104 protein-coding genes and 2 pseudogenes (1 of these 106 only partly in view) are annotated in these 114666 nt (G+C 68.5%); 26 read left to right on the top strand and 80 right to left on the bottom strand.

All coding sequences use genetic code 11. The annotated features are described in order from the left end of the window. The 10 genes from ACK5NO_RS04280 to infC form a co-directional block, all read right to left on the bottom strand. Positions 1 to 1284, bottom strand: the 5' portion of a protein-coding gene (locus ACK5NO_RS04280; RefSeq protein WP_416811431.1) for a ComEC/Rec2 family competence protein. Its footprint begins 987 nt before the window's first position; only the first 1284 of its 2271 coding nucleotides appear in the window; it begins with the start codon at positions 1282 to 1284; its stop codon lies beyond the left edge, outside the window. Continuing rightward, on the bottom strand, positions 1281 to 2012 hold the full coding sequence (locus ACK5NO_RS04275; protein WP_416811430.1) for a helix-hairpin-helix domain-containing protein: 732 nt from the start codon (positions 2010 to 2012) through the stop codon (positions 1281 to 1283). Before ACK5NO_RS04275 ends, ACK5NO_RS04280 begins: the two co-directional genes overlap by 4 nt. A 532-nt stretch (positions 2013 to 2544) precedes the next feature. Continuing rightward, positions 2545 to 3408 carry a DegV family protein gene (locus ACK5NO_RS04270; RefSeq protein WP_416811429.1) on the bottom strand — a complete coding sequence of 288 codons (864 nt, stop codon included), beginning with the start codon at positions 3406 to 3408 and terminating at the stop codon, positions 2545 to 2547. A gap of 45 nt (positions 3409 to 3453) precedes the next feature. After that, on the bottom strand, positions 3454 to 5958 hold the full coding sequence (leuS, locus tag ACK5NO_RS04265; RefSeq protein WP_416811428.1) for a leucine--tRNA ligase: 2505 nt from the start codon (positions 5956 to 5958) through the stop codon (positions 3454 to 3456). Positions 5959 to 6022: 64 nt separating this feature from the next. Further along, entirely contained in the window at positions 6023 to 6475 is a 453-nt protein-coding gene (locus ACK5NO_RS04260; RefSeq protein WP_416811427.1) for a hypothetical protein, read from the bottom strand. A gap of 44 nt (positions 6476 to 6519) precedes the next feature. Continuing rightward, a complete protein-coding gene (locus tag ACK5NO_RS04255; RefSeq protein ID WP_416811426.1) occupies positions 6520 to 8124 on the bottom strand; it encodes a diguanylate cyclase in 1605 nt (534 codons plus the stop codon). A gap of 89 nt (positions 8125 to 8213) precedes the next feature. Then, positions 8214 to 9050: a TrmH family RNA methyltransferase gene (locus tag ACK5NO_RS04250; protein ID WP_416811425.1), complete on the bottom strand. Its 837-nt coding sequence runs from the start codon at positions 9048 to 9050 to the stop codon at positions 8214 to 8216. Between the two features lie 10 nt (positions 9051 to 9060). Continuing rightward, positions 9061 to 9441, bottom strand: a complete 381-nt coding sequence (rplT, locus tag ACK5NO_RS04245; RefSeq protein ID WP_416811424.1) for a 50S ribosomal protein L20 — start codon at positions 9439 to 9441, stop codon at positions 9061 to 9063. Positions 9442 to 9472: 31 nt separating this feature from the next. Then, the gene (gene rpmI / locus ACK5NO_RS04240; RefSeq protein ID WP_416811423.1) at positions 9473 to 9667 is read right to left on the bottom strand and encodes a 50S ribosomal protein L35; all 195 of its coding nucleotides are present in this window, start codon (positions 9665 to 9667) and stop codon (positions 9473 to 9475) included. Positions 9668 to 9716: 49 nt separating this feature from the next. Continuing rightward, entirely contained in the window at positions 9717 to 10370 is a 654-nt protein-coding gene (infC, locus tag ACK5NO_RS04235) for a translation initiation factor IF-3 (protein ID WP_416811476.1), read from the bottom strand. 222 nt (positions 10371 to 10592) lie between these two features. Between infC and ACK5NO_RS04230 the strand changes: the two genes are divergently transcribed. Genes ACK5NO_RS04230 through ACK5NO_RS04220 form a run of 3 tightly spaced genes read left to right on the top strand, consistent with a single transcriptional unit; the run spans position 10593 to position 12664 of the window. Further along, positions 10593 to 10964, top strand: a complete 372-nt coding sequence (locus ACK5NO_RS04230) for a DUF1844 domain-containing protein (protein ID WP_416811422.1) — start codon at positions 10593 to 10595, stop codon at positions 10962 to 10964. Between the two features lie 6 nt (positions 10965 to 10970). Then, the gene (locus ACK5NO_RS04225; protein WP_416811421.1) at positions 10971 to 11936 is read left to right on the top strand and encodes a hypothetical protein; all 966 of its coding nucleotides are present in this window, start codon (positions 10971 to 10973) and stop codon (positions 11934 to 11936) included. A gap of 8 nt (positions 11937 to 11944) precedes the next feature. Then, positions 11945 to 12664: a S1 family peptidase gene (locus tag ACK5NO_RS04220; protein ID WP_416811420.1), complete on the top strand. Its 720-nt coding sequence runs from the start codon at positions 11945 to 11947 to the stop codon at positions 12662 to 12664. 19 nt (positions 12665 to 12683) lie between these two features. On the opposite strand, the gene ACK5NO_RS04215 is transcribed toward ACK5NO_RS04220, so the two are convergent. Next, entirely contained in the window at positions 12684 to 13412 is a 729-nt protein-coding gene (locus ACK5NO_RS04215; protein ID WP_416811419.1) for an SseB family protein, read from the bottom strand. Between the two features lie 147 nt (positions 13413 to 13559). Continuing rightward, entirely contained in the window at positions 13560 to 14297 is a 738-nt protein-coding gene (gene priA, locus ACK5NO_RS04210; protein ID WP_416811418.1) for a bifunctional 1-(5-phosphoribosyl)-5-((5-phosphoribosylamino)methylideneamino)imidazole-4-carboxamide isomerase/phosphoribosylanthranilate isomerase PriA, read from the bottom strand. Between the two features lie 149 nt (positions 14298 to 14446). On the opposite strand from priA, the gene ACK5NO_RS04205 reads away from it, so the two are divergent. Beyond that, on the top strand, positions 14447 to 14857 hold the full coding sequence (locus tag ACK5NO_RS04205; RefSeq protein WP_416811417.1) for an ArsR/SmtB family transcription factor: 411 nt from the start codon (positions 14447 to 14449) through the stop codon (positions 14855 to 14857). Further along, a complete protein-coding gene (locus ACK5NO_RS04200) occupies positions 14857 to 15615 on the top strand; it encodes a cation diffusion facilitator family transporter (RefSeq protein ID WP_416811416.1) in 759 nt (252 codons plus the stop codon). Before ACK5NO_RS04205 ends, ACK5NO_RS04200 begins: the two co-directional genes overlap by 1 nt. A 7-nt stretch (positions 15616 to 15622) precedes the next feature. On the opposite strand, the gene ACK5NO_RS04195 is transcribed toward ACK5NO_RS04200, so the two are convergent. The 6 genes from ACK5NO_RS04195 to ACK5NO_RS04170 all read right to left on the bottom strand — a co-directional run bounded on the left by ACK5NO_RS04195 (position 15623) and on the right by ACK5NO_RS04170 (position 19943). Next, positions 15623 to 16069 (bottom strand): hypothetical protein, encoded by a 447-nt coding sequence (locus tag ACK5NO_RS04195; RefSeq protein WP_416811415.1) that lies wholly within the window; start codon positions 16067 to 16069, stop codon positions 15623 to 15625. A 13-nt stretch (positions 16070 to 16082) separates the two neighbouring features. Then, complete coding sequence (gene hisH, locus ACK5NO_RS04190; RefSeq protein WP_416811414.1) at positions 16083 to 16739, bottom strand: imidazole glycerol phosphate synthase subunit HisH; 657 nt, start codon at positions 16737 to 16739, stop codon at positions 16083 to 16085. Positions 16740 to 16937: 198 nt separating this feature from the next. Then, the gene (locus ACK5NO_RS04185) at positions 16938 to 17603 is read right to left on the bottom strand and encodes a DUF1295 domain-containing protein (RefSeq protein ID WP_416811413.1); all 666 of its coding nucleotides are present in this window, start codon (positions 17601 to 17603) and stop codon (positions 16938 to 16940) included. A gap of 32 nt (positions 17604 to 17635) precedes the next feature. Next, positions 17636 to 18244, bottom strand: a complete 609-nt coding sequence (locus ACK5NO_RS04180; RefSeq protein WP_416811412.1) for a hypothetical protein — start codon at positions 18242 to 18244, stop codon at positions 17636 to 17638. After that, on the bottom strand, positions 18241 to 18852 hold the full coding sequence (hisB, locus tag ACK5NO_RS04175) for an imidazoleglycerol-phosphate dehydratase HisB (protein WP_416811411.1): 612 nt from the start codon (positions 18850 to 18852) through the stop codon (positions 18241 to 18243). The genes ACK5NO_RS04180 and hisB overlap by 4 nt, the downstream gene beginning before the upstream one ends. After that, positions 18849 to 19943, bottom strand: coding sequence for a histidinol-phosphate transaminase (locus ACK5NO_RS04170; RefSeq protein ID WP_416811410.1), 1095 nt, complete (start codon positions 19941 to 19943; stop codon positions 18849 to 18851). Before ACK5NO_RS04170 ends, hisB begins: the two co-directional genes overlap by 4 nt. Before the next feature lie 160 nt (positions 19944 to 20103). Here ACK5NO_RS04170 and ACK5NO_RS04165 point away from each other — a divergent pair, with 160 nt between their 5' ends. Next, positions 20104 to 22320, top strand: coding sequence for a RecQ family ATP-dependent DNA helicase (locus ACK5NO_RS04165; RefSeq protein ID WP_416811409.1), 2217 nt, complete (start codon positions 20104 to 20106; stop codon positions 22318 to 22320). Between the two features lie 43 nt (positions 22321 to 22363). On the opposite strand, the pseudogene ACK5NO_RS04160 reads toward ACK5NO_RS04165, so the two are convergent. Next, a pseudogene (locus tag ACK5NO_RS04160) lies at positions 22364 to 22552 on the bottom strand (ATP-binding cassette domain-containing protein); the annotation flags it as partial. Positions 22553 to 22568: 16 nt separating this feature from the next. On the opposite strand from ACK5NO_RS04160, the gene ACK5NO_RS04155 reads away from it, so the two are divergent. Further along, the gene (locus tag ACK5NO_RS04155; RefSeq protein WP_416811408.1) at positions 22569 to 23945 is read left to right on the top strand and encodes a hypothetical protein; all 1377 of its coding nucleotides are present in this window, start codon (positions 22569 to 22571) and stop codon (positions 23943 to 23945) included. 115 nt (positions 23946 to 24060) lie between these two features. On the opposite strand, the gene hisD is transcribed toward ACK5NO_RS04155, so the two are convergent. The 3 genes from hisD to ACK5NO_RS04140 all read right to left on the bottom strand — a co-directional run bounded on the left by hisD (position 24061) and on the right by ACK5NO_RS04140 (position 27185). Then, entirely contained in the window at positions 24061 to 25365 is a 1305-nt protein-coding gene (hisD, locus tag ACK5NO_RS04150; RefSeq protein ID WP_416811407.1) for a histidinol dehydrogenase, read from the bottom strand. Between the two features lie 138 nt (positions 25366 to 25503). Further along, entirely contained in the window at positions 25504 to 26406 is a 903-nt protein-coding gene (locus ACK5NO_RS04145) for a hypothetical protein (RefSeq protein WP_416811406.1), read from the bottom strand. A gap of 194 nt (positions 26407 to 26600) precedes the next feature. Continuing rightward, the gene (locus ACK5NO_RS04140) at positions 26601 to 27185 is read right to left on the bottom strand and encodes a GNAT family N-acetyltransferase (RefSeq protein WP_416811405.1); all 585 of its coding nucleotides are present in this window, start codon (positions 27183 to 27185) and stop codon (positions 26601 to 26603) included. Positions 27186 to 27232: 47 nt separating this feature from the next. Here ACK5NO_RS04140 and ACK5NO_RS04135 point away from each other — a divergent pair, with 47 nt between their 5' ends. After that, positions 27233 to 28093 (top strand): SDR family oxidoreductase, encoded by an 861-nt coding sequence (locus ACK5NO_RS04135; RefSeq protein ID WP_416811404.1) that lies wholly within the window; start codon positions 27233 to 27235, stop codon positions 28091 to 28093. A 110-nt stretch (positions 28094 to 28203) separates the two neighbouring features. Here the strand turns inward: ACK5NO_RS04135 and dnaE are convergent, their stop codons facing one another. Continuing rightward, positions 28204 to 31746 carry a DNA polymerase III subunit alpha gene (gene dnaE / locus ACK5NO_RS04130; RefSeq protein WP_416811403.1) on the bottom strand — a complete coding sequence of 1181 codons (3543 nt, stop codon included), beginning with the start codon at positions 31744 to 31746 and terminating at the stop codon, positions 28204 to 28206. A 207-nt stretch (positions 31747 to 31953) separates the two neighbouring features. On the opposite strand from dnaE, the gene hrpA reads away from it, so the two are divergent. Then, positions 31954 to 36231 (top strand): ATP-dependent RNA helicase HrpA, encoded by a 4278-nt coding sequence (gene hrpA / locus ACK5NO_RS04125; RefSeq protein WP_416811402.1) that lies wholly within the window; start codon positions 31954 to 31956, stop codon positions 36229 to 36231. A gap of 176 nt (positions 36232 to 36407) precedes the next feature. Here the strand turns inward: hrpA and ACK5NO_RS04120 are convergent, their stop codons facing one another. The 8 genes from ACK5NO_RS04120 to ftsZ form a co-directional block, all read right to left on the bottom strand. Further along, the gene (locus ACK5NO_RS04120; protein ID WP_416811401.1) at positions 36408 to 37325 is read right to left on the bottom strand and encodes an RluA family pseudouridine synthase; all 918 of its coding nucleotides are present in this window, start codon (positions 37323 to 37325) and stop codon (positions 36408 to 36410) included. Then, positions 37318 to 37908: a signal peptidase II gene (lspA, locus tag ACK5NO_RS04115; RefSeq protein WP_416811400.1), complete on the bottom strand. Its 591-nt coding sequence runs from the start codon at positions 37906 to 37908 to the stop codon at positions 37318 to 37320. The genes ACK5NO_RS04120 and lspA overlap by 8 nt, the downstream gene beginning before the upstream one ends. Further along, complete coding sequence (locus tag ACK5NO_RS04110; RefSeq protein WP_416811399.1) at positions 37905 to 38357, bottom strand: TraR/DksA family transcriptional regulator; 453 nt, start codon at positions 38355 to 38357, stop codon at positions 37905 to 37907. Before ACK5NO_RS04110 ends, lspA begins: the two co-directional genes overlap by 4 nt. Positions 38358 to 38495: 138 nt before the next feature. Further along, positions 38496 to 39353 (bottom strand): DivIVA domain-containing protein, encoded by an 858-nt coding sequence (locus tag ACK5NO_RS04105; RefSeq protein ID WP_416811398.1) that lies wholly within the window; start codon positions 39351 to 39353, stop codon positions 38496 to 38498. 109 nt (positions 39354 to 39462) lie between these two features. Continuing rightward, a complete protein-coding gene (locus ACK5NO_RS04100; protein ID WP_416811397.1) occupies positions 39463 to 39771 on the bottom strand; it encodes a YggT family protein in 309 nt (102 codons plus the stop codon). Positions 39772 to 39790: 19 nt separating this feature from the next. Further along, positions 39791 to 40276 (bottom strand): cell division protein SepF, encoded by a 486-nt coding sequence (locus ACK5NO_RS04095; RefSeq protein ID WP_416811396.1) that lies wholly within the window; start codon positions 40274 to 40276, stop codon positions 39791 to 39793. Between the two features lie 111 nt (positions 40277 to 40387). Further along, complete coding sequence (pgeF, locus tag ACK5NO_RS04090) at positions 40388 to 41107, bottom strand: peptidoglycan editing factor PgeF (protein WP_416811395.1); 720 nt, start codon at positions 41105 to 41107, stop codon at positions 40388 to 40390. Beyond that, positions 41108 to 42292, bottom strand: a complete 1185-nt coding sequence (gene ftsZ, locus ACK5NO_RS04085) for a cell division protein FtsZ (protein ID WP_416811394.1) — start codon at positions 42290 to 42292, stop codon at positions 41108 to 41110. 215 nt (positions 42293 to 42507) lie between these two features. Here ftsZ and ACK5NO_RS04080 point away from each other — a divergent pair, with 215 nt between their 5' ends. Continuing rightward, positions 42508 to 43008: a DUF1648 domain-containing protein gene (locus tag ACK5NO_RS04080; protein ID WP_416811393.1), complete on the top strand. Its 501-nt coding sequence runs from the start codon at positions 42508 to 42510 to the stop codon at positions 43006 to 43008. On the opposite strand, the gene ACK5NO_RS04075 is transcribed toward ACK5NO_RS04080, so the two are convergent. The 12 genes from ACK5NO_RS04075 to mraZ form a co-directional block, all read right to left on the bottom strand. Beyond that, positions 43001 to 44269 (bottom strand): cell division protein FtsQ/DivIB, encoded by a 1269-nt coding sequence (locus ACK5NO_RS04075; protein WP_416811392.1) that lies wholly within the window; start codon positions 44267 to 44269, stop codon positions 43001 to 43003. The two genes, ACK5NO_RS04080 and ACK5NO_RS04075, sit on opposite strands and share 8 nt — an antisense overlap. Further along, positions 44262 to 45689, bottom strand: coding sequence for a UDP-N-acetylmuramate--L-alanine ligase (murC, locus tag ACK5NO_RS04070; RefSeq protein ID WP_416811391.1), 1428 nt, complete (start codon positions 45687 to 45689; stop codon positions 44262 to 44264). The genes ACK5NO_RS04075 and murC overlap by 8 nt, the downstream gene beginning before the upstream one ends. Positions 45690 to 45705: 16 nt before the next feature. Then, the gene (gene murG / locus ACK5NO_RS04065; protein WP_416811390.1) at positions 45706 to 46821 is read right to left on the bottom strand and encodes an undecaprenyldiphospho-muramoylpentapeptide beta-N-acetylglucosaminyltransferase; all 1116 of its coding nucleotides are present in this window, start codon (positions 46819 to 46821) and stop codon (positions 45706 to 45708) included. Beyond that, positions 46814 to 48031, bottom strand: a complete 1218-nt coding sequence (locus tag ACK5NO_RS04060; protein WP_416811389.1) for an FtsW/RodA/SpoVE family cell cycle protein — start codon at positions 48029 to 48031, stop codon at positions 46814 to 46816. Before ACK5NO_RS04060 ends, murG begins: the two co-directional genes overlap by 8 nt. A 10-nt stretch (positions 48032 to 48041) precedes the next feature. After that, positions 48042 to 49424: a UDP-N-acetylmuramoyl-L-alanine--D-glutamate ligase gene (gene murD, locus ACK5NO_RS04055; protein WP_416811388.1), complete on the bottom strand. Its 1383-nt coding sequence runs from the start codon at positions 49422 to 49424 to the stop codon at positions 48042 to 48044. A gap of 2 nt (positions 49425 to 49426) precedes the next feature. Continuing rightward, a complete protein-coding gene (mraY, locus tag ACK5NO_RS04050; RefSeq protein ID WP_416811387.1) occupies positions 49427 to 50524 on the bottom strand; it encodes a phospho-N-acetylmuramoyl-pentapeptide-transferase in 1098 nt (365 codons plus the stop codon). Further along, the gene (locus ACK5NO_RS04045) at positions 50521 to 51909 is read right to left on the bottom strand and encodes a UDP-N-acetylmuramoyl-tripeptide--D-alanyl-D-alanine ligase (RefSeq protein WP_416811386.1); all 1389 of its coding nucleotides are present in this window, start codon (positions 51907 to 51909) and stop codon (positions 50521 to 50523) included. The genes mraY and ACK5NO_RS04045 overlap by 4 nt, the downstream gene beginning before the upstream one ends. After that, entirely contained in the window at positions 51906 to 53576 is a 1671-nt protein-coding gene (locus ACK5NO_RS04040; protein WP_416811385.1) for a UDP-N-acetylmuramoyl-L-alanyl-D-glutamate--2,6-diaminopimelate ligase, read from the bottom strand. The genes ACK5NO_RS04045 and ACK5NO_RS04040 overlap by 4 nt, the downstream gene beginning before the upstream one ends. Before the next feature lie 11 nt (positions 53577 to 53587). Further along, positions 53588 to 55351: a peptidoglycan D,D-transpeptidase FtsI family protein gene (locus ACK5NO_RS04035; protein WP_416811384.1), complete on the bottom strand. Its 1764-nt coding sequence runs from the start codon at positions 55349 to 55351 to the stop codon at positions 53588 to 53590. A 203-nt stretch (positions 55352 to 55554) separates the two neighbouring features. Continuing rightward, the gene (locus ACK5NO_RS04030) at positions 55555 to 55953 is read right to left on the bottom strand and encodes a hypothetical protein (RefSeq protein WP_416811383.1); all 399 of its coding nucleotides are present in this window, start codon (positions 55951 to 55953) and stop codon (positions 55555 to 55557) included. After that, the gene (gene rsmH / locus ACK5NO_RS04025; RefSeq protein WP_416811382.1) at positions 55950 to 56933 is read right to left on the bottom strand and encodes a 16S rRNA (cytosine(1402)-N(4))-methyltransferase RsmH; all 984 of its coding nucleotides are present in this window, start codon (positions 56931 to 56933) and stop codon (positions 55950 to 55952) included. Before rsmH ends, ACK5NO_RS04030 begins: the two co-directional genes overlap by 4 nt. 106 nt (positions 56934 to 57039) lie before the next feature. Next, positions 57040 to 57507: a division/cell wall cluster transcriptional repressor MraZ gene (gene mraZ, locus ACK5NO_RS04020; protein WP_416811381.1), complete on the bottom strand. Its 468-nt coding sequence runs from the start codon at positions 57505 to 57507 to the stop codon at positions 57040 to 57042. Positions 57508 to 57742: 235 nt separating this feature from the next. Between mraZ and ACK5NO_RS04015 the strand changes: the two genes are divergently transcribed. Genes ACK5NO_RS04015 through ACK5NO_RS04005 form a run of 3 tightly spaced genes read left to right on the top strand, consistent with a single transcriptional unit; the run spans position 57743 to position 62273 of the window. Continuing rightward, positions 57743 to 58759: an AAA family ATPase gene (locus ACK5NO_RS04015; protein ID WP_416811380.1), complete on the top strand. Its 1017-nt coding sequence runs from the start codon at positions 57743 to 57745 to the stop codon at positions 58757 to 58759. A 14-nt stretch (positions 58760 to 58773) separates the two neighbouring features. Further along, the gene (locus ACK5NO_RS04010) at positions 58774 to 60087 is read left to right on the top strand and encodes a DUF58 domain-containing protein (protein WP_416811379.1); all 1314 of its coding nucleotides are present in this window, start codon (positions 58774 to 58776) and stop codon (positions 60085 to 60087) included. Positions 60088 to 60119: 32 nt separating this feature from the next. Then, a complete protein-coding gene (locus tag ACK5NO_RS04005) occupies positions 60120 to 62273 on the top strand; it encodes a transglutaminaseTgpA domain-containing protein (protein ID WP_416811378.1) in 2154 nt (717 codons plus the stop codon). A gap of 106 nt (positions 62274 to 62379) precedes the next feature. On the opposite strand, the gene ACK5NO_RS04000 is transcribed toward ACK5NO_RS04005, so the two are convergent. Next, entirely contained in the window at positions 62380 to 62766 is a 387-nt protein-coding gene (locus ACK5NO_RS04000) for a DUF3040 domain-containing protein (protein WP_416811377.1), read from the bottom strand. Positions 62767 to 62858: 92 nt separating this feature from the next. Between ACK5NO_RS04000 and ACK5NO_RS03995 the strand changes: the two genes are divergently transcribed. After that, complete coding sequence (locus ACK5NO_RS03995; protein WP_416811376.1) at positions 62859 to 63641, top strand: spermidine synthase; 783 nt, start codon at positions 62859 to 62861, stop codon at positions 63639 to 63641. Between the two features lie 275 nt (positions 63642 to 63916). Here the strand turns inward: ACK5NO_RS03995 and ACK5NO_RS03990 are convergent, their stop codons facing one another. Continuing rightward, complete coding sequence (locus ACK5NO_RS03990; RefSeq protein ID WP_416811375.1) at positions 63917 to 64120, bottom strand: cold-shock protein; 204 nt, start codon at positions 64118 to 64120, stop codon at positions 63917 to 63919. 139 nt (positions 64121 to 64259) lie between these two features. Further along, on the bottom strand, positions 64260 to 65183 hold the full coding sequence (locus ACK5NO_RS03985) for a proteasome assembly chaperone family protein (RefSeq protein ID WP_416811374.1): 924 nt from the start codon (positions 65181 to 65183) through the stop codon (positions 64260 to 64262). Positions 65184 to 65394: 211 nt separating this feature from the next. Between ACK5NO_RS03985 and ACK5NO_RS03980 the strand changes: the two genes are divergently transcribed. Further along, positions 65395 to 67626, top strand: a complete 2232-nt coding sequence (locus ACK5NO_RS03980; RefSeq protein ID WP_416811373.1) for a HelD family protein — start codon at positions 65395 to 65397, stop codon at positions 67624 to 67626. Positions 67627 to 67653: 27 nt separating this feature from the next. Here the strand turns inward: ACK5NO_RS03980 and ACK5NO_RS03975 are convergent, their stop codons facing one another. Further along, positions 67654 to 68454, bottom strand: coding sequence for a peptidase (locus ACK5NO_RS03975; RefSeq protein WP_416811372.1), 801 nt, complete (start codon positions 68452 to 68454; stop codon positions 67654 to 67656). 100 nt (positions 68455 to 68554) lie between these two features. Here ACK5NO_RS03975 and serA point away from each other — a divergent pair, with 100 nt between their 5' ends. Continuing rightward, on the top strand, positions 68555 to 69751 hold the full coding sequence (gene serA / locus ACK5NO_RS03970; RefSeq protein ID WP_416811371.1) for a phosphoglycerate dehydrogenase: 1197 nt from the start codon (positions 68555 to 68557) through the stop codon (positions 69749 to 69751). Further along, complete coding sequence (locus tag ACK5NO_RS03965; RefSeq protein ID WP_416811475.1) at positions 69748 to 71637, top strand: DEAD/DEAH box helicase; 1890 nt, start codon at positions 69748 to 69750, stop codon at positions 71635 to 71637. Before serA ends, ACK5NO_RS03965 begins: the two co-directional genes overlap by 4 nt. Before the next feature lie 28 nt (positions 71638 to 71665). Here the strand turns inward: ACK5NO_RS03965 and nrdR are convergent, their stop codons facing one another. Together nrdR and ACK5NO_RS03955 are read right to left on the bottom strand one after the other, a co-directional pair. After that, complete coding sequence (nrdR, locus tag ACK5NO_RS03960; protein ID WP_416811370.1) at positions 71666 to 72130, bottom strand: transcriptional regulator NrdR; 465 nt, start codon at positions 72128 to 72130, stop codon at positions 71666 to 71668. Between the two features lie 52 nt (positions 72131 to 72182). Next, entirely contained in the window at positions 72183 to 72587 is a 405-nt protein-coding gene (locus ACK5NO_RS03955; protein ID WP_416811369.1) for a LysM peptidoglycan-binding domain-containing protein, read from the bottom strand. A 183-nt stretch (positions 72588 to 72770) separates the two neighbouring features. On the opposite strand from ACK5NO_RS03955, the gene lexA reads away from it, so the two are divergent. Beyond that, a complete protein-coding gene (gene lexA / locus ACK5NO_RS03950; RefSeq protein WP_416811368.1) occupies positions 72771 to 73508 on the top strand; it encodes a transcriptional repressor LexA in 738 nt (245 codons plus the stop codon). Positions 73509 to 73521: 13 nt separating this feature from the next. Here lexA and ACK5NO_RS03945 read toward each other — a convergent pair whose 3' ends face one another. Both ACK5NO_RS03945 and hflX read right to left on the bottom strand, forming a co-directional pair. Then, complete coding sequence (locus ACK5NO_RS03945) at positions 73522 to 75519, bottom strand: ATP-dependent DNA helicase (protein WP_416811367.1); 1998 nt, start codon at positions 75517 to 75519, stop codon at positions 73522 to 73524. A gap of 14 nt (positions 75520 to 75533) precedes the next feature. Then, complete coding sequence (hflX, locus tag ACK5NO_RS03940) at positions 75534 to 77027, bottom strand: GTPase HflX (protein WP_416811366.1); 1494 nt, start codon at positions 77025 to 77027, stop codon at positions 75534 to 75536. 60 nt (positions 77028 to 77087) lie between these two features. Here hflX and ACK5NO_RS03935 point away from each other — a divergent pair, with 60 nt between their 5' ends. Next, entirely contained in the window at positions 77088 to 77717 is a 630-nt protein-coding gene (locus ACK5NO_RS03935) for a class I SAM-dependent methyltransferase (RefSeq protein ID WP_416811365.1), read from the top strand. Between the two features lie 51 nt (positions 77718 to 77768). On the opposite strand, the gene dapF is transcribed toward ACK5NO_RS03935, so the two are convergent. From dapF to pgsA, 10 genes are all read right to left on the bottom strand, one after another. After that, positions 77769 to 78638, bottom strand: a complete 870-nt coding sequence (dapF, locus tag ACK5NO_RS03930) for a diaminopimelate epimerase (protein WP_416811364.1) — start codon at positions 78636 to 78638, stop codon at positions 77769 to 77771. Between the two features lie 26 nt (positions 78639 to 78664). Further along, complete coding sequence (miaA, locus tag ACK5NO_RS03925) at positions 78665 to 79615, bottom strand: tRNA (adenosine(37)-N6)-dimethylallyltransferase MiaA (RefSeq protein WP_416811363.1); 951 nt, start codon at positions 79613 to 79615, stop codon at positions 78665 to 78667. A gap of 8 nt (positions 79616 to 79623) precedes the next feature. Continuing rightward, positions 79624 to 81171: a tRNA (N6-isopentenyl adenosine(37)-C2)-methylthiotransferase MiaB gene (gene miaB, locus ACK5NO_RS03920; protein ID WP_416811362.1), complete on the bottom strand. Its 1548-nt coding sequence runs from the start codon at positions 81169 to 81171 to the stop codon at positions 79624 to 79626. 2 nt (positions 81172 to 81173) lie between these two features. Beyond that, positions 81174 to 82634 (bottom strand): ribonuclease Y, encoded by a 1461-nt coding sequence (rny, locus tag ACK5NO_RS03915; protein ID WP_416811361.1) that lies wholly within the window; start codon positions 82632 to 82634, stop codon positions 81174 to 81176. Between the two features lie 28 nt (positions 82635 to 82662). Beyond that, entirely contained in the window at positions 82663 to 83181 is a 519-nt protein-coding gene (locus ACK5NO_RS03910) for a regulatory protein RecX (RefSeq protein WP_416811360.1), read from the bottom strand. A gap of 15 nt (positions 83182 to 83196) precedes the next feature. After that, the gene (gene recA / locus ACK5NO_RS03905; RefSeq protein WP_416811359.1) at positions 83197 to 84285 is read right to left on the bottom strand and encodes a recombinase RecA; all 1089 of its coding nucleotides are present in this window, start codon (positions 84283 to 84285) and stop codon (positions 83197 to 83199) included. A 187-nt stretch (positions 84286 to 84472) separates the two neighbouring features. Further along, positions 84473 to 84706, bottom strand: a complete 234-nt coding sequence (locus ACK5NO_RS03900) for a DUF3046 domain-containing protein (RefSeq protein ID WP_416811358.1) — start codon at positions 84704 to 84706, stop codon at positions 84473 to 84475. After that, a complete protein-coding gene (locus tag ACK5NO_RS03895; RefSeq protein WP_416811357.1) occupies positions 84706 to 85017 on the bottom strand; it encodes a helix-turn-helix domain-containing protein in 312 nt (103 codons plus the stop codon). Before ACK5NO_RS03895 ends, ACK5NO_RS03900 begins: the two co-directional genes overlap by 1 nt. 97 nt (positions 85018 to 85114) lie before the next feature. Beyond that, positions 85115 to 85630 (bottom strand): CinA family protein, encoded by a 516-nt coding sequence (locus tag ACK5NO_RS03890; protein WP_416811356.1) that lies wholly within the window; start codon positions 85628 to 85630, stop codon positions 85115 to 85117. Beyond that, positions 85627 to 86208: a CDP-diacylglycerol--glycerol-3-phosphate 3-phosphatidyltransferase gene (gene pgsA / locus ACK5NO_RS03885; RefSeq protein ID WP_416811355.1), complete on the bottom strand. Its 582-nt coding sequence runs from the start codon at positions 86206 to 86208 to the stop codon at positions 85627 to 85629. Before pgsA ends, ACK5NO_RS03890 begins: the two co-directional genes overlap by 4 nt. 82 nt (positions 86209 to 86290) lie before the next feature. Between pgsA and ACK5NO_RS03880 the strand changes: the two genes are divergently transcribed. Next, positions 86291 to 87634 carry a CapA family protein gene (locus tag ACK5NO_RS03880; protein WP_416811354.1) on the top strand — a complete coding sequence of 448 codons (1344 nt, stop codon included), beginning with the start codon at positions 86291 to 86293 and terminating at the stop codon, positions 87632 to 87634. An 11-nt stretch (positions 87635 to 87645) separates the two neighbouring features. On the opposite strand, the gene ACK5NO_RS03875 is transcribed toward ACK5NO_RS03880, so the two are convergent. From ACK5NO_RS03875 to ACK5NO_RS03850, 6 genes are all read right to left on the bottom strand, one after another. Next, positions 87646 to 89916 (bottom strand): putative bifunctional diguanylate cyclase/phosphodiesterase, encoded by a 2271-nt coding sequence (locus tag ACK5NO_RS03875; RefSeq protein ID WP_416811353.1) that lies wholly within the window; start codon positions 89914 to 89916, stop codon positions 87646 to 87648. Beyond that, the gene (locus ACK5NO_RS03870) at positions 89901 to 92600 is read right to left on the bottom strand and encodes a DNA translocase FtsK 4TM domain-containing protein (RefSeq protein WP_416811352.1); all 2700 of its coding nucleotides are present in this window, start codon (positions 92598 to 92600) and stop codon (positions 89901 to 89903) included. The genes ACK5NO_RS03875 and ACK5NO_RS03870 overlap by 16 nt, the downstream gene beginning before the upstream one ends. Positions 92601 to 92707: 107 nt before the next feature. Further along, positions 92708 to 94390 carry a ribonuclease J gene (locus ACK5NO_RS03865; protein WP_416811351.1) on the bottom strand — a complete coding sequence of 561 codons (1683 nt, stop codon included), beginning with the start codon at positions 94388 to 94390 and terminating at the stop codon, positions 92708 to 92710. A gap of 7 nt (positions 94391 to 94397) precedes the next feature. Further along, complete coding sequence (gene dapA, locus ACK5NO_RS03860; protein WP_416811350.1) at positions 94398 to 95291, bottom strand: 4-hydroxy-tetrahydrodipicolinate synthase; 894 nt, start codon at positions 95289 to 95291, stop codon at positions 94398 to 94400. Positions 95292 to 95544: 253 nt separating this feature from the next. Next, on the bottom strand, positions 95545 to 95880 hold the full coding sequence (locus ACK5NO_RS03855) for a cupin domain-containing protein (protein WP_416811349.1): 336 nt from the start codon (positions 95878 to 95880) through the stop codon (positions 95545 to 95547). Positions 95881 to 95928: 48 nt separating this feature from the next. Next, on the bottom strand, positions 95929 to 96465 hold the full coding sequence (locus ACK5NO_RS03850; RefSeq protein ID WP_416811348.1) for a hypothetical protein: 537 nt from the start codon (positions 96463 to 96465) through the stop codon (positions 95929 to 95931). A 112-nt stretch (positions 96466 to 96577) separates the two neighbouring features. Between ACK5NO_RS03850 and ACK5NO_RS03845 the strand changes: the two genes are divergently transcribed. From ACK5NO_RS03845 to ACK5NO_RS03825, 5 genes are read left to right on the top strand one after another with little or no spacing between them, the layout of a single operon-like run. Beyond that, complete coding sequence (locus ACK5NO_RS03845) at positions 96578 to 97381, top strand: thymidylate synthase (RefSeq protein ID WP_416811347.1); 804 nt, start codon at positions 96578 to 96580, stop codon at positions 97379 to 97381. A gap of 7 nt (positions 97382 to 97388) precedes the next feature. Further along, a complete protein-coding gene (locus tag ACK5NO_RS03840; protein ID WP_416811346.1) occupies positions 97389 to 97895 on the top strand; it encodes a dihydrofolate reductase in 507 nt (168 codons plus the stop codon). Next, positions 97873 to 98586: a GNAT family N-acetyltransferase gene (locus ACK5NO_RS03835; protein ID WP_416811345.1), complete on the top strand. Its 714-nt coding sequence runs from the start codon at positions 97873 to 97875 to the stop codon at positions 98584 to 98586. The genes ACK5NO_RS03840 and ACK5NO_RS03835 overlap by 23 nt, the downstream gene beginning before the upstream one ends. Positions 98587 to 98611: 25 nt before the next feature. Next, the gene (locus ACK5NO_RS03830; protein WP_416811344.1) at positions 98612 to 99304 is read left to right on the top strand and encodes an AzlC family ABC transporter permease; all 693 of its coding nucleotides are present in this window, start codon (positions 98612 to 98614) and stop codon (positions 99302 to 99304) included. Continuing rightward, positions 99301 to 99624 carry an AzlD domain-containing protein gene (locus tag ACK5NO_RS03825; protein WP_416811343.1) on the top strand — a complete coding sequence of 108 codons (324 nt, stop codon included), beginning with the start codon at positions 99301 to 99303 and terminating at the stop codon, positions 99622 to 99624. The genes ACK5NO_RS03830 and ACK5NO_RS03825 overlap by 4 nt, the downstream gene beginning before the upstream one ends. A gap of 19 nt (positions 99625 to 99643) precedes the next feature. Here the strand turns inward: ACK5NO_RS03825 and ACK5NO_RS03820 are convergent, their stop codons facing one another. Beyond that, positions 99644 to 100396, bottom strand: a complete 753-nt coding sequence (locus ACK5NO_RS03820) for a ZIP family metal transporter (RefSeq protein WP_416811342.1) — start codon at positions 100394 to 100396, stop codon at positions 99644 to 99646. Positions 100397 to 100432: 36 nt separating this feature from the next. Between ACK5NO_RS03820 and ACK5NO_RS03815 the strand changes: the two genes are divergently transcribed. Next, the gene (locus tag ACK5NO_RS03815) at positions 100433 to 100927 is read left to right on the top strand and encodes a GNAT family N-acetyltransferase (protein ID WP_416811341.1); all 495 of its coding nucleotides are present in this window, start codon (positions 100433 to 100435) and stop codon (positions 100925 to 100927) included. A 129-nt stretch (positions 100928 to 101056) separates the two neighbouring features. Here ACK5NO_RS03815 and ACK5NO_RS03810 read toward each other — a convergent pair whose 3' ends face one another. The 12 genes and pseudogenes from ACK5NO_RS03810 to ACK5NO_RS03755 all read right to left on the bottom strand — a co-directional run. After that, the gene (locus ACK5NO_RS03810; protein WP_416811340.1) at positions 101057 to 101527 is read right to left on the bottom strand and encodes a hypothetical protein; all 471 of its coding nucleotides are present in this window, start codon (positions 101525 to 101527) and stop codon (positions 101057 to 101059) included. Continuing rightward, positions 101528 to 102271: a 4-hydroxy-tetrahydrodipicolinate reductase gene (dapB, locus tag ACK5NO_RS03805; RefSeq protein WP_416811339.1), complete on the bottom strand. Its 744-nt coding sequence runs from the start codon at positions 102269 to 102271 to the stop codon at positions 101528 to 101530. Between the two features lie 75 nt (positions 102272 to 102346). Next, positions 102347 to 104224 (bottom strand): efflux RND transporter periplasmic adaptor subunit, encoded by a 1878-nt coding sequence (locus ACK5NO_RS03800; protein WP_416811338.1) that lies wholly within the window; start codon positions 104222 to 104224, stop codon positions 102347 to 102349. Positions 104225 to 104274: 50 nt separating this feature from the next. Further along, entirely contained in the window at positions 104275 to 105207 is a 933-nt protein-coding gene (locus tag ACK5NO_RS03795; RefSeq protein WP_416811337.1) for a hypothetical protein, read from the bottom strand. Positions 105208 to 105233: 26 nt separating this feature from the next. Beyond that, positions 105234 to 106466, bottom strand: coding sequence for an ABC transporter permease (locus tag ACK5NO_RS03790; RefSeq protein ID WP_416811336.1), 1233 nt, complete (start codon positions 106464 to 106466; stop codon positions 105234 to 105236). Continuing rightward, complete coding sequence (locus tag ACK5NO_RS03785; protein WP_416811335.1) at positions 106463 to 107185, bottom strand: ABC transporter ATP-binding protein; 723 nt, start codon at positions 107183 to 107185, stop codon at positions 106463 to 106465. The genes ACK5NO_RS03790 and ACK5NO_RS03785 overlap by 4 nt, the downstream gene beginning before the upstream one ends. Positions 107186 to 107226: 41 nt before the next feature. Then, positions 107227 to 108477: an efflux RND transporter periplasmic adaptor subunit gene (locus ACK5NO_RS03780; RefSeq protein WP_416811334.1), complete on the bottom strand. Its 1251-nt coding sequence runs from the start codon at positions 108475 to 108477 to the stop codon at positions 107227 to 107229. A 108-nt stretch (positions 108478 to 108585) separates the two neighbouring features. Further along, entirely contained in the window at positions 108586 to 109905 is a 1320-nt protein-coding gene (locus ACK5NO_RS03775) for a M16 family metallopeptidase (RefSeq protein WP_416811333.1), read from the bottom strand. Positions 109906 to 110135: 230 nt separating this feature from the next. Beyond that, on the bottom strand, positions 110136 to 112349 hold the full coding sequence (locus ACK5NO_RS03770) for a polyribonucleotide nucleotidyltransferase (protein ID WP_416811332.1): 2214 nt from the start codon (positions 112347 to 112349) through the stop codon (positions 110136 to 110138). Positions 112350 to 112658: 309 nt separating this feature from the next. Then, complete coding sequence (gene rpsO / locus ACK5NO_RS03765; protein ID WP_084076792.1) at positions 112659 to 112928, bottom strand: 30S ribosomal protein S15; 270 nt, start codon at positions 112926 to 112928, stop codon at positions 112659 to 112661. A gap of 127 nt (positions 112929 to 113055) precedes the next feature. Continuing rightward, positions 113056 to 114168 (bottom strand): alcohol dehydrogenase catalytic domain-containing protein, encoded by a 1113-nt coding sequence (locus ACK5NO_RS03760; RefSeq protein ID WP_416811331.1) that lies wholly within the window; start codon positions 114166 to 114168, stop codon positions 113056 to 113058. Positions 114169 to 114295: 127 nt separating this feature from the next. Then, positions 114296 to 114666 (bottom strand): annotated as a pseudogene (locus ACK5NO_RS03755) (ABC transporter substrate-binding protein); the annotation flags it as partial.

Below are 114666 nucleotides of genomic sequence, written 5' to 3'. Positions count from 1 at the left end.
CACCGACGCAAGGCCCGCCACGCGCGCCGCCACCGCCGCGAGCGCGGGGGCCACCGGGGTCAGCAGCACGGCACTCATGCCGACCGCCATGAGAGGCAACACCGCGATGCCCGCGAGCACGTTCGCCACGACCGCGTAGGGCGTCACTGCGGGGTCGATCAGCACCAATACGGGGAGCACGGCGCAGTACGCCGCGACCGGCACCGACGCTACCCGCGCGAGGCGCGGCGGCAGCCATGCACCCATGCGCCACGCCAGCACCGGCGCCCACAGCACGATCGCGGCGACCGCGAGCACGGACATCGCGAACCCGAACGACACCGCGAGGCTCGGCGAAAGCAACACGAGCACGGTGACCCCGGCACACAGGGCCGCGAAACCGCGCGCCGGGCGGCCCCATGCCACGCCCAAGGCCACAGCGACCGCCATCGCGAGCGCTCGCACCACCGAGGGGTCAGGCCCCACCAGCGCGGTGAGCCACAGCCCCACCACCAGGACCACGACCGTCCGCGCCCAACGCGGAGTGCGCGCGGCCCCCATCAACGCCCCCAGGCCCGCGATCACGACCGCGAAGTGCGCACCCGAGACCGCCGTGAGGTGCGCGAGTCCCGCGGTGCGCATCTGGCCCACCTGCGAGGCGGGCATCGCCGCGGTATCTCCGATGAGCATGCCGCGCACCAGTCCCTGTTGGCGCGGCTCCAGCGTGGCCGTGGCCTCGCGAAACGCGAGCCTCCATTGCGTCATGATGCTGTGCGGCTCGACCCGCGTGAGCGCCGCCCGCCACATGATGGGCTCTCCTCGCTCGCTCATGGTCACGGTCCCATTGACCACGAGCCGCTGACCCCTCACCGGCTCGTCGGCGAGATTGACTGTCAGCGGCCCACCCTCCCCCGAGCCGCACGCGCGCAGTCCGCACTGGCCCGTCCAGTGATCGAGCGTGACCGGCACCATCCACCCGCCATCGCCGCCCATGGCGCGCGGCTGCCCGTTCACACGCACCACAGCGGTCACGGGTGAGGCCTCCACCAGGGCCGATGCGACCGCCTGCTGCCGCTCGACGTGTGCGCTGGCGACCAGCACGGCACAGCACGCGGCCAGGCTCGCCAGTGCCGTTACCGGCGCGCACACGCGCCACCGTCGCACCGAGAGAGTCGCGGCTGCGACGATCAGGCAGGCGGTGACCGCCGCGCCGGCCACGTCACGGTGGCCCGCCATCGTCATCCCCGCCGCGATCCAGACCGCCAGCGCGACGGGCAGCAACCGGGCGTCGTGGCGCGTTCTCACACCCCGGCTAGCCCTTCCCACTGGGCCACCAATGAGGGACCGACGCCGCTCACCCGCTGGACATCATCGAGCGACGTAAAAGGACCATTCGCCTCGCGGTCCGTGACGATGCGCTCCGCAAGGACCGGGCCCACGCCAGGCAGATCCTCGAGCTCGGCAGCGGTCGCGGTGTTGAGCGAGACCTGCCCGCCGGTGTCGGACTGCTCCCCCACCGAGGGAACGTGAACGTGCTCGCCGTCGACGGCGTCTCGGGCGAGGTTGACGCTAGCGAGGTCGGCGTCGCCGGTGAGCCCTCCTGCGGCGTCCACCGCGTCTGCGACCCGCGAGCCCGGCGGGATCTCGACCAGGCCGGGCTCCCCCACGGCCCCGCTGATCTGCACCACGAGCGCCGTAACTGGCTCGAAGGAGGGCTCGACACCCCACGGCGCGAGTGGGGATGCACTCGTCGCTGGTGAGGCGGCAGCTCCCGGCATCTGCACCGTGACGTCGCGCGTCGCCCACCACCCGATGCCCGCCACGAGCGCCACGGCGCCGGCGGCCGCTGCGGCGGCTCTGGGCCGCAGCCGCCACCTCATCCCCTGCGACGCATCGGGAATCTCGCGGCCATAGGCAGCCTCGTAGGCCCGGGTGGCAGCCCGAGAGGCGCTTTCACGCCAGTGCGCGAGCGCGTCGTCGTCATCGCGCGGGGCTCGACCCGGCGAGGGGGTGCCGCCATGGGGTGCATCCATGGCGCGAGGCTACGCACACCGCCCATCGCGGCGCGCGAGCGCGGGCGCCCTCCTGGGGACGGCGCGCACCCCACGACGATTGGGGACGCCCTCACGCGGCCCGGGCAGGCCACACGTCAGCGTGCGAAGGGCCAGTCGTGGGCATAGGTATGCGGCACCGCCACCACCTGGACGTCGTCCTCGTAGGTCAACCGGCCCGGCGCCGAGGTGCGCACCTCACACCACGTCACTCCGTAGCGCTCGAGCAGATCAAGATACTCACGGGTGAAGGCGATTTACTCGTGCGCCGAGCTCTTGAACCAGGAGCGCGCCCCTGGATGAGCCACGGGGTCGTAGCACTGCGGCGCCACCGTGGTGGGGTCGGTGTACCACTCGTGGGCCCGCGCGTTCGCAGAGCGATGCCATGCCGCATCCTGACCTGACAGCGTTCCCGCACGGGCCAGGCGGTTGGCGAGTGCAAACACGCCTGGGAAGCGCCCGTGACGATTGGGCGCTGTGCTCTGAAAGCGGACGAAGTGGCCCACCTCGAGCGTCAGCGCAGGCCCTCGGGGAGGTCTGCCACGACGACGGCGAGCGTGCCTGGTCCCGCGTGCCCAGCCAGCACCGCACTCACTTCGGTACGGATCGTCATCACCGCATCAGGAGTGGCAGCCGACAATGACGCCACGGCCTGATCTCCGGCCTCGTCGTCCCCCAGGGCCATGACGGCAACGGCCGGGTGCGCCATCTGCGCTGCAGCCTGCGCGGCGAGATCCACGACGGCGGCTCGCGCGCGTTGCGTCGAGCGCACGCGCTCGGCGACCACCACCTCGCCGTCGTGCACGTCCAGGACGGGCCTCACACCCAGCACCTTGCCCACGGCGGCCACGGCAGGCGAGATCCGGCCGCCTCGCCGGAGGTGCTCGAGGGTCGCGACCGTGAACAGGCATCGTGTCGATCCGGCGACCTCGCGCGCGGCAGCCGCAACCTGCTCGGGCGTACCGCCCTGGCGGGCGGTGAAGGCGGCGGCCAGTGCCGCAAAGCCCGTCGCCATGGCCAGGGTGGACGTGTCGACGATGGTGACGGGCGCATCGGCCCTCTCGGCGGCAGCGAGAGCGCCGCTGACGGTGCCGGAGATCTTCCCCGAGATCAGCACCGCCACCACGTGAGACGCCCCCTCGGCGACGGCCTGCTCGAACGCCGCCTCGAACTGGGCGATGGACGGTTGCGAGGTGGTGACACGCGCGCCGGACTCGAGGGCCTTGAGCACCTCGGCTGGGCCTATCTGCTCACCCTCGAGCCGCGCGGCGTCGTCGAGGATCACCTGCATGGGCACCACTCGGATGCCCCACTGCTCCACGAGGTCTGACGGCAACGAGGCAGCGGAATCTGTCACCACTGCCACGGAACCCGTCATGACCCTCAACCCTACTCAGGTCCCCCGTCGAGGGCGCGCTCCCGCCTAGGCCGTGACGATATTGACCAGGCGCGGGGCGCGCACCACGACAGTGCGGATGTCCGCGCCGTCGATCGCGCGCTGCACGTTGTCCGAGCCGAGAGCCAGCTCGCGCAGGTCGTCCTCGGTGATGCTCGGGGGCACCTCGAGACGGTCGCGTACCTTGCCCTTGACCTGAACCACGCAGGTGACGGTCTCTTCCACGAGCAGCGACTCGTCGACAGCTGGCCACCCGCCACGAGCGACGTTGTCGTGCCCCAACATCGACCACATGTCCTCGGACACGTAGGGTGCGAACAGGCTCAGCAGCACCGCAACGGCCTCGGCTGCCTCGCGCACGGCCGGGTCACCAGCGCCAGCACCGGAGTCGATGGCCTTGCGCGTCGCGTTGACCAGCTCCATGATGCGCGCGACCACCACGTTGAAGCGGAAGCCCTCGACCAGCGTCGAGCATTCGTGCACCGTGCGGTGCGTGACGGCGCGCAGCGCGGCGTCGCCCGTCGTGGGGTCCACGCCAGGCTCGGACGCCACGTCGCGGGCCAGGCGCCACGCGCGAGCGAGGAACTTGGCGCTACCCGCGGGCGAGACGTCGGCCCAGTCGATGTCGTCCTCGGGCGGTCCGGCGAACGCCATCGTCAGGCGCACGGCGTCCACGCCAAACTCGTCGAGTTGCTCCGACAGGCGCACAATGTTGCCGCGCGACTTGGACATCGCGGAGCCCTCCATCTGCACCATGCCCTGATTGAGCAGCGCGGAGAACGGCTCTTCGAAGTCGACCATGCCCATGTCGTGCAGGGCCTTGGTGAAGAACCGCGCATACAGCAGGTGCAGGATTGCGTGCGTCACGCCACCGACGTACTGGTCGACGGGAGCCCAACGCTTGGCCTCCGTGAGGTCGAACGGGCCGTCGGTCTTGGTGGGCGACAGGTAGCGCAGGAAGTACCAGGACGAGTCCACGAAGGTGTCCATGGTGTCGGTGTCGCGCAGCGCGGCCTCGCCGCAGCGCGGGCACGTCGTATTGACCCACTCGGTCGCCGCGCCCAGCGGGGAGGTTCCCTTGGGCTTGAGGTCGAGGCCCTCGGCCGGCGGCAGCTCCACGGGAAGCTGGTCGTCGGGAACGGGCACCTCGCCACACGCCTCGCAGTGCACGATCGGGATGGGCGTGCCCCAGTAGCGTTGGCGCGAGATCAGCCAGTCACGCAAGCGGTAGTTCGTGGTCGCGTTGCCCACACCGTCCGTCTCAAGGCGCTCCACGATCGCCCCGATCGCCTGCTCCTTGGTCAGCCCGTTGAGGTCGCCAGAGTTGATGAGCACACCGTCGCCGGTCGTGGCGATGCCGCTTTCGCGCGGGTCGGCCAGTGGCTGGCCGTCCTCGTCGCGCACGTCGAGCACGGGCACCACGGGAAGGTCCATGGCACGCGCAAAGTCGAGGTCGCGCTGGTCGTGTGCGGGCACCGCCATGATCGCGCCGTGGCCGTAGTCAGCGAGCACGTAGTCGGAGACCCAAATGGGCAGCCGTTCGCCGCTGACGGGGTTGATGGCGTAGCGGCCCAGGAACACGCCGGTCTTGGGCCGTTCGGTGCTCAGTCGGTCGATCTCACTCGCGCCCTTGACCTGCTCGAGGTAGGTCGCGAAGGCCTGCTGCACGTCGGGCTCGGCGCCAGCGGCGAGCTCGGCAGCCAGGTCGGAGTCGGCGGCGACCACAAAGAACGTCGCGCCGTAGAGAGTGTCGGGGCGCGTGGTGTAGATGTCCACGGGCTCGTCGCGACCCTCGATGCGGAACCTCACGTCGGCACCGGCGGAACGGCCAATCCAGTTGCGCTGCATCGCGATCACCTTGGACGGCCAGGTGTCCTTGAGCGTGACGAGGTCGTCGAGCAGCCGGTCGGCGTAGTCGGTGACCTTGAAGTACCACTGGTTGAGCTTCTTCTTGGTGACCGGGGTGTCACAACGCTCGCACAGCCCGCCGACAACCTGCTCGTTCGCGAGCACCGTCTGGTCCTTGGGGCACCAGTTGACGTTCGAGTGCTTGCGGTAGGCCAGGCCCCGCTGGTGCATGCGCGTGAAGAGCCACTGGTTCCAGCGGTAGTACTCGGGACGGTGGGTCGCGAGCACGCGGTCCCAGTCAAACGAGCACGCGTAACGCTCCATCGAGGCACGCTGCTGGGCGATGTTGTCCTCGGTCCACCCGCGAGGGTCGAGTCCGCGGTTGATCGCGGCGTTCTCTGCGGGCAGCCCGAACGAGTCCCAGCCAATGGGGTGCAGCACGTTGAAGCCACGCTGCACCCAGTAGCGGGCAATCACGTCACCGAGTGCGTACGCCTCCGCGTGCCCCATGTGCAGGTCACCCGAGGGGTACGGGAACATGTCGAGCACGTACTTGGTGGGGCGCCCGTCGCCCTCAGCTCCGCTGCGGAAGGGCTGGGTCTGGCGCCACACGGGTAGCCAGCGCTCTTCGATCGCGCGGAAGTCGTAGCGGGTCTCGTCGGTGCCGGAGCTTGCAGAAGTCACCAGAGGATTCTATCGGCGTGCGGCGCACGCCCGGACGGCCGATGCGCTGGCTGGCCTGGCGGCGCTAGTTCGCCCCTGCGATGAGGACAGCCACCAGCAGTCCGCCAGCAACCGTGTTGGCGATGGGCAGGGCGATCCTGACGGCCCGCGGCATCTGCGCATTCTTGACGGCGAAGACGTTCATGAAGAAGAGCATGACGCCCAGGACGGCACCCAGGAACCCGAATGCGATAAGCACGAGTGGGGCAAACATGAGCACCTTTTCGAGAGTGCTCGCGTGCCCGCCCATGCGGTACACCTCGCGGTCATCCATCACCAGGCGCTGGAAGCCAGGGAGCAGTCCCCGCGACTCGAGCTTGCCTTGGGCGCCGCCACGCAGCGGGATCGCCCACGTGCCCTTGCGGCGCTTCACGGGCTCGTCGTCGATCAGCACCTTGTAGAAGACGCCCTCGCCACCCTGCAGCGCTACCGTCCCCTTGGCGCGCGGAATGTCCAGCACCACCGTGTCGTCAGCCATGCGCTCCCTCTCCGTTCTCGCGGCAGGCTAGCACCGGGCATGTGTCAGGCATGTGAACGGCTGCGCCGATGCGCTCGCTCGGCACCGTAGGTACGTCCCTTCTCGACGGCCTTGCCCGCGATCAGCGCCTCGTCCGCGCGTTGGATCAGGCGCTCAAGGTCGTAGCCGGCCTCAGCGGTTGTCGCGAAGCCTGCGGTCGCGCCCACGCCACAGCCCTCGGGACACGATTCGGCAAGGGCGATCGCGACCTTCTCGCGCACGCGCCCCGCCACGGCCCCAGCCAGCCCTCGGCGACGCAGTCTCATGAGGATGACAAACTCGTCGCCCCCAGTACGCGCGGCGAGGTCGCGGTGACGCACTTGCTCGGCGAGGGTCCTGCCCACGACGGCGAGGGCGCTGTCGCCTGCCTCGTGCCCGTAGGTGTCATTGAGCGTCTTGAACTGATCGAGGTCCATGACGATGCACGCCACGGGGCTGCGCGTCTTGCGCGCCGACACCAGCAGTTTGGCGCCTGTGGTCTCAAGCGTGTAGCGGTTGGCCAATCCGGTGAGCGGGTCAAGACTCGCGCGCGTCGCCACGCGCATCGCGGGGCGCCACAAGCCAAGCACCACGGCCACCATGATCAAGGTGAGCACCAGCGTCAGGCCCGTGTACACATAGGCGGTGACGCGCGCATCGCCGTGGGCAGCGGCGATCGAGTCCACCGGTGCGGTGATCTGGAGCACCCAGTCGAGGCCGTCCCCGTAGTTGACCGACCGTCCGATGGTGACGTTGCGCCCATCGGCACTCGTCACGTCTTCGCCCGAGGCCACGGCCTCGGCCAAGTCGGTGAGTCCCAGGTCCTCGGCGCGCGGCACGCGCGCCAACGCCGTCGCCAACGCTTCGTACTCGTCAGACAGGTCAGCGGGGACCGCAATGAGCTCTCCGGTGTCGGCCACCACGAAGGCAGTGGCTTCACTTCCGCCTGCGGTCGACGCGAGCGCGTCCACCACACCGGCGTCGTCGAACACGGCGCCCACCACGGCGACCACGGTAGTCGAGTCCAGGATGGCCTTGACCGGCGCGAACTGGACGCCCGAGATCACGTCGCTATTGAGCGGCTCCGCCCAGATCAGCGCCCCTTCCGCCGCTACCCCGGCCTGATACCAGTCGCTGTCGGTGACATCTTTCTCGAGTGGTGTGTGTGACTCGCTGAGGCGGGTGACGTTGGCGTCGTACTCGACCGTCGTCAGCACGGCAGTGCCATCGTCGAGCACCGAGGTGTGCCGCGCGAGGTAGCCATCGGCGTCCACGCTCACCGCGAACATTTCACCCGTCGGCAAGCCCAGGAAGATGTCGGTGACGGCGGGCGTGCGCTCAATCTGGTCGACCATGCGGGCAACCTCGAGGTCCAGGGTATCGGCGAGCCCCTCGCGCGCGATGCGCTTGCTCGTCGAGTCCACCACCGCCACCGAGGCATCCATATAGTCGTGCAGACGCTGGACCAGCACGGTTCCCACATAGTCGTAGGCGCTCTGCGCAGCGGACGAGGCCGCGCGGGTGGTGTGCCACAACGAAAAGCACGCGACGACGAGCTGGGCGAGAGTCAGCGCCAACACGGCCGACGCGACGACCAGAAGGCCGCGAGGGCGACCATGAAGAGAGGACACCGCGGAATACTCACCTGGGTCGCTCGCTCACAACCGGGACCTTGCACCCAAACGCCCAGTGACGTTGGTCACTCCGCAACGCCGGCGTGTCAGGAACGGTGAGCGGCAGCCGAGGCGTACAGGCACACCGAGGCCGCAGTGGCGAGATTCAGGCTCTCCGCCTTGCCATAGATCGGGATCCGCACCACGGTGTCGACGAACGACAGATCGTCGTCGCTCAGGCCCCAGGCTTCGTTGCCAAAAACCCAGGCCGTCGCCCGGGCGAGAGCGGCGTTGTCGGCGCCGTCCTGACCCAGTTCGACCGTGCCGGAGCCATCGGCCGCGAGGATCGTGAGGCCCGCCCCTGCAAGGGCGAGCGTCGCCTCAGCGAGAGGGGCACGCACCACGGGAAGGTGAAACAGGCTGCCCGCCGTCGAGCGGACCACCTTGGGATTGGTGAGGTCAACGCTGTCCCCCGCCAGCACGACGGCGTCGGCCCCAGCGGCGTCTGCCACCCGGATCACGGTGCCGGCATTGCCGGGGTCACGGACGTTGCTCAGCACGGCCACCAGCCGCGGCTGCGCCGCGATGACGTCATCGAACGAGGCCCCCGCCGTGTCGACCACCGCCAGGATGCCCTGCGCATCGGCGCTCATCGCGGTGACCACCTCGTCCGTGGCGAGGTGAACCCAGACCTCGCTCGCGAGCGCGGAGGTGACGATGTCGCCATACCTGTCTCGCGCATCGGCCGTCAGGTACAGATCGCGCACGCGAGCGGGCGCGTGCAGGACGGCCTCCCGCACTCCCTGCGGGCCCTCCACCAGAAACTGGCCGGCCCGGGAACGCGCAGAACGCCCCGCGAGCGCCGCGACCTTCTTCACCCTCTCCGCTCTCGCATTGGAGAGGGTGAGCGTGAGGTCGTCGGGCCCTGCGGGGCGTCCTGTCATGCCTTGATACTTACGCGGCGGGCGCGTTGACGTCCTCGGGGAGCGCCTTCTTGGCAAGCTCCACGAGGGCGGCGAAGGCAGCCTCGTCGTTCACCGCGAGCTCGGCGAGCATACGGCGGTCCACCTCGATCTCAGCGGCCTTGAGGCCCTGGATGAAGCGGTTGTAGGTGATGCCGTTCGCGCGAGCAGCAGCGTTGATGCGCTGGATCCACAGCTTACGGAAGTCGCCCTTGCGCTTGCGACGGTCGTTGTAGCTGTAGACCATCGAGTGGGTGACCTGCTCCTTCGCCTTGCGGTAAAGGCGCGAGCGCTGGCCACGGTAGCCGTGGGCCTTCTCGAGGGTGCTGCGGCGCTTCTTCTGGGCGTTGACCGCCCGCTTGACGCGTGCCATTTCTTACTCCTTCAGTACGTCTAAAACGGGCTTACTTGCCCAGCAGCTTCTTGACCTTCTTCGAGTCCGCGTCCGACAGGATCGCGTCCACGGCCACGCGACGCTTGCGCGCGGAGGTCTTCTCCTCGAACTTGTGCACGTTCATGGCGTGCGCGTGCTTCACCTTGCCGGTACCGGTGAGCTTGAAGCGCTTCTTGGCGCCCGAGTGAGTCTTGTTCTTCGGCATGACTGCCCTTCCTTGCGTTCTGCGCGTCCCGGCGGGGACGTGCGGGTCTTTACTCGGACGACTCGTCGTCCGAAGCGGGCTCGACGCCCGACGTCTGCTTGGCCGCCTTGGCCGCGGCACGCTCGGCGCGTTCGGCCTTGCCGGCCGCCTTGCGCTCGTCGCGCACCTTGCGCTGCTCCTCCATCGCCTCGGCCTTCTTCTTGAGAGGTCCGAGGACGAGGGACATGTTGCGCCCCTCCTGCGAGGGCATGTTCTCGACGATGCCGAACTCCTGGAGCTCATCAGCCAGCTTCAGCAGCAGGCGACGGCCCATCTCGGGACGGGACTGCTCGCGACCGCGGAACATGATCGTGACCTTGACCTTGTCGCCGCCCTTGAGGAAGCGGATGACGTGGCCCTTCTTGGTCTCGTAGTCGTGCTCGTCGATCTTGAGACGGAACCGCATCTCCTTGATCTCGGTGTTGGCCTGGTTGCGACGCGCCTCGCGCGCCTTCACCGCCGCCTCATACTTGAACTTGCCGTAGTCCATGAGCTTGACGACCGGCGGACGCGAGTTGGGTGCAACCTCGACGAGGTCGAGATCCGCCTCCTGCGCGAGTCGGGTGGCGTCCTCAATGCGGACAATGCCCACCTGCTCGCCGTTGGGTCCGACAAGACGGACCTCCGGGACACGGATGCGCTCATTGATACGGGGCTCGTTGATGGGTGGCTCCTCGAGAGTGGTTTCGCGCCGCCGAGCAAAGAAAAAGGCCCCTGCTCGAACACGAGCAGAGGCCACCGAGTCTTCGACATACGTCCGCGCTTCACGCACGGCCGAAGCCGAGACCTGAACCCTGGCCCATGTGATTGGCCCTAGGGTGGGAGGTGGACTCCACTTGTGCGCCGGAGAGCGATCCCCGGCCGGTCAGTCATCAAGGATACCACCATGACAGAATCTTCGTCGTCGACGCCCGCGCTGGGCACCGAATCGACGTCCACCACCGCCGCGCGTGACCTCGCTGATGTCAGTGCGGTGGAACTTATCACGACCGTAAGCGTTCATCTCCTGAGCGCTGCAGCACTCAGGTGCGGGCTCGCCGAGGATGGCGAGGAACATCAGGACCTCGACGAGGCAAGGGCCATCATCAACGCCCTCGCCGGCCTCATCACTGCGTCCGCACCTGACCTCGGCAACACGCACGCACGCTCGCTTCGCGACGGTTTGCGGAGCGTACAGTTGGCATTCCGGGAGGCTTCGGTCATCCCGGACGCCCCAGGAGAGGGGCCGGGCGAGAAGTACACGGGGGCAGTCACCTAAATGAGCATGGGGACCGGATCGACCAACGACGACGCGATGGCGAACGGCCACGACGCCGATGCGCTCGAGGACACCGTCGTCCTGTCCCCCATCATTGACTCGTCTCGGGCGGTGTCGCCTTCCGCTGCCTCGTTCCCCTCGCCACCGTCGGTGGCTTCCGTCTCGGGGGCAGGTCATGCGCCCGTCGCCCCGTCGGCGGCGTCCGCACCCGACCCCATCGACGACCTCGACGACCTCGACGACGGCACCCCTGAATCTGACGCGGATCCCGAGTCCGACGCCTCGGATCTCGACGAAGTCGACAACCTTGAGGTGGGCGCCGCGGGGACGCTGGTGCCCGTGACCGTCGGTGCGGTGCGCGATGACGGCGACTTGCACCGGCGACGCCGCCACGACCCGCCTCCCGAGGTCTTCGACTACGCCGTCGCGGCCCGCCGCGGGCGAGAGCCTCGCCAGTCGGGTGGACGCCGGGGCTGGATCGCGGCCTCCGTGTTGTTGTTCCTCATGCTCGGCCTGTCGGTCGCGCTCAATTGGCACTTGTGGACCACCGCGGAGGCCTGGGAAGCACGCTCCGATGAACTGACGGACATCAACTACGACCTGGGTGATCAGCTCGCTACCGAGCAGTCTGCTGGCCTCCAACTCGAAAGTGAGATCGACCTGCTGAGCCAGCAGCTCGCGACGTCGAACCAGACGGTGATCGACCTCAGCGCAGAAAAGGCCGATGCTCTCGATGCCACCGAGTACGCGAGCCAGCAGATCGACACGGTCACGGGACACCTCACGACAGCTACCTCGGTGGCCACCTCGCTGCAGCGCTGCGTCGACGGTCAGGAACAACTCATCGAATACTTGGGGGCGCCGGACAACTACGACCCCGTGGAACTCGCAGCGTTCCAGAAGAGCGTCGACGAGCTGTGCACCCGTGCAGAGAACGCCAACCAGCGCATGCGCTCGGAGCTTGCCGAGTGAGGCGGCTCGTGGCCACCGCGTGTGTCGCTGCACTCGCCCTGTCTGGGTGCGCCGCGATCCCGTCGGGGCCTGAGCCCCTTCCGAGCGACTGGGTGCCCGAGGTCACGACGACGCCCGTCGCCCAGAATGTTGGCCTGTCGCCCGACGGGTTCACCGCTGCCCAGCGCATGACGCTGCGGGTGCGCAACGTCGGCTGCGGCTTCGTCAAGACGGGCACGGCCTTTGCACTCGACGCCTTCACGCTCGTGACCAACCGCCACGTGATCGAGAACTCCTCTGACATCCAGGTGTCGTCCTATGACGGCCGCGTCATCGAGGCCACCGCCGCATCGTCGACCACGGTCGCGGATATTGCGATCATCACGACCTCCGAGTCCCTTGGCGGCGCCTTTGCGGTGCGTGCCCAGGAAGACCCCCGAGAAGGTGATGTGATTACCGTGGTGGGCTACCCAGGTGGCGGCAAACTCACGACGGTGTCAGGCGTGGTGCTGGGCGAGACGACGGATCCACTCGGCGGCGCCGTGGACAAGGTCCTTGCGACGACCGCGGTCGTCGAGCCTGGTTCCTCTGGCTCGCCCGTCCTCAATGACGAAGGTCAGGTCGTGGGTGTCGTCTATGCCAAGAACGATGCCGATCAGAGTTTCATCGTGCCGGTGTCGATGCTCAACACGTTGCTGGCGCAGCCGGCGCTGTTGGTGCCCGACCCCATCGAGTGCGGCACTGACTGACGCCACCGTTCGCGTGGCCCTACGCCGACGCAGCGAGCTTCAGTTCAAGGGTGTCGACGCGCTGAGCGACGATGTCGGAGTGCGCCAGTTCGCGTTGCACCCGTTCGATGATCGCGTCGAGTTCGGGCCGGGACAGCCCTGGAGTCAGGCGCAGCACAATCGAGACCTCTGAGGTCGCGCCAGGGCGCGCGTCGACGGCAACCAAGGCGTCGTCGAGCGACACCGCCGTGGCGATCGCATCCGCGACCTCGGGCACCACGACGCCGTCGAGCACCGCGGGATGCCAGACCTCGCCTTGGCCTAGCGCCCACACGGCAGGGCGCGGGATCAGCACCGTCTCCATTCCGGGGTTGACCACGAGGCTCGACCAGCCCTCCGCCACTGCCGCCAGGGCCGCACGCGGCCCCTCCGCGGGGATGGGGCGCGCGCTCTCGCGCCAGGCCTTCATGGCGTCGACGTCGGTGAACACGGGCAACGCGGCGCGGCCGTCTGGCATCTGGACCGCGACCACTCCGGTGGAGGCGACGGCATCCTTCTCGACTCCGTGCTCACCCATCACCCGCTGTTCACCACTCGCGACCACGGGGATGAGTACGCGCGCGTACGCCAGGGCGTCCACCACGTCGGCGAGCGGTGCCTTACCGCGCGAGTGGCGGATGAGCGCCTGAGCCAAGTGGGCATCGGCGCTACCGTCGTCGTCCGCGAAGATCGACTCGGGAATCTCCTTGGCAGGCTCACCCTCACTCATGGCTCAGATGCTACGCGCTGCCCCTGACATGCCCCCACCCACGCCCCCCTCAGAAGGAGAATGGATCCATTTGGCGCAAAACTCACCCCCCGGCTTCCGGTCAAATGGATCCATTTGACGGGGAAGCGGCGGGGGTGGGAGGGGTGGCTACGGGCGGCCCGCGACGTCGAGCGCCTGGGGCAGCGTGAAGTTGCCGTTGTACAGCGCCTTGCCCACGATCGCGCCTTCGACGCCCACGCCCGTGAGCGTGCGGATCGCCGCAATGTCCTCAAGCGAGCTCACGCCACCCGACGCGACCACGGGCCGGTCGGTCGCCTGGCATACCTGGGCCAGCAGTTCCAGGTTGGGCCCGGTCAGCATGCCGTCCTTCTTGACGTCGGTCACCACGTAGCGCGCGCACCCCTCGGCGTCGAGACGTGCCAGCACGTCCCACAGGTCGCCGCCGTCGCGGGTCCAGCCGCGGCCGGACAGCGTGGTGCCGCGTACGTCGAGGCCCACGGCCACCCGGTCGCCGTGACGGGCGATGGCCGCCGCAGTCCACTCGGGGTTCTCGAGCGCCGCGGTGCCGATGTTGACGCGAGCGCAGCCCGTCGCGAGGGCCCGCTCGAGCGACTCGTCGTCGCGGATGCCGCCGCTCATCTCGACCTTGATGTCCACCGACTTCACGACGGCTTCGAGCAGCGCGGCGTTCTCGCCACGGCCAAAGGCGGCATCGAGGTCGACCAGGTGGATCCACTCCGCTCCCCCGTTGACCCAGTCCTGCGCCGCGCTCAGCGGGTCGCCGTACGAGGTCTCAGACCCCGCCTCGCCCTGGGTGAGGCGGACGGCCTGGCCGTCGGCGACGTCGACGGCGGGCAGGAGCTCAAGGCGCGGGGAGTCGGTCATGGTCTCGCTTTCGGGTCGGGCCTGGCATACATACGGCCGATGCGGGGGCTAGGTCCACGCGCACGTGCGGCCTGGTCGGCGGGCACCAGGCTACCGCGCGGCACTGCGCGCGATGACAGTACAGCGTTCGATGTACTAACGTGAGGCCCATGAGCCAGTCGCCCCTCGCTCCCGCCCGCGCTCCCACCATCGCGGCCGAGCCCTGGTCACCCGCCCAAGCCAGTGACCACGTGGCGTGTGCGTCGCCGCAGCACACCAGCGCTCTGGCGCAGGTGGGCCACGCCATCTCGGACCCCACCCGTGCCGCAATTGTGCTCGCATTGCGCAAGGGCAGCCACTTCCCAGCCGACCTCGCCGCCGAGCTCTCAGTGAGCCGGCAGTCCATGTCCAACCACTTGGCGTGCCTGCGCGGCTGTGGGCTGGTCACGGCCCGGCGCGAGGGCCGCCAAGCTCTGTATTCGCTCTCCGATGCCTCCATCGCGAAGGCCCTGGACGCCATGCTCGGCATGACGCTCGCCCTCGACCCCACCTGCTGCTCCACCGAAGGGTGCACCTGCTGATGACCGCTCTACTCACCGACGACCGCCGCGCCCTGCTGGTACGCCGTATCCGCATCATCGTCGGGCTGACCATCGCCTACAACGCCATCGAGGCCGTCATCGCACTGTCGGCAGGGGCAGCGGCGTCCTCTTCGGCTCTGCTCGGATTCGGGTTGGACTCCATCGTCGAGGTGGGATCCGCCGCGATCGTGGCGTGGCAGTTCACCGCGGCTGACCCTCGCCGCCGCGAGCGGCTCGCGATGCGCTTGATCGCCTACTCGTTCTTCGCGCTCGCCGCCCTCGTGGGGTTCGAGGCCCTGCGGTCGCTCGTGACCGGCTCCGAGCCGGACGGCTCCCCCGTGGGCATCGCCCTCGCGGCCCTGTCGCTCGCCGTCATGCCCACGGTGTCATACCTCGAGCGCAAGGCCGGGCGCGAGCTGGGCTCTGCCACGGCAATCGCGGACTCGCGGCAGACGCTCATCTGCGCCTACCTGTCGGCGGCACTGCTCGTGGGGCTCGTCCTGAACGCGTGGCTCGGATGGTGGTGGGCGGATCCCGCCGCCGCACTCGTCATCGCCGGCTTCGCCGTGCGCGAGGGCCGTGAGGCATGGAAGGGCGACGGCTGCTGCGCCACGTCGGGTGCGCTCCTTCACGGCGACCACCACGCGACGGTCTCCGGTAGCGACGGGCCGTGCTGCGACTCGTGCACAACGCCGCGCCAGCGCGTGGACCTACGCGACAGCGCCGCCGCGCCGTCCGCTGACGACTGCTGCGCGTAGTCACGCGTCAGTTCGCGAGGGTCCCGACAACGACCAACTCGGGACCGATCTCGACCCGGTGAACGGTCAGGCGCACTCCCGCCGCCCGCTCCACGATGTCCGCGACCACACCCAGGTCGATCTCGACGCGCAGGCGCGAACCGTCCACATGCATGTCCACCAGGCCGCGCGGGAGTGAGCTGCGCCGGGGGTGCCACAACTTCGCCAGTGCGACGCGCACGGCCATCCCGGGAGCACGCATGCGGCCGGTGTGCACAACGGCGTCGGCAATGAGCCGGCCGCGCTCGACCTCGAATGCCGCAATGGTCGCCGTGCCGTCCACGCCGATGGGGCCGACGTGAAGGGTCACGTCGATCTCGAGTTGACGCGCGTTGGTGACCCGCACGGCGGTGACCTGGCGCACCTGCGCCCGCAGCACGGCCGTGAGCTCCGCGGGGTCGAGGCTCAGGCGCATGGGTTCACCGCACTCAGAGCGACGTGACCCAGTTGCGCAGCAACTGAAGCCCGGCCTCCCCCGACTTCTCGGGGTGGAACTGGGTCGCGGTGAGCGGGCCGTTCTCGACGGCGGCCACGAACCTGTCGTTGCGCTCGCTGGTGCCCGCCTCCGACCACGTCACGAGCGGTGCGCGGAACCGGCCGGTGTCCTCGGTGGTGCCGAGCGGGAACTCGCGCACGCCGTACGAGTGGACAAAGTAGAACCGCTCGTCTTCGACGCCGTCGAAGAGCGTCGATCCTTCGGGGACGTCTACCTGCGCCCAGCCCATGTTGGGCACCACGGGCGCCTGGAGCTTCTCGACGGTGCCGGGCCACTGATCCAGTCCCTCGGTCTCGACGCCGTGTTCCACGCCGCGCTCGAACATCACCTGCATGCCCACGCAAATGCCCAGCACCGGGCGACCCCCGGACAAGCGCCGGCCGATGATCTGCTCGCCGCGCACTCGGGTCAGGCCGCTCATGACGGCCTCAAACGCCCCCACGCCGGGAACGATCAGTCCGTCGGAGTTCTCGGCGACCGCGCGGTCGTCGGTGAGCACCACGCGGGCACCCACGTGCTCCACGGCTCGCACCGCCGAGCGCACGTTGCCAAAGCCATAGTCGAGGACAGTCACGAGCGGGGAAGTCACGCTCGCCAGTGTATCGGCGGCCTACGACGGGCCGATGCGTTGGCTGGCTCACGCTCGCCGTCACCGTACGCGGTGCCCCAGGTCATGTCTGACAGTCGTTGGTTGCTGGCGATGACGGCCGTGACCCCGCGAGCCGGCGATGCCCCACCGCACCACCAGCCTGACCACACGACAGCGCATCACATGGACAGGGACGCCCTAGTAAACGTAAGGGATGAACTTCCGCACTCGTGCGGCATACCGGTCGAACTGTTCGCCGTAGCGTGCGGCGAGGTGCGCGTCGAGGCGAGGGATGTGCAGGCCCACGAACATGGCTGTCATGATCGCGGGCACCAGTGCCGCCCACCACGAGCCCGCGATGAGGGCGAAGCCGGTGAACAGCACGGAGTCCCCGAAGTAGTTGATGTGCATCGACCAGCCGAACAGGCCGCGGTCGTACAGCCGGCCACGATGGGCGGGGTCGCGCTTCCACGCCAGGCGCATAGCCTCGGAGACAGTGTTGAGGAGTGACCCGATCAAATAGAGGACCACGCCCAGCACCGTGACGGCGCCCACGGGGCCGGTGACCGTGCCGCCGACCATCACCAGGGACAGCTGCACGAGCGCGACCCACACGCCGACTCCGACGGCCTCCGACCACGGGTAGGCGCGGCGCAACATGACGAACTGCGTCACGATGAATCTCAGCAGGTAGATCACTGAGGCGGCCGCGAGCAGCCACAGTCGTGCCTCACTGGCGCGGGGCGTGAAGGCGTCGCCCCACGAGGCCAGGCCGCCGGCGAGGCAGGCGAGCCCGATCCCCACCGCGCCTACGTGGATGGCGCTGGTCGCGACCTTCGCAAGCAGGCTCGTCCTGTCCGCCACGGTGTGCTCCCGCCGTCCCGTCCGGTTGGCTTCTACTCGCCGCTGGGGTCGGGATCGCTGTCGCGGCGGTTGCGTTCCATCGCCTTGTATTGACGCTTGGCGTCCTTGGAGGCTCGGCGCAGTTCGCGGAAGGCCGCGAAGCGGCTCATGCGCGCGTCAAAGGTCTTTCCCGGATGGGTCGCCGACAACTCCTCGATGGTCTGCGTCCCCGCCATGAGGGTGTGAATCACGCCGGGTGCTTGGTCGAGCGCGAGACCTGGGGGCAACGTGTCGCCCTTGACCCCCGCCTGCCAGCGACGGATCGTGATCTGTCCCTTGCGGCGCTCCATCGCGAGGATGGGCTGCGTCTTGACGAACGCACTCACGGCCTGCCCCGCAGCATCGACCGCGCCGGGGGTGGTGTCGTCGAGCACCGCGAAGGCGCCAGCCGAGGTCTCGATCGTCTGACCCTGCACGCCGTTGAGCGCGCACACGGCCGCGAGCACACGACCGTTCTGAATCGGGGTAAACAGCGCGACCGTGTCGCGGTCGATGTGCTTGCCGGACTCCCCCATCGGCTTGGCGTCAGCCAGGCTCGACAGGTCGTCAGGGATGTCGAAGTGGTTGTCCTCGACGGGTCCCTGACCGGGGGTGTCGCTCACAGCGCGCCCTTCGTGGACGGGATCCCCTTGACCCGAGCATCGGCCGTCACGGCGAAGCGCAACGCGCGAGCGAGCGCCTTGAACTGTGCCTCCACAATGTGGTGCGGGTCGCGACCGGCGAGCACGCGCATGTGCACGCAAATACCCGCGTGGTGCGCGATCGACTCGAGCGCGTGCCCCGTGAGCGAGCCCGCGAAGTTGCCGCCGATCAGGTGCGTCGCCTGGCCCACCGGCTCGCCGACGTGAACAAAGTACGGGCGCCCGGACACGTCGACCACGCACTGCGCGAGGGCCTCGTCGAGCGGGACCAAAGCGTCGCCAAAGCGCGAGATGCCTGCCTTGTCGCCCAGTGCGATCTTGAGCGCCTCGCCAATGCAGATCGCTACGTCCTCGACCGTGTGGTGGCTATCGATGTGGACGTCGCCGGTGGCCTTGACGGTGAGGTTCATGAGCGAGTGCTTGCCCAACGCCGTGAGCATGTGGTCGTAGAACGGCACTCCTGTGTCGATCTCGGTGCGGCCCTCGCCGTCCAGGTCGAGCTCGACCAGGACCTGCGACTCGCTCGTGGCCCGCTCGATCCGTCCGGTGCGGGCGCCTGCCTCACTCATGTGGTGACCTCCAACAGGGCGCTGCGGAACAGCGCCATCTCTTGCGGCGTGCCGATCGACACCCGCAACCAACCTTCGGGTCCCGTGACGCGGATCAGCACTCCGCGCTCCAGCAACCCGTTGAACACCTTCTCACGGTCCTCGAAGGGACCAAACAGCGCGAAGTTCGCGTCCGTGTCAGCGACGGTGTAGCCCTGGTCGCGTAGCCACGCGACCGTCTCGTCGCGTTCGGCGCGAATCTCGTCCACCTGCGCCTGAAGCTCGCGGTGGTGCGCGAGGGCGGCCCGCGCTGTCGCCTGAGTGACGGCGCTCAGGTGGTACGGCAGGCGCACCACGCGCAGCGCGTCGATGATCTCCTGGTGCGCGACCAGGTAGCCGAGCCTGCCACCCGCGAGGGCGAAGGCCTTGGACATGGTGCGACTGACCGCGAGATTCGCGTGCTCGGGGATGATCGACGCGGCGCTCGGCACGCCGTTGCGACGGAACTCCGCGTACGCCTCGTCGATGACGACCACGCAGCCGCCCTCCACCTCGTCGGCGGCGGCAATGAGCGCGCGCACCTCGTCGAGCGTGAGCGCGGTGCCCGTGGGGTTATTGGGGCTCGCGACGATCACCATGGACGGCGCGAGGTCCCTGATCGCCGCCTGGGCCGCCTCAATGTCGAGGGCGAAGTCCTCGCGACGGGGCAACGCGACGAACTCGGTGATGGTGTCCCGCGCGTACTCGGGGTACATCGAGTACGTGGGGGCGAAGCTCAGGACCGTGCGACCAGGGCCACCGAAGGCCTGGTGCAGGTGCAGCATGACCTCGTTGGAGCCGTTCGCGGCCCACACATTGCGCACCTCGACAAAGTCGACGTGGCTCTCCACGGACAGGTAGTGCGCGAGGTCGGCGCGCAGCGACGTGAACTCGCGGTCCGGGTAGCGGTTGAGACCCTCGGCGGCCTTGCGCACGGCCGCGGCGATGGCGTCGACCACCGACGGCGGCGGCGCGTAGGGGTTCTCGTTGACGTTCAGGCACGCTTGAACGTCCAGCTGGGGAGCGCCGTAGGGCTCCAGGCCCACCAGCTCCGGGCGCAGAGGCAGGGTCATGGCTGGGAGTCTAGTGCTGACCACCCACACCGCCTCCCCGCCTCCCCCGCCCCCGTCCGGTTGATACCCGTGTCGACGTTCCTGGCACGATCGCCGCGCGCCTGATACCCGTCACGACGGGTGAGCGCCCGTGTCACAGGCGCCCCGTACGGTGGTCGGCATGATCGATACCCCCCACGCCGGCGCATCGGCCGTGCCCGTGACGGACAGCGCTGCGCTGCGCGCCGAGGGCGAAAGCGCCCTGTGCGCACTCGTGGGCAGGGACGATGCGGCCTTGCGCGAGGATCAGTGGCGCGCCATCGAGGCACTCGTCGCCCGCCGCGAGCGCGCTCTGGTCGTCCAACGCACCGGCTGGGGAAAGTCGGCGGTCTATTTCGTGGCGACGACCCTGCTGCGTGCACGAGGCGCAGGGCCCACGATCATCGTGTCTCCCCTGCTCGCGCTCATGCGTGACCAGATCGGCGCGGCCTCGCGCGCGGGGATTCGGGCGGCGACGGTGAACTCGGCGAATGTCACCGAGTGGGACGAGGTCCACGCGGCGATCGCGCGTGGCGACGTCGACGTGCTGCTGGTCTCGCCCGAGCGGCTCAACAATCCGCAGTTCCGCGACGAGGTGCTGCCCCGCCTCGCGGCCGATGCGGGTCTGGTGGTGATCGACGAGGCTCATTGCATCTCGGACTGGGGTCACGACTTCCGCCCCGACTACCGACGCATTCGCACCTTGCTCACGGAACTGCCCGCAGGCATCCCCGTGCTCGCCACCACGGCCACCGCCAACGCGCGGGTGACGGCCGACGTCGCGGAGCAACTCAGCGTGAGCGCGCAGGCCGGAGCCTCGGGCGAAGAGGTGCTCGTGTTGCGCGGCTCGCTCGACCGTGAGTCACTCCACCTGAGCGTGGTGCGCGTGCCGGACGCCGCCGAGCGGGTGGCCTGGCTCGCGGGTGCGCTCGGGCAGATCGACGGATCGGGAATCGTGTACTGCCTGACCGTGTCCGCAGCAGAGGAAGTCGCCTCGCAGCTACGCGCGGCCGGCCACGCGGTGGGTGCCTACACCGGCCGCACCGACCCGACGGAGCGAGAGCAACTCGAGGACGACCTCAAGCACAACCGCGTCAAGGCACTCGTGGCGACCTCGGCGCTTGGCATGGGCTTCGACAAGCCCGACCTCGCGTTCGTGATCCATCTGGGAGCCCCCTCATCACCCATCGCCTACTACCAGCAGGTGGGCCGCGCGGGCCGTGGCGTTGACCAGGCGCTGGTGGTGCTGCTTCCCGGCCCTGAGGACCGCGCCATTTGGCAGTGGTTCGGAGACCAGGCCTTCCCCGCCGAGGACCAGGTGCGCGCGACCATCGCGGCGCTCGGCACGGCAAGCCCCACCTCCGTCGCAGCGCTCGAAACCCGGGTGGATCTGCGGCGCGGAAGACTCGAGGCGATGCTCAAGGTGCTCGATGTTGACGGCGCGGTGCGTCGGGTTCAGGGCGGCTGGCTCGCGACCGGCCAGCCGTGGGAGTACGACCGCGAACGCTACGAGCGCGTGACGGCCGTGAGGCTTGCGGAGCAGGACACGATGCTCACGTACGAGCGGCTTGAGAGTTGCCGCATGGCGTTCCTGCGGACGGTGCTCGACGATCCGGATCTCGCGCCGGGCTGGGCGTGCGGACGCTGCGACGTGTGCGGAGGAGTCACCCTTCCCCAGGCTCCGCAGGCCGATGCGGTCGCGGCCGTGCGTGAAGGGCTCGACAAGGTGGGGGTCGAGATTGTCCCTCGCCGGCAGTGGCCCAGCGGCCTCGATGCCGTCGGGCTCGACCTGCGCGGACGCATCGGGGCCGACCAGCAGGCGGCTACCGGTCGGGCAGTGGCACGCCTTGATGGGCTCGGCTGGTCCGTGGCCCTGCGTGACCTGTTCGAGTCTCGGGACGAGGAGGGACGGCCGTGGGATGGCGAAACCCCGGTGCCCCTGCGCGGCGCGGTGGTGCGCGCACTTGAGGACTGGGACGACCTGTGGCTCGCAGGCTCCTCCGCGCGGCGGCCAGCGGTCGACGGGGTGGTGGCGATCCGCAGCGTGACGCGCCCCGAGCTCAGTGCGCACCTGGGGCCAGGGCTCGCACGCTACCTGCAGTTGCGGTTCATCGGCTGGCTGGGCCCACGCTTCGGCCAGGAAGAACCGAGTCGCCACGACGTGAACTCCGCGCAGCGCCTTGCCGCGGTAGCGCGGCGCCTCGACCTCGAGCCGGGCGTGAGCGAGGCGTTGAACGGCCGCACCGTGCTGCTCGTCGACGACTCGACCGATTCCGGCTGGACGCTCACGGTCGCGGCCCGTCTGCTGCGTCAGGCGGGCGCCGCAGCGGTGCTGCCGTTCGTGTTGGGGGTCAGGTAGTCCAGTCTCAGCGCGCCGCGGTCCACGTGCGCGGCGTCGGATCGTCGGTGAGCTCGGCTGCGACGGCGGCCTCGTTCTCCGCGTCGAGGGCGCTGGGGGCCTCGCCGATGAGGAGCAACGGCGCGCGCTTGAGCAGCACCCGCGCGATCGAGACACGCTGACGTTCGCCGCCCGACAGCGCGCTGCCGGCTTCGCCGACCCTCGTGGCGCTGTAGTGCCCCATACGGCTCGCGCGTTAAAGTGCCCCCATGATTTCCAGGGGGAACTGGGCGAGGCGTCCGCGCGCCCGCCGCATTATCACAGTCTCGGTGAGCGCCGTCGCCGCCGCTTTGGTGCTCGCCGGATGCGGAGCGCCGTACTCCTCGAGCAATGTGCGAGAGACCTTCATGGCGCTCGATGGCGTCGTCGATGCTGGCATCTCGTCCTCGCCGCAGCCACCGCTGCCCGACCACCACACCGGATGGGTGGACGTGGATCCGACCATCAGCCTCGACGAGTACGTGACGGCACTCGAGCAGACCCTCGACTACCCCGAGGTCAGCTGGTCCGTGGGGTCGCCCGACGAGTTCTGGGTGTCGATCTACGACACAACTGACCCCGCAGACATCTCTGGCGCGGCCGCAGTAGCCCTCGCCACGGCGGCCGTGCCAGGGGTCGAGCACGCAGGCGTCATGCTCGTCGAGGACGAATACAGCGAGGCCACCTCCTCGATGCAGGTGGCCTGGAACCGCGAGGCCTCGGAGCTTCCGGTGCTGCTCGCGGAGCTCGCATCCCTGCCCAAGCAGCTTCCAGGGGCAGGAGTGGACATTGAGGCTCCGACATCCCAACTCATCGTCGCCCCGTACTCTACCGCGCCGGGCGCGGCGCTGGAGGCGATCGGCGAGATAGCAACGATCACGGCGGTCGATGGCTACTACAGCGACGGCGACCGGGGCATGACCGTCACCGTCGCATCCGACGCCGCCGTCACCCACGCGCAGGAGTTAGTCTCGGCGCGCTCATCGGACTGGGGCACCATCACGATCCTCGGACCAGGCGACGACGTCGACGTCGCCCCAGGCGACGCCCAGGCCGCGGCCGCGGTCGCCACGGCGCGGGCGATTGCCGACATGCCTGGCGGGTACGCCGCCTCCGTCGATTTCCGCACGGTTTACGTCGACGGGATCGGCCTGGAGGACGCGGCCTTCATCGACGAACACTTGCGCGAGGACGCCCACTATCGGGCTGCGGCGGTCACCTGGGTGTTCGACGCACGTGAGACTCTGCGGAGCTCACACAAGCCCGCCGGCGCCGCGTGGACGGTCGCGCCGCTCGAGCAGGCGGCGACGCTGAATGGCGTCGAGGAGGTCCGCTCCGCTGCCACGCCCGGCAAGAAGGCGGCCGGTACGACCACTCACGTGATCGCCGTGCGCCCGGATGCCGATGCATTGGCCACCGAGCTGCGCGCGTGCAGCTTCGAGACCATGTCGCCTGCGCGGATCAACATCACCGTGCGCGACGACCTCGGCGAGCTGGTCGCATTGGTCACGGGTGCGCTTGACTCTGCGGGAGACCTCGTCACGGTCACCATGGCCAAGGGCGACGGCGCCCAGGCGTTCGTGGACGCCTGGAACTCCACCCCCTGACCCCCGTTCAACGGCCAAGGCAATGCCGGTCACCTCTGCGGCCGGTTGCGGGTTGCCCTCGCCGGGGGTGCCGCGCCTGGTAGTCGGCTTCCCGACGGGCTTGAAGCCGTGAGGGTCAGCGCTCCAAGCGTGCGCGGATCGCCTCGCCGTGTGCCGGGAGGTCCTCTGCGGTCGCCAGGGCGATGACCTTGTGCCCCACCTCAGCCAGCGCATCGGCGTTGTAGTGAATGGTCGAGACCGCCTTGAGGAAACTCGTCGTGTTGAGGCCGCTCGCAAAGCGAGCCGTGCCGCCGGTGGGCAGTACGTGGTTGGAACCGGCCAGGTAGTCTCCAAGCGGCACGGGGCTGTGCGCGCCCACAAAGATGGCACCCGCGCTCGTGATGCGCTCGGCGACGGCAGCCGCGTCGGCCGTGTGAATCTCCAGGTGCTCAGCGCCGTAGGCGTCCGCGACCTGGATCGACTGCTCGATGTTGGCGGTGAGGATGATCGCACTCTGGCGGCCGGTCAGCGCCTCCTTGCTACGCGCGAGGTGCTTGGTAGCGTCGGTGCGGCGGTGCAGGGCTTCCTCGACACGCTCCGCAAGGTCCTCGTCATCGGTGATGAGTACCGAGCCAGCCATGGGGTCGTGCTCGGCCTGGCTCAGCAGGTCCGCGGCGACAAAGTCCGGGTCCGCCGTGTGGTCGGCGATGATTGCGATCTCCGTGGGACCGGCCTCCGCATCGATCCCCACCACGCCATTCACGGCGCGCTTGGCGGCGGCCACGTAGACGTTGCCGGGCCCCGTGATGACGTCCACCGGCTCGCACAGTCCGTCAACACCGTACGCGAGCATGCCGATCGCCTGAGCACCGCCGACGGCATAGACCTCGTCGACACCCAGCAGCGCGCACGCCGCGAGAATGGTGGGGTGCGGCTCGCCGCCGAACTCGCGCTGCGGCGGGCTGGTGACCGCGATCGAGGTGACCCCGGCCGCCTGGGCTGTCACGACATTCATCACCACGGAACTCGGATACACCGCGAGGCCACCTGGCACGTACAAGCCCACGCGGCCCACCGGGATCCACTTCTGGGACACGGTGGCGCCGGGGGCGACCACGACACTCACGGGCGGCGGGACAGTCGCGACGTGGAACGCACGTACCCGGGCAATCGACTCGCGCAGGGCATCGAGCACGGCCGCATCCTGGCTCTCGAGGGCCGCCTCGATACGCTCCACCGGCACCCGCAGGTGCTCGGGCGAGACGCCGTCAAAGCGCTCGCCGTACTCGCGCAGCGCGTCCTGCCCGCGCTCGCGCACCTGGGCGAGGATGGGGGTCACGGTCGCGAGCGCATCGGCCACGTCCACCTCGGCACGAGGGACAACGGCGAGCAGGTCGCGGGTGGTCAGGTCGCGGTCACGCAGGTCGATTCGGCTCAGCACAGCCACAGCCTAGCCGCGCCCCTGCCTGCCCCACCCCAGGTTGGTCACTTGTACGCCGCTGCGGGCGGTGAGCAGCCTTGGTTGGTCACTTCCCCCACGTTCCTATCGATAAGAACGATGAGGTGGTGGGTGGCGGCGCTACGGCGTGACGAGGCCGCGGCGCTGCGCGAGCACCGCCAACGCCATCACCCGGCACCACCCAGCTCGTTCTCGCACGTCCCGCGACGTGAACCGCACCGTCTGAATTCCAACGGAGGCGAGAAGGGTGTCGCGTTCGCGGTCGGACTCCCAGCGCTCGCGCGAAGTGTGGAAGGCCACACCGTCGAACTCGAAGGCCACCTTGAGCGCGGGGTCATAAGTGTCGAGCAGCATGCGTCGACCCTCCACCGTGATGGCGTGTTGCCTGATCAAGTGGGCAAACTCCGGACCTGGCAGCACTTGCGTGAGACCGTCATATTCAAGAACGCTGCGCACGCCAACATCGAATGCGGCAAGCGCCTCGCGCAGCGCGCGGCGACCGCGAAAGCGTCGCTCACCGACGGTCTGCGCCACCGTCCCGACATCGATGCGTTGGCTTGCGAGCGCCTCCAGGGCCAGTGCTCTGGCACGTTCGCGTGACATCTCCCCCATGGCGTGCAGTAGCGCCACTTCCGGCGCGGCGGTCGGGATCCCATGAAGCGGGAGGGCAGGGAACGCGTGCATCGTGCGCAACAGATGCACCTGCGGAACCCGCCTGCGTACACGGGTAGGCGAGGTCGTCACGACCAGCGCCGACGTTGGAGTCGAGAGGACGCACCCGTGGAGGAAGAGTGCGGCGTGGCCAGAGATCGCCGCCTCCGCTCCGCAGGCCAACACAAGCGCGTGGGCCCGTGTCCACAAGGACTCGGCATGCAGGGTGCCCGCGAAGATCCCGCGAGCCACGCGCACCATGCGAGCATCCGCGAGCGCCCCATCGCATGCGCGCCTTCCGTATTTCGCCACGAGCGCAGAACGCTCGTATGCGCCCGGCCGGGCGAGCACGATGTCGAGGTCGGCGGCCATGAGGCGATCGTGCCAAGGAATGCGTAGCCGCGTGCTGGGCCTGTGGATAACCCAGCCACTGCTGACGCGGGAGCGTACACAAAGTGACCAACTGTTGTCGCCACACCTGCGGTGGGCCGCACAAGTGACCAATCTTGGTCGAGCGGCGCTGGCGCGAGCGCGCGTCAGTCGGGCGGCGCTGGCGCGAGCGCGCGTCAGTCGAGCGCGCGTCGCATGAGGACCCGCGGCTTTCCGCCGCCCACCGACGAGGTCTCCATTGCTCTGACAAAGCCGTGCCGCTCGAACAGCGACACCGTGCCCACATAGGCCGAGGCCACGTCGATGCGATCACCTCCCGTGTCAGCGGGATAGCCCTCGATCATCGGCGCACCGTGAGCGCGCGCGTAGTCCACCGCCCCTTCGAGGAGTACTCCCGCCACGCCCTGTCGCCGGTGTCCAGCCCGCACCACGAAGCACACGACGGACCACACGGGGACGTCGTCGACCTTGGGTATCACCCGTGATCGTTGCAGGCGGTGGTAGGAGTCCCGCGGGGACACCGAGCACCACCCGATCACCTTGTCCCCCTCATACGCGAGCACTCCCGGCGGGATGGCCTCGCCGCACAATTCGCGCAGCAGCTCGGGCCGAGCGGTGTTGGGCTTGCCCTTGATGCGGGGATCTCCCGAACTGACCCGCATCGACAGGCACCAGCACGAGGGCGTGTCGAGGCTCTTGGGGCCCAGGATGGTGCGCACATCGTCCCATCGGTCAGCCGTCGCTGGCACCACATCGATCATGGCGCCAGGTTAGTGCGGACCTCTGACACGCTCGCTACTGTGAGCGCATGCACGCACTCCCGTTGTCCGGCCAGACCGCTCTCATCACGGGCGTGTCCCGCCGCCGCGGCATTGGCTTCGCCGTGGCCAAGCGCCTGCTGGGCGACGGTGCGTCCGTGGTCATCCAGCACCACCAGGCCCACGACGTGGCCCAGCCGTGGGGTGGGGACGACCTCGACGCGCTCGTGACGGAACTGCGCGCCGCCGCCGTCGGGGATGCCACCGTCACCGACATCGCGAGCGACCTTCGCAGCGCCGATGCGCCCACCGCGCTGATCGCACAGGCGGCCTCGGTCACGGGTGGACTCGACATCCTCGTGTGCAATCAGGCCAAGAGCGGCGACGACGGCGCCATCCAGGACATGACCGCCGAGCGCCTGAGCGCCATGTGGGAGACCAACACCCGCGCGACGTTGCTCATGACGCAGGCTTTCGCGGCGCTCCACGGCGGGGCCGCCTCCGGGGCCCGCCCTGGCGACTCCGCTCGCACGGCACCGCTGCCGGGACCCGTGGGGCGCGTCATCTGGATGACCTCCGGTCAACAAGACGGGCCGATGCGCGGTGAGGTCGCGTACGCCGCCTCCAAGGCCGCTCTCGCCGGGGTCACGGCGACCGTCGCCGCGGAGTTGCTCGAGCTGGGCATCATCCTCAACACCGTCAACCCCGGGCCCGTCAACACGGGCTACCTGGACTCGGACTCCACGGATCGTGACCTCGGGCCGATCGATCAGTGGCGCCAGCGCACGCCCTTCGGACGCTTTGGACGCCCCACGGACACCGCGAACCTCATCGCGTGGCTGTGCTCAGACGAGGGCGCGTGGGTCGTCGGCCAGGTGATCAAGTCCGACGGCGGCCTCAGCCTGTACTGAGTGCCTTCCAGGACGCACCGCATCACCCAGAACCGACCACCACGTCCTGCTGGGACGCTCAGACTCGGGATGGCGGCGGGGAGAACTGATGCTCCTGCGCCACTGGGCCCCTACGCCCCCGCGAGGCAGTTGGGGCCGAACGCCGCCTTGAGGTCCCCGTAGAGCGCGCTCGAGCGGGACACCCGGAACTCGTCGCCCAGGCGCATCGTGATGGGCTCGCCTGTGCCCGTCAGCACCATCCGCACCTCGACGTTGCCCGGGTGGGCGCGCAGGATCGCCTTGATCTCCTCCACCACGGGCGCGTTGATGCGCGCGGCAGGCAGGGTGATCGTGACGGGCGAAGTGTCCACCACATTGAGGTTCGGCACGCGCAACTCGACGGCGGAGAACTGCAGCCCGCCGTCTCCTCGTTCGCGAGCGCGCACCTTGATGGTGAGCACCGCGTCTTCGGACAGGTCGCGCGCGTAGGTCTCGTAGGTCTTGCCAAAGAACGAGATCTCGGTCTCGCCCGACATGTCCTCGAGGGTCACGATCGCGTAGGCGTTGCCGGACTTCGCCACGCGTCGGTCCACGCGCGTGACGAGTCCCGCGAAGGCCACCTGGGCCCCGTCACTCACGCCACCCGCAGGGGTCGCGGACAGGATCTGGTGGCTCGCCTCGGAGCGGATCACGTGGTCCAGGCCCGACAGCGGGTGGTCAGAGACGTACAGGCCGAGCATGTCGCGCTCGAGGTTGAGTTTGGTCTTCTTGTCCCACTCCTCAAGCACGGGCACCGTGACTGTCACTCCCCCGCCCAGGTCAGCGTCGCCACCAAAGAGGTCGAACTGGCCGGTCGCCTCCTGGCGCTTGACGCCCACGACGGAGTCGATGGCCTGCTCGTGGACGGCATTCAGCGCGCGCCTCGTGTGGCCCAGCGAATCGAAGGCTCCCGCCTTGATGAGCGAGTCGATGGTGCGCTTGTTGCACACGGTCGCAGGCACCTTGTCGAGGAAGTCCTGGAAGGAGGTGAAGTCCCCCTTCTCCTGACGCGTCTTGATGATCGCGTCCACCACGTTGGCACCCACGTTGCGCACGGCCGTGAGGCCAAAGCGCACGTCGGTGCCGACGGCGGAGAACAGCCCCTTGGACTCGTTGACATCCGGCGGCAGCACCGTGATGCCCATGCGGCGACACTCGGCCAGGTACAGTGCGGACTTGTCCTTGTCGGTACCCACCGAGGTCAGCAGCGCCGCCATGTACTCGGTTGGGTAGTGCGCCTTGAGGTACGCGGTCCAGAAGGACAGCACCCCGTACGCGGCGGTGTGCGCCTTGTTGAAGGCGTAGTCGGCGAACGGCAGCAGCGTGTCCCACAGCGCCTTGATGGCCGCATCCGAGTAGCCGTTGGCCTTCATGCCCGCTTCGAAGGGCTGGAACTCCTTGTCGAGGATTTCCTTCTTCTTCTTACCCATCGCGCGACGCAGCAGGTCGGCGGCGCCCAGCGTGTACCCGGCGACAATCTGCGCGATGCGCTGCACTTGCTCCTGGTACACGATGAGACCGTAGGTAATCCCCAGCACCTCACGCAGCGGCTCGTCGAGCTCCGGGTGAATCGGCGCAATCGGCTGGCGCCCGTTCTTGCGCTCGGCGTAGTTGGTGTGGGAGTTCATTCCCATCGGGCCGGGGCGGTACAGCGCGAGCACCGCGGAGATGTCCTCGAAGCTGTCGGGCTTCATCTGGCGCAGCAGCGAGCGCATGGCCGTGCCGTCGAGCTGGAACACTCCCAGCGTGTCGCCACGCCCCAGCAAGTCGAACGTCGCCTCGTCGGCGAGCTCGAGGTCCTCGAGGACCAGGGGCTCCTTGCCGTTGTCCACGATGTTGTCGAGCGCATCGTCAAGGATGGTGAGGTTGCGCAGGCCGAGGAAGTCCATCTTGACCAGCCCCAGGCCCTCACAGGTGGGGTAGTCGAACTGGGTGATGACCGCGCCGTCTTGCTCGCGGCGCATGATGGGGATGATGTCGATCAACGGGTGCGAGGACATGATCACGCCCGCCGCGTGGACGCCCCACTGGCGCTTGAGCCCCTCGAGGCCCTGCGCGAGTTCGAAGACCTGCTGCGCCTCGGGGTCGGACTCGAGCAACGCTCGGAAGTCGCCGCCCTCGTGGTGTCGCGGGTGGGCGGAGTCGGTGATGCCCACCAGGGGCATGTCCTTGCCCATGATCGCCTCGGGGTAAGCCTTCGTGAGTTGCTCGCCCACCGCGAAGGGCTTGCCCAGCACGCGCGCCGCGTCCTTTAGTGCCTGCTTGGCCTTGATGGTGCCGTAGGTCGCGATCATCGCGACCTTCTCTTCGCCGTACTTGTCGGTGACGTAGCGGATAACCTCGGCGCGCCTGCGCTCGTCGAAGTCGATATCGAAGTCAGGCTTGGACTCGCGCTCCGGGTTGAGGAATCGCTCGAAGTACAGCTGGTGGACGATCGGGTCGATGTCCGTGATCTTCATCGCGTACGCGGCCATCGAGCCTGCACCGGATCCACGGCCGGGCCCCACCCGGATGCCGTTGTCCTTGGCCCACTGGATGAAGTCGGCGACCACCAGGAAGTAGCCCGGATATCCCTTGCCGGCGATGACCTCGATCTCGAAGTTCGCGCGCTCCTGCACCTCGGCAGGAATGGTCTCGCCAAAGCGCTCGTGCAGGCCCTTTTGGACCTCCTTCACGAACCACGAGTGCTCGTCCTCGCCCGCCGGCACGTCGTACACCGGCATGTAGTCGGCCTTCGTGTCGAACTCGACCTCGCACTTTTCGGCAATCTCCAGGGTCGAGTCGCACGCCTCGGGCAGTTCGCGCCACAGGTGACGCATCTCCTCGGCGGTCTTGAGGTAGTAGCCGTCGCCACTGAACGCGAAGCGCTTGCCACCCTGGTCGTACGTGGGCTCGTTGAGGTTCGAGCCCGACTGCACGCACAGCAGCGCCTCGTGCGCCACCGAGTCGTCCTTGCGCACGTAGTGGGAGTCGTTGGTCGCCACGAGCGGCGCGCCCAACTGGTGGGCCAGACGCAGCAGGTCCTCGCGCACGCGCTTTTCGAGGTCCAGCCCGTGGTCCATCAACTCGACGTAGAAGTTCTCGGCCCCAAAGATGTCCTGAAACTCGCCCGCGGCCTTGAGCGCCTCGTCGTACTGGCCCAACCTCAGCCGGGTCTGCACCTCCCCCGACGGGCAACCGGTGGTCGCGATGATGCCCTTCGAGTAGCGCTGCAGCAGGTCGCGGTCCATGCGGGGCTTGTGGAATTGGCCCTCAAGCGACGCATACGAGGACATGCGGAACAGGTTGTGCATGCCCGCGGTATTCGCGGCCCACATCGTCATGTGCGTGTAGGCGCCACCTGCCGAGACGTCGTCACTTTCCTGGCCGCGCTCGCCCCAGCGCACGCGAGTCTTGTCCTTGCGAGCGGTTCCGGGCGTCAGGTACGCCTCGACCCCGATGATGGGCTTGACCCCGTGCGCCTGGCCCTTCGCCCAAAAGTCGTACGCGCCAAAGATGTAGCCATGGTCCGTGGTCGCGAGGGCGGTCTGGCCCAGTTCCTTCGCGTGCGAAAACAGGTCGTCCAGGCGCGCAGCACCGTCCAGCATCGAGTATTCGGTGTGGACATGGAGATGCACAAAATCGCTGCCGGACATGGCACCCGATTCTAGGTGCGCTGGCCGACATCGATGCCCTCCCCTCGCGCTCGACGCGCCCCAGGTTCGACAGTTCCGAACATCCGCCCAGCAACACGCCGTTGACGACGGGCCGATGCGCTCGCTGGCTCCGCGTGTCGCCTCACCAATGTTCGGAACTGTCGGCGGCGAGGGGCGGGTGTCCCAGAGGCGCCAGGACTTGGGACAATGGGGCCCGTGAGCCCCGAGTCCCCCTCCCCTGAGCGTCAGCCGCGCAAGGTCCAGGCGCGCCGCCGGGGATCGAGACAGCGCCCCCGCGACCCCCACCAGCGGGTCAAGCGCGCCCAGTTGGAGGCCGCCGCCCGCGCGCGCGAGGCCGTCGAGGTTGCCCCCATCGCCTACCCTGCGGAGCTGCCCGTCAGCGCGAGCCGCGAGCGCATCGCGCAGGCGATCCGCGACCACCAGGTGGTGATCGTCTCGGGCGAGACCGGCTCGGGCAAGACCACCCAACTGCCCAAGATCGCCCTCGACCTTGGCCGCGGTCGCGTGGGACAGATCGGCCACACCCAGCCCAGGCGCATCGCGGCCCGCTCCGTGGCCGAACGCATCGCAGAGGAACTCAGCACGAGCATCGGCGAGATCGTCGGCTACCAGGTGCGATTCACCGACGAGTCGAGTGAGCGCACCCTCGTCAAGGTCATGACCGACGGCATCCTGCTGGCCCAGATCCAGCGCGACCCCGACCTGCTGGCCTACGACACCCTCATCATCGACGAGGCCCACGAGCGCAGCCTCAACATCGACTTCCTGCTGGGCTACCTCACCACGCTTTTGCCGCGCCGCCCCGACCTCAAGGTCATCATCACGTCGGCCACCATCGACTCGGCACGCTTCGCGCGCCACTTCGCGCCCGGCGGCCCCCTGCCACCTCCCCAGCCGGACGAGCTCGATCAGCCAGCAGACGCATCGGCCGATCCTGATGCGCCCGCGACCGCCCCCGTGATCGAGGTGACGGGCCGCACCTATCCCGTCGAAATCCGCTACCGCCCGCTCGCGGGCGAGACGCGCGGCGAGGAGAAGGACCTGGTCACGGGCATCGTCGACGCGTGCGACGAACTCATGCGCGAGGGCCACAGCGACATCCTGGTGTTCCTGTCGGGAGAGCGCGAGATTCGCGATGCGGCCGATGCGCTCGAGGGTTGGCTGGGCCCGCGCGCCAGAGATGCACGTCACCCGCAGCGCGTCGAGATCCTGCCGCTGTACTCGCGCCTGAGCGCCGCCGAGCAGCACCGCGTGTTCGAGCGCCACAGCGCGCGGCGCATTGTGCTGGCCACCAATGTCGCCGAGACCTCCCTCACCGTGCCCGGGATTCACTACGTGGTCGACCCCGGCACCGCGCGCATCTCGCGCTACTCCAAGGCCACCAAGGTGCAGCGCCTGCCCATCGAGCCCATCGCTCAGGCCAGTGCCAACCAGCGGTCGGGCCGCGCGGGCCGTCTCGCCGACGGCATCGCGATTCGCCTGTATTCACAGGAGGACTTCGAGGGCAGGCCCGCCTTCACGGAGCCCGAGATCCTGCGCACGTCGCTGGCCTCCGTGCTGCTGCAGATGATCGCGGTGGGGGTGGTGTCCTCCCCCGACGACGTCGCGGCCTTCCCGTTCGTTGAGCCACCCGACACCCGCGCGATCCGTGATGGTGTGCAGTTGCTCACCGAACTCGGGGCGATCGAGACGGCCGACGGCGGCCGCACCCGGCTCACGGCCACGGGCCGCACCTTGTCACGCCTGCCCATGGACCCGCGGCAGGCTCGCATGATCGTCGAGGCTGGACGTCACGGCGCGGTGCGCGAGGTCGCGATCATCGCGGCCGCGCTGTCGATCCAGGACCCGCGCGAGCGTCCGGCCGAGCAGCGGGAGGCAGCAGACGCCCAGCATCGGCGCTTTGCCGACCCCGCATCGGACCTGCTGGCCTACCTCAATTTGTGGGAGTACCTGCGCGAACGACGCAAGGAGCTGTCCGGCAGCGCCTTCAGACGCATGTGCCGCGACGAGCACCTGAACTTTCTGCGGGTGCGCGAATGGCAAGACGTGGTCGAACAGATCCGCATCACCGCCAAGCCGCTCGGCATCGAGGTGGGCCGCGGCAGCGCCCAGCGGTCGAGCGACCTCGAGGACGCGCAGGCGCATCGCTACGTGTGGAACGCCGACGCGATCCACCGCTCGGTGCTCGCGGGGCTGCTGTCGCAACTGGGCATGCAAGAGACGGGCGAGCCCAAGGCGTCCCAGTTCTCCCACCTGCGCGGCGCCCAGCGCGAGTCCGCGATGCGGCGCGCCAAGAAGCAGGCCCGCAACGAGTACCTGGGCGCGCGTGGCGCACGCTTCGCGATCTTCCCGGGCTCGGCGCTGTCGAAGAAGCCGCCGGCCTTCGTGATGGCAGCAGAACTCGTCGAGACCTCGCGGTTGTGGGCGCGCGACGTCGCCGCCGTGCGGCCCGAATGGGCGGAAGCACTCGCGGGACCACTGGCCAAGCGCACCTATTCCGATCCGCACTGGTCCAAGCGCCGCGGCGCCGCCGTCGCCACCGAAAAGGTGCTGCTGTATGGCGTGCCGATCGTCGCCGACCGCACGGTGCTGTGGGGCCGCATCCGGCCGCACGAGGCCAGGGAGATGTTGATCCGGCATGCGCTGGTCGAGGGCGACTGGGATACCCACCACCGCTTCTGGAAGGACAACCAGCGTCTGATTGAGGAGGCCGAGCAACTCGAGGCACGCTCCCGCACGCGCGGCCTGCTCGCCGACGATGAGGCGCTGTTCGACTTCTACGACGAGCGCATCCCCGACACGGTGGTCTCCCAGCGTCACTTCGACCGGTGGTGGAAGGACGAGCGCCGTCGCCGCCCCGACCTGCTCACCCTCACCTTGGACACCGTTGCTCCCGAGCACGAGGATGTCGATACCTCCCTGTACCCCGAGGCGTGGCCGCAGGGCGACCTGAGCCTGCCGCTCAGCTACGTCCACGAGCCCGGCACCGACGCAGACGGCGTCACCGTGCACATTCCGCTCGCGGTGCTACCGCGGGTCACGCCCGACGGCTTCGACTGGATGGTGCCGGGCATGGCGGCCGACCTCGCCACCGCGACCATCCGTGCCCTGCCCAAGAACGTGCGCCGACTGCTCGTGCCCGCTCCCGACACTGCGCGGGACGTCGCCGCGTGGCTCGCGCGAGAGACCCCCGCGTGGGAGGACATGGCACGTGCAGGAGACATGGCGGAGCCGTACCGCGAGGCCTTCACGCGGGCCGTCGCCGCGCTGCGCGCCGTCGAGATCCCGGCCGATGCGTGGGCTGGGTGGGAGGAACGCCTGCCGGCACACCTGCGGGTCACCTTCCGGGTGGAGGACGCTCGCGGTCGCGCGCTCGAGGAGTCGACCGACCTGGTGCATCTGCAGCGATCGCTCGCGCCACAGTCCCAGGCGGCCGTCAGCAGCGCCGTCGAGCATGCCGCACGGGCGGCTCAGGGCAGGAGCGACCGCACGGGTGCGCGAGCATCGGGCGCTGTGACGACCCCGCCGCCGTCGCCGGGTGCTGTCGCCGCCGCCACCGCGCCGCTGTCCGTACCCGGCCTGGCCGAGCGCACCGGGCTCACGGCCTGGCCCGATCTGCCCGGCGGAACCCTGCCCGACGAGGTCACCGGCACGGTCGGAGGCGCCACCGTCAAGGGCTACCCGGCCCTCGTGGACGAAGGCGCCGCCGCCGCGCTGCGCGTCCTGACGACGCCCACCGAACGCGACGCTGCGCACGCGGCCGGCGTCCGCAGGCTGTTGCTCACGGAGTGCGCGCTCGCCACCAAGCGCGTCTCGACCCGGTGGAGCGGACAGCAGGCGCTGCTGCTTGCCGCGTCCCCGTACCGCAGTACCGAGGCGCTGGTCTCCGCACTGCAAGCCGTCGCGATCCGCAGACTCACGCAGGGTGAGCGGGACGCCGCGGTGGTGCGCTCGGCGGCGGCCTACGAGTCGCTACGGGACCATGTGCGCGCCGGCCTCGAGGACGAGACCCATGCGGTGGTCGGCGTGGTCGTCGAGGTGCTTGATGCGCTGCGTCAGCTCGAGGCGGAACTGTCGCACTCCAACTCGATGGCGATGCTCGCTGTCGTGACGGACATCCGCGCGCAGGTCGAAGGGCTCACGGGAGGTGACTTCTTGGCGCGCACTCCACTGGAGCGTCTCACTCACCTGCCCCGCTACCTCAAGGCCGCGAGGACGCGTCTCGACAAGGCCGCCGCCGACCCTCACCGCGATGCCGCTCAGTTGTGGAAGGTGCGGGAGATCGCCGACGAGGTTGACACCGTGCGTGCCGCGGCCGCCCAGCGACCGGTCGAGCCGGAGCAGTCCGCGCGGCTCGAGCACGCCAGGTGGATGCTCGAAGAATTGCGAGTGTCCCTGTTCGCCCAGCAGTGGGGCACTTCGGAGCCGGTCAGCGAGCAACGGATCCGCAAACTCCTGGCCTGACCCGCTCCCCTCCCCAGGTTGGTCACTTCTACGGCGCGCATCCGGCGTGTCGTGCCTAAGTTGGTCGGTTAGTGCACATCGTGTCGTGCGCACCTTGCGCGGCCGCGCGTGCGCGAACTGCCCAAGTCTCGCGCGCTGCGGCCCGGAGGGCCGTCAAAGTGACCAACCTTGGGGGGTCAGGAGCGCAAGATGGCCAAGGCCGACGCGAGGTCATCGGGGTAGTCGGAGGTCACCCGCACCTGGCCACCACGCACCGGGTGCTCGAACGCGAGTTCGTGAGCGTGCAGCCACTGGCGTGAGAGCCCCAGGCGCTGCGCAAGAGTCGGGTCCGCACCGTAAGTCAGGTCGCCCGCGAGCGGGTGGCGCATCGCGGCCATGTGGACGCGAATCTGATGGGTGCGTCCGGTCTCCAGGTGAATCTCGACCAGCGAGGCCGCGGGGAACATCTCGATCACCTCGTAGTGGGTGATAGAGGGCTTGCCATCCTGCGTGACCGCGAACTTCCAGTCCGAACTCGGGTGGCGTCCGATGGGGGCGTCGATGGTGCCCGCGGTGGGGTCCAGATGACCTTGGGCCACGGCGTGGTAGACCTTCTCGACGGTGCGCTCCTTGAAGGCCGCCTTCAGCGCGGTGTACGCCGGGATGGACTTCGCGACCACCATGAGCCCCGAAGTTCCCACGTCGAGCCGATGCACGATCCCCTTGCGCTCGGCCGGACCAGCATCAGCGAGGGTCACCCCAGCGGACGCCAGCGCACCGACCACCGTCGGGCCGGTCCAGCCCGGCGAGGGATGTGCAGCGACGCCCACGGGCTTGTCCACCACTACGATGTCCGCGTCCTCGTACCTGATGGCCAGGCCCCCAGGGATTTCCGGCTCGGGCACGCTCTCACGCGCGTCGGGCAGGTCCACCGCCACGATACCGTCGCTCAGGCGATCGGACTTGCCGAGCACTCGGCCGTCGATCGACACCGCGCCGTCCGCGAGCAACTCAGCGGCCTTGGTCCGGCTGAGACCGAGCATGCGCGACAGCGCCGCGTCGGCCCGCTCCCCCACGACCGCATCGGGAACCGGCAGGTACTTGGTTTCAGGCACGCTGCGGACCATCCGGCGCCGCAGCCGAAGGCGAAGGAGCTGAGGGCGCCGAGGGCGCCTCACCGTGCTCAGGATCGTCCGGCGGCTCAGCGCCATCCGCATCGGCCGGGTGCGGCTCGGCTAGCAACTCGTGATGAGTGAACGCCATGACGAGTGCGACAGCAGCCGCACCCACGATGGCGATGTCAGCGACGTTGCCCACGAACCAACCGTTGTAGTTGATCATGTCCACCACGTGGCCCTCGCCAAACGACGGGTCGCGGAAGATCCGGTCGATGAGGTTGCCGATCGCGCCACCGAGGCCGATGCCGAACAGCCACATGGCCGCGGTGGACTGCGCTCGACGCGCATAGATCACGATGCCCACGGTGACGGCCAGAGCGATCACCGTCATGAACCACGTGTGGTCGCTACCGAACGAGAAGGCGGCTCCGGAGTTGAACACCAACTGGAGCGACAGGAAGTCGCCGATCAGGGGGATCTTCTCGCCCGGCACCAGAGTCGCGAGCGCCCACTGCTTGGTGACCTGATCGATCACCACCACGAGGAGGGCGACCAGCCACAGGGCTGGCCGCCAGGTCAACGGCGTTCCTCGCGCTGCTTGCAGGTGACGCAGTGAGTGGCGCGGGGGAAGGCCTGCAGACGCGCCTTGCCGATGCCCAGGTTGCACACCTGGCAGGAGCCATACGTGCCTGCATTCACACGGCGCAGTGCGTCCACGCTCTGCTCGAGCATGTCGCGGGTGTTGTTCACGATCGACATCTCTTGCTCGCGCTCGAGAGCAGTCGCTCCGGCGTCGGCCTGGTCGTCGCCTGCACCGTCCGAGGTGTGGAGAAGGTCATCGAGGTCGTTTTCGGCGCCCTGGTACTCCTGGACGAGCCGTTCGACATCGGAATTGAGGGTCGTGACGATGTCACGAAGCTCCGCGACCTTCCAGGGCTCATCGCCCTCGCGCACGGCGAGTCGCTTCACATCTGCGGCCTTCAGCTCGGCCGGGTCGACCACCACGATGGTCACGTCGGTACTGGTCATGCCCTCTTCCTCGTTTCCGGGTAGTGACGAGAGACTAGTCCCGATTTCACGGTGCCGCAAAGCGCAACGCCCGCGCGTGTCGTCCCTCACGTGAAGCGAGGCGCCCCCGTAGGGACGCCTCGCTCGGAAAAAACTAGATCAGCGCTGCTCGCCCTCGGTGCCCTCGGCACCGAACTCCTGCGCCACATCACTCGTGGGCTGCTGGACCGGAGCGCCCCACGCGGAGGGAGTCTCGACAGAGGGCTCCTGCGGCCGAACCTGGGCCCAAGGGCTGGCCGCCGCCTGCGGCGCTGCGTCATCCTCGCGAGCAACCGACGCGGCCGACGGTTCCTCGATGGACGGCACGGACACCTCGGAGGCCGCGTAGCCGTCAGCCTCAGCGGCCGGCTCCGCCTGACCAAAGCCACCGTCGAAGGCCGGGGCCGCGGACAGCGAGCTCTGGGCCTCGGACGATGCGCCGTGGTCGAGGTCACCCAGCAGGTTCTCGAGGTAGCTCTTCAGGCGGGCACGGTAGTCACGCTCGAACCGGCGCAGGTCCTCGATCTTGGCCTCAAGTTCGGTGCGCTCGGAGTTGAGCTGGTCCATGCGGTCCTTGGCGTCCGTCTCGGCCTGCTCGACAATGCTCTCGGCTTTGGCCTTGCCCTCTTCCACCAGTCGGTCGCGCTCGGACTCACCGGCCTGCACGTACTCGTCGTGAAGCTTCTGCGCCATCGCCAGCATTCCGGTGGCGCTGGGGGGCGTCGGGTCGGTCGCGGCTGCGAGTAGACCACCCTCGGTCGACGGCACCTCGGCGGGCTCGTCCGACGGCGTCGACGGTGCGCCCGCCTGTGCCTGTGCAAGGCGCTGAGCGAGGTCGTCCCGCTCGGCGATCAGCGACTGGATGGTGTGCGCCACCTCGTCGAGGAAGTCATCGACCTCATCCTGGTCAAAACCCTCGCGGTACTTGGTCTTGGAGAACGCCTTGTTCAGAACGTCCTCTGCCGTTAGCAGTGCCATGTGCGAACCACCTTCACTTCTCGGTGCGACCTGTTGCCGGCCAGCACGGCCGTCTCGGTCACTCTACTCAACGTTGTTCATCGGCACCTGGGGGGCGCCACTCAAGGGATCAGGCTGGTCCGACGACGACGGCTTCCATCATCGTGAGGACGAAGCTCACCAGGTAGCAACTGAAGAACAGCACCAGAAAGGCGAGATCCAGGCGCACCGCACCCAACTGGAGCGGGCGAATGACCTTGCGCAGCGCCTTGAGTGGAGGATCCGTGATGGAGAACACGGCCTCCGTCAGCACCATCGATACGCCGGTCGGGTGCCAGTCGCGCGCGAGCGACAGCACAAGTCCCAGGATCACTCGCGCGAACAGCACGAGCATGAATAGCCACAGCGCGAACTGAAGCGCGTTAAAGATGAATGCCACCTGGTGAGCCTAACGGAGCCTAGCGCTCGTTGAAGAACTCACTCTCGACGGGCTCCGCCTTCTGGGGCGTGTCCATGCCAATCTCCACGTGCGCGGGCGACAGTAGGAACACCGACGTCGTGACGCGCTCGATCGAGCCGTGCAGGCCAAACGACAGGCCGGCCGCAAAATCCACCAGACGCTTGGCGTCGGCGTCGGACATCTCGGTGAGGTTCATGATGACGGGCACGCCCTGGCGGAACGCCTCGCCAATCAGACGCGCGTCGTTGTACGTGCGCGGCTTGACGGTCTGAATGCGACGCAGGTCGTTGGCGCTGACGCTCGCACCGGGGGTGCGCTGGCGCTCATTGCGCACGGCGCGTGCAGGAGCCTCGTGGCGCTCGCGCACCTCGGTCATGTCGTGGATGTTCGTCACGGGAGCGAGCTCGTCGTCCGCGTAGTCGTACTCCTCGTGCTGGCTCACGTCGAAGCCGAGGTACTGGATCGCCTTGCGCATCGCGCTCATCGTGGGCTCCTTAGGAAAATTCGTGCGTTATCGCAACGGTAGGTCGCTCGCGGCATACGTGCCGGTAACGACACGCCGCCCCGGATTGAGTGCCGCATGAATTGCGGCTGCTTACGGGCACACGATCACTCCGGCAATACGCCCGGTGACCCCGTCGCGCCGATGCGAGAACAGGTTTTCGTTCTCCACCGTGCACAGCCGTGAGCGCACGATCGGATGACAGCCCAGTTCCGCAAGACGTGTCTCAACCGCGCGAGGCAAGTCCAGCGCAGGGGTGCCGATGCGGGTGGAGGACAGCGCCGATGGATGCCTGGCAGCGACTCGGGCCCGCAGTTGCGCTGGAACTTCGTAGCACCGGCCACACACAGCAGGGCCGATGGAGGCGCTGAGCTTTCCTGTCACGCGAGGCCCACCACGCAGGTCGATGAGGGCCGCGACGGCGGCGTCGATGACGCCAGCGAACAGCCCCTCACGGCCTGCATGCACGGCAGCGACAGCGCCGGACGCAGCATCGTGCAGCAGGATCGGCACGCAATCGGCCGCTATCGCGGCCAGGGCGACGCCTGGCACGTTGGTGACAAGCGCATCGGCCGTAGGACCCACCTGACCTGGCTCAGTGATGTGCGCGACAGCGATGCCATGCTCGGCCGTCAGGAAGGTGACAGGTGCTCCGGCATGCCGCGCGACGGCATCCCGATTGGACGCGACGGCTGCCGGGTCGTCGCCCACATGGGTCGCGAGGTTCAGCCCCGCGAACGGCGGCGCGCTGGCGCCGCCGTCGCGGGTGGTGAAGAACGCGCGGACGTCGAGCCCGGCGTCAATCACCCTCACTTACCGCAGGAACTCGGGGACGTCGAGCGTGTCAGCTTCCTTACGCACCGGGGTCACGTCGAGTGTGTCGGTGGTGGGTGCAGGCTCCGCGGCGTCATCGTCGGCGTCGATGGCCTGCGGAACAGGCGCAGAGGACGTCTCGACCGGCACCTTCACGGGCTCCTTCGCCTCGGCCGCCGGGGTGCTCCGTGCGCCGTCGATGGTGCCGAGTGCGCCGGTGCGGTGACGCGTGGTGGGCGCGCCGCCGTCGAAGCCGGCAGCGATGACCGTGATGCGCAGCTCGTCGCCGAGCGAGTCGTCGATGACCGTTCCGAAGATGATGTTCGCCTCGGCGTGAGCGGCCTCGCGCACCAGGCGAGCCGCGGTCTCGACCTCCTTGATGCCGAGGTTCGAGCCACCAGCGATCGACAGCAGCACGCCGTGCGCACCCTCGATCGAGGCCTCGAGCAGCGGCGACGAGATCGCGCCTTCAGCGGCCTCGAGCGCACGCTGCTCGCCGCGAGAGGAACTCACACCCATGAGCGCGGTGCCCGCGCCCTGCATGACCGACTTGACGTCGTTGAAGTCGACGTTGATCAAACCGGGCGTGGTGATCAGGTCGGTGATGCCCTGCACACCGCCCTGGAGCACCTGGTCCGCCGCGGCGAACGCGCCCAGGATCGACAGCTCAGCGTCGTCGATGTCGAGCAGGCGGTCGTTGGGGATGACGATGAGGGTGTCGACCTCTTCGCGCAGACGCTGGATACCGGCGTCGGCCTGGTCGGCACGGCGACGGCCCTCGAAACTAAACGGGCGGGTGACCACTCCGACGGTCAGGGCGCCCAGCCCGCGGGCGATGCGTGCGACGACGGGAGCGCCACCCGTACCGGTGCCACCTCCCTCACCCGCGGTGACGAACACCATGTCGGCGCCCTTGAGCGCATCGGCGATCTCGTCCTCGTGGTCCTCGGCTGCCTGGCGGCCAACCTCGGGGTCGGCGCCCGCGCCCAGTCCCCTGGTGAGCTCGCGGCCAATGTCGAGTTTGACGTCGGCATCGGACATCAACAGCGCCTGAGCGTCAGTGTTGATGGCGATGAATTCGGCGCCCTTGAGGCCCACGTCGATCATGCGGTTGACGGCGTTCACGCCACCGCCGCCCACGCCGACGACCTTGATGGCGGTGATGTAGTTCTGCGCTGCGGCCATGAGACCCTCTCCCAACCTTAACCTTCAAGTTGAAGGTTATAGTTATGTCAACTTCTTCCACGCACGACGGTACGGCCGCATACGTCACGTGCGCCGCAAGCGCGCGCGTGTCGCGCGATAAACGCGGCGAGAAAATGTGCCGCCAGCACGATCGTGCGGCACTACCCCGCCCGAAGCTAACAGGCCCGCGCCGCACCCCTGTTAGCGTCGAGTGCATGCTGGCCTCTCCCCCACGACCGCGTGCCACGCCACGCATCAGCCGAACCACCAAGGTCCTCCTCTGGGCGAGCATCGCGGTGACTACGGCGGGCAGCCTCGCAGCACTCATCGCCTACTCGACCTTGCCCGAGACCATCCCGATTCACTGGAATGCCGCAGGAGACGTGGACGGATATGGCCCACGATGGTCCGTCCTCGTCCTCGCCGCTGTCTGGATCGTGATGGTCGCAGGGCTGGTCGTCGCCGCACGCTATCCCCATACGTTCAACTACCCCGTCGACATCACGGAGGCCAACGCAGCTCGCGTGTACGGCTCGGGCGTGGCGATGATGGCGTGGACCGTGGCGTGCGTGACGCTCATGTTCGGGGCACTCATGCTGATGTCCTTTGGCATCGACGCCGGCGCGGTGCTCGGGTTCGCCCTCGTGGGCATGCTCGTGGCCGTGGTCGCCGGGATCGTCGCGACCACGCGCGCCGCGCGCGAGGGGACTAGCTGACGGTCGGCAGCGTCGGCGCGGACACGTCGATGACCTTGGCGTCCTTGGCGTCCTTCAGGAGCACGAGCAGCACCTCGGCCTTGAGCGCGGACTGCTCCGAGCTGCCCCACTCGACTGCGGGCCCGTCCCTGAGCACAAAGTGGATCGAGTCCTCCGTCTGCGCCTCGATGTCCTGAATACGTTCGCGAAGTTCCGCAGGCATCTCGTCGACCACTGCGATCACGCCGTCAAGAATGCGGGAGTCCTCCTCGCCCAAGGGCACCGAGAGGATCGGCAGATCGCTGGGGGCCGCCTCGGCCTGGGCAACCTGCACGCCGCCATCGTCCACAAGCGCGAATGTGCCGTCGGCGAGCGGGATCGCGGCGACGGGCTCCGACGACGCCAGCGTGACGCGCAGCCCCGAGGGCCACACGCGCTCCACCGTCGCCTCGCGCACACCCACGAGTTCCTCAAGCTGATCCTGGACGTGCCCCACGTTGACCAAGGCCAACGCCTTGCCGTCGGACTGAGCGACGATCTCTTGCACCTCAGCGGGGTCCACCACGGTGCCGAACCCCGACGCCTCAAGATTGTCCGCGTCAAAGGAGAACACGGGAGACAACAGGAGCAGCCACGTCGCACCCGCCACACCGGCGAGGACACCCGCTCGCTTGGCCCACTTGAGCGTGAGCAGCCTGCGGCTCGCGCTGCGACGCTCGCGTAGACGCTCTTCCATCCGGGTCGTCACGGTCGACGGCGTTGCCGCCAGCTTCGCCCACGGCGTCGCCACCGTTCCCGTGGCGCGCTCGGGCCGGCTCACAGCGGGGTGATCGCTCGCAGAGGCCGTCGCACCCCACCGTCCGCCCGACACCGTGGCCAGGCCACGCTGCCACACGCTCGGGGCCGATGCGTCACGTAGCGGCCGCGGCGACGTGGGCGCCGTACGCGGTGCCGATGCCGTGGCTGCCGATGCGCGTGAAGGTGCCGATGCCGTTGGCGCCGTCCGCTTGGCCTCCGGCCGCGCGGACTTGGTGGGGGTGGCAGCGGTGCGCTGCCACGGAGCACTGATGCGCACCTGCGACGAGCGGGGCGCGCTGGCCTGCTTGGCGTGCCGGGGGGCGACAGGCTTCTTGCCGGAGGCGGGCTTGTTGCCGGAGGTGGGTTGCTGCCCGGATGCCGGCCGTGCTGCCGAGCGCTGAGCAGGTGACTTCTGTGCGCCAGGCGAGGGCGCATCGGCCCTGCGCGGGCGCGTGGGCCTCGCGGGACGGCGCTGCTCAGCCATCCGAGCGCTCGCGCAGGGCGTCGAGTATCCAGTCGGCGGCAAGGGTCACAGTGCCCGAGCCCACGGTCATGACCTGCGTGCCGGGGCGCGCGAGCGAAGCGGCCACCTGAGCGGCCTCTCGCAGGTCTTCCACCACCTGCGCGGACGAGCCCTCGGGCACCGTCATGTGCTGAAGGATGCTGTCCGACGTCACGCCAGGGATCGGGTCCTCGCGGTCACCGTGCACGCCTGCAATGACCACGTCGGCATCGGCGATCGACAGCGCCGCGGCAAAGTTCGCGGCATGCAGTTGCGTGCGCGTGAACAAGGCGGGCTGGAACAGGATGACCAGGTGGCCCACTCCGGTCGAGCGCGCGGCGGCCAGCACGGCGGCCACCTCGGTGGGGTGATGCGCGTAATCGTCGATGACCGTCACGCCAGCAGCCTCGCCGCGCCATTCATAGCGCCGGCCCGTGCCGGCGAAGGAAGCGAAGGAGGCGGCTGCCAGGGAGGGATCGGCGCCCATCACGACGGCGGCCGCCCACGCGCCCGCGGCATTGAGGCGCTGGTGATCGCCGGGCGCGGCGACCTCAAGCGCCCACTCACCCCCCTCGTCCCAGAAAATGGATCCATTTTCTCGTGTGGCGGCGCCCACTCCTGCACCAAATGGATCCATTTGACGGGAGAGGTGGGTGGGGGTGACAGTGATATCGGCCGATGCGCTCGCCTGGGCCCCGTACGTCACCACCTTGACGCCGGAACGCTGGGCAAGCACAGCGATGCGCGCCACAGTGGGGTCGTCGGCGCACGCGACGAGCACGCGGCACGACAGTGCGAAGTCCACGAAGGCCTGCTCGAGTGCCTCGACGGTGCCGTAGTGGTCAAGGTGGTCGGGCTCGATGTTGAGCAAGATCCCCACCTCGGGGTGGTAGCGCAGGAACGAGCCGTCCGACTCGTCGGCCTCGACCACCGCGATGCCTGCGGCGCCCGCGTAGCCGCCCGCCACGGCACCGTCGACACCGAGCACGCGCGCACCCACCGCGAAGGACGCATCGATCCCCGCGGCGTGGAGCGCGTGCGCGACCATCGCGGAGGTCGTGGTCTTCCCGTGCGAACCCGCGACGGCGACCAAGCGGTCGTTTTCGAGTGCATACACGAGCGCCTCGGAGCGGTGCATGACGGGGATGCCCAGCTCGCGAGCGGCGGCCAGTTCGGGGTTGGTCTCGCGCACGGCCGAGGAGATCACGACGGCGTCCACGCCCTCGACGAAGGCGGCGTCGTGACCGATCCGCACGTCCATGCCGGCCTCGCGCAGCGCACGGAAGTACGCGGATTCGCGCTGGTCGGAGCCGGACACGGTGATCCCGCGCGCCGCCACCAGACGCGCCACGGCGGACATGCCCGAGCCACCCACGCCGATGAAGTGCATGGTGCCGCTCATCGCTTCACCCCCACAGTCACAGTGCTCCCTCAATCAGGTCTGCCAGTCGTGCCGCGCCGTCGCGGATCGCGATCTTGTCTGTGGCGGCCCGCATGGCTTGGGCGGCCTCGCCATCGAGCAGCATGCGCTCGGCGCCCTGTGCCACCGCCGCTGCGGTGAGGTCGGCGTCGTCGACGATGCTCGCGGCGCCCGCCTGCTGGGCGGGCCGGGCGTTGTCGGCCTGCTCGCCGTTGCCGTGCGGCAGCGGCACGTACATCGCGGGCAGGCCCAGTGCCGTCAGCTCACACACGGTCGCCGCTCCGGCGCGGCACACCACGGCGCCCGCGGCGGCCAGCGCTGTCGCCATGTCGTGGCTGTACTCCTCGACGCGGTAGCACTCACGGTCGGCGCCGGACAGCGCCTCGCGCACCGCGTGCGCCTGCTCGGCCTTGCCACGTCCGGTCAGGTGCCACACGTGCACCCCACGGGCGACAAGTTCGGGCACGGCAGCGACCACCGCTGCGTTGACGCTTGCTGCGCCCAGCGAACCGCCCGTCACCAGCAGCACCGGCGCATCGGCGCTCCACCCGGCGACCGCGCGTGCGGCGGCCCGAGCGCGCTGCCCCGCTGCCGGATCCGCGAGGACTCCCGCGAGCTGCGCAATCTCCGGGCGCAGCGGCAGGCCCGTCAGCACCGCGCCACGCAGCGGGGTGTCGGGAAACGTCACCGCGACGCGGTCAGTCATGCGCGCGCCAAGTCGGTTGGCTACCCCGGGCCGCGCGTTGGCCTCATGCACGATGATGGGCAGCTTGGCGCGCCGTGCAGCGAGGTACGCGGGAGTGGAGACGTAGCCGCCAAAACCCACGACGGCCCGCGCTCCACTGGCATCGATCGCGGCCGATGCGGCGGCAACGGCCGCTCGCAAGTTACCGGGCAGCCGCAACAGATCGCCCGAGGGCCTGCGGGGCATCGGCACCTTGGGCACCGTGTGCAAGGCGACACCTGCGCGGGGCACAAGGTCCGCCTCAAGTCCCTCGCTCGTGCCGAGCGCCGCGACGGTATGGCCCCGCGCGCTGAGTTCGGCGGCCGTGGCCAGCAAGGGGTTGACGTGACCGGCGGTTCCACCGCCGGCCAACAGGACTGCACTACCCACGACGCCTCCTGGCGACCACTGCGAACGACTTCTTGACGACGGATGGGCGCGCGGCAAACGCCTCGGGGGCGCCGGGTTCTCTTCGCGCGAAGGCCATGAGCACGCCGATGGCGGCGAGCGACACGATGAGAGAGGAGCCACCCGACGACACCAGCGGCAAGGGTACGCCGGTCACGGGTGCCAGACCCACGACGACCGCGATGTTGATGGAGGCCTGGCCGATGATCCACGCGCCAATCGCGGCCGCGGCGATCTGCACAAAGGGATCCGTGTGGCGCGTCACGAGGCGGTGCACGGCGACGGCGAGCATGCCGAAGGCGATCAGGATCGTGACCGTGCCGACCAGGCCGTACTCCTCACCGATGATCGAGAAGATGAAGTCAGAGTCTGCGACGGGCAGGTAACCCCACTTTTCGCGGCTCATGCCGGGCCCCAGGCCCCACAACCCTCCCGAGGCGAGCGCCCACGTGCCGTGCAAGGTCTGCATGCACTCGCCCTGCGGGTCGCAGGTCTCCGGGTTGAGCCATGCGTCGATGCGGCCACCGCGGGAGTCGCCGTCCTGAAGCAGCACCATGACCCCCACCAAGGCCATGCCGACCGCCACCGCGAAGTAGCGCAGCGGCAGCCCCGCCACCCAGTAGGCCGCGGCGACCATCAGGCAGATGACGATCGCGGTACCCATGTCGCGCCCCGCCAGCACCAGGCACAGCACCAACAAGGCAGCGATGCCCCCGGGGACCAGGGCCCCCTTGAGGGTGTTGAGTTGCTTGCGCCCTACGGCCAGCGCTACTCCGAGGAAGAGCGCGAGGCCGAGTTTGGCGACCTCTGATGGCTGAAAGGTGACCGGGCCAAAGCGCAGCCAGTTCTTGTTTCCGCCGGAGGCTTCACCCGTGAAGTACACGAGCAGCAGCAACACCATCGATGCCGCGAGGATAGGGAAGGCCACGCGTTTCCAGAACGCGAGCGGCATACGCGAGCCGATGACCAATGCCACCGAGCCCAGCCCCAGGGCGATCACCTGGATGATGAACAGCGAGTACGGGTTGTCCCCCGTGCTGCGCAGCGCAGACATCGACGTGGAGGACAGCACCACCGCGAGTCCCACCACCACGAGCACCGTGGTCGCTGCCGCAATCAGGTAGTACGTGAGGACGGGTGACCCGGAAGGAGCGGACGATGTTGACGTGCGCCGCGATGCCGTGGCCGTCATGCCGCCTCCCTCACGTCTCGAGAGCACCTACCGCTGTCGCGAAGGCGTCCCCCCTGTCCGCGTAAGAGCGGAACTGATCGAATGATGCACAAGCCGGTGACAGGAGGACAGTGTCGCCGGGCTGCGCCAGGCGACGAGCCGCCGCCACCGCCTGCTCCATGACAGTGTCGCCCGGGCCGATGCGGGTCACGGGGATATCGGCCGCGTGTCCCGCGAGTGCGCTCGCGAGCGGCTCAGGCGCCTCGCCGATCAGCACCACCGCCCGCAGACGCTCCCGCACGGTCTCGATGAGGTCGTCGAACTCTTGGCCCTTGGCCTGGCCGCCCGCGATCCACACGACCGACGAGGGCGCGCGGCCTCCGAAGGCCGCGATCGCGGCGTGGGCATTGGTGGCCTTCGAATCGTCCACCCAGTGCACGTCGTCCACCGTCGCCACCCAGGCGGTGCGGTGCTTGTCGAGCGCAAACGAGGAAAGCCCGCGCGACACGGCCTCGGGCTCGACGCCGACGGCGCGACACAGGGTCGCCGCTGCCAGCGCGTTGGTCACGAGGTAAGGCGGCACGTCGCCTGCGACCAGGTGCGCCAGGTCGCTCACAGCGCCCACCTCGACGGCCTCGCGGTGACGTCCCGCGTGGAAGGCGCGGTCGATCAGCAGGCCGTCCACCACCCCCATCTGCGAGACGGAAGGGCTGCCCCGGGTGATGCCCACGGCGCGGCATCCCTCGACCACGTCGGCATCCTCGACCATCGCCTCCACGATCCGGTCGTGGGCGGGGTACACGCACGCCACCTGGACGTGGCGATAGACGCGCGCCTTGTCCGCGCGGTACGCCTCGACTGAGCCGTGCCAGTCGAGGTGATCCTCGTCGGCGTTGAGGCACACCGCAGCGTGCGGCGACAGCGTGGTCGTGAAGTGCAGTTGCAGGCTCGCGATCTCGACGGCCACCAGGTCCCGCTGCTCGCGCGCGGCACCGATCACGGGAACTCCCATGTTGCCGCACACGGCAACGTTGAGCCCGCCCGCCTCGGCAATCGCCCCGACCATCTGGGTGGTTGTGGTCTTGCCGTTGGTGCCGGTGATGAGCACCCACGGGACATCAGGAACCCGCACCCGCCACGCAAACTCCATCTCGGAGACGATCTCGACACCCGCATCGGCCACGGCGGTGACCCACGCATGGTGCGGGGCGAAGCCAGGCGACGACATGCACAGGTCGAAACCGCTGAGGTCGAGCGTTTCGAGCGAGCGGTGGTCGGCATCGGCGGTGCCGGGATCGACGGTGGTGGCCACCGCGCCGATCTCGCGACACACCTTGAGTGCGGAGCGACCGGCGACTCCAAGCCCGAGAATCAGAACCCGGCTGCCAGCGGTGGGGTGGCGAGGATCGCTCACCCTCACTCCCCTGGCGGCAGCGCCGCGATCCACTCGGCGTAGAAGATGCCGGCGCCTGCGGCCGCCGCGAGGCCCGCAATGATCCAGAAGCGGATCACGATGGTGACCTCACCCCAGCCCATCAACTCGAAGTGATGGTGCAGCGGCGCCATTTTGAACACCCGTTTACCGCCGGAGATCTTGAAGTAGCCAATCTGGATCACCGAGCTCGCGACGATGACGACGAACAGCCCACCAATGATCACGCCGAGCAGTTCGGTGCGCGACATGATGGTCACGCCGGCAATGGCGCCACCGAGCGCGAGGGATCCGGTGTCGCCCATGAAGATCTTCGCGGGGCTCGCGTTCCACCACAAGAAGCCAAAGCACGCGCCTGCGATCGCGGCGCACAGGATCGCGAGGTCTCGCGGGTCGCGCACCTCGTAGCACTGGCTCGTGGCGTTGTCGAAGCCGCACCACTGGTTGTACTGCCAGATGTTGATGATGGTGTAGGCACCAAAGAAGATCAGCGACGCGCCGGTGGCGAGGCCGTCGAGCCCGTCGGTGAGGTTCACGGCGTTCGACCACGCGGTGATCAGGAAGTTGGCCCACAGGATGAACAGGATGATGCCCACGGCGGGACCCCAGTAGGCGAGGTCGAGCGCGGTGTCCCTCAAGAAGGAGATGGACGTCGACGCAGGCGTGAGGTCATGGCTGTTGGGGAACTGGAGCACGAGCACGGCGAATGCGATACCCACGATCGCCTGGCCCAGGATCTTGTAGCGAGCCCTCAGCCCCAGGGAGCGTTCGCGCCGGATCTTGAGGTAGTCGTCGAGGAAGCCCACAAACCCGAGCCCGACGATCAGCAGCATCACGAGCATCGACGAGGCGTACGGGGTGCGTCCGGTCAGCAGGTTTCCGAGCAACCAGCCCATCGCCGTGGCGAGGATGATAACCACGCCACCCATCGTGGGAGTGCCACGCTTGACCAGGTGGGTCGCGGGACCGTCCTGACGGATGAACTGCCCGTACTGGTGGCGCGTGAGGAAACGGATGAACAGCGGCGTGCCCACCAGTGCGATGAACAGCGAGATTCCTCCCGCAAAGACCACTGCCCTCATGCATCAACTCCCAGCAGTTCGTCGGCCAGCTTCCACAGCCCTGAGCCGTGAGACGCCTTGATCAGCACGGTATCGCCGCGCGCGACACGCTCGTCGAGGTACGCGCGGGCCTCGTCAATGGTAGCCACGTAGGCCGCCTCATCGCCCCACGACCCCTCGCGCACGGCAGAGACATAGACGGGCCGGGCGCCCTGACCCACTGCCAACAGGTGGTCGATCCGCAAGCGCACGGCGGTCAGCCCGATCTCCTCGTGACCCGCGCGGGAGGACTGACCCATTTCGCGCATCTCGCCCACCACCGCGAAGGTGCGGCCCGTGGTGCCGATGTCCTTGAGTGCGCGCAGGGCGGCCCTCATCGACTCGGGCGAGGCGTTGTAACTGTCGTCGAGAATCCACACGCCGTCGGCGCGCTCGGTGAGCGCCATACGGTGGGGGCTGAGCGGCCGGGCGGCGCTCGTCAGGGCCGATGCGCGGGCCAGGTCGAGCCCGCAGCGACGAGCCACGGCGATCGAGGCAAGGGCATTGGTCACGTGGTGCTCGCCCACGAGGGTCAGCTCGGCTCGGGCAGTGGCGCCGTCAGCGGTCACGTCGAAGTGGGCACGCCCGCGTTCGACGCTCAGGCCGCTGGCTCGCACGGTCGCGTCTGGAGCGGTGCCAAAGGTGTCAACGTGCTGGCCCTTGCCCGCCAAGGCGACGCGCGCCGCCATCGGCGCCACGCGAGCGTCATCGGCGTTGAGCACCGCCACGCCACCTGCGACGAGCCCGTCCACGAGGGTTGCCTTCTCCTCGGCGAGCGCCTCGGGCGACCCGTAGCCTCCCAGGTGGGCACTGCCCACGGTCAGCACGACGGCGATGTCGAGCGGCGCAATGTCGGTCAGGTATGCGAGGTCGCCCGGGGCGGAGGCCCCCATCTCGAGCACCAGGTGGCGTGTCGACGAGTCCGCGCGCAGCACCGTCATGGGCAGGCCGATCTCGTTGTTGAAGCTGCCCTCCGGTGCGACGACGTCGGGAAGCACCTGGGCGAGCAGGTCCTTGGTGGTGGTCTTGCCGTTAGAGCCCGTGATGCCGATCACGGTGAGGTCGCCCTCGGTGCGCAGCAACGCAAGGTAGCCCTTCGCAAGCCGACCGAGCGCCGCCACCACGTCGTCGACCAGGACGTGCGGACCGGCCACGGGCTGGGACACCAGCGCGAGCGCCGCGCCGGCCTCGAACGCCTGCGGGGCAAAGGCGTGTCCGTCGACCCGCTCCCCCACGAACGCCACATAGAGCGCACCTGGTCCGGCCAAGCGCGAGTCCTTGACCACGCTCGTCACCGCCACGTCGACGTCGGCGACGAGTTCCCCGCCCACCGCGTTCGCGACCCACTGGGCTGTCAGCACCCTCACTGCTGCCCTCCTGAGGTGGCGTTGAAGCGAGCGGCTACCCGCGCATCGGCCTCATTGATGGGTCCGTGGACGTGCACGGTGACGCCGGTGGCGGGGGCGACGGCCTCGCCCGAGCGCTCGGCAGTGATCCTGCCGTGCGCGCCAAGGTAGGCATCGCGGTCGTTGTAGCGGTGGAACACTCCTGCTATCTCCTGTGTCGGCTCGTGACCCTTGCCGGTCACGATCACGGTGTCTCCCGGCCTTCCGAGCCGCAGGCCGTACTCGACGGCCGCGACACGCGGGTCCACCTCGTGGACGTCGTGCAGGTCGGGGCGCTCCTGTGCGATGCCCTCGCGAATCGCGGCGCGAATGGCCGCGGGCTCCTCCGAGCGCGGGTTCTCGTCGGTGAGGACAATCACGTCCGCGAGGGAAGCGGCGATGGCCCCCATGACGGGGCGCTTGCCCTGGTCCCGGTCGCCGTCAGAGCCAAAGATGAGGATCAAGCGCCCGGGTGTGATGGGCCGCACCCCCTGCAAGGCGAGCGTCAGGGCGTCGGGGGTGTGCGCGTAGTCGACGATCGCGAGCGGATCGGCCTCGCTGCGCTCGACCACGCGCTCCATGCGCCCCGGCACCTCGTGGGCGGTCGCCACCCCGTCGATCGCTTCAGTGAGCGGCACACCCGCCGCATGGGCCGCGACGATCGCGACAAGGGCGTTCGAGACGTTGACCAGGCCTGGTAGCGGTGACTGCGCGTCATACTCCGTGCCGTCGGGCGCACGGAAGCGAAACTGCGAGCCCACGCCGTCGAGCCCAATGTCGGCCCAGGTCACAGCCCAGTCGGCCGGCTGCGGGTCATCGAGGTGGGTCGAGACCGTCTCGCACGGGATCTGGACCTGCGAGGCGAGCTTCCTGCCCCACTCGTCGTCGACGTTGATCACGCCGCGCTGCGCGCGCCCGGGAGCAAACAACTTGGCCTTCGCCGCGAGGTAGTCCTCCATGGTGCCGTGGAAGTCCAGGTGGTCCCACTGCAGGTTGGTGAAGACTGCCACAGAGAAGTTCACGCCGCCGATGCGCTCGAGGGCCGCGGCGTGTGAGCTCACCTCGGTCACGGCGGCACTCACGCCTTCCTCGCGCATGCGCGCCAGCAGGCCGTGCAGCACTGGCGCCTCGACCGTGGTGCGAGGCGACTCGATCGCCTCGTCGCCAATGCGCAGCTCGACCGTGCCCATGATGCCGCGGCGGTCGTGCACGCTCGCAAGGGCGTTGTCGATGAAGTAGGCCGTGGTGGTCTTTCCGTTGGTGCCCGTGACCCCCACGAAGGTGAGGTCCGCAGAGGGGTCGCCGTAGATCAGTGCCGCGGCCTCGCCCATCGCCATGCGCGCATCGGCCGCGACCAGTACCGGCACGTCAACGCCCGCCGACTCGAGCTCCGCCAGGCCCGCGGCGTCGGTGAGAACCGCCACCGCACCAGCGGCCACCGCCTGCGCCGCAAAGCGCGCGCCGTGAACCTTCAGCCCGGTAAAGGCCCCAAACAGATCGCCAGGGGCCACGGCGCGGGAGTCCACGCTCGCACCGGTGACACGTACCTGCGACGCTTCCCGCGCATCGGCGCTGTGGATGCTTGCTGCGGCACGCGCGGCGACGTCAGCGAGCGTGCGTTCTGTGGTGTGCGCAGGGCGCAACGCCATCTCGTGCACGGTCACTCCCAAGTGGTCGGATACATCTCTTCCGCCGGGCCGGAGGGCGCGACGCGCAAGGCCTGAAGGGCGAATGACGTGACGTCGGAGAACACCGGCGCCGCCACCTCGCCACCCCAGATCGAGCTCTTCGGGTCGAAGAGGATGACGGATACGACAATACGCGGGTCATCGGCCGGGGCGATGCCCACGAACGACGCCACGATGCGTGTGAGCTTGCCCGTCTCGTCAGGTGCCTGGGCAGTTCCAGTCTTGCCCGCCACTCGATAGCCATCGATCTTGGCGAGCTTGCCCGTGCCAGACTCCGTCACGTCTTCGAGCATCAGCATGACCTGGGCGGCGGTCTCCTCGGAGACGACCCTCACACCCTCGGACGTTTCGCGCTCCACGAAGGTGCCGTCAGCCTGCTGGAAGCCCTTGACGATCGTGGGCTGCAGGCGCACTCCCCCATTGGCGATGGTCTGGAACACCTGGCTGTTCTGCAGGGCCGTCACCGACACACCCTGGCCGTACAGGACCGCCCACTTGGTGCGACCGTCCCAGTCCTTCCAGTGGTGAAGAATGCCTGCCGACTCGGAGGGCATGCCTACGCCCGTCTTGGATCCGAGGCCGAAGGCCTCGAGATACTCGTAGCGTTGCTCCTCCGTCAGCCCCTCACCCACCTGGACCGTGCCGGTGTTCGACGACTTCGCGAGGATCCCTGCGAGAGTGAGCTTCTGGTCGCCGTAGTCGTGCGAGTCCTTAAAGGTCTGGTTGTTGGCAGTCGTGTACTCGTAGGGGGCGACATACCTCGTGGTCGGTGTCGCGATGCCTTCTTCCAAGGCCGCCGCCACCGTGATCACCTTGGCTGTCGAGCCGGGCTCGAAGACGTCTTCGACGGCGCGTGAGCCTCGCGATGACGCATCGGTGGCCCCGGGGTCATTGGGATCGACAGTTCCGGAGTCCGCAAGCGTGAGGAACTCGCCGGTCGTGACGTCCTGGATCGTGACGATGCCGCTCGAGGCACCCGTCTGGGCCACGGCCTCATCCAGCCGCTGCTGCGTGTAGTACTGGATGTCGCGATCGAGGGTGAGCACGACGTCCGAACCGGGAACCGCCGCCTCCTCTTCGAGCACGCCGGTCGGGATGACAGTGCCATCAGTACCGCGCTCGTAGGTCAACGAACCAGGAGTGCCCAGCAACTCATCCTCGAACGAGGCCTCGATACCAGCCAAGCCCCAGTCGTTGCCCTGTTGATCCTCGCGGCCGCCGACGAAGCCCACGATGTTGCCTGCGATATCCCCGTTGGGGTACAGCCGCTCAGTCACCTTCTCGCGGTCGATGCCAGCAATCTTCTCGTCCGCGATCAGCGACCAGGTTTCGGGGGTCACGTACTTGGCGATGTACTTGAACGTCGCGTCGCCGACGAGGTCGACGGCCAGCTCGGACTCGCTCACCCCGAGGATGGGCGCAAGGATGGCGGCGGCGTCGAGGGCACCTTCGGCCACCACCTGCTTGTCTTCGATGCGCTGCCATTCGGCGAGCTTCTGCTGGTTGACGAAGACGTGGTAGCGCTCGGCCGAGGTGGCCAGCACCACGCCATTGCGGTCCACGATGTCGGCACGCAGCGGCTCGCTCGTGGTGGTCGACAGTCGGTTCTCAAGTGCCGCGGTCGACAGCTCAGCGGCGTTGACGCCCTGGATCATGACTAGCCGGCCCGCGAAGACGGCCAGCAGCACCAAACTCAGCGCGGTGATGAAGAACTGCCGCCTGCGAGGTTCGCCCACCTGAGCACCGACCGGCGCCCCAACGCGGACCGTGCGGGCCTTCACCGGGCGCGGCCCTGCAGGCCTGCCGCCCTGGTGGCCCGAGGCTGCCGTTCGCTTGGGCGTGTGCCGAGGGCGGGCGCCCTGCCCGCCCGGCCGAGCGGCCCCGCGCGAGCCTGCCCGCGCATCGGGCCGGCGGCGCGGCGTGCCCTCGTCGTCCGCCATCAGCCCTTGCCCTGCTGAAGCACCGCACCATCAGTGAGGGAGATAAAGCCACGGGTATCCGCGAGTTCCATGCCGAGCGCCGATGCTGCCGCGGCCAGGTGCGTGGGCGAGGAGTTGGCCTCGAGTTCACTCACCAGCGAAGCCCGCTGCTGGTGCAACTGGGCGATCTCGATCTTGAGTGCCCGGCGCTCGTACGCACCCTGGGACATCGTCGTGTTGATCAGCAGCACCGCCGTCAGTGCTCCCACCACGATCAGCAGGCACGTCCACGCGAAGGGCACGAGCGACCGCGCCTGCTCCGGCGCGGCAACGGCCGCGAGATGCGGTCGCGTTGCGGCCGCCTTGCGCGGCTGAACCGGGACGGCCGGCGTGGGCCTCCTCAACGGTGCGGCACTCATGAAACCCTCCTCAAGCGAGACGGCGGGGTGGGACGGAGACGTTCGACGGCGCGCAGGCGCACGGGCTTGGACCGGGGGTTCGACTCGGCTTCCGCAGCGTCGGCCTTCTCTGCGCCGCGCGTGAGCGAACGCAGGTACGGCTGGTGCTCCTCGGGGACGACAGGGAGTCCCGGCGGAGCCGACGACGTGGTGCCGTGGGCAAACGCGACCTTGACGATCCGGTCCTCGAGCGACTGATACGACATCACCACCACGCGCCCAGCGACACCCACGCCCTCGACGGCCGCAGGGATCGCGGCCTCGAGCACCTCAAGTTCGCGGTTGACGGCGATGCGCAGCGCTTGGAAGGTGCGCTTGGCAGGGTTGGAGCCCGGCTGGCGCGTGGCGGCGGGGATGCAGGCGCGCACGATGTCGGTGAGTTCAGCGCTGCGAGTGATCGGCGAGGTGTCTCTGCGCCGCACGATGGACTCAGCAATACGCGCGGCGAAGCGCTCCTCGCCGTACTCGCGCAGGATCCGGGTGAGTTCGCGCTGGTCGGCGTCGCGCAGAATGTCCGCGGCGGTCGTAGGGTCCTCGCGGTTCATGCGCATGTCCAACGGAGCGTCCTGCGCGTAAGAGAAGCCACGATCGGCCTCGTCGATCTGGAGCGAAGACACGCCCAGGTCGAGCAGGATCCCGTCGGCGTGCGTCGCGCCAACGCGCGCCAAGGCCCCGGCGATGTCGTCGTACTCGGCGTGGTGGGCCACGAACCGGTCGCCAAAGCGTGCCAGCCGCTCGGACGCGAGCGCGATGGCGTCCTTGTCGCGGTCAATACCGACCACGCGCGCTTGGGGGCACTGCTCGAGGATCGCCTCAGTGTGACCGCCCATGCCGAGCGTGCCGTCGATGGCCACCGCTCCTTCGTGGGCGAGCGCGGGGGCGAGCAAGTCGACGCACCGCTGCAGCATCACCGGCTGGTGACGCGACGCCGCATCGGTCATGACCCCTCCCCTCGTGTGAGTCCGTGATCCGAGGTCTCCCTCCGGCTCTCTGTCGGGGGGAAGTCCGTCAGAGTCGCGCGGGAGGAGGCCACGGGCCACGGTGCTGTTACATGTCGTCGAAAACTTCTGCTGCGGTGGCGGCGTAGTCCTCTTCGCCGTCCACCAGGTACTGCTCCCAGGTCGCCGCATCCCAGATCTCCACCCGAGAACCCATGCCCACGACAGCAACCTCGCGCTCGATGCCCGCGTACCGCCGCAGCGGGGCGCTGAGCAAGATGCGGCCTTGCTTGTCGGGGATGTCGTCCTGGGCGTGGCCAAGGAAGTTGCGCAGGTAGTCACGTGCGCGCTTGTTCTCCAGCGGAGCGCGTCGCAGCCGGTCGTGGATGGCGGCGAACTCGTCCAAAGGGAACAGAAACACGCAACGGTCGAGCCCGCGCGTGGCAACCAGACCAGTGGCGAGCCGACCCCGGAATTTCGCCGGAAGAATCAGCCGCCCCTTGTCATCGAGCCGTGGCGTGAACGTGCCAAGGAAGACCCCTGTAGGGCCCAGGCCGTGCGCCGCCAGATCTGACACTCGACCTCACCTCCCAACGCCACGACTCGCCAGTTGGCCCCACTTTACTCCACTTCACCCCACAAACTGCGAGATGGAGCGAGATTGTGAGCCTGACAGCAACATCATCGCAGGTAATTTGGCAGTATGTGCGGTGGAGGGAATTTGCTCGAACGAAACGGTCCGAGAGTGTCGTGCCCATATCGCCGCGCGCCGCCATCCCCTAGGCTCAGGACAGAGTTGCAAAGGAGCGTCCATGTCCGACCCGCTGCCCACAGAGGCGGAACTTGCTGCCGTAGCCGACCTCACCGGTCGCATCCGAACCTCGATCGCTACCGTGCTGTCTGGCCTAGATCAGGCGATCTCGGCGACTCTCGCGACGGTGTTGGCGCAAGGGCACCTGCTGATGGAGGACGTCCCCGGCGTGGGCAAGACCACGCTCGCGCGTGCGTTCGCCGCAAGCATCGACTGCAGCGTGGGACGCCTGCAGTTCACGCCGGACCTGCTCCCGTCCGACGTGACGGGCGTGTCGATCTTCCGCGCCCACGAGCACCGCTTCGAGTTCCGCCCGGGCCCCATTTTCGCCAACGTCGTCATCGCTGACGAGATCAACCGCGCCTCCCCCAAGACCCAAGCGGCTCTGCTGGAGTCCATGCAGGAACGCGCGGTCACGGTAGACGGCGAGACGCGCGAACTCGCAGCGCCGTTTCTGGTGGTCGCGACGCAGAACCCCGTCGAGATGGAAGGCACCTACCCGCTTCCCGAGGCTCAGCGTGACCGCTTCATGGCCCAGGTATCGGTGGGGTACCCCGAGGCGCGGGCCGAGATGGCGATGCTCGACCTCCACGACGGACATGAGCCGTTGCGGGAACTCACGCCCGTCGCCGACGCGAGCGAACTGCTCGCGGCAATCGATGTCGCCAGGCGCATCTACGCCGCCCCGGCGGTCAAGCAGTACATCGTTGACCTCGTCTCGGCCACCCGTACCGACCCAGCGTTGCGCCTAGGAGCCTCCCCGCGAGCCTCGCTCCAGCTGCTCGCCGCAGCAAAGGCGAGGGCCGCGATGGCCGCGCGCAATCACGTGCTCCCGGACGATGTGAAGGCCCTCGCGGTGTCAGTGCTCGCGCACCGGCTCATCGTGTCGACTGAGTCGCGGCTCGCGGGCCGCACGGCCCAGCAGATTACTCGGGACCTCGTGTCCATGACGGCGGTGCCGACCGCCGCGAAGGATGCCCCCGTCCGCCGTGAGGCGGCCGTGGTCCGTGCCCCCTGACCCTCGGGCGCACCATGAGTTCCTCCACCACGCACCCCTCTCGCGCCGCGGCCTCGAGCGGTGCCGCCAAGCGCGGCAAGACCCAGATGACCGCACGGGGCGCAGGCATGCTTGCCTGTGGGGTCCTGCTCACGGTGCTGGGGGTCGGACTCGCCACACCCGTGCTGGTGCATATCGGTGTGGTGGTGACCTGCGCCGTCACGGTGGCATGGATCTGGGTTCTGCTCGCGGTGGACTCGTTCCTGCGCGCCTTTCCTCATGCCCGCAGGGTGGTGACCCCTCACCCGCTGACGGCGGGCGGCCCCGGCTCGGTCTCCGTGGTCATCGAGTCGACTCGTGCCCGACGCAAACGGTGGGTGTCGTCGGTGGCCGACCGCCTCGACATTCGGGAGCAGGCCGCCGCTGAACTGACAGGGGGAATCGGGACCAAAGCCACCGTGATGCGTGAGCCAGGCCGGCTCGAACTCTCCTATGCGCTTCACCCCGCACGGCGGGGTCGCTGGCCGCTCGGCCCTTCGCTGGTGCGCAGCGCCGACCCGTTCGGCATGTTCGTCTCGAGTACCCCGGTCGGTCAGCCGCAGCTCGTCCCCGTCTGGCCAGCGGTGGTCGACTTGTCGGCCACCGCGGGTGCCCTCATGGGCCACGCCGACCGCATTGTGCTCGGAGCCCGCACCCCGTCGCCCGACGACGCGTCCTTGCGCGACTACCGCGAAGGAGACGACCTGCGCCGCGTCCACTGGCCGTCGACAGCACGGCGCGGCACCATGCTGGTGCGTTCCGACGAGCGGGCCGGCCGGCGCCCGGCGACGGTCATCATTGACTTGCCGCGTGAGCCTGCGGCACTCGAGCGCACCATCAGTGCGGCGGCATCCATTGCGGTGTCGGTGCTCGACTCCGGCCATCCCGTCCGCCTGCTGGGCGCCGGGCTGCATGCGCAGTCGTCGCGCCACCTGGGCGAACATGGAACGGCAGCCGCACGGTTCCACCTGCTCAACGAGACGGTCGACCTGGTCGCCCCCGCGACAAGAGCTGCGGCGTCCGCCCAACTCATCACCGCGGCGATGCTCGCCGCGGACGAGGCCACGCAGGGCGAAGTGACGGTGGCCATCGTCGAGCCGCTTGAAAGGGCAGCCCTCGACGCGCTAGCGCCGCTGGGCGATGCGGGTCGCGCGTGGGCTCTCGTTCGTGCCGACGGGATCCTTGGCGACGACGCACGCTTCACCGTGAAGTCGTTGCGACGCTCGGGATGGCGGGCCATGACCGTCCGCGCTCAAGACGACCTCGCAGAGCTGTGGACTCGGATACTGACCGCGGGTGACATCGAATGAGATCCACGTTCAGCGCCCGCTCTCCATGGCTCGTGAGCCCTCTCATCGGGCTGTGCACGTGGCTGGGGCTCTTTGGCCTGTCAGCAATGATCGTTCCTGGCATCTGGCTTCGCACCGTGGCGACAGCGATCGCCGTGACCTGCGTGGCAGTGATGGCGGTGCGGCTGCTGTCTTCTTCCCGAGTTCTCCCCACGCTGGCCGGCGCACTCGCAGCCGTCGCCGTCATGGTGCCGCTGTTCGTGAGGAACGACGACGGCTCACGCAGGCTACTGCCCACGCCCGGCGCTCTTCGCGAGCTAGGAGCCGTCCTCGAGCGCGGGGTCGACTACGCCACGACCACCTACGCGCCAGCGCCCATCAGCCTCGACCTCTGCGCGGTCGTCACGGCAGGCGCATTGGTGCTGTTTCTGGCGGCCGAACACGTCGCGGTGTCGTGGCGTGCCACCGCCTCGTCCGGCCTGTTGCTGGTGCTGCCGTGGCTGCCGGCCGTGGTGTTCCAACAGCGCGTACCCTCCGCCGCGCTCCTCGTGGCGCTCGTCGCGTGGCTCATGGCCCTCGCACTGTCGAGAAAGACCGCAGGCGTGGAGTCACGGCCGTCGCCGAGCGGCGCCGTCGTCGCCACAGCCGCCACCATGGGAATCGCGTTACTCGTAGCCCCCACCGCCTTGGGCGGGTTGGGCTGGGGCAGTTTTCCGCGCATCGACGCGCCGTCATCACCTGACACCGCCACTCGCTTAGACCTCGACCTCGACCTGCGCAACTCGCTCACCTCGAACTCGACCACGCCCATTCTGATCTACGAGGCCCATGGCCGCCGTCCCGACGCCTTCCGGCTGTACGCACTGACCGACTTCGACGGCGCCCGCTGGGCGCGTGAGGCCACTGATATACCGAGCACCCTGGCGAGCTCGGGCATGTTGTGGACTCAGCCCGTCGAGGATTGGGACAACCGCGAGCGCCAACGCGTCGACATCCAAGTGCTGGGGCTCGAAGAAACCAACCTGCCCATGCCTCCCACTCCCCGTACCGTCGACGTCGACGGGCCGTGGTTCTACGACGCCGAACGCGACGAGGTGGTGGGCAACGGGGCCACCAGCCGCGACGTGCAGTACTCCGTGGTGACGGATCACGACTACACGTCCGCAGACGACCTCCGTGCCGCGCAGGAAGCTATCGACGCTGGCGAGGATCCGACTGACCCTCGCTACCTTGACCTCGCCGCGGCCATGGACGACAGTCGCGTCGCCGCCCTGACGGCGGAGGTCACCGCTGAGGCCGACACGCGCTACGACGCGGCGATGGCCATCCAGCAGTTCCTGCGCGACCCCACCGAGTTCAGCTACGACACGGCAGTGACCCCCCGTGGCGGTGACTCGGTGTCCGCATTTCTCGATAGCCGCTCCGGATACTGCGTGCAGTTCGCCACCACGATGATCGCGATGGCGCGCTCGATCGGCATCCCCGCGCGCATGGCGGTGGGGTTCCTCGCGGGCGAACTCAACGACGACGGCGCTTACGTGGTCTACGGCGCAGACGCGCACGCGTGGCCGGAGTTGTGGTTCCCTGGCGTGGGCTGGGTGCGGTTCGAGCCGACGCCCGGCGTCCAGACTGGCGCACCTCCCACCTACGCCGATCCCACCGCGGGACAGGCGGTGAACCCACAGGTGCCGCTGCCGGGTCTCGACACGCCCGCGACCCCGCAACCTCAGGTGCCCATCGACCGGCCCGGCACCGACCTGGGTGCGGGTGCCGAAGAGTCACCGTTGCTGTCGGGCTGGGTTCTGGCGACCATCGTGGTCCTCGCGCTCGCGGCCGTCGCACTGGCGGGGGCGTGGTGGTGGTGGCGCCGTGGCCGCGCCGGCGCCTTGCGTAGGTCTGCGCGCGACGCGGAACAGGTGTGGGACCACCTCAGGGACGAACTTCCTGAGCCGATGCGCTGGCCACTCACGCTCACCCCGCACGAGGCCGCCGCTCACCTCGACGAGGCGTTCGCGACCCTCGGCGGTCGCCTGACTCCCCACGCGCGTGAGGCGTTCGCACGGCTTTCCCTGGCAGTGTCCGATCAGCGCTACTCGCCAGCGGGATCGACCGTCGACATTGTCGACCTGCGCGCCTGTGCTGACACGGTCAGGACCGAAGCGACCGCAGTTGAAGTCGAGTCCAGGCGCGTCGACGCAAGGGACTGAGCGCACAGACCTGAACGCACCGACCTCAACGCGCGGGACCGAGCCCACTGATGTGTGCGCGCCCTGCCCGTCTGGATCAGTGGGGCGCGGCCGTGGCGGTAGCGGCCTAGAAGTCGCCGGTCTCCCGACGGCGCTCAAACCGCTCCTCCATGCGCTTCATGAAGTCCTTGTGCTCCTTGGGCGCCTGGCGCTTGGAGGGCCCAGCCTGACGTGGGGCCTGCGGCGAGGACGGTACGGGCTTCTTGCGCGGTGCAAGCAGCGCCCACAGTGCGACGCCGGCCATGATGACAAAGCCCACAATGCCCACGAGTACCTGCTGAGACATCACGCCCAGCAAGATCACGCACAGGCCCAGCAGCACTCCCCCGACGCCGATCACGACGCGTGCCGGCGTGCGCGGACCACGCGTCATGGCGCGATGCAGCGAAGGGTCCTGCCCAAGATCCTGCTCGAGCTGGTCCAGCACGCGCTGCTCGTATTCAGACAGCGGCATGATGACCTCCTTCACAATGCAACCGGCGAATGTTCGTAGTCTAGTTCGAAGTCACCCCGACGTACTAGCCGGGGGCCACAAGGAGAAGCCACATGCCCCGATCAGACGCCACGCGCGTCATCGCGCCAGACGTTCCTCGGGATGTCGCCGTCCCCATCGCCACCGGAACGGTGCGTCTGACGGATGATCCAGATGGGTCAACGACTGTATGGGTCAATGAGGTTCCCAGTTCTTCGATGCGGCTCGATCCGACCGTGCTTGACTTCGAGTACATGCGCCATTTTGCCGCCGCCATCGCGGCGTGGGGACCTCCCGCAAAACTGCTCGCGCTCCATGCAGGTGCCGGCGTGTGCACCATGGCGCGGCACCTGAGCCACGCCTACCCCGACTCCCGTCACATCGCGGTCGACATCGACACCACGCTGCCCGACCTCGCGCGCCAGTGGTGGGACCTGCCCCGTGCGCCGCAACTACGCGTTCGCGCACAGGATGGGTCGGCGGCCGTGGTGGAACGCCACGACGACTCGCTCGACCTGATCCTGCGTGACGCGTTCGCTGGCGACTCCACGCCTGTGTCCATGGCCGACGAGCACTGGTGGACGCACGCCCGTCGAGTGGTGAGGCCAGGTGGGCTCGTGCTCGCGAACGTGAAGTACGTGCCCCAGCAGCGCAACCATGCGCCCGACGTTGCGGCCGCACGCGCGATCTTCCGCGACGTGGTCGCGGTGGGCGAGCCTGCGGTGCTCAAGGGAAAGCGGCGCGGCAACGTGGTGATCGTGGCCAGCGACGGCATCGATCTGGACGCACTGCGCCGCTACGCGGCCTCGGCACCGCTGCCCACCGGTGTTGACCCGTCCTGGCCCGGCCAGCGCTGACCCGCCCAAGCCTCCCCCGCCCCAGCGCCTCCCGCCCCACGACCCACGCCGCCACCCACGCCCACCCATCCGGTTGATACCCGCCTAAACGGGATCTGGCACCCGGGCGCGAGCCTGATACCCGGCTCGACGCGTGCGACGGGAAGGGGCACCCGCGCGCGCACCCAGCCCGCGCATCGGCCCTGCGGGACGCCACCCCGGCCGGACATGCCAGAAGGCCGCCGCCCCGTAAGGGACGACGGCCTTCTGTTCTAAGTCTGCCTAGAGGGTGCAGATCAGAGCGGACGAACCGCTTCCGCCTGCGGACCCTTGGGGCCCTCGGTCACGTCGAACTCGACGCGCTGAGCCTCCTCGAGCGACTTGTAGCCGTCGGACTGGATCGCCGAGTAGTGCACGAAGACGTCGGCGCCGCCGCCGTCCTGTGCAATAAAGCCGTAGCCCTTCTCAGCGTTGAACCACTTCACAGAGCCCTGTGCCATGCATGTTTCCTATCGTTACTGCCCGGGTGACGGGAAGCGCAACACCGTGCCGCGCTTGTCGCCGCAATGCCGCGTCCCGGGTCTAGACGACCGGATCTTGCACACTACGTGATTGCAACCAGTACAAGCATGGCACGAATCACGCTCCAGGGGGAGTGTCTCCTCGCTGTTGTTGGAGAAAACGCTCGAACTCGGCGCCCAACTCCTCGGCAGACGGCAGCGGGCCGTCGAGTCCAATCGCGCCCTCGCGCTGGTCCAGATAGGCGTCGTACTGTTCTTCGAGCTGAGTCACGAGCGCCTGTACCTCTTGCGATTCGGTAGCCTGGCGAGTGATCTCCTCCTGCGCACGCGCGGCCTCGTCGTCGAGGGCATCCGTCGACAACGCGAGTCCCGAGATGTCCTCGAGCACTTCCATGGCCTTCTGCGCGGCCTGCGGGTACGGCGACTGCGCGAGGTAGTGAGGCACATGCACCGCGACATTGATGGCCGCGAGGCCCCACTGACCAAAGCGGTACTCCATGACGTTCTGCGCGCTCGCAGGGACGGTCACCGTTCCGAATAGGCTCGGGGCGTCCGGGAGCAGGTCTTGCGACGTGCCGTGCACGGTGGCGGTCAACGGCCTGGTGTGCGGGGCCGCCATGGGAATGCCATACGCACCGAGCACCAGTTCCACGCCCAAGCGCTCGGTGATCTGGCGCACCGCACGCACGTACCCCTCCCAGCGCACGTCCGGCTCGAAGCCGTGCAACAGCAGGAACGGGGTTGCCTCGGCATCGGTCACGAGGTCCAGGTCCAGGTGGGGCTCGTCGTAGGCCGTCCACTCGTTCACCGAGAAGGTCATTTCAGGGCGGCGCGAGCGGTAGTCGAGCAACTGGTCGATGTCGAACGAGGCCACGCGCACCGGCTCGGCCTCCTCGAGAATGTGCTGGGCCACGAGGGCTCCGGCTCGACCCGCGTCGATGAACCCGCGCAGCGAGTGCATGAGGACGGCACCCTCCTGCGGGGCGACGGCGGCCCAAGCCGCGACGCCTTCCGGGTACCAGGTGACAAGTGGGGATTCCATAGTTGTTTCATCGTCTCACGACGGCGGCTCGTGGCCGCGCCGGCTGGGCGGCTTCACGCTGACCGCGAAACCGGGGAGGGCCGATGCGCGAAGGACCTGCGTACAACGCCGTGCACATTGCGTCACACGGTGGTGGCGAGAGCGCCCCCCGACCGGGATAATGGATGACTGCCTCGAACCGGACGAGCACGAGGCTGCGAAGGGCTGACGCATGCAAGACGATCGCACCCTCGCTGCGGAGCGCCGCGGCCTGGATGCCGAACAGCACGTGGTGGACGGGCTGTACGCGCGACTGGATGAACTGCGCACCGAGGCCGGCAGACGCCTGGGTGAGGTCAGGCGCGAAGGCCCTTCGGGCTCCCCTCAGAACCGCTCGGAGCGTGACGCGTTCGCGACCTTGTACGAGGACCGTATCCAGCAGCTCGACGCCGTCGAGGACCGGCTGTGTTTTGGACGGCTCGACCTGAGCGACGGCGAGCGTTTCTATGTGGGGCGCATTGGACTGTCGGACGCCGACCACGCTCCCCTGCTGACGGACTGGCGCGCGCCCGCCGCGCAGGCCTTCTACTCCGCGACTGCAGCCAACCCCGGCGGTGTCGTCAATCGCCGCCACCTCACGACGAGGGGCCGCACCGTCGTAGCGGTCGAGGACGACGTGCTCGACGTCGAGCGCCTGCGAGAAGCCGGTCTCGAGGACTCGCTCGCGGGCGAAGGCGCGCTGCTGGCCGCCCTCGGCGCGCGCCGCACGGGACGCATGGGCGACATCGTCGCCACCATTCAGGCCGAACAGGACGACGTGATTCGCGCCCCCATGGCTGGCGCGCTCGTCGTCCAGGGCGGCCCCGGTACTGGCAAGACAGCCGTCGCGCTGCACCGAGCCGCATTCTTGCTCTACCACCACCGCGAGCAGCTCGAGCGCCGCGGTGTGTTGTTGATCGGCCCCTCCAAGGAGTTCCTGCGCTACATCGACCACGTGTTGCCGTCGCTGGGCGAGACCGGTGCGGTGTCGACCACCCTTGCCGGCCTGGTGCGCGGCACCGCGATCACTGGCGTTGAGGCCGATGCCGTGGCGTCCATCAAGGGCCGCACCGAGATGGCTCAGGTCATCCGGGCCGCCGTCCGCGAGCGCCAGCGTGCGCCCCGCAGGGATCAAGAAGTCCGCATCGATGGCCGCACCGTGGTGATCCGTCGCGCGGACGTCAAGGACGCCCAGGCGCGCGCCCGGCGCGACGGCAAGCCGCACAACGAGGCACGCAACGCCTTCGCCAAGGACATGATCGGGCGTCTCACGACGCAGCTCATGGAACAGCTCGAGACCCACCTGGACGCCGAGGACCGCGTCGAGCTCGAGCGCGACGTTCGCGACTCCAAGACCATCCGCATCGCCCTGAACCTGTGCTGGCTGCCGGTCTCGCCTGAGCAGCTCCTGCGCGACCTGTTCTCCAAGGCGCACCTACTCGACCACGCGGCCCCCTTCCTGTCGCGGCGCGAGCGTGACCGCCTGCTGCGCCCCGCATCGGCCCCCTTCACCGAAGCCGACGTGCCGCTGCTGGACGAGGCCGCCGAACTCTTGGGTGACATGCCCGGCGGGGCCCCGCGCTCGCGCGGCGACGAGGCCTCCGAGGAGGAGATCGCGTACGCCCGAGACGTGCTCGACACGTTCGGAGGTGGGGGCATGGTCACCGCCGAGTCGCTTGCGGCGCGCATGAAGGGCGGCCAGTCTCGCCTGACCGTCGCCGAGCGCGCCATCCGCGACCGCACCTGGACGTATGGCCACGTGGTGGTCGACGAGGCCCAGGAACTGTCCCCCATGGCCTGGCGCATGCTGCTGCGCCGTTGCCCCACCCGCTCATTCACCATCGTGGGCGACGTCGCGCAGGTCGCATCCGCCGCTGGCACACGCTGGTGGCCCGAAACCATGGATCCGTTGTTCGGTCAGTCGTGGAACCTGCGCGAGCTCACGGTGTCCTATCGCATCCCCGCAGCAGTCGCGCAGCGCGCTCAGGACTTCGCACGCGCCGTCAAGCTACCGGTGAGCGCCCTCACGGCCGCCCGCGAACTGGACGATGCGGTGGTGGCCACGCGCGTGGCCGCACCCGACGCTGTGGTCGACCAAGCGGTCGCCCTCGCGGCACGGCACGCCGCTCAGATGGCCGATGGCGACGGCGGACTGGTCGCGGTGATCGTGCCCGACGACATGCAGGTGCGGGCCCGCGCGGCATTCGCGGCTGCGTCAGGTGCGGGCGGGGCACCCGAGTGGAACGACACGGTCGAAGTGCACACGGCGCGTCAGACGAAGGGCCTCGAGTTCGACGTTGCGATCGTGGTCGAACCTGCGGCGATCGCCGAGGCTCGTGCTGGGGACCTATACGTCGCTCTCACGCGCCCCACGCGTCGGCTCGAGATGCTCCACGCCAGGGATCTGCCGCAGGGCTTGGCCTAGTCCGCATCCCCTTCGGGGTGCCCGGCCTCACTCTTGGCAGGGGCCGGCACCCGCGATCGCCAGACCCGCTCGGTCCCCCGGACCCCAGGTGACGAGCATGACGTTCTCTCCGTGCATCAGTTCGGTGTTGTCCTCGACGTGGGCGAGTCCCACCACGTGCGCCAGCTCGTGCATCACGACAGCTGCTGCGAGTGCCTCACCACGGTTGGACCCGAGCATCGTGGTGAAGTCCTCCGCATCCAGGATCATCGCGCCCGACTCGAGGTAGCGCTGATTGCCGTACGCACCGCTCACCGAACTGGAGCCGCCGAGACCCATCACCGAATCGGCAAGGTCCGGCACCTGCGCAGCGGTGCCCCAGCCCACGATGATGGGCGCAAATGCCTCTCCGTACCGGTCCTGGAACAGCGGCCGATCAAAGTCAGCGACCTCGTCCGTGGTGCCCTCGTACTCAAACACCAGCCCCGTGTGACGCGAGATGTCGGCCACCGCCGCGTGGATCATGTCCTCCGCGCCTTCGGGCATTCCTTGCGTGTTGTGGACCCACCGCAGCGGGCGGCACGGGTCGTAGCGCGTGGGTCCCTGATCGGGTTCCTCAAACATGAAGGCGTACTGGCCTTGCGAGTCGACAGGCACCTGCGCGGCCAGCCGGGTCGCCTCCCCCTCAGGCAACGGCACCCGCACCTGGGCGCCGTCAATCTCCAGCACGTTGCGCGGTTGACCGATCCGGTCCCAGGTCTCCCATTCGAAGCCCGTCGCCCAGCCGGTGACACCGATCGCCACCGCGCCTACGGCGATGATGACCGCCAGCCGCCCACCCGTGTTCATGCGGGCTAGCCTGCCACGCGAAGGCCACGGCGACGCCATCTGGCACTCAGCAGTGCTGTGGAGTTGGTAACACGGGCCCGAGTGCGCCAGACTGAGCGCCGTGCGAGCACTTCTTCTAGAGAACCTTCACCCCCAGGCCACCGAGATCCTCGAGGCCGCCGGAATCTCCGTCGAGAACCACGGTGGCGCGATGGACGAGGACGAGCTGATCGAGGCCCTTGACGGCGTCTCGCTCCTCGGTATCCGTTCCAAGACGATGCTGACGGAACGGGTGATGGAGGCCTCGCCCTCCCTGATCGCCGTCGGCGCCTTCTCTATCGGCACCAACCAGATCGACCTGGGCGCAGCCGCTCGCCGCGGCATCGCGGCGTTCAACGCGCCGTTCTCGAACACGCGCTCCGTTGTCGAGATGGCCGTCGCCGAGATGATCTCGCTGACCCGCCGCTTGCAGGTCCACAACCGCCTGATGCACGAGGGCGTGTGGAACAAGAGCGCTGACGGCGCCCACGAGATCCGCAGCCGTACACTCGGCATCGTCGGCTACGGCAACATTGGCTCGCAACTGTCTGTCGTGGCCGAGGCACTCGGCATGAACGTCATCTTCTACGACAGCGCGGAGAAGCTCGCCCTGGGCAACGCCACCCGCATGCCCACCCTCGAGTCGCTGCTCGAGGCAGCCGACGTCGTCACGCTGCACGTCGACGGCCGCGCAGGCAACCAGGGCTTCTTTGGCCGCGCCCAGTTCGAGGCCATGAAGCCCGGCGCGCTGTTCCTGAATCTCTCGCGTGGCTTCATCGTCGACGTCGACGCCCTCAAGGAGGGGCTCGAGTCCGGCGCCATTGGCGGCGCTGCGATCGACGTGTTCCCCGAGGAGCCCAAGAAGAAGGGTGATCCCTTCGTCTCGCCGCTGCAGAACATCCCCAACGTGATCCTCACGCCGCACATCGGCGGCTCCACCGAGGAAGCCCAGCGCGACATCGGCATCTTTGTCGCGACTCGTCTGCGTGACTACATCGACAAGGGCTCGACCTCGCTCAGCGTCAACCTGCCCAACCTGCAGCTCGACCAGCAGCAGGGGTCGCACCGGATCGCCCACCTGCACGAGAACGTGCCCGGTGTGCTCGCCGCGGTCAACCACGTGTTCGCCGACCACGGCGTCAACATCGAGGGCCAGCTGCTTGCCACCCGTGGCGAGCTGGGTTACGTGGTCACTGACGTCGCGGCCGGCATGACGGACGAAGCGGTCGCGGCGCTGGGAGCCATGTCCGGCACCGTGCGCCTGCGGGTGCTGTCATAACTGCCGCTGACGCCACCGCTGCCGTCGCTTTCGCAGACCTCGGCCTTCCCGACGCGCTCGTCGCTTCTCTCGAAGGCGCGGGGCTGAGCACCGCCTTCCCCATCCAGTCGGCCACGATCGCCGATGCGCTGGCTGGCCGAGACGTGCTCGGCAAAGCCCGCACGGGCTCAGGCAAGACGCTCGGCTTTGGCCTGCCCGCGATCGCTCGCCTTGCTCAGACGGGACCAGCTGAGGCTGGCCGCCCGCGAGCCATTGTGTTGGTGCCCACGCGCGAACTCGCGATGCAGGTCAACGACGCGCTCGAGCCCTTCGCGCACGCGATGCAGGTTTCACTGCGGCTCGTGGCGGGCGGGCTGTCGATGTCCAAGCAGGTGCGTGCGCTCGAACGCGGCGTCCACCTGCTGGTGGCCACCCCCGGCCGCCTGGCCGACTTGGTGCGACGCGGCCATGCAGACCTGTCACGCACCGAACTGGTCATTCTCGACGAGGCCGACCACATGGCGGACATGGGCTTCATGGACGAGATCGAGGAGATTCTCGCTGGTGTGCCCGCTGGCGGCCAGCGCCTGCTGTTCTCCGCGACCCTTGACGGGGACGTCGATAGGCTCATCAGCGCCTACATGGAGGACCCCGTCCTGCACGACGTCACCAGCGGTGACGACGCCCCCGCGACCCTTGACCACGTGGTTCTCAACGTGCCCCCGCACGTGAAGTACCAGATCGCGACGCGGATCGTCGCGCGGCAGGGTCGGACGATCGTGTTCGTGCGCTCCAAGCTCGCGTGCGACCGGATCGCCCAGGAGATGCGCGACGCCGGGGTACTCGCAGTCTCGCTTCATGGTGACAAGTCCCAGCACGACCGCAACTTCGCCATCACGGGATTCCGGGCAGGACAGATCCCCGTGCTCGTGGCGACCGACGTCGCGGCACGCGGCATTCACGTTGACCACGTGGACCTGGTGCTGCAGATGGATCCGCCTCAGACGCACAAGGACTACACCCACCGCTCCGGCCGTACGGCGCGTGCGGGCGAGCACGGGCTCGTCGTGACCCTGGTACTGCCCCATCAGCGCAAGGCGATGGACCGCATCGTCGAGGACAGCGGCGTGGACGCCACGTTCCGCAAGGTGCGCGGCGAGGACGAGGAGTCGCTCAGCCTCGTGCGCGACCTCACAGGTGCACAGGAGCCCTCTGGAGTCCCCGTCGACGAGCCGCGCCCCTCAAGGGCCCGGGGCGAGTGGGGTTCTGACCGTGGCGGTTCACGCGGTGGTGGCCGGTCGGGTCGCCAGGACCGTGGCTCCCGGGGCAATGGCGGCCCCCGTGACCGGGGCGCGCGTGATCGCGGTGATAGCCGCGACCGGTTCGAGCGGCCCGCGCGCGGCGAAACTGGTCGCAGGCCCACGAACTCACGCGCGGCGTACAACGGCGGACACACGCCGCAGCCTGGACACGCGAAGACCAGGGCCGAGCTCGACGCGCGCGAGCAAGCTCTTGCCGCACGCGAGCGCGAACTCGAACTGCGGGAGCAGTATTACGCCGACAATTCTCGCGATGGGTCGCGGCGCTCCGGATCACGTTCCTCGGACTCGTGGAAGCGCGACGACCGTGGAGACCGTGGCGGACGCGGTGGGCGCCGTGAGGGCCGTCCTGCGCGGCGCGACGACCGGCGCGACAACAGGCGCGACGACCGCCGGGACGACCGTCGTGGCCCGTCTGACCGGGACCCCGGTCAGCGTCGCCGGGAGGACGCTCAGGAACAGCGTTCGGCCGGTGGCAAGGACCGGCGCGCGTCGGGAAGCGGCAAGGGCAAGGCCAAGGGAAAGAAAAAGGACGTCGCCAAGCCCAAGAACCGCAGCGGCAAGCCTCGTCCCAAGAAGAAGCGCTAAGGGCGGGCCCGCCGTCGGCCCACCGTGCCTATTCCTCTTCGGTTGAGCCGGACTCTGCCCTGAGACCCGCGATCGCAGACTCGAAGTCGTCAAGGGTCTCGAACGCCTGGTAGACGCTCGCGAAGCGCAAGAATGCGATCTCGTCGAGCTCTCTCAGCGGAGGCAAAATGGCGAGGCCGATGTCGGTCGCGTCGATCTCCGCCTGACCGGAGGCACGGATGGCCTCTTCCACCCTCTGGGCTAGCAACGCGAGATCGTCATCGTTGACCGGGCGGCCCTGGCACGCCTTGCGCACGCCGGACATCACCTTGTCGCGGCTGAAAGCCTCGACGACGCCGTTGCGCTTGACCACCGACAGGCTCGCGTTCTCGACCGTCGTGAAGCGCTTGCCGCAGTTGGGGCATTCGCGACGGCGCCGGATCGACAGCCCGTCGTCGGCCGTGCGCGAGTCCACGACACGTGAGTCTGGATTGCGACAGAAAGGGCAGTGCATGGCACTACTCTGCCACGCCACCGGCCCGTCACCAGACGCGAGTACCTGCCGTTCAGCCCACCTCGGGCAGGTAGATCTGTTCGCCGGCCTGCAGGCCCGCACCCAGCTTCGCGTTGAGCACCTGAATGTCAGCGATCACGTCGCGCACGTCAATGCCGTCTGGGGTGATCGCGCTGGCGATGGACCACAGCGTGTCCCCCGACGCGACGGTGTAGGTGTCGAACACTGCCGGCGGCTCGTTGCCGTCACTCGCAAAGGCTGTGGGAGCGAAGACCGCAGCAAACGCGATGACCACCGCGACCAGGATGGCGCGACGGCGGGAGCGTGCCGCAGGAGTGTCGATCATGGTGATGCGGGTGCGAACGCGGGGGGCCTGCTGCACGCGCCGTAGCGGGCGCTGAAAGGTGTCTCCGTGAGCGTTGATCATCACGGGCGACGTCATCACAGTGGCAGTCATCTCATCCTCCGTTCGAACATGTGTTCGACGAACACGTGTTCTATTTGTAGCACTGGACACCGACACAAGCAAGACTCGCTCGAACATATGTTTGATTTCGTGCTCCGCTTGCCCTACGGTCATGAAAGACACCTCATCACCGGGGTCTGACATTGACGCGGGCGGTCCGCACGAGGAGGAGACATGGGCGAGCGCACAGCCGAAGGCGGCGCGACCATCCACGAGTTCCCGAGCGCTCCGGCGGATCGGCTGACCGATCGCCAACGGATGATCCTCGAGACCATCCGCTCGTGCGTGGAATCCCGTGGCTACCCGCCGTCCATGCGTGAGATCGGGGAGGCTGTCGGCTTGAACTCGACGTCCTCCGTGAAGCACCAGCTCACCGCGCTGGAGACTAAGGGCTACCTGCGTCGTGATCCCCATCGGCCGCGCGCGATCGAGGTCGTGCTCCCAGGCCAGGAAGCGGCGTCACCCTCCCCCGCTGCCACCCCGCCGACCGAGGCAGCCCCCGCATCGGCCCTGCCCCACTTCACCTCTGCCCGCGACGACGTGTCGATGGTGCCGCTCGTGGGCCGCATCGCGGCCGGTGGTCCGGTGCTGGCAGACCAGGCCGTCGAAGACATCTTCGCCCTACCTAAGCAACTCACCGGCGATGGCGAGCTCTTCATGCTCAAGGTCACCGGTGACTCGATGGTGGACGCCGCGATCTGCGACGGCGACTGGGTGGTCGTGCGCCGTCAGGCCCACGCCGACAACGGTGACATCGTGGCGGCCCTGCTCGACGACGAGGCGACGGTGAAGACCTTCCGCAACCGTGACGGCCAGGTGTGGCTCATGCCGCACAACCCCGCGTACACGCCTATCGACGGCACCCACGCCTCGATTATGGGCAAGGTCGTCTCGGTCCTGCGGCGCGTCTGACCGGCAGCGTTCGCTACTTTTCGGCAGCCTTCGCAGCGGTATCGAGGCGTCGCAACGCGTCGAGGACCTTGTCCCGGTCGGTCGTGCCCCACAGTGGCGGCATCGAGCGTGCAAGGTAGCCGCCATAGCGCGCGGTCGCGAGCCGAGAGTCCAGCACCGCGACCACTCCCCTGTCCCCGTGAGTGCGGATCAGGCGACCGGCACCCTGGGCGAGCAACAACGCCGCGTGAGTCGCCGACACCGCCATGAACCCGTTGCCTCCCGCCTGCGCGACCGCTTCCGTGCGCGCCTGGGCGATCGGCTCGTCGGGGCGCGGGAAGGGGATGCGGTCGATCACGACGAGCGACGCCGTCGCGCCGGGGACGTCGATGCCTTGCCACAGGGACGTTGAACCGAACAGACAGGCCTGGGGATCTTGCTTGAACCGCTCGACGAGCGTGGGTAGCTGGTCGTCCAACTGGTAGAGCACAGGAACGTCCAGCCGCTCCCTCATCGCCTCTGCGGCCGCCTGGCCCGCCCGATGGCTCGAGAACAACCCCAGGGTGCGCCCTCCAGCAGCCCTGATGAGTGCTTCCAGTTCGTCGAGCGCCTGCTCTGAAATGCCACCCGTGGACGGCCGTGGCAAGTGGGACGCGACGTAGAGGATGCCCTGCTTGCCGTAGTCGAAGGGACTGCCTGCGTCCATCGAGACGGGGTCATCCACGCCCAGGTGGCGCGCCATGGACTCGAAGTTGCCTCCGAGCGCGAGGGTGGCGGAGGTAAACACGGCAGCCTTCTCGGCAATCAACTTCTCTCGGATCAGGCCCGCGACGTCCAAGGGCGCCGCGACGATGCGCGCGGCCAGACGGGATTCGTAGTCACCATCCGGCGGCGCGAGCCAGACGACGTAGCGCCCGTGCTCGCCCAGCAGCTCCTGGCACACGTCGAACACCTCTGTGAGGGCGGCAGTGGCCACCTTCGCGGTGGCGGAGGCACTGTCCCCCGGTGCACTCGGCTCCGACTGGTCCTTGGTGGACTTCTGCAACTGAGAGATCATCCCGCGGGCCGCGGCCCGGACTAGGTCGACGGCCTGAGCGAGTTCCTCTGGCAGGCCCAAGCGCAGACGTCCAGGGTCGCAGTCACCGAGCGCGGCGTCCAAAGACCGGGCGGCGCGGTCGAGGTCATCCGACAGCACACCGACCCGGCGGGCCGCCCTGCCGGCGCGATCGATGCGCTGCACCGTGATCTCGTGAGTCGCCGCTGACGTGATGCGTGCGACCAGTTCGTGGGCCTCATCGACAATGAGCGCTGCGTGCTCGCCGATCATGTCGTGGCTCGCGGCCTGCACCCCGAGCACGGCGTGGTTGGTGACCACAATCTTGGAGCGCGCAGCGTGGTCCCTGACGTGCTGGGAGAAGCAGTCCTTGATCATGGGGCATTTCGATTCCAGGCACTCGCGCCCGGCCACGCTGACCTGCGCCCACGCGCGGTGGGAGACACCGGGCACCAGGTCGTCGCGGTCGCCCGTATCGGTCTCGTTCGCCCACGCGTGCAACCGCGCGACTTCTTTGCCCAGCTCGCTCGTGGGACCGGCCGCGATGGGCAGCATGTCGTCATCGGGCTCGCCGTAGCCGCCTGCCATCTTGTGCACACACAGGTAGTTGCTGCGCCCTTTGAAGAGGGCAACCTCGGGACGCTGGGGCAGGTGCGGCTCGAGCGCGTCAAGCACCATGGGCAGGTCCTTGATGAAGACCTGGCGTTGGAGGGCAAGGGTTGCCGTCGACACCACAATGCGCTCGTCCGTCTGTGCGGCATGGACCACAGCGGGGACCAAGTAGGCGAGCGACTTTCCTGTACCGGTACCGGCCTGGATGAGGGCATGCTCGCCGTCCGCCAAGGCGCGCTCGACAGCCTGGGCCATGGCTGTCTGGCCCTCACGCGCGGCGCCGCCAAGCGCCCCGACTGCGACGTCGAGCAGCCGTGTGGCGTCCGTCGTCGACTGGCCAGCCGGCTCGGTTGCCTTCGTCGTCACCTGTCGCGCGGCACTCACGCCGCTGTGGCGGCCGCCTGGAGACGCGCCGCGAGCGACTCGTCGACGAGCGCGACGAGCCGGGTGCCTTCGGGCTCGTGGCTCTCCTCAAGGACCTCGCCGTGCAGGTGGGCCTCGTGGATGAGGTCTCCGCGGGTGTAGGGCACCACGAGGGCGACGCGCACCTCGGGACGGGGCAGTTCGACGGCAATGCGCTCGAGCAGCGCGTCGATCCCGTCACCGGTGAGCGCGGATACCTCGATCGTCGGCTCGGGCCTGGCCCTCAAGCGCATGAGGGTCTCGGGGTCTGCGACGTCCACCTTGTTCAGGACGATGAGTTCCTTGACCTGGTCAGCACCCGGCACGTCTGCGAGCACCGTGCGCACTGCCGAGATCTGCCCCTCAGGGTCCGGGTGCGAAGCGTCAACCACGTGGAGCATCAGGTCCGCGTGCGCGACCTCCTCGAGCGTCGAGGCAAACGCTGCCACCAACTGGTGGGGCAGGTCACGGACAAAACCGACCGTGTCGGACACGGTGAACGCGCGTCCGTCAGGGGTCTGAGAGCGGCGCACCGTGGGGTCGAGTGTGGCGAACAGCGCGTTCTCGACCAGGACGCCCGCACCCGTGATGCGGTTCAGCAGCGAGGACTTACCGGCGTTGGTGTACCCGACGATTGCGACGTTGGGCACCGCCATGCGGTTGGCTCGTCGTACCTGACGGGCGGGTTCCATCGCCTTGATCTGGCGACGCAACTGCGCCATGCGCGTGTGAATGCGGCGTCGATCCAGCTCGATCTTGGTCTCGCCGGGACCGCGCGATCCCATACCTGCAGCGGCACCACCCACCTGGCCACCGGCCTGGCGGGACATCGACTCGCCCCAACCGCGCAGTCGTGGAAGGAGATACTCGAGCTGGGCCAGTTCGACCTGCGCCTTGCCCTCCTTCGACTTCGCGTGTTGGGCAAAGATGTCCAGGATCAGCGCGGTGCGATCGATGACCTTGACCTTGACCACGTCTTCGAGGGCGCGTCGCTGGCTAGGAGCGAGGTCATCGTTGACGACCACGGTGTCGGCGCCGACGGCGGCAACGATCTCTTTGACCTCCTGCGCCTTGCCCTTGCCGATATACGTCGCCGGATCGGGGTGAGGGCGGCGCTGGAGCACGCCGTCGAGCACTTCGGAACCTGCGGTCTCCGCCAGGGCAGCGAGCTCACGCAAGCCCACTTCAGCATCGGCCGCCGACCCGTGGGACCACTGCCCCACGAGCACCACCTTCTCAAGGCGCAGCTGACGGTACTCGACCTCGGTAATGTCCTCGAGCTCGGTCGAGAGGTTGTCCACGCGCCTGAGCGCGGCACGCTCCTCGCGTTCGAACTGGTCGCCGTCGTAGTCCGTGCGCTGCGTGCCGCCCTCGGCCACAGCGGTACCGGCGCGCGACAGCACTCTCTCGATCACCGCATCGGCGCGAGAGACGGGCTGGTCATCAGATTCCACGGGGGCGTGTTCGCTCATACTTCCCCCATTGTCGCATCGGGCTCCGACACGCACCACCAGCGGGGGTACGCTCTCGGCGTGAGCGAGGACCATTACTTCAGCGCGCAGCCCGCCTCAGCGGACGAGCGCCGCATCATCCCCGTGCGCCTGGCTGGCCGCGATGTCGAGGTCGAGACTGCCGGCGGGATCTTCTCCCCTGGCCACCTGGATCTTGGCACCCAGGTGCTGCTACGCACCGTGCCGCCCGCTCCCGCGGGCGAGGTTCTCGACCTCGGGTGTGGCTGGGGCCCCATCGCACTCACCGCTGCGCTCGGGACGGCCGATGCGCGGGTCACCGCCGTCGACGTCAATCACCGCTCGCTTGACCTCACCCGTCGCAATGCCGCCCGGCTGGGCGTCGCCGACCGGGTGGTCACGCTGACTCCTGACGAGGTGCCAGCTGACCTCCGTTTTGGTGCGATCTGGTCGAACCCTCCCATCCGCATCGGCAAGGAGGCCCTGCATGCCCTCCTGATGACGTGGCTGCCGCGCCTGGCCCCGAGCGGCGAGGCTTGGCTCGTGGTGCAGAAGAACCTCGGCGCGGACTCGCTCGCGAAGTGGATTGGCGCTCAGGGCTGGGGCGAGATCGAGAAAGTCGCAAGCGCCAAGGGCTTCCGGGTGCTGCGCCTGACCGCCCCCACCCTTCCCGATGAAAATGGATCCATTTGACGGGGCTGAAGCGCCCCCCCTCACGATGAAAATGGATCCATTTGACGGGTTTTAGGGGGCGGTAACCTCGCCGTCGGCTACCAAGACGGCCGGGCCCTCGAGCACCGTCGTGTCACCGTCGATGGTGACGGTCACGAGACCACCGGGCACTTCGACGTCCCACACATCGGGAGCACCGGCGCCTGCCCACGACCGCACGGCGAGGGCCACCGCGCACGCGCCCGTGCCACACGACCGGGTCTCGCCTGAGCCGCGCTCGTGCACGCGCATGCGCACGCTGCCCCGCGCAACCCCGTCACGTACCTGCGCCGCGCGGGCCACGGCGAACTCGACGTTGGTCCCTGCGGGCGGCGGCGGAGTCACCACCGGAGCGGCGGAGAGATCGAGCCCGTCAAGCTCGTCATCGGAACCCAAGGCGACCACGTGATGGGGGTTACCCATATCCACGAACAACGCGGGACGCTCGGGAACCAACCCACGAGCGGCCACCTGCGCGTCGAAGGCACCTGACGCATCGGCCATGCGGAACTTCCCCATGCCGACCGCGTACCTGCCGTCACCCACGGCCGTCACCGTGCGGGGTCCCCCGCGCGTGCCGATTCCCAGGCCTTGCGAGAGGTCCACCCGAGCGTCGCGCTCGATGAACGCCGCGAACACGCGCGCACCGTTGCCGCACATTTCGGACGTCGAGCCGTCAGCATTCCAGTAGTCCATGAACCACGTTCCGGGCGCGAAGGCCGCGCCAGCCGCAAGGTGCTCGGCCGTGATGGCCCTGATCACGCCATCCGCACCGATGCCCGCGCGGCGATCGCACAGGAACCGCACCAAATCTGGGGTCAGGTCGATCTCGCCGGTAGGGTCCATCAGCAGCACAAAGTCGTTCTGGGTGCCATGTCCCTTGGTGAAGCGCAGCGTGGTCATGGGCAAAAGGCTACCCGCGTCGCCGCTCAGGCCTGCGCGGCGGCGATCGCCTCCGACGCGGCCCTCGCCACGTCGTCCAGGGAGCGGGGGGCGGCAATCCAACGCACGCGCACGTCGGGACGGAACCACTTGGCCTGACGCCGTGCCAGGCGTCGAGTGTTGACCTTGATCAACTCGCGCGTCTGTGCGCCGTCGAGTTCCCCATCAAGGTGACGCAACGTCTCGGCATAGCCCACCGCGCGGCGCGCAGTGACACCCTCGCGCAGGCCCTGCGCCTCGAGCGCGAGTACCTCGTCCACGAGCCCCGCCTGCCACATGCGTTCCACGCGCTCGTCAATCCTGGGGTCGAGGTCGACGTACTCGATGGCTAGCCCGATCTGGACGGCAGGGATCTCGTACTCATGCGTCGGCAGGGTCGCCGAAAACGGGCGTCCGGTGAGCTCGATCACTTCGAGGGCCCGCACAATCCGCTTGGCGTTCTGCGCGGGAATGCGTGCGGCAGAGATGGGATCGGCCGCGGCCAACTCGCGGTGAAGCATCCCGGGGCCCTCCCGCTCGGCACGGTCCTCGAGCCGTGCGCGCACCTCAGGGTCCGTCGGCGGAAACTCAAAGTGGTCCAGCAGTGCGCGGACGTACAGCCCCGAGCCGCCCACCACGACGGCGCGGCCCCCGCGCGCGTGGATGGCGTCGATGTCCGCCCTTGCCTCACGCTGGTAACGCGCCACCGACGCGTCCTCGTGGACGTCAAGCGTGTCGAGCTGGTGATGAACGATCCCTTGACGTTCCTCGATGGCCAGTTTCGCCGTGCCAATGTCCATGCCGCGGTAGAACTGCATGGAATCCGCGTTGACAACCTCTCCGCCGAGGCGCTGCGCGATCTCGAGAGACAGCGCCGACTTTCCGGTCGCGGTCGCGCCCACCAGCGTGATGGCAGGCGAGGAACGGACGGCCGATGCGGCCGCGCCTGGCGTACTCACGGCGCCGCTCAGGCCGTGGCCGGGCGCAGGGTCGGCATCCCGAGTCCCACCGGGGCTCCCGGCGTGGCCGGCGCCCCGCCGGTACCGCAGGACGATCCACATCCGCCGGTGCCGTGATCGTGCTCCCCGGCCTGGACGCTGTCCCATGCGTCGCCCGCGCGGGTGCGCCGCACCTCGTAGGTGCCCCCAGCGATGCCGCTGTCCGCGATGAGGTGGTAGGGCGCGCCATGCGTCACCTCAACCGTCACCAGGTCACCCGGGCGGGCCTTGGCGGCCGTGTCGGGCACGGTGAAGTGGACCAGGCGGTTGTCCGGGGCGCGGCCGGAGAGGCGCGACTGCGCGGCGTCCTTGCGGCCTCCGGACGCCTTACCGTCCGTGTCGAGCACGAGCAGTTCGACCGTGCGGCCCACCTGGCGCTGGTTCTCTTCGAGCGAGATGCGCTCCTGCAGGGCGTGAAGGCGGCCGTACCGCTTCTTCATGACGTCCGCAGGGATCTCGGGGAGTTCATACGACGGGGTGCCAGGGCGCGGAGAGTACTGGAACGTGAAGGCGGAGGTAAACCTCGACGCCTCAACGACCCTCAAGGTGTCCTCGAAGTCCTCGTCCGTCTCCCCGGGGAAGCCCACGATGATGTCGGTGGTGATCGCAGCATCGGGCATGACCTCGCGCACGCGGTCGAGAATTCCCAGGTACTTCGCAGAACGGTACGAGCGGCGCATGGCACGCAGCACGGAGTCCGATCCCGACTGCAACGGCATGTGCAGACTGGGCATCACGTTGGGGGTCTCGGCCATCGCAAGGATGACGTCGTCGGTGAACGCCGCGGGGTGGGGCGAGGTGAACCGCACCCGCTCGAGGCCCTCGACCTCACCGCAGGCACGCAACAACTTGGCGAACGCTCCACGGTCGCCAAACTCGACACCGTAGGAGTTCACGTTCTGCCCCAGCAGCGTGATCTCGATCACGCCCTGCGAGACGAGTGCCTGCACCTCGGCGAGAATCTCGCCCGGGCGCCGGTCACGCTCCTTGCCACGCAGGGACGGCACGATGCAGAACGTGCAGGTGTTGTTGCAGCCCACGGAGATGGACACCCACCCGGACGCGATCGCGTCGCGCCTGCTCGGCAAGGTCGACGGGAACACCTGAAGCGACTCTTCGATCTCGACCTGCGCGGCGGCGTTGTGACGCGCGCGCTCGAGCAACACGGGCAGCACGTCAAGGTTGTGGGTACCGAAGACGACATCGACCCACGGTGCGCGCTCGACGATCTCGCCGCGGTCCTTCTGTGCAAGACAGCCCCCCACGGCGATCTGCATGCCCGGACGCTGCGCCTTGATGGACGCCAGTTGGCCTAGATTGCCGTACAGGCGCGTGGCCGCGTTCTCGCGGACGGCACAGGTGTTGATGACCACGACGTCAGCGACCTCATCGCCCAGCGGCGCGGCGACGTAGCCGGCGCCCTCCAAGAGGCCGGCCATGTGCTCGGAGTCGTGGACGTTCATCTGGCACCCGAGCGTCTTGACGACGTACGTGGGCGCGAGTGCGATGTGAGTCATACCTACCCTGCGACGGCGTCCGCTCGCAGTTCGCGAATCACGGTCACCTTGATCTCTCCAGCAAAGCTGAAGTCCTTGCTGATGTGCTCAGCAATTGTACGCGCCAGGTCGCGCGTGCCCTCGTCGTCGACCGTCTCGGGCTCCACGACTACCCGCACCTCGCGCCCTGCGGCCATGGCGACCACCTTGACGACTCCGTCGTGGTCAGCCACCAGGTGCTCGAGGCTCTCCATGCGCTCCACGTAGCCGTCCACGTCGTCACGGCGGGCGCCGGGACGCGATGCCGACAGCGCGTCGGCAACCTGGACGATCACGGCCTCAAGCGTCTCTTGAGGGACTTCATCGTGGTGGGCCGCGATCGCGTTGACCACCTCGGGGCTCTCGCCGTGGTCGCGGGCGAGCGCCGCACCGATCGACGCGTGGGTGCCGTCCCGATCGTGGCTGAAGGCCTTGCCGATGTCGTGCAGGAACGCTGCACGGCGCGCGAGTTCGACATCCGCGCCAATCTCGCGTGCGATATCTGCCGCCAGCCGAGCCGATTCGACCAGATGGGCGAGCACGTTCTGTCCGTAGGAGGTGCGCAACCGCAACCGTCCGAGCGTTGCCACGAGATCGTGCGGCACGCCCCTGACTCCCGCGCTCTCGATCGCATCGAGCCCCGCATCGACGTGGCGCTGCTCCGTGTCCGCCACCGCGCGGCTGTAGGCCGCTTCGACGCGCTGCGGTTGGATGCGTCCGTCCTCGATGAGGTCGCGCAGGGTGACTTCGGCAATGTCGCGCCGTTCGACGTCAAAGGAAGACAGCTGCACCGCGTTGACGCCATCTTCGACCATCACGTTGACGCCGGTGAGCGCTTCAAACGCCCGAATGTTGCGTCCCTCGCGGCCGATGATCCGGCCCTTCATCTCTTCGCTTGGCAAGTCGATCCACGTGGTCGAGGACTCGGAGGCGACCTCGCCGGTCTGGCGCTGCATCGCCTGGACCATCACCTCGCGCGCCCGCCGCTGAGCGTCCTCCTTGGCACGCCGCTCGATGCGCCGCACCTCGACGATCGCAGCATCTTTGGCGCCCCGCACCTCGTCCTGGATCAATTGCTCGCGCGCCTCTTCGCGAGTCATGCCAGCAAGGTCAGCGAGCGCCTCGCGCTCGCGCTCCGCGAGCGCGGTTCGCTGGGTAGTCAGGCGCTTCTCGTCACGCGCAACCACCCCTGCGCGCTCTTCGAGAGTGCGTTGAAACTTCTGAGCAGCACGCTGATCCGCAGCGAGATCACGCTCGCGCTGTGCCACCCGCTCTTCACGCCGCTGAGCCTCCGACACCAGGTCGCGGGCCTCTTCGCGCATCCCCTGCGTTTCGGCCGACGTGGCGCGGCGAATCTCCGCCGCCTCGCGCCTAGCAAAGTGCACCACCAAGGTGGACACCAGGAGCAAGATCAAAGTAGCCACTGTCGCGATGAGCTGAGGCACGCGCTCCCCTTTCCGTTCTCAGGGCATGCTAGTCGTCTGCTGTATCGGCACGGCGCAGCTCGTTCACAAGGGCGAAGGCGAGATTGGGGCCGTAGCCCCGGCGACCGAGCATGCTCACGACCCTGCGCGTGCGCACCTGGTCGTCGAGGCCTTCCAGAGACTTCCAACGCTTGGCAGCCAGTTCGCGTGCCGCGTCGTGCTCGTCTTCGTCATCGATCTGCTCGATCGCGCGCTCGATGTGGTCGGCTTCAAAGCCCTTGCGCCGCAGTTCCTGTGCGATGGCTCGACGCGACCTGCCTCGCTCGGCATGTCGCGTGCGCGCGATGGTGGCGGCCAGCGCGGCGTCGTCCAGCAGGCCCACCTCGATGTAGCGGGCGATGATCTCGTCGGCGACGCCTGGGTCGACGTCGCGTGAGGTCAGTCCGTCATGAAGTTGCGCAGTCGAGCGCGCGGAGTGCGTTAGCAGGCGCAACGCGATCTCCCGCGCGCGCTCGGCAGGGTCCTCGGGTGTCGTGGTGGAGGATTCCTGCCGAGCGCGTGGGGACATGGGTGAGCGCGGGGCCTAGAAGGTCGCGCGCTCCTTGGCCGACTTCGACGAAGCCTTGGGCTCGTCTTCGGGCGCGATGGCCGGGGACTGGTCGCCCTCGCCAGCGGCGACGCCGATCCCGAGCTTGGTCTTGACCTTCTTCTCGATCTCGTCGGCCAGCTGCGGGTTGTCCTTGAGGAAGTTGCGGGCGTTCTCCTTGCCCTGGCCCAACTGGTCGCCCTCGTACGTGTACCAAGCACCCGACTTCTTCACGAAGCCGTGCTCGACACCGAGGTCGATGATGCCGCCCTCCTTCGAGATGCCGTGGCCGTAGAGGATGTCGAACTCGGCCTGCTTGAACGGCGGGGCCATCTTGTTCTTGACGACCTTGACCCTGGTGCGGTTACCGACGGGCTCGGTACCCTCCTTGAGGGTCTCGATACGGCGCACGTCGAGTCGCACGGAGGCGTAGAACTTCAGCGCCTTTCCACCCGTGGTGGTCTCGGGCGAGCCGAAGAACACGCCGATCTTCTCGCGCAGCTGGTTGATGAAGATCGCGGTGGTGCCGGTCTGGTTGAGCGCACCGGTGATCTTGCGCAGCGCCTGCGACATCAGTCGCGCCTGCAGACCCACGTGGCTGTCACCCATCTCGCCCTCGATTTCGGCCTTGGGCACCAGGGCCGCCACCGAGTCGATCACGAGGATGTCCACGCCGCCCGAGCGCACCAGGATGTCGGCGATCTCGAGCGCCTGCTCACCGGTGTCGGGCTGCGACACGATCAGGTTGTCGGTGTCGACTCCGAGCTTCTTGGCGTACTCGGGGTCGAGCGCGTGCTCGGCGTCGATGAACGCCGCCGTGCCACCCGCGCGCTGCGCGTTCGCCACGGCGTGCAACGCGACGGTCGTCTTACCCGAGGACTCGGGGCCGTAGATCTCGACCACGCGACCACGGGGAAGCCCGCCGATGCCGAGCGCGATGTCGAGCGCGATCGCGCCTGTGGGGATGGCCTCGACGGCGACCCGCTTCTGCTCGCCCAGGCGCATCGCCGAGCCCTTGCCGAACTGCCTGTCGATCTGTCCCAGCGCCGCCTCAAGAGCCTTGCTGCGATCGGCTGCCTGTGCCATGTCGTCTCCCATCGTCAACGGCGCTGCCGCCGCGTTCTGTCGTTACCGAGGACGACGCTATGACGCCCCTCTGACATTGACGCGATCAGGACCCTCAACACAGGGGAGATCCGTACCGCGCACCGTCCTGTGACAAGCGTAATCGAACGAATGTTCGAAGGAAAGCGCAGCGAACCGGCGTGTCGCGTCACCGCGGAGGCGGCACCGTCCGCTCGCGGGCTCCCCCGTCACGGCGCTCGAGTGGCACGTCCATCTGGTCGCACAAGGCATGCCACACGTCGCGCGGATCCTCGCCGTCGTCGAGCGCTTGGACGCTCGTGCGGCTGGACATGGCGTCGAGCGCGAGTTCGCGCGCGAGGGTCCGTGAGTAGGCGTCGCCGAAGACGTCGTCAATCAGCGACCAGAACTGGCTATGGCGCACTAGCGGGTGCGCACCTGGCCCAGCAACTCGGGAACCGTGTCCGGGATCATCGGCATCACAGCCACCGACTCGAGGGCCTCGGCCGTCTCGAAGCGGTCGGACACCTCACGAAGAATCGCGGACATGGGCACGTCAAGCGCCTCGCAGATGGAGGCCAGCAGCTCGGATGACGCTTCCTTCTGTCCTCGCTCGACCTCCGAGAGGTAGCCGAGCGACACGCGCGCGCCAGACGAGATGTCGCGCAGCGTCTTGCCCTGCGTCAAGCGGGCATCACGAAGCACATCACCGATCTCGTTACGCAGCACAGGCATGCGGGTCCTCCCCTGGGTGGCGCTGAAGTCTCTCACGTCACGTCTAACGCAGGGTACCCCAGCCATGTTCCCTCGGTCCACGCGCCGCGCGTGCCGTTCAGCGCACGGCTGAACCAGAGGCGTACTCAGCAAGGCGGTCGCGCAGCATGCCGAGCGCCACGGTACGTGCCGCATCGGTCACGGCGACCCTGTCGCCGGGGAACACCAGGGTGACGGCGCTTCCCTCTCGGGGCCCCCACACGCCGATGCAGACGGTGCCCACCTGCGTGCCGCCGTGCGGCTCGGGTCCCGCCACGCCGGTGGTCGCCACGGCGACATCCGCTCCCAGAAGGGCCGATGCGCCCCGCGCCATCGCAAGCGCCGTCGGTTCCGACACGACGCCATGCTCCGCCATCACCTCGGCGTCGACGCCGAGGGCACGCACCTTCGCGCTCGCGTCGTACGCCACCACGCCACCCATCACATGGGCCGATGCGCCCGGCACGCTGACCAGTGCGTGGCACACCGAGCCTCCCGTCAGCGACTCGGCGGTGGCGATCGATAGCCCCGCTTGCCTCGCGGCATCGAGCACTTCCGAGGCGCTCGCGCGCGGCGCCAGCTCCGGCCTGGTCACAGGCCCTGGTCGTGCAGTTCGACTCCCTGGGCCCGCTGCGAGCGAGCGGCGGCGGCGATCCGCCTGCCGTAGTCCACCCCAGTCACCACGGCAACGGCGACGGCGGCGAGCAGCAACCACCACGCGACGACATCGACCCACGCCGGCATGCCGGGAACCATGTAGGCAAGAAGCGCGCCGAGTTGCAGGACGGTCTTGAGCTTTCCGCCCATCGACGCGGCGATGACGGTGTCTCCCGCGACGGCAAGCCGGCCGAGCGTGACGCCGACTTCGCGGACGATGAGGACCGCGAGCGGCCACCACGGCACCCCGTCGACATACACGAGGCACGCGAGAGAGCCCAGCACGAGCGCCTTGTCCGCGATCGGGTCGGCAAGTTTGCCGAAGGACGACACCACTTGCCACCGACGCGCAAGGTAGCCGTCCCAGTAGTCGGTGACGGCGGCAAAGGCGAAGATCGCCAGGGCCCACCAGCGTAGCGGGCCGTCATCACCGCCATCCACGAGCAGAAGCCACACCAATAACGGCACAGCCGCAATGCGTGCGGCGGTGAGGATATTGGGGACGGCTGCACTCACACCCCAAACCTTACTCGGCGCAGCGCGGGTCACTCCGCACCCCTGGTCTGCGCACCAGCACGGTGCCGGAATAATGGGCGCCATGCCGAGCCATGCTGCCGCCGACCACCGACGCCCGCGCTTGCTCGCGTCGCTTGCCGCCGCAGCCGTGGTCGGTATCGCGATCGGGGCCGCCGGGTGGGCGCTGTCGAAGCCCGCCCCCGCCGAGCCCAGTGGGTCGGCCCTCGCCCCCACGGGCACTACCCCGACCACCACCGCATCGGCCCTGCCCACGGCACAGCCCTCCGCGGCGCCCTCACCGGCGTCGCCCTCCCCCGAACCCGAGCAGGACGTCGTGTTCACGTTGGTGGCCGCCGGCGACATCCTCACGCATAGCCCCGTCCTGAATTCGGCGCTACGCGCGGGTGGCGACACCTACGACTTTGGCGCGCTCACGGAGCTGGTACGGCCCTACATCGACGGGGCAGACATCGCGCTGTGCCATCTGGAGGTGCCGATCGTTCCCGAGGGTGCGGCTCCCAGCGGCTACCCGATGTTCGGAGCCCCCGGTGAACTCGTGACGGCACTCGCCGCCGACGGCTGGGACGGCTGTTCGCTCGCCTCGAACCACTCGGTCGACCGCCGTTGGGACGGAGTGCGCACCACGCTGGACGACTTCGACGAGGCCGGGCTCGGGCATTCGGGCACCGCCCGCTCGCAGGACGAGCAGCTGTCGACCCAGATGTACACGGTGACCGAGGGCGACAGGCAAGTCGACGTCGCCTCGATCTCGTTCACTTACGGACTCAATGGGCTGCCCAAGCCCGACGGCATGCCGTGGGCCGTCGATACCTTCGACGCCGATGCCGCCAACGTGCAGCCCATCCTGGAAGCCGCCCAACGCGCGAGGGACGACGGCGCGGACGTGGTGGTCGCCTCCGTGCACTGCTGCGTGGAGTACCGCATTGCGCCCACCGACGCGCAGCGCTCGATTGTCGAGCAGATCGCCGCCTCGGGCCTCGTTGACCTGTATCTCGGGCACCACGCGCACGTCCCACAGCCCATCGAACGGCTCGAGGGCGGCCCGCAGGGTGAGGGCATGTGGGCGGCGTTCGGCCACGGCAACTTCCTGTCGAACCAGGACACCCAGTGCTGCGTCGCCGACACCAACTCCGGCTACCTGACCACGTCGACCATCACAGTCACCCCCGAGGGCGACGTCGACGTTTCGGTGGAGTGGACCGCGACCACGGTCGACAGGCGTGACTCGCACACCATGCACGTGCTGAGCGACATCACCGCCAGCGGCGCAGGCAACCTCACCGCGTCCGAGGCCGCGGCACGACACCAGCGGGTGGCCGATGCGGTGGGAGAGCAAGCGTCCGAACGCACCACGGTGCCGGTGAAGCTCGCAGACTCAGTCACGGTTCAGCCCCGCGGCGAGTAACCCGAGGGGGCTCAGCGCAGGCGGTCCTCCGCGAAGGCGGCGTCATGCTCCTGGGGGCGCGGGTCGATCAGGCTGGTGGTGAACTGCGGGCGGGACTCGCCCACTGCCGCGGGAGGCTGCGCGACGCCGAACAACCAGCCCTGGCCATAGCGCCAGCCGCAGCCCGCGAGGAACTCGGCCTGGGCTTCGGTCTCGATGCCCTCAGCAATGGTCGCGAGACCCAACTCGCGGGCCAAGGCGCCCAGTGCACGCGACACGCGCGCACCGGCGGGGTCCTCGGGGATGCCCGCCACAAAGGACATGTCGAGTTTCACGCCGGACACCGGCAGGTCGCGCAAATAGCTCAGGGGGGACACGCCGGTACCGAAGTCGTCCAACAGGATCGGCACCCCGGCGTTGCGCAGCTCGGTCAGCTCATGCCGAATTCGGGTGTTCGGGGCCACCAGCGAGGCTTCGGTGAGTTCGACCACGAGCCGCTGGGGGCTCAGGTGGTACCGGCCGATCGCGCTCAGCACGCGGTCAGCAAACTCCGAGTCGCCCAACTGGTCGGCACTCACATTGAGCGAGACCCAGGTGGTGGACGAGGGCCCATTGGCGAGGAACTCTGCGGCCTGGTCGACCAGGGCCGTGCCCAGCGCCACGGAGAGGTTCTTGTCTTGGATCAGCGGTAGGAACGCCGACGGCAGCAACAGCCCACGCGTGGGGTGTTGCCAGCGCACCAGCGCCTCGTAGCCCACGATGGTACGCGTCGACAGCTCGAGGATGGGCTGGTAGTGCAGCACCAACTGGCGGGCCTCAATGGCAGCCACGAGGTCGGTCGCCAGGGCCGACTGCGCGTCCGACGTGGTGCGCATGGAAGGCTCGTAGACCTCCGTGCGGGACTTCCCCGTGGACTTGGCCCGGTACATCGCGGCATCGGCGGCGCTCAACAGGCTCGGGGCGCCGCCTGCGGAGCTCTCCTCGTCTGCCATGGCGATGCCGACGGACGCGTGGAGCGTGATCTGGTGACGCTTGACCTGCACCGGGCGCTTGAGTCCCTGGTGAATGGCCCCTGCGATATCGAAGAGTGCCTTGGAGCAGTCGGGGTCCTGCACCACGATCACGAACTCGTCACCGCCAATGCGCGCCACGGTGCCGCGGCCCGCGGTCGCCGAACGCAGCACTCCCGCCACGTGGACCAAGGCGTTGTCGCCCATCGCGTGGCCAAAGCGGTCATTCAGCCCCTTGAAGCCATCGAGGTCGACGGCGATGACCCCCACGCGGGAATCGGCATCGGGCTGCTCAAGCACGTTCTGCAGCACGTCCTGCAACAGCGTGCGGTTGGCCAGGCCCGTCAGCGGGTCGTGCATGGCGCGGTGTGCCATGAGCTCCGAGTGCATGCGGTCATCGGTCGAGTCGCGCACCTGCACCACATAGTGGTCCGGCGCGCCACCCGCGTAGCGCACGAGGCCCACGTCGAGCACGGCCCACACGACGTTGCCGTCGGCGCGCACGTACCGCTTCTCAACGGTGAAGCGGTTGGAATGGCCGTCGTAGAGCCGGCGCAACTGATCACGTTCGGCGTGAAGATCTTGCGGGTGACTCAGTGCGGAGAACGGCGTACCGCGCAGCGCTGCCACCGTGGACCCCATCATCTCCGCGAACGCGCGGTTGACCTCCATGAGGCGCCACTCAAGGTCGACGAGCGCCATGCCCACGGGGGCGTTCTCCATGGCCTTGCGGAACTGGGCGTCGGAGCGGTTGAGTGCCTCGGCAGCCTCGCGCAGACCAGACGTGTCCATCATCGTCACCACGGTGACCGGTCCGTCGTCGAGCCCATCTGGCACCACCCGCGAGCGCACCTGCACCCAGCGGATGTCGTCGCTGCCGCGCCGCCCCGGAACACCGGCAATGCGCGGCCGGTCATCCGTCCTGCCCACGCCAAAGGCCTCGCGCAGAAGAATGGGTCGCAACTGGTCGTCGACGGCGCGCAGGTTGAGCCTGGCGATGGGCAGGCCCACAGCATCGGCCTTGTTGACGCCAAGAATATTGGCGGCCACGTCAGAGATCAGGGCGATCTCGTCTGCCTGCGTAATGATCAGCACCCCGTCGCGCGCGGAGGACAGCACCGCCTCGAACTGACCGCGCAAGTGGCGTTCACGGGTCAGGGTGAGGTCACGCGACTCGCGTGCGCGGCGCGAACGCCAGAAGAAGTAGAAGGCGAGGGCCGCCAGCAGCAGGAGTAGCAGGGTAGCCGAGACAGCGACAACTGGCTGCTCGAACAGCTCTACGACCCCGCCCATGCCTCTCCCTCAGACTCGTCATCGAACGCAGGAGACTCCACGGTAGCGGGTGACGCACCCCGGAGAATAGCCAGGGTAGAGACCAATTCGTCGGGAGTGACCAACACCTCACGCGCCTTGGAGCCCTGCGAAGGGCCCACGATCTCACGGGTCTCGAGCAGGTCCATCAGGCGGCCAGCCTTGGCAAAGCCCATCTTCAGCTTGCGCTGCAGCATCGAGGTCGACCCCAGCTGGGTGGTGATCACCAACTCGGCGGCCTGAATCAGGTCCTCGAGGTCGTCGCCAATGTCCTCGGCGACCACGGCGGCACCACCCTGCGGCTGAGTCACGTCTTCGCGGTACTCGGGGTTGGCCTGGTTCCTCACGTGCTCGACCGCCGCGTGAATCTCCGACTCACTCACCCACGAACCCTGTACACGCATGGGCTTGGACTCCCCCATGGGCAGGAACAGCGCGTCGCCCTGGCCGATGAGCTTTTCCGCACCCGGCATATCGAGCACCACGCGGGAGTCGGCGAGCGACGAGGTCGCGAACGCGAGCCGCGAGGGCACGTTGGCCTTGATGGTTCCCGTGATGATGTCCACCGAGGGCCGCTGGGTGGCCAGCACCAGGTGGATGCCCGCGGCACGGGCAAGCTGGGTGATGCGCTGGATCGACTCGTCGACGTCGCGCGGCGCGACCATCATCAGGTCCGCAAGCTCGTCCACGATCACGAGCAGGTACGGGTACGTGGTGATGCGGCGGTTGGAGCCCGGCAGCGGCTTCACCTTGCCAGCGCGCACGGCCTTGTTGAAGTCGTCGATGTGCTTGTAGCCGAACATCGCCAGGTCGTCGTAGCGCATGTCCATCTCCTTCACCACCCACTCCAGGGCCTGCGCGGCCTTCTTGGGGTCGGTGATGATCGGAGTGATGAGGTGCGGAATGCCCTCGTAGATGGTGAGCTCGACGCGCTTGGGGTCCACGAGGACCATGCGTACTTCGTTGGGCGTCGCGCGCATCAAGATGCTCGTGATCATCGAGTTGACGAAACTCGACTTTCCGGCGCCCGTGGCTCCCGCGACAAGCAGGTGCGGCATCTTGGCGAGGTTGGCGAGCACAAAGCCACCCTCGACGTCCTTGCCAATACCGATGGCCATGGGATGATCATTCTTGGCCGCCGCGGGCGATCGCAGCACGTCACCCAGCGAGACCGTCTCGCGGTCGACATTCGGGATCTCGATGCCGATCGCGGACTTACCGGGGATGGGAGACAGGATGCGCACGTCGGGGCTCGCGACGGCGTAGGCGATGTTGCGGGACAAGTTGGTGATGCGCTCGACCTTGACGCCCTGGCCCAGTTCGACCTCGTAGCGGGTCACCGTGGGGCCGCGCGTAAAGCCGGTCACTGTGGCATCCACACCGAAGTCATCGAGGACGGCCGTGAGAGCTTCCACGACCCTGTCGTTAGCGGCCGAGCGCGTCTTGTGCGGCGCACCCTTGGCGAGGACCTCGAGGCTGGGCAGCACGTACGGGTTGGAGTTCTCCAACTGCCCCTGCTCCCCCGATGGCACGATCGTGGTGGTGGGCGGCGCCGTGCGCTCGCCCGGTTCGTCTACCAACACATCGAACGGCGCCGTGTCGACGTCTTCCGAAGCAGGGTCATAGGGCGACAACGGCCTGGTCGAGAGGACCTCGGTGCCGGCCATCGCGTTGCCGTGTGCGGGAGTCGCGAGCGAGGGCGCCGACGGCGAGATGATCTCGTCAAACTCGCTGTGGTCCACACTCGCGGCATTGGCAAAGGCCTCGTCGGCCTCGTAAGCATCAAGCGCGGCGTCCTGTTCCATTTCGGCCTTGCCCCGGCCCAGCAAGCGGCGACGGTGCTTGGGCGACGCCTCAAGCACCTCGGTGCGGTCGTCCGAGGCCCGCGAGCGCTTGCCTTTGCCGCTTGTGCCTGGACGCTCAAGGGTCCGGTGCTCGGGCAGGTCGAGGTAGTCGTCGGCATCCGCCTCGTCGTTGCCGCGCACGCGATCCACCAGGGCGCGCGCGTGCGCGAACAGTTCACGCAGCGGCATGCCGATGATGATGAGCACACCCAACAGCGCCAGCAGCACCAACACGATCACGGCGAGCGGAGCGGTCAACGCCCATGCGAGCGGCGTCCCCACCAGGTATCCGAGCATTCCGCCAGCGTCTTGCACGTGCTCGAGCCCATCCTGGGGTCGCGGCAAGTCGCTCGAGATGTGGATCAGCCCGTCGATGGTGAGGACCAGCACCACAGCGCCCAGAGTGATCCGGTGATTGGCCTGTTCTTCTTGCGGCGCTCGGAACAGGCGCACCGCAAAGGCGATCAGCGCCACCGGCAGGGCGGCGGCGAGCGCGCCAAAGGTACCGGCCACCACCCAGTGGATGGCGGTGCCGGCCCACGATTCAAGCCCCCACCACTCGCGGGCCGCGATCAGGATTGCGGCGATAACGAGGCCGATGGCCAGTCCGTCTCGCCTCACGTCAGGGCTCACCTCATGCGCTCCATGACCGATGCGTCGCACGCCTCCGCCGATGGCACCGGAGATCCCCCGGCCTACCGCGGCGACGCCTCGAAGCACCGCGGGCGCGGGCTTCTTCTGCGGCGCCGCACGGTTGCCAGACGACTTCCCGCGCGACGCGGGCGCCTTGGGGCGCGTGCTCGTGGAACGTGACTGAGCCATGGTTCCGCACCCTACCCGCGCATCGGCGAGATGACCGGTTGCCACCCCGCGGATCGGCCCCATCGAGACCCATGACGCGGGAGCGGCAGGTGCCGGTCAGCGACCGGCTAGGACTCAATGACGATAGGAATGATCATGGGTCGACGGCGCAGCTTGGTGCCCACGTAGCGGCCGAGCACCCGGCGCATGACCTGCTGGAGCGCGTGCTGGTCCGTTGAGCCGGTCCGAGCGGCCTCCTCGAGCGCGTTCTTGATCTGCGGCAAGATCGCATCGAACACGCTGTCGTCTTCCGCGAGCCCGCGCGCGTGCACCTCGGGGCCCGAAACCACCTTGCCGTTGGCGGAGTCGATCACTGCAAAGACGGACACGAAGCCCTCCTCCGACAGGATCCGCCGGTCCTTGAGCTCGGTGTCGGTAATCTCACCCACCGACGAACCGTCGACGTAGACGTTGTGAGTCTCGACGGCACCCACGACCTGCGCAGCACCGTCCTTGAGGTCCACCACGACGCCGTTTTCCGCGAACACGACGTTGGCCTCAGGCACACCGGTCTTGATGGCGAGCTTGCCGTTGGCCAGCAGGTGACGCACCTCGCCGTGAATGGGCATCACGTTGCGCGGGCGCACGATGTTGTAGCAATACAGCAGCTCGCCCGCGCTCGCGTGACCGGACACGTGCACCCGGGCGCTGCCCTGGTGCACCACGGTCGCGCCCAAACGCATGAGGCCGTTGATGACGCGGAAGACCGCGTTTTCGTTGCCCGGGATCAGGGACGATGCGAGGATCACCATGTCCCCCGTGCCCACCCTGAGCTTGTGGTCGAGGGTGGCCATGCGCGACAGCGCCGCCATCGGCTCGCCCTGCGAGCCGGTGCACATGTACACCACCTGCTCGGGCGGCAGGTCGTCCGCCTTCTTGGCGTCGATGAGGATGTTCGCCGGCACGTCGAGGTAGCCCATCTCGGCGGCGATGTTCATGTTGCGCACCATCGAGCGGCCCACGAACGCGACGCGACGGCCGTGCGCGTGTGCGGCGTTGATGACCTGCTGGACGCGGTGCACGTGGGAGCTGAACGACGCGACCACCAGGCGGCCAGTAGCCTGCGCGAACATCTGGTCCAACACGGGCGTGATCTCGACCTCGGCGGCGGTGAAGCCGGGCGCCTCGGCGTTGGTCGAGTCGGTCATGAACAGGTCGACGCCCCGCTCACCGAGCTTGGCGAAGGCGCGCAGGTCGGTGATGCGCCCGTCCAGCGGGAGCTGGTCCATCTTGAAGTCACCCGTGTGCAGCACCGTGCCGGCGTCCGTGGTGATGAAGACAGCCAGCGCGTCGGGGATCGAGTGGTTGACAGCCACGAACTCGAGGCCGAACTTACCCAGTTGCTCCTGCTGCCCCTCCTTGACCGCGAGGGTCACGGGGGTCATGCGGTGCTCCTTGAGCTTGGCCTCGATGAAGGCAAGCGTGAGCTGCGAGCCGATGATCGGGATGTCCTCGCGCAAGCGCAGCAAGTAGGGCACCGCGCCGATGTGGTCCTCGTGGCCGTGCGTCAGGACGATCGCCTCGACGTCGTCCATGCGGTCCTCGATGTAGCTGAAGTCCGGCAAGATCAGGTCGACGCCAGGCTGGTGGTCCTCGGGGAACAACACTCCGCAGTCGACAATCAGCAGGCGGCCGTCAATCTCGAACACGGCCATGTTGCGGCCGACCTCGCCCAGTCCGCCCAGGGGGACGATGCGCAAGGTGCCGGGCTCAAGGGGCGCCGGCTCGGTCAGCTCGGGATGGAAGTTCACTGCTCTCCTAAGGAAGGGCGACCCCCGCTGCGGACAGCGCATCGGCGAGGGAGGCGAACTCCTCGTCGTCGAGCGCAAGCAAGGGAAGTCGCATGTGTCGGGATGGGATCACGCCCAGCAGCTGCATGGCTGCCTTGGCGTTCGCCGCTCCGGGGCCGTTGAAGATCGCGGTGTGCACCGGGAGCAGCTCCTGATGGAGCGCTTCCGCGCGGGCGGTGTCGCCAGCGTCGTGTGCAGCGATCATCGCGGCGATACGCTCGCCGGCGACGTGTGCGGAGACGGAAACCACGCCGGACGCGCCGGCGCGGAGGAAGTCGAGAGTGAGAGGGTCGTCGCCCGAGTACCAGGCAAGTCCCGTGCGGGCGATGCGGTCTTTGGCGGGCTCGACCGCTCCCGTGGCGTCCTTGTTGGCCACCACCGTGTCGAGCTCGGCGAGCGCGTCGAGCGAGTCGTCCGCGAGGGCGACACCCGTGCGGCCCGGAATGTCGTAGAGCATCACGGGCACGGCCGAGGCCGCCGCGATGGCGCTCAGGTGCGCGACGATCCCTTTTTGCGAGGGCTTGGAGTAGTACGGCACCAGGGCGAGGATGCCGTCAACGCCTGCCTCCGCCCCCTGCTCCGCCATGCGCACGGCGTGGGCCGTGTCGTTGGAGCCCGCACCCGTGAGGATCGTGACGTCCGAGCCGACCGCGTCGCGCACGGCGTGGATCAGGTCGATCTTCTCGGGGACGTGCGTCGTAGGCGCCTCGCCGGTCGTGCCCGACAGCACCAGACCATCGGACCCGTGGGCAACGAGATACTTCGCGAGCGCCGCCGCGGAGTCGAGATCGATTGCGCCGTCATCGTGCAGCGGGGTCACCATCGCGGTCAGCACAGTGCCGAACGGGCGCGAAATCGTCATGCGCATAACTTACCGCGAGCGAGCCCACCCCTCCCGCGCACCAGCCGGCTTGCGCATCGGCCGTCATGGGCAGTGTGGACGGAGGTCGGCCGCCGCTGCCCTGCACTGGCCTGCCTTCCCCTGGCTTCGTTCCCCTGCCCCGCCCTGCCCCGAACTGCGAACCGCCTGGGGGTCGACACGCGGGCGCGGCGTGCCTCGCGGCAGAGGCGCGCGGCGTGTCGGCGCCGAAACCGGTTCGCAGTTCGAGAGTGGGTCAGCCGCCGCGCGTGGCGACCGTGAGCAGCACGGCACAGTCCGTGACGGCGACGAGCCCATGGCGCACCGGCGGGATGACGATGAAATCGCCCGCGCTCATCGCCGATGCGTGCTCGCCGGCCGTGAACGTCACCTCTCCCCGCAGCACCTGCAGCGTGGCCTCGGCAGGACTGTCGTGGTCGTGGAGGCGCTCACCCGCCTTGATCGCGATCAGCGTCTGGCGCAGATCGCGATGATGATCGCCCACGAGTGTCACCGAATGCCTACCGCTCGCCGCCGCGTGAGCGAGGGCAAGTTGTGCGTCGACGATGCTGACCAGACCGATGAGCTCCATCGGGCCATGGTGCCTGAGCGCCACTGCGCGCGCCAGTGGTGCGCGGGCCTACGGCATGCTTACCGCGAGCGCGCCCGCCTGCGCTGCAGTGATCGCGCCTGCCCCATCGATGACGAGAATCGCTTGCGTGGCCTCGAACTCCGGCACCTCGGTGCCTCCGATACCCACCGCGGGGAAGGTCAGCGTGTCCGCGGTGGCCGTCGGCTCGGACAGCTCAACGATCACCGAATGGCTACCCCCAGCATTGGTGCCCACGAGGATCGCTCGAGGCGCGGTGTCACCAAACTGGTCCTCCCACTGCTGCACGACCTTGGAGATGGGCGACTGGCTGGCCTCACGACCGTCCGCGAGTGTCACGCCCACCACCGCGGGCGCGGGGTTGGTCAGCGCGATCGACTCAGCCGAGACCACAGCGCTATCAGCGGCGATCACCCAGAGGTCACCCTGGGGCGAGCGCGTGAGGACTGCAGCGACAGCCCATCCTCCCGCGATGCCGAGCAGTAGCGTGATCAGCGCGACGATCGCGGTGATCTTGAGCCGCGTGCGCGGCTCGCTTCCCTCGGTCACCGTGTCCGCATCGGCCATGTCGCCCCCTATGAGCTGTGAATCTCCCGACCACAGCAATCTCCCGAAACACAGTGTCGCGCATGTCCCCTGGGTTCGGCCAGGTATCAGTAACGCGGCGTAGTCTGTCGCCATGCCCGCGATCCCCACTCCATACGAAGACCTGCTTCGCGATGTCCTGGCGACCGGCACCCGTAAGGAGGACCGCACCGGCACTGGAACGCTGTCGGTGTTCGGACGCCAACTGCGCTACGACCTGTCCCAGGGCTTCCCGCTCATCACGACCAAGCGCGTCCATGTGCGCTCCGTCGTGGGCGAGCTGCTGTGGTTCCTCCGCGGCGACACCAACGTGCGTTGGCTTCAGGAGCGCGGGATCTCGATTTGGGACGAGTGGGCCGACGAGCACGGCGATCTGGGCCCTGTGTACGGGTACCAGTGGCGCTCGTGGCCCGCTCCCGACGGTTCACACGTCGATCAGATTGCGGCCGTGATCGAGTCGATCCGCACCAAGCCTGACTCGCGCCGCCACATCGTGAGTGCATGGAACCCCGCACTCGTTGACGACATGGCCCTGCCGCCGTGCCACGCGCTGTTCCAGTTCTATGTTGCCGACGGCCGCCTGTCCTGCCAGCTGTACCAGCGCAGCGCAGACCTCTTCCTTGGCGTGCCGTTCAACATCGCCTCCTATGCCCTGCTGACCCACATGATTGCCGCGCAGACGGACCTCGAAGTGGGGGACTTCGTGTGGACCGGCGGCGACTGCCACATCTACTCGAATCACCTCGAGCAGGTCGAGCGCCAGCTGTCCCGCGACCCCTACCCCTACCCAACGCTGCGCCTGCCTGCCAAGGACTCGCTGTTCGACTACGACATCGACGACGTCGTGATCGAGAACTACCAGCACCACCCGGGCATCAAGGCCCCGGTCGCGGTCTGAGCCGCCCGTGTTGAAGGCCATCTGGGCGCAGGCCCGCGACAGCGCCGGCCGCCCGGTGATCGGGGCGGGCGGCGACATGCCCTGGAGCGTGCCCGAGGACCTCAAGCATTTCTCGACGCTCACGCGCGGCGGAGCTGTCGTCATGGGCCGGCGCACGTGGGAGTCTTTTCCCGAGCGTTTCCGGCCCCTGCCGGGCCGCGTCAACGTGGTCATCACCTCGGCACCGAGTCTCGAAGGAGCCGATGCGGCTGTCGCCTCCGTCGACACCGCCATCGAGACCGCCGCTCGTCTGTCCCCGAATGGCGAGGTGTGGATCATCGGCGGCGGGCGTGTGTACGCCGCCACGCTTGACGCTGTCGAGCACCTCGAGGTCACCGAACTCGACCTTGAGGTCGAGGGCGACACCTTCGCACCGACCGTCGACCCCGTGGCATGGGAGCTCACCGCAGCAGGACCCTGGGAGACGTCGCGCACGGGAGTGCGCTACCGCTTTGTCACGTATCGCCGTCGGTGAGGCAACTGCGCTGGCCGACTCGCGCATCGGGACCGAGCGCGTAGGCGCCCGCGCCTGGCAGACTCTGCCCATGTACACCGTGCCGCACCGCATCGAGACGTCGCGCCTGGTGATTCGCCGCTACGAGGAGACCGACGCTCAGCAACTCGTCGATGTCGTCGTGCGCAACATGGACCACCTGCGCCGCTACATGGAGTGGATCGCTTTCGAGCCCCAGACGCTCGAGCAGCGCCGTGAGTTCATCGCGTCGACCAACGCCGCCTTTGACTCGGGCAAGGACTACACGCTGGGCATGTTCGACCTCGACGGCGTCCTCGTGGGCGGCACCGGGTTTCACGTGCGTACCCGCCCCGAGCGGCTCGAGATCGGCTACTGGATCGACGAACTGCGCGAGGGTCAGGGCCTGGTGACCGAGGCCGCGGCCGCGCTGACACGGGTGGGCTTGACCTTCACGGGTGCGACCCTCATGGACATCAGCCACGCGGCGTCTAATGCGCGCAGCGCTGCAGTGCCACGCCGGCTCGGATTCGCGCCCCACGACGCGGGCGGACCGGAGGTTTTCGACGACGGCAACAAAGTTGCACGGACGTCGTGGTGGGCCACGCGGGACACGCTCGGAGGTGAGGCGTTCGACGCCCACCCGTACCCACGCGTTTTCGACTCGACGAACACCGAGCTGACATGGCCCTGACCGCGCTTGCACCGTCGCGGGACGCATGCCCCGCCTGAGGCTCGATGCCGCGCGCCAGCAGGCCCTGTCGGTGGCGGTCGCCACGGGCGCCTACGGGATCAGCTTTGGCGCGCTGTCCATTGCGGCCGGGCTCGACGTGTGGCAAACCGCAGCGCTGAGCCTGCTGGTGTTCTCGGGAGGCTCGCAGTTCGCGTTCATCGGCGTGATCGGCGGGGGCGGCACCGCAGTGGCGGCCGTCGCCACCTCTACCCTGCTGGGCCTGCGCAACGGCTTCTACGGTGTGGGACTCGCCCCCGTGTTGCGGCCCATGCGCGGCTGGCGTCGGGCCTGGGCCAGTCAGATCACCATCGACGAGTCCACGGCCGTCGCCCTCGCCCAGCCCGCTGATGATCCCGCGGCCCGGCGCGCGGGCTTCTGGTGGACAGGCGTGACCATCTTCGTCCTGTGGAACGCGATCGTCGTGCTGGGAGCGCTGCTCGGCACACGCATCGGCGATCCTCGTGACTGGGGGCTCGATGCAGCGGCCGCTGCGGCCTTTCTTGCCCTGGTTTGGCCGCGCCTGGCGACACGTCGCGCGCAAGCGGTCGCCGGCGCATCGGCCGTGGTGGCCTTGGCACTGACCCCGGTGGCACCTGCGGGCATTCCCGTGCTCGCCGCCGCCGCGGTTGCCATCATCGCCGGGTGGAACGCGGCTCGCACGCAAGAGGTGCCCTCATGAGCGCCGACGCCTGGCTGTGGGTCGCGATCATCGCGGCGGGAGTGCTCGCCTGGGCGACCAAGTTCGCGGGGCACGCGGTGCCCGAATCGTGGCTTGAGCACCCGCGCGTGCATCGGATCGCCGCCTACGTCACCGTCGCGCTCCTCGCGGCGCTCGTCGCAGTGCAGACGTTTGCCAGCGGTCAAGCCGTCGTGCTCGACGCGCGCGTGGCCGCGGTCGCCGTCGCGGCGGTGCTGCTGTGGCGGCGCGCGCCGTTCATCGTGGTGGTGGCCGCGGCAGCGATCATCGCCGCGGGTTTGCGTGCTCTTGGCTGGGGCTGAGCCCCGGCGGTCAGCGGTGCTAGGTGAGTTCGTTCATGACGAAGGCGACCAAGAACCCCGCGGTGGCAATCAGGCCGGTCGCCCAGTGATCGTCCTCGAAGGCCTCGGGGATCATGGCGTTGCACACCATCGCCAGCAGCGCGCCAGCGGCGATGGAGACGACCACCGCGAGCACCGCCTGGGGCGCATCGGCGAGGAACACCACGCCCAGCACTGCCGCCACCACCGTGGTCGCGGTGATTCCCGCCCACAAGCCAAGAATCGAGCGCGCCGACTTGCCGCCTCGCTTCATCGCGACTGAGCCGCCGAGCCCCTCGGGGATGTTGCTCAGCCCAATCGCGGCGACGACGGCGAGCGGAAACTGACCCGACAGCGCGACCGACAAGCCGATCACGATCGCCTCAGGGATGCCGTCCAACAGCGCCCCCACCGCGAACGCTCCCCCGCCCTCTTCGGCATCACCGCCCCGGCGCGCAGAAATGTTCCGCGAGTCGCTGCGATGGCGCGCCGACTGTCGCGCAACCAAGCGGTCGCCCGCGACGTAGAGGATCGCGCCGCCCGCGAAGCCCACGACCACCGGCATCACTCCCCCGGCGTCGCGTGCCTCGACCACGAGTTCGAGGGCGAGGGTCGCCACCATCACTCCGGCACCGAAGGCCATGATGCCTGCCACGCCCCTGCGCGGCACGTCCCAACGGATCGCGATACCGGCTCCGATCAGCAGCGTTCCGATCCCGAGCGCCGCCGCCACCGCCGTGGTGACCAGGTCCATGGCCTGACCATAGCCCAGCGGCCCTAGGCTTGCTCCATGCCTACCGCAGACGTCTCCGCCCGCCCTGCCGTCCCCGGCGATGAAGACGCCATCGCGGGTATCCAACTCGCCGCGTGGAAGGCCACGCTAGGGGCCGATGCGGTGGCCGGACTGCCGCGCGAGGACATTGTTGGCGCGTGGGCGATGTCCATCACCGCGCCGCCGTCGCGCGAGCACAAGGTGTTTGTCGCCACGGACGGTCCACACGTGGTGGGATTCGCGGCGTTGGCCTCTGGCGGTGAGATTGTCGCGCTTGAGGTCGCACCGGAGCACCGCCGGCTGGGTCACGGCTCACGCCTGCTCGCCGCTTGCGTCGACACCGTGCGGATCCAGGGTGGCACGACGGTGCGGGCCTGGGCTCTCGTAGGGGACGATGCGCGTGAGGCCTTCCTCGCGGGCGCGGGCCTTGGCGAGGGCGGGGTCCGCCGCGCCATGGAGGGCCCTGACGGCGAGCTCGCGGAGCGGATGTTCAGGGCCGAACTGGCGGCGTAGTCGCGCGCCGAAGGCTTGGCGAGGCGCGCACGGGTATCCAGCGCGCACGCAGCTGGGTCAACCCGTCGTGACGGGTATCAACGGTGGGGTGAGGTTGCGGGGCGTCAGCGGGACGCGCGGCGCTGGGCGTCAGCGCGCAGCGCGGCGCTGGGCTCGATAGAGCTGGGCGGCACGCTGCATGGACTTGCGCGCCATCGACCGATCCCGGTTGGCGTCGTAGGCGTGCGAGACGGCGAACCAGGCCTCCCACTGCTCGGGCCGGGCCTCGACTTCCAGCCGCGCCGCTTCGAACACGCGCTCAGCAGCCTCATCGGTGAGTCGCCCTGCCGCGGTGGTCTCGCCGTCATGAACGGGCAGGGCGCCATCGCGGTCGAGTTCATTGGCCATGCGCTGCACGGTGATCCCCAGCCGCCACTCGTGGACGAGGTACCACACGCCCACGGTGGGCAATACGAGCAGGGCGCCACCCATGATCTTGGCGTCGAGCTCGTCTGCACGCAGGAACGCGACGGCGAACTCCGCGACAAAGGCGAAGTACACCGCGACAATCACCGTGATGGCGACGGCCGCGAGGAAGGCGGGGCTGCGCAAGATGCCCATCTAGAGCGACATGTACCGGTCGAGCCCGACCGTGAGTCCCGGGTGGTTGCCCACCTGACGCACGCCCAGCAACACGCCAGGCATAAAGGAGATTCGGTCAAAGCTGTCCGTGCGGATCGTGAAGGCCTCGCCCGCGTTGCCGAACATGACCTCTTCGTGGGCGACCATGCCTCGCAGACGCACGGCGTGAACCCGCACGCCAGCGATGTCGGCGCCGCGCGCACCGTCGGGGTCGTGCGTCGTGGCGTCGGGCATGGGCGGCAGCCCGGCCGCGGCGCGCGCAGAGGCGATACCGTGCGCGGTGTGCACGGCGGTACCCGAGGGAGCGTCCACCTTGTTGGGGTGGTGCATCTCGACGATCTCGGCTGACTCAAAGTAGGGAGCAGCGGCCGCAGCAAAACGCATGGCCAGCACCGCACCCAGCGCAAAGTTGGGGGCGATCAGCACGCCTAGATCGGGGCGCTCGCGGAGGTGCTCGTCGACCCGTGTCAGCGCATCCTGGGTCCAACCGCTGGTGCCAACGACCGCGTGAAGACCGGCATCGATCAGCGCGTGAACGTTAGCCTCGGTGGCATCGGGAACGGTGAAGTCCACCGCCACATTGGCTCCAGCATGCACGGCCGCAGAGACGTCCTGGTCCGCATCGAGCGCGGCCACGAGGGCCAGGTCAGGCGCCGCTTCGACGGCCTGAACCACGTGAGAACCCATGCGCCCTGCGGCGCCCAAGACTGCGACATTGATCATGTGGTGAGCCTATCGGGCTGCACACGGCGCGAGCCCCACCACCAGGCGGTGGCAGGGCTCGCGTGAGAGGTGTGGCTAGGCTCCGGGACCGCCGCCGCTCGGCATTTGGCCACCACGACCGGGCATCTGGCCGCCGCCTGGCATCTGCATGTCGCCACCGTCGGAGTCTTCCTCGTTCAGCCCCGACAGCAGGCCGCGCGACTCGGACTCCTCTGTCTCCTCAGAAGTGATCTCAAGCGACAGGTCGGCGAGCACCACTTCGTCACCCTGCTCGATACCGGAAGCCACCTCGGTGTAGACCGAGCCAATGGCGCCCGTGACGATGGCGACCTCGCTGACCGTGCCGTTAGCCGCGAGGACCTGCACTGTGGCGTCGCCAGCGGCATCCGTCACGGCCGACGTCGGCACGACGAGAACGTCAGACGAGCCGGCGACCGTGATCTGCATGCGCGTGGCCGCGCCGATCCGGATGTCGAAGCCCGGGTCCGGGATGGCCACCGTCACCGCATAGGACTGCGAGAAGGAGTTGCCGGAGTTGACGTTGCTGACAGAAGCCACGACACCGTCAACCACGTCACCCGTGCTGCTGAGCGTGACCTGCGCCTCTTGGCCCACCGCGAGAAGTTGCACCTCGGTGAGGCTGACCGACAGCGACACCAGGTAGGCGTTGTCGGCGACCAGCGTGATCACCGCATCCGTGCTGGAGGCAGAGACCTCGTCGCCCGCGGCCATCGTGACTGACACCACTTCTCCAGCGACGGGAGCGGAAATCGTCGCGTACTCGAGCTGCTGCTGCGCGACCGTGAGGGCGGCCTCGGCCGCAGTGATCTCTGCCTTGTCGGCGAGGATATCGGCCGCGCTCGGCACCGTCTCTTCCTCGCCTGCCATGCCACCGCCTGCACCTGCGGAGCCTGAGCCGTTGCCACCGCCGCCTGCATCAAGACCACCCGAGCCGGATTGATCGCCACCACCGTCGCCTGCCCCGTCGCCGGTGACACCGCCAGCGTCAGGGCCAGTCGAGCCGCCAGCGTCAGGGTCAGTCGAGCCGCCCGTGTCAGGGCCAGTCGAGCCGCCCGTGTCAGGGTCAGTCGAGCCGCCTGCGTCGGCGAGTGCCTGCTGGTACGCGGCGAGTGCTTCATCCACGGCGACCGCAAGGTTCATGAGCTCGTCCTGAGCGGCCATCGAGGCCGCAGAGGCCTCGAGTGCCGTTGCGGTGGCATCCTGGCAGGCCGCGAGCGCATCGGCGAGGTCCGACTCGACGTCACGCGCCTCACCAGTGTCGCCACCATCCGTGTCGCCACCATCCGTGTCGCCGCCGTCAGTGTCGCCACCGGACGCGTCAGTAAACGCCGCGCAAATGGTCTGGGCGTCCGCGGCTGCCTGATTGGCTTCGGCCAGCAGTGCGGTTGCCGTGTCGTACTGCGCCAGCAACGCCTCTTGTGCTTCGACGAGCGCGGCCCGTGCCTGCTCAACTGCGTCGGTTGTCGTGGCATCAGCGGTCGCCGCCGTCACCGCGCTGGCCGCGCCGGCGGTCACCGCCGCGACCGTCGTGAAGGTCGCTAGCGTCGAGGACGAAGGCGTCGAGTAGGACACGCTCGAAGCGCTTGACGAACTGTCGGAACTTTGCGCCTCGAGATCGTCGGCTAGAGCCTCTTCCGCGTCAGCCAAGGCTTCCTCAGCCTCAGTCACCGCATCGTCAAGGTCATCCGTGTCGAGCGTTGCCAAAAGCTGGCCGGCTTCGACCGTGTCTCCCACGGCGACCGAGACCTCGTCGACAGTGCCAGCGACCTGAAAACTCACGTCTTCCTGGCTTGCCGACTCGATGGCCCCCGTCGTGGTCAACGTCTGAGTCACGTCACCCGTCGTGGCCTTCGCCGTACGGTACGCCGCCGACGACGGTGTCGCACCCGTGAGCACGAAGGCCCCGACTGCGCCGCCAGCAATGACGGGCACGGCAACGAGGCGCCACCATCGCCGTGTGCGCTGAGGTGAAGCCTGCGACATCACTCCCCGCTCTCGTCGAGTCCGTCGAGGCCGTCGAGGCCTTCGCCGGTGCCACCGGGCATCCCGCCACCCATGCCGCCAAAGTCAGACGTCGAGAAGCACCCTTCCTCGCCGGCAGCGGACAGCGCGATCTCGGTGGCGTCGTAGCCTCCCGAGCCGTCCTCCTCACCCTGGGCCGTCAGGCACAGTCCTACGGCGACCGCATCGGCCGTCGTGGCCTGGGTACCGGTGATGGTTGCGTCGGCGCCGACGGTGACCACTGTGGACTCGCCGTCGGTGGACTCGATGGTCAGCGACCCGTCCTCGACGGCCGTGACCGCACCGATCACCATGTCGCCAAACCCGCCCGGCATCTGGCCGTCATCGCTGGGCATCTCAGGCATCTCGCCCTCCGGCATCGCGGTGGGCATCTCGCCACGCTCGCCACCGTCGGGCATCTCGCCCTCCGGCATGCCACCCTCCGGCATCGCGGTGGGCATCTCGCCAGGCTCGCCACCCTGCGTCCCATCGCCGCCGGGCACGCGACCGCCGCCTCCAAAGCCGCTGGAGCACTCGCCGTCCTCGTCGGCCTCCGTCACCGCGACCGAGGTCGCGACGTCGTCCTCAACGCTGACGCGGACACACGACCCTACGGCAATGTCTGCGAGCGCAATCTCGACCTCCTCCGTGAAGGTCGTGTCGTCGGTGTAGCGCACCGCGGTCTGCGAGTCGCCATCCTGGACCTGCGCCACGCCATCCGAGACATACGCGATCTCGCCGCTGATGCCCGAGGGCATGGAGCGCTCCTGCTCCACGGGCTGCTCGCTGCTCTCGGGAGTGGCGGCAGCCGCATCGGTCGTGTCCTCCGTGGCGTCCTGAGAGGAGCAACCGGCAAGGAGTGCGAGCCCTAAGCAAGCGGCGATCGCGGTGCCGCGCGGGGTGGTGGTCTTCATGAGTGGGGTCCTCTCTAGGGTCACGTTCACTGGTCTCGAAGTGCATCGATGGGGGCCAAGCGTGCGGCGCGAGCTGCCGGGTAGACCCCGAACACGGCGCCAATTCCGACGGCCACCACCACAGAGACCACCAGCGCCATGCCGGAGATCACGATGGTCGAGCCGAGTACGCCGGGCAGGGCGAGGGCGAGGCCGACGCCGATGATGACGCCGATGGCACCTCCGCTGAGGCCCAGGATCATGGCCTCGATAAGGAACTGGTTGCGAATGGCCGCCGGAGCCGCACCGAGCGCCTTGCGCAGGCCGATCTCCTTGGTTCGCTCGGTCACGGAGACAAGCATGATGTTCATCACGCCGATGCCGCCCACCAGCAGAGCGAGCGCAGCGATACCCGTCAGCAGCACCGTCAACTTCTCGTACACCGAGGTCGCGGCGTCGATGAGGGAGTCCTGGACGTCAATGCTGAAGTCGGCGTCGTCGGCGGAGCTGATGCCATGCAGGTTGAGCAACAGAGCCTGTGCCTCTTGGGACGCGGCGCTGAGCGCATCGGCCGACGAGGCCTTGATGTAGATGGTCTGGACGGACTCGCTGGAGCCCGAAGAGTCGAGCGAGTCGACCATCGTCGTCATGGGCACGACGGCCATGTCGTCCAGGGACGTATCGCCCGAGGATCCAGCTTCCGTAAGAACGCCGATCACCTCGTAGGCGTCGCCATCGATGGTCACCTCTTGGCCCACCACGTTCGTCGAGCCAAAGAGCTCCTGTGCAGTCTCCGACCCGAGCACGATCACCGGCGACGCAGCCGTGATGTCGTCCTCCGTGAAGAAGGAGCCGTACAGCAACTCACGAGAGCGCACCTCGGTCCAGCTGACAGAGGTGCCAGTCACCGTCGTCGACCAGTTGCTCTCGCCATACTCCAGGGACAGGTCCGCGGTCTTTTCTGCAGCGACGGCGACGGCGTCGGGCACAGCGACCGGCGAGGCCAGCGCATCGGCATCGCTCAACGTCAGGGTGTCGCCGCTACCAAAGCCGCCGCGCATGCCGCTGTCGTCCGTCGACGACCCGGGCGACACAATGAGGAGGTCAGATCCGAGCGAGGCGATCTGCTCGCTGACGTCTTTCTGGGTACCCAAGCCCAGACCCACGGTCAACACCACTGAGGCGATTCCCACGACAATGCCGAGCATCGTCAGGGCGGAGCGCATCTTGTGGCTGCGGATGGCCCGCCATGAGCTGGCAAGGAGGTCGGCCGTTCTCACTTCGCGATCTCCGTTCCTGCGCCCACAAACTGGCCGTCCGTGACGTTGTAGACCGTCCCCGCACGCGCGGCGACGTCGCTTTCGTGGGTGATCAGCACGATCGTGGCGCCTTCGGAATGGAGGTCATCAATCATGCCCAGGACATCCGCAGTCGAGCGCGAGTCCAGGTTCCCGGTGGGTTCGTCAGCGAGCACGATCGCGGGCTCCGTCACCAGCGCCCTCGCGATCGCCACGCGCTGCTGCTGTCCCCCCGAGAGCTGACCGGGGTGGTTGCGTGCCTTGTCGGCGAGCCCCACGCGCTCGAGCGCCCCCATGGCGCGTTCGCGCCGTTCCGCGGGCCCCACCCCCGCGTACACGAGTGGCAGTTCGACATTCCCGGCGGCCGTGAGGCTGGCAAGGAGGTGGAATTGCTGGAACACAAAGCCGATGCGCCGGTTGCGTGCCGAGGCAAGCGCGTCCTCATCGAGGGTCGAGACGTCCTCTCCAGCAAGGATGTAGCTGCCAGACGTCAGCACGTCGAGGCATCCCAAGATGTTCATGAGCGTCGACTTGCCCGAGCCCGAGGGCCCGACGATCGCGACGTACTCGCCGGGGAAGATGCGGCAGTCGATGCCACGCAACGCCTCAAACTCGATATCGCCAGTGTGGTAGGTCTTGCGGGCACCGGTGAGTTCGATCACCGGCTCCGTGGCCAGCGTGGCGCTGGGCGTGGAAGTCATGGTCAGTCCTTTAGTCGGGGGTGCAGGGCCGATGCGCGGGCTCAGTTGCCGGGCATCCCGCCGCCGGGCATTTGCCCGCCGCCGCTCGGCATCTCGCCGCCGCCAGGGAACTCGCCGCCGCCGGGGAACTGCATGTCCATTTGGCCGTCCTCGGACGTGGAGCCCTCCGAGGTCATGACCGTGACCTCAAGTTGCTCTCCCTCAGTCAGACCATCGGTGATCTCGGTGTAGCTGCCGATGGTCTCTCCCGTGGTGACTTCCCGCTCGGCGCCCTCGCCGGAGCCGTCAACGACGGTGACGGTCGAGACGCCGTCCGTGGTCGTGATCGCATTGGTAGGAATGGCGAGCACATCCGTGCGGCGCAAGTAGACGATGCTGGCCTCAACCGACGTGCCCTCATACAGGCCCTCGACGGTGCCGGTCACCAAGAGCTCGACCGCATAGGTGGCCGTGCCTCCGGTGGTGCTGGGCAAGTTGGAGATCTCCGAGACCACTCCAAAGAACTCGCCGTCATAGTCTTCGGAGGTGAAGGTCACCTGATCGCCTTCAGCGATCTGCGCCACCTCGCTCTCGGTGAGGCTGACTGCGACCGTCCATTCGTCTTCACCGACGATGGTGACGCCGGTCGACGACGTGGTGGTGGTGGCACCGCCACCCATGGCGCTCTGGTCGCCTCCGGTGCTGCTCGAGCCGCCGGACACCACGTCGCCTACCTCATAGGGCTGCGACGTGACGAGTCCCGCGATGTCGGCGACGAGCACCGCATCGTCCATGGCCTCCTCGGCGTCGGCTACCGACTCTTCGAGAACCGCCACGCGCGCCTCGGCCGCGGCGATCTGCGCCTCCGATGAGTCAGAGCCGTCGTCGGCGTCCTCAAGGTTGGCCAGCGTTGCCTCGGCCTGCGCGAGCTCGGCCTCGACCGAGCGCAAGGATGACGTCAGCTGGAGCGTGTCGATCTGGGCGATGACGTCGCCCTCGGCGACCGTGTCACCCGCTTCGACGTAGACGTCGGTCACCGTGCCGGAGGCCTCGAAGGCCAGGCCCGAGGTCGCCACTGCGGCCAGAGTCCCCGTGGTGGTTACTGACTCCTCAAGCGTCTGCAGGCCCACCGTGACGGTCTGGGCCTCGCCCCCGCCCATGGCGCCCTCACCCTGGGCGAACGCCTCAGGGCCGGTGTCGCCGGCGGGTCCCCACAACGCCATCGCGCCCACCCCCAGGCCAGCGCCAGCGCCCAGTGCGATGAGGGGGATTCCCCACGCGCGAGCGCGGGTCCAGCGGGAATTCTTGGGCATTGTCCGTCCTGTCGGTCGTGACTCAAGGGGTCACGAGCAGACTAGGGACGCAGCCTCAGAGAACGCTGAGAACTGGCTAGGAGTGCCTCCGTCAGCAGAAAGTGCCTGTTAGATCGCGGGACCGACCCTCACCGACACACGCTCGCGCGAAGCCAACTCGGCCGCGAGGCTCGCCACGTCATCGGCCGTGACTGCCCGCACCTGGTCGAGCGACTCGCCGATGCTCCACAGCTCACCGAACACCAATTCAGCCTTGCCCAAACGCGACATGCGGGAGTAGGAGTCCTCGAGGCGCAGCACCGTCGTGCCCGCGATCTGGCCCTTGGCCTTGAGGAGCTCCTCCTCAGTGACGCCCTGTGCGAGCCGCTCGAGTTCCGATGCCAGCAGCGCCTCCACCTCGGCCGCATTGGCGGGGTTGCAAGCGGCGTACATGCCCCAGATGCCGGTCTCCGCGTTGGGCGCACCGAACGAATAGACGGAGTACGCGAGGCCGCGCTTCTCGCGCACCTCTTGGAACAAGCGCGACGACATGCCGCCGCCCAGGATCGCGTTGGCGACGGCGAGCGTCGAGCGGCGCTCATCGGTGGCGCGGAATCCCTGGGAGCCCAGCAGGACGTGGCACTGCTCGAGGTCGCGCACGATCCGCACCTGCGGATCCAGCGTGGCGTCCACGCGAGCCCGCGTGTCGCGGCGTGCCAGCGGCGCGACCTCACCGGTGAGGTCCCATCCCCCGGCCACCAGCGCATCGGCCACCAGGGTGCACACCATCTCGTGGCTGACGTTGCCCGCGGCGGTAATGATCAGCCCCTCGGGCACGTAGTGATCGCGGTAGTGCTCACGCACGGCGTCACGCCCCACCGCCCGAATGATGTCCGCAGTCCCACCGATGGGTCGGCCCAGCGGGTGTCCGCCCAGCACTGCCTCGGTGAAGCGCTCGTGGGCCACGTCGCCCGGGTCGTCCTCCGCCATCGCGAGTTCCTCGAGGATGACGCCGCGTTCCATGTCGAAGTCGGCCTGGTCGAGCCGCGCCGACGTCACCATGTCGAGGATCACGTCGACCGCAAGCGGCAGGTCGGTGTCGATGGTGCGTGCGTAATAGCAGGTGTACTCCTTGCCGGTAAGCGCGTTGGACTCGCCTCCCACGCGGTCAAAGGCCTCGGCGATGTCGAGGGCCGTGCGACGCTGCGTGCCCTTGAACAGCAGGTGCTCGAGAAAGTGCGTCGAGCCAGCGTGCTCGGGGGTCTCGTCACGACTGCCGACGCCCACCCAGGCACCAAAGGTCGCCGAGCGCATGCCAGGGATGTGCTCGGTCAGCACCCGCACGCCGCCAGGCAGCACGCTGCGCTGAATGATCGCGCCTTGGTCCTGCTCGACCGTGAGATGAGCACCAGCAGCGGACGTGGGAACCAATGGAAGGTCATGAGGCATAGGGGTGAGCCTAACCCGCTCCCGAGTCCGCACCCCGCCGAGCACGTTCGAGGGCGCGATCCGCGATCTCGCCCTCACGCCGTGCAATCCGAGCGAGGATGAGGGAGCATCTCGCGCATCGGCCCTCATCCTGGCGCGCGAGCACACGGGGCCGCATACACCCCGGACATGCCACGAGGGCGGCCCCGGTTTCCCGGAACCGCCCTCGTGGGTGAGTCAGATGCTGACGATTACTCGCCGGCCTCCTCGTCGGAACCCTCGTTCGAGCCCTCCTCGATCACGCCGAGCGACAGCTTGCCGCGCGGGTCGACCTCGGTGATCTCGACCTGGATCTTCTGGCCGATCGCCAGGACGTCCTCGACGTTCTCGACGCGCTTGCCGCCCACGAGCTTGCGGATCTGCGAGATGTGCAGCAGACCGTCCTTGCCCGGGGTGAGCGACACGAACGCGCCGAACGCGACCGTCTTGACGACGGTGCCGACAAAGCGCTCGCCGATCTCAGGCACGTGCGGGTTGGCGATCGCGTTGATCGCCGCGCGCGCGGCCTCAGCCGACGGGCCATCGGTCGCGCCGATGTACACGGTGCCGTCGTCCTCGATGGAGATGTCGGCGCCGGTGTCGTCCTGGATCTGGTTGATCATCTTGCCCTTGGGGCCAATGACCTCACCGATCTTGTCGACGGGAATGCGCACCGAGATCACGCGGGGAGCGTGCGGGCTCATCTCGTCGGGCTCGGAGATGGCCTGCTCCATGACGCCCAGGATGTGCAGACGCGCGTCGCGGGCCTGGCCCAGCGCGCCGGCGAGCACCGAGGCGGGGATGCCGTCGAGCTTGGTGTCGAGCTGGATGGCGGTGACGAACTCGGAGGTACCGGCGACCTTGAAGTCCATGTCGCCGAACGCGTCCTCGGCACCCAGGATGTCGGTCAGCGCCGCGTAGCGGGTCTCACCGTCAACCGTGTCGGACACGAGGCCCATGGCGATACCGGCGACGGGGGCCTTCAGCGGCACACCGGCGTTGAGCAGCGCGAGCGTCGAGGCACACACGGAGCCCATCGAGGTCGAGCCGTTCGAGCCGAGAGCCTCGGACACCTGACGGATGGCGTAGGGGAAGTCCTCACGCGACGGCAGCACCGGCACCAGGGCACGCTCGGCGAGCGCACCGTGGCCGATCTCGCGGCGCTTGGGCGAGCCCACACGACCAGTCTCGCCCGTGGAGAAGGGCGGGAAGTTGTAGTGGTGCATGTAGCGCTTCTTCGTCTCCGGGTTAAAGGAGTCGATCTGCTGCTCCATCTTGAGCATGTTCAGGGTGGTGATACCCATGATCTGGGTCTCACCACGCTCGAAGATCGCGGAACCGTGCACGCGCGGGATGGGGCCCACCTCGGCCGAGAGCGGACGGATGTCACGCAGGCCACGACCGTCGATGCGGACGCCGTCCTTGAGGATGCGCTGGCGCACCGTCTTCTTGGTGACGGAACGCACCGCAGCCGAGATCTCCTTCTCGCGGCCCTCGAACTGGGCGCCGAGCGACTCAAGGGCGGCTGCCTTGATCTCGTCGAGGCGGTTCTCGCGGGTCTGCTTGTCGGCGATCTGGAGGGCCTCGGTGAGGTCGGCCTCGGTCGCAGCGGAGACGGCGGCGAACACGTCGTCTTCGTAGTCGAGGAAGCGCGGGAACTCCTGCGTCTCCTTCGCGGCGGCGTTCGCGAGCTCGATCTGCGCCTCGCACAGCGCGCGCAGGAAGGGCTTGGCGGCCTCGAGGCCCTCGGCCACGACGGCCTCGGTGGGGGCGGTGGCGCCCTCGGCGACGAGGTTGAACGCGTCGTCGGTGGCCTCTGCCTCGACCATCATGATGGCGACGTCGTCACCGGCGATGCGGCCGGCCACGACCATGTCGAACACCGCGCGCTCCTTCTCGGAGTAGCGCGGGAAGGCGACCCACTGGCCGTCGATGAGCGCGATGCGCACACCGGCAACGGGGCCGGTGAAGGGCAGGCCGGACAGCTGCGTCGACGCCGAGGCGGCGTTGATGGCGAGCGTGTCGTAGGCGTCGTCGGGGTTGATCGCGAGGACGGTCACGACGACCTGGACCTCGTTGCGCAGGCCCGACACGAAGGTGGGGCGCAGCGGACGGTCGATGAGACGGCAAGTGAGGATCGCGTCCGTCGAGGGGCGGCCCTCGCGACGGAAGAACGAGCCGGGGATCTTGCCTGCGGCGTACGAGCGCTCCTCGACATCCACCGTCAGGGGGAAGAAGTCGAAGCCGTCGCGGGGGTGCTTGCCGGCCGTGGTGGCCGAGAGCAGCATCGTGTCGTTGTCGAGGTAGGCAGCGACGGTACCGGCGGCCTGCTGAGCAAGGCGACCCGTCTCGAAGCGGACGGTACGGGTACCGAACTTGCCGTTATCGATGACCGCTTCTGCGGCCTTGATCTCGGGACCTTCCATGAGGGAAGTCTCTCCGTTCTGATCGAGGCAGGCCAAGCGAACTCAAGGGGCCGTGTGGCCTCACTGATCGTCAGTCGACATGCTCAGACTCACGTCCGCGTCGTTGGCGCGGGGATTCTGCTCATCTCCACCGAGGATCAGCGTCCGGCTGTCCTGCCAGGTGTGTGAAATTGAGCGCCGATGCTCACGCACCGGGCAAGGTCCATGCTAGCAGGGCACCCGCTGGGGACGCCCCTGACATGCGAAAGACCCGGCCGCTCGACCTCCGTGACGGAGGGAGCGACCGGGCCGAGCGCGACCGGGTGTGCCTTAGCGGCGCAGGCCCAGGCGCTCAATCAGCGAGCGGTAACGCTCGATGTCGACACGCGAGAGGTAGTTCAGCAGGTTGCGGCGCTTACCGACGAGCAGGAGGAGGCCACGACGCGAGTGGTGGTCGTGCTTGTGCTCCTTGAGGTGCTCGGTGAGGTCGGTGATGCGCTGCGTGAGGAGCGCGACCTGGACCTCGGGCGAACCGGTGTCACCCTCGACGGTGGCGTACTCGGTCATGATGGACTTCTTGGTGGCTGCGTCAAGAGGCACGGCTCACTCCTTTTTCGTCTCGTTGCGCGGAGCTCCCGGGCTTGTTCTCCGGGGGCACTGGAATCCGCGGCCGTTTCACGGCGACGGTCAATCATACACGCGCGACGGCTTCGCGCGCCACGCCCTCTCAGGGCCGATGCGCCGGCTCGCCGCGCGTGACCGCGGACGCGGGCGTTCCCGGGGCGATCGCCACGCGAGCGATGGATCCGCCCGAGTGTGCCACGGCCTCCACGACCGCCTCAAGGCCGCGCGGCGGGGAGACGATGTCCGCCCACGGCCTCATCGCGTGTGTCGCGGCAAGGAACGTGACGGCGTCCAACACGTGTCGCGGCGAGGGACGCCCGAGCCCGAGCAGTGCGAGCCCGTCGCGACTGAGGCGCTCCACGTCGACCACCGCATCGGGCACCTGGGCCCTGGCACCCGCCACCACGGCGACGCCCCCACGTGCCAGCGAACCGCTGACCCTGACGAAAGTGTCCGCTCCCCCGGCGGCGTCGATCACCACGTCGCAGGCGGGCACGCGCGCGTCCACGTCGAGCGCCGCGTCGGCGCCGAACGCCAGCGCGCGTCGGCGGCGCTTGGCGCACGGATCCACCGCCGTGGTCGACGCAGCGCCGGCTTCCACCGCCATCGCGAGTGCGGCCAGCCCGATCATGCCAGCGCCGAGCACCACCACCCTGCGGCCCGCGATGGCGCCCGCGCGGTCGATGGCCGCGGCTGCCACCGCGAGCGCGCAGCCCGCGGGTGCCGCGACCGCGTCCGGCACGCCGGCAGGCACCAGGGCAAGTGCGGCGCCTGCGGGAAGAAGCATGTGGCTGGCAAGGCTGCCCGTGAGTGCCCAGGTATCGGTCATGGCCTGGCGGCCCAGCTCGCGCGGCTCGGCACATGCGGCGGTCGCCCCTGCGGCGCACGCACCACAGGTCCCACAGCCCACGTCTCGCGCCCACACCACGCGCATGCCGGGGGCGAGCGAGATGCCGTCCACGGTCAGCGCCTCTGCTCCCCTGCCGACTGCCTCAACGACGCCCACGCCCTCGTGCCCCAGCACGGTGGGCCACGATCCGAGTCGCCGCTCGCGGATGGCGTCGCGGACACAGCCGCAGACGGTCGCGACGCTCACCCGGATGAGCACCTCGCCCGCACGGGGCGGCGGGCATGGAATCGAGGTCACCCCGATGCCCCCGGCGCCTTCCCACAGCGCCACACGGGCGGAGGAGGCGGGGGCGATGACAGGCGGCACGTGCGCGACCCTCTCGCGCGCGCCCGCCTCGGCACAAGCACGCGGCGCCGCCGTCCGCGCGTTGTTCAGCGAAGGTTCACCGGTCCGTCATCGCCGGAGCCTCCCGGTGACGAACGGAGGGTGAGCGTTACTCGCGCTCGTACCTGTCGAGGTGCGGTACCTGCGGCTCGGGAAGGATGGCGCCCGCAGTGGCGGACCAGGCGTCGAGCCACCGTCCATCCTCCATGGCCTCCTCAAGGACGTCGTCGATCCACAGCCGGAAGTCGTCGTCCTCGAGCGCCACGCCAATGCCGTAGGGCTCGGCCGTGAACGCTCCTCCGACGATCTTGAACTGGCCCTCCGCGTCGGCGGCATATGCGGCCAGTATCACGTCGTCTGTCGTCACGACGTCCACCTGGCCAGTGCGCAACGGTTCGATGCAGTCCGAGTAGTCGTCGTAGAGCACGAGTGACGCCTCTGGTGCGACGCGCGCGATGGTGTGTGCCGCCGTCGCGCCCT

Origin of the sequence: Demequina sp. (genome assembly GCF_047975725.1) — a bacterium.
Classification (GTDB): domain Bacteria; phylum Actinomycetota; class Actinomycetes; order Actinomycetales; family Demequinaceae; genus Demequina.
Note: the sequence above shows the minus strand (reverse complement) of the source record. Positions and strands in the feature narration are given on the sequence as shown.

Bases quoted from the DNA above. Each gene is read 5' to 3' on its own strand.
- hisB (WP_416811411.1), bottom strand. From the start codon at position 18,852: ATGAGTGAGGCAGGCGCCCGCACCGGACGGATCGAGCGGGCCACGAGC.
- ACK5NO_RS04250 (WP_416811425.1), bottom strand. From the start codon at position 9,050: ATGACAGGACGCCCCGCAGGGCCCGACGACCTCACGCTCACCCTCTCC.
- ACK5NO_RS04000 (WP_416811377.1), bottom strand. From the start codon at position 62,766: ATGCCGCTGTCTGAATACGAGCAGCGCGTGCTGGACCAGCTCGAGCAG.
- ACK5NO_RS03910 (WP_416811360.1), bottom strand. From the start codon at position 83,181: ATGTCCCCACGCGCTCGGCAGGAATCCTCCACCACGACACCCGAGGAC.
- ACK5NO_RS03880 (WP_416811354.1), top strand. From the start codon at position 86,291: ATGCCGAGCCATGCTGCCGCCGACCACCGACGCCCGCGCTTGCTCGCG.
- ftsZ (WP_416811394.1), bottom strand. From the start codon at position 42,292: ATGGCCGCAGCGCAGAACTACATCACCGCCATCAAGGTCGTCGGCGTG.
- ACK5NO_RS03815 (WP_416811341.1), top strand. From the start codon at position 100,433: ATGCCTACCGCAGACGTCTCCGCCCGCCCTGCCGTCCCCGGCGATGAA.
- ACK5NO_RS04225 (WP_416811421.1), top strand. From the start codon at position 10,971: ATGGGGACCGGATCGACCAACGACGACGCGATGGCGAACGGCCACGAC.
- ACK5NO_RS04145 (WP_416811406.1), bottom strand. From the start codon at position 26,406: ATGGCCGCCGACCTCGACATCGTGCTCGCCCGGCCGGGCGCATACGAG.
- ACK5NO_RS03845 (WP_416811347.1), top strand. From the start codon at position 96,578: ATGCCCGCGATCCCCACTCCATACGAAGACCTGCTTCGCGATGTCCTG.
- hrpA (WP_416811402.1), top strand. From the start codon at position 31,954: ATGGGGCCCGTGAGCCCCGAGTCCCCCTCCCCTGAGCGTCAGCCGCGC.
- ACK5NO_RS04170 (WP_416811410.1), bottom strand. From the start codon at position 19,943: ATGACCCTGCCTCTGCGCCCGGAGCTGGTGGGCCTGGAGCCCTACGGC.
- ACK5NO_RS04270 (WP_416811429.1), bottom strand. From the start codon at position 3,408: ATGACGGGTTCCGTGGCAGTGGTGACAGATTCCGCTGCCTCGTTGCCG.
- lexA (WP_416811368.1), top strand. From the start codon at position 72,771: ATGGGCGAGCGCACAGCCGAAGGCGGCGCGACCATCCACGAGTTCCCG.
- priA (WP_416811418.1), bottom strand. From the start codon at position 14,297: ATGACCGACTCCCCGCGCCTTGAGCTCCTGCCCGCCGTCGACGTCGCC.
- ACK5NO_RS04205 (WP_416811417.1), top strand. From the start codon at position 14,447: ATGAGCCAGTCGCCCCTCGCTCCCGCCCGCGCTCCCACCATCGCGGCC.
- ACK5NO_RS03995 (WP_416811376.1), top strand. From the start codon at position 62,859: ATGCCCCGATCAGACGCCACGCGCGTCATCGCGCCAGACGTTCCTCGG.
- rsmH (WP_416811382.1), bottom strand. From the start codon at position 56,933: ATGACCGATGCGGCGTCGCGTCACCAGCCGGTGATGCTGCAGCGGTGC.
- ACK5NO_RS04215 (WP_416811419.1), bottom strand. From the start codon at position 13,412: ATGAGTGAGGGTGAGCCTGCCAAGGAGATTCCCGAGTCGATCTTCGCG.
- ACK5NO_RS04095 (WP_416811396.1), bottom strand. From the start codon at position 40,276: ATGAGCGCGATGCGCAAGGCGATCCAGTACCTCGGCTTCGACGTGAGC.
- ACK5NO_RS03770 (WP_416811332.1), bottom strand. From the start codon at position 112,349: ATGGAAGGTCCCGAGATCAAGGCCGCAGAAGCGGTCATCGATAACGGC.
- ACK5NO_RS04105 (WP_416811398.1), bottom strand. From the start codon at position 39,353: ATGGCACTGCTAACGGCAGAGGACGTTCTGAACAAGGCGTTCTCCAAG.
- ACK5NO_RS04195 (WP_416811415.1), bottom strand. From the start codon at position 16,069: ATGCGCCTGAGCCTCGACCCCGCGGAGCTCACGGCCGTGCTGCGGGCG.
- ACK5NO_RS04110 (WP_416811399.1), bottom strand. From the start codon at position 38,357: ATGACCAGTACCGACGTGACCATCGTGGTGGTCGACCCGGCCGAGCTG.
- ACK5NO_RS04030 (WP_416811383.1), bottom strand. From the start codon at position 55,953: ATGAGTGCCGCACCGTTGAGGAGGCCCACGCCGGCCGTCCCGGTTCAG.
- ACK5NO_RS03820 (WP_416811342.1), bottom strand. From the start codon at position 100,396: ATGGACCTGGTCACCACGGCGGTGGCGGCGGCGCTCGGGATCGGAACG.
- ACK5NO_RS03825 (WP_416811343.1), top strand. From the start codon at position 99,301: ATGAGCGCCGACGCCTGGCTGTGGGTCGCGATCATCGCGGCGGGAGTG.
- dnaE (WP_416811403.1), bottom strand. From the start codon at position 31,746: ATGTCCGGCAGCGATTTTGTGCATCTCCATGTCCACACCGAATACTCG.
- rpmI (WP_416811423.1), bottom strand. From the start codon at position 9,667: ATGCCGAAGAACAAGACTCACTCGGGCGCCAAGAAGCGCTTCAAGCTC.
- ACK5NO_RS03990 (WP_416811375.1), bottom strand. From the start codon at position 64,120: ATGGCACAGGGCTCTGTGAAGTGGTTCAACGCTGAGAAGGGCTACGGC.
- ACK5NO_RS04155 (WP_416811408.1), top strand. From the start codon at position 22,569: ATGATTTCCAGGGGGAACTGGGCGAGGCGTCCGCGCGCCCGCCGCATT.
- ACK5NO_RS03955 (WP_416811369.1), bottom strand. From the start codon at position 72,587: ATGACTGCCACTGTGATGACGTCGCCCGTGATGATCAACGCTCACGGA.
- ACK5NO_RS04080 (WP_416811393.1), top strand. From the start codon at position 42,508: ATGCTGGCCTCTCCCCCACGACCGCGTGCCACGCCACGCATCAGCCGA.
- recA (WP_416811359.1), bottom strand. From the start codon at position 84,285: ATGGCACAGGCAGCCGATCGCAGCAAGGCTCTTGAGGCGGCGCTGGGA.
- ACK5NO_RS03980 (WP_416811373.1), top strand. From the start codon at position 65,395: ATGCAAGACGATCGCACCCTCGCTGCGGAGCGCCGCGGCCTGGATGCC.
- ACK5NO_RS03985 (WP_416811374.1), bottom strand. From the start codon at position 65,183: ATGGAATCCCCACTTGTCACCTGGTACCCGGAAGGCGTCGCGGCTTGG.
- ACK5NO_RS03785 (WP_416811335.1), bottom strand. From the start codon at position 107,185: ATGACTTCCACGCCCAGCGCCACGCTGGCCACGGAGCCGGTGATCGAA.
- ACK5NO_RS03850 (WP_416811348.1), bottom strand. From the start codon at position 96,465: ATGGCCGATGCGGACACGGTGACCGAGGGAAGCGAGCCGCGCACGCGG.
- ACK5NO_RS03795 (WP_416811337.1), bottom strand. From the start codon at position 105,207: ATGAAGACCACCACCCCGCGCGGCACCGCGATCGCCGCTTGCTTAGGG.
- ACK5NO_RS04140 (WP_416811405.1), bottom strand. From the start codon at position 27,185: ATGATCGATGTGGTGCCAGCGACGGCTGACCGATGGGACGATGTGCGC.
- ACK5NO_RS03780 (WP_416811334.1), bottom strand. From the start codon at position 108,477: ATGCCCAAGAATTCCCGCTGGACCCGCGCTCGCGCGTGGGGAATCCCC.
- ACK5NO_RS03775 (WP_416811333.1), bottom strand. From the start codon at position 109,905: ATGCCTCATGACCTTCCATTGGTTCCCACGTCCGCTGCTGGTGCTCAT.
- mraY (WP_416811387.1), bottom strand. From the start codon at position 50,524: ATGAGGGCAGTGGTCTTTGCGGGAGGAATCTCGCTGTTCATCGCACTG.
- ACK5NO_RS03830 (WP_416811344.1), top strand. From the start codon at position 98,612: ATGCCCCGCCTGAGGCTCGATGCCGCGCGCCAGCAGGCCCTGTCGGTG.
- dapA (WP_416811350.1), bottom strand. From the start codon at position 95,291: ATGACGATTTCGCGCCCGTTCGGCACTGTGCTGACCGCGATGGTGACC.
- nrdR (WP_416811370.1), bottom strand. From the start codon at position 72,130: ATGCACTGCCCTTTCTGTCGCAATCCAGACTCACGTGTCGTGGACTCG.
- ACK5NO_RS04165 (WP_416811409.1), top strand. From the start codon at position 20,104: ATGATCGATACCCCCCACGCCGGCGCATCGGCCGTGCCCGTGACGGAC.
- ACK5NO_RS04015 (WP_416811380.1), top strand. From the start codon at position 57,743: ATGTCCGACCCGCTGCCCACAGAGGCGGAACTTGCTGCCGTAGCCGAC.
- ACK5NO_RS03855 (WP_416811349.1), bottom strand. From the start codon at position 95,880: ATGGAGCTCATCGGTCTGGTCAGCATCGTCGACGCACAACTTGCCCTC.
- miaB (WP_416811362.1), bottom strand. From the start codon at position 81,171: ATGACTCACATCGCACTCGCGCCCACGTACGTCGTCAAGACGCTCGGG.
- ACK5NO_RS03875 (WP_416811353.1), bottom strand. From the start codon at position 89,916: ATGGGCGGGGTCGTAGAGCTGTTCGAGCAGCCAGTTGTCGCTGTCTCG.
- ACK5NO_RS03895 (WP_416811357.1), bottom strand. From the start codon at position 85,017: ATGCCTGTGCTGCGTAACGAGATCGGTGATGTGCTTCGTGATGCCCGC.
- ACK5NO_RS04275 (WP_416811430.1), bottom strand. From the start codon at position 2,012: ATGGATGCACCCCATGGCGGCACCCCCTCGCCGGGTCGAGCCCCGCGC.
- murC (WP_416811391.1), bottom strand. From the start codon at position 45,689: ATGAGCGGCACCATGCACTTCATCGGCGTGGGTGGCTCGGGCATGTCC.
- dapB (WP_416811339.1), bottom strand. From the start codon at position 102,271: ATGATCAATGTCGCAGTCTTGGGCGCCGCAGGGCGCATGGGTTCTCAC.
- ACK5NO_RS04135 (WP_416811404.1), top strand. From the start codon at position 27,233: ATGCACGCACTCCCGTTGTCCGGCCAGACCGCTCTCATCACGGGCGTG.
- ACK5NO_RS03975 (WP_416811372.1), bottom strand. From the start codon at position 68,454: ATGAACACGGGTGGGCGGCTGGCGGTCATCATCGCCGTAGGCGCGGTG.
- hflX (WP_416811366.1), bottom strand. From the start codon at position 77,027: ATGAGCGAACACGCCCCCGTGGAATCTGATGACCAGCCCGTCTCTCGC.
- ACK5NO_RS04060 (WP_416811389.1), bottom strand. From the start codon at position 48,031: ATGACGGCCACGGCATCGCGGCGCACGTCAACATCGTCCGCTCCTTCC.
- ACK5NO_RS04260 (WP_416811427.1), bottom strand. From the start codon at position 6,475: ATGGCTGACGACACGGTGGTGCTGGACATTCCGCGCGCCAAGGGGACG.
- dapF (WP_416811364.1), bottom strand. From the start codon at position 78,638: ATGACCACGCTGCGCTTCACCAAGGGACATGGCACCCAGAACGACTTT.
- ACK5NO_RS03870 (WP_416811352.1), bottom strand. From the start codon at position 92,600: ATGGCTCAGTCACGTTCCACGAGCACGCGCCCCAAGGCGCCCGCGTCG.
- ACK5NO_RS04040 (WP_416811385.1), bottom strand. From the start codon at position 53,576: ATGGCGTTGCGCCCTGCGCACACCACAGAACGCACGCTCGCTGACGTC.
- ACK5NO_RS03810 (WP_416811340.1), bottom strand. From the start codon at position 101,527: ATGGGCATCTTGCGCAGCCCCGCCTTCCTCGCGGCCGTCGCCATCACG.
- ACK5NO_RS04230 (WP_416811422.1), top strand. From the start codon at position 10,593: ATGACAGAATCTTCGTCGTCGACGCCCGCGCTGGGCACCGAATCGACG.
- ACK5NO_RS04075 (WP_416811392.1), bottom strand. From the start codon at position 44,269: ATGGCTGAGCAGCGCCGTCCCGCGAGGCCCACGCGCCCGCGCAGGGCC.
- rplT (WP_416811424.1), bottom strand. From the start codon at position 9,441: ATGGCACGCGTCAAGCGGGCGGTCAACGCCCAGAAGAAGCGCCGCAGC.
- ACK5NO_RS04010 (WP_416811379.1), top strand. From the start codon at position 58,774: ATGAGTTCCTCCACCACGCACCCCTCTCGCGCCGCGGCCTCGAGCGGT.
- ACK5NO_RS04200 (WP_416811416.1), top strand. From the start codon at position 14,857: ATGACCGCTCTACTCACCGACGACCGCCGCGCCCTGCTGGTACGCCGT.